This is a genomic window from Agrobacterium sp. Ap1 (assembly GCF_017313375.1).
Classification (GTDB): domain Bacteria; phylum Pseudomonadota; class Alphaproteobacteria; order Rhizobiales; family Rhizobiaceae; genus Neorhizobium; species Neorhizobium cellulosilyticum.
Genome location: NZ_JAFLMY010000009.1, coordinates 1 through 115,343, shown reverse-complemented (window position 1 = coordinate 115,343; position 115,343 = coordinate 1). Strand labels below are relative to the sequence as shown.

101 protein-coding genes (1 of these 101 running past the window's edge) are annotated in these 115,343 nt (G+C 59.6%); 61 read left to right on the top strand and 40 right to left on the bottom strand.

Going from position 1 to position 115,343, the window contains the following annotated elements:
• Positions 1–1,978, bottom strand: the 5' portion of a protein-coding gene (locus JZX87_RS18360; RefSeq protein WP_206827209.1) for a hydantoinase B/oxoprolinase family protein. Its footprint begins 1,661 nt before the window's first position; only the first 1,978 of its 3,639 coding nucleotides appear in the window; it begins with the start codon at positions 1,976–1,978; the stop codon falls past the left edge of the window.
• A 198-nt stretch (positions 1,979–2,176) separates the two neighbouring features.
• Between JZX87_RS18360 and JZX87_RS18355 the strand changes: the two genes are divergently transcribed.
• The 4 genes from JZX87_RS18355 to JZX87_RS18340 are packed head-to-tail and all read left to right on the top strand — an operon-like array spanning position 2,177 to position 5,676.
• Positions 2,177–2,761: a TRAP transporter small permease gene (locus JZX87_RS18355; protein WP_206827207.1), complete on the top strand. Its 585-nt coding sequence runs from the start codon at positions 2,177–2,179 to the stop codon at positions 2,759–2,761.
• A gap of 4 nt (positions 2,762–2,765) precedes the next feature.
• Positions 2,766–4,079 (top strand): TRAP transporter large permease, encoded by a 1,314-nt coding sequence (locus JZX87_RS18350; protein WP_183685430.1) that lies wholly within the window; start codon positions 2,766–2,768, stop codon positions 4,077–4,079.
• Between the two features lie 20 nt (positions 4,080–4,099).
• A complete protein-coding gene (locus JZX87_RS18345) occupies positions 4,100–5,080 on the top strand; it encodes a TRAP transporter substrate-binding protein (RefSeq protein ID WP_206827206.1) in 981 nt (326 codons plus the stop codon).
• Between the two features lie 59 nt (positions 5,081–5,139).
• The gene (locus JZX87_RS18340; protein ID WP_206827205.1) at positions 5,140–5,676 is read left to right on the top strand and encodes a winged helix DNA-binding protein; all 537 of its coding nucleotides are present in this window, start codon (positions 5,140–5,142) and stop codon (positions 5,674–5,676) included.
• Between the two features lie 76 nt (positions 5,677–5,752).
• Here JZX87_RS18340 and JZX87_RS18335 read toward each other — a convergent pair whose 3' ends face one another.
• The 6 genes from JZX87_RS18335 to JZX87_RS18310 form a co-directional block, all read right to left on the bottom strand.
• Positions 5,753–6,289 (bottom strand): DUF992 domain-containing protein, encoded by a 537-nt coding sequence (locus JZX87_RS18335; protein WP_148144538.1) that lies wholly within the window; start codon positions 6,287–6,289, stop codon positions 5,753–5,755.
• A gap of 286 nt (positions 6,290–6,575) precedes the next feature.
• A complete protein-coding gene (locus JZX87_RS18330; RefSeq protein ID WP_206827204.1) occupies positions 6,576–7,508 on the bottom strand; it encodes a phosphatidate cytidylyltransferase in 933 nt (310 codons plus the stop codon).
• Positions 7,505–8,158: a lysophospholipid acyltransferase family protein gene (locus JZX87_RS18325; RefSeq protein WP_206827203.1), complete on the bottom strand. Its 654-nt coding sequence runs from the start codon at positions 8,156–8,158 to the stop codon at positions 7,505–7,507. The genes JZX87_RS18330 and JZX87_RS18325 overlap by 4 nt, the downstream gene beginning before the upstream one ends.
• Positions 8,155–8,592 (bottom strand): hypothetical protein, encoded by a 438-nt coding sequence (locus JZX87_RS18320; protein WP_206827202.1) that lies wholly within the window; start codon positions 8,590–8,592, stop codon positions 8,155–8,157. Before JZX87_RS18320 ends, JZX87_RS18325 begins: the two co-directional genes overlap by 4 nt.
• Complete coding sequence (locus JZX87_RS18315) at positions 8,589–9,923, bottom strand: phosphatase PAP2/dual specificity phosphatase family protein (RefSeq protein WP_206827201.1); 1,335 nt, start codon at positions 9,921–9,923, stop codon at positions 8,589–8,591. The genes JZX87_RS18320 and JZX87_RS18315 overlap by 4 nt, the downstream gene beginning before the upstream one ends.
• A gap of 7 nt (positions 9,924–9,930) precedes the next feature.
• Positions 9,931–11,667 carry a bifunctional alpha/beta hydrolase/class I SAM-dependent methyltransferase gene (locus tag JZX87_RS18310; protein WP_148144533.1) on the bottom strand — a complete coding sequence of 579 codons (1,737 nt, stop codon included), beginning with the start codon at positions 11,665–11,667 and terminating at the stop codon, positions 9,931–9,933.
• Between the two features lie 121 nt (positions 11,668–11,788).
• On the opposite strand from JZX87_RS18310, the gene JZX87_RS18305 reads away from it, so the two are divergent.
• The gene (locus JZX87_RS18305) at positions 11,789–12,388 is read left to right on the top strand and encodes a CDP-alcohol phosphatidyltransferase family protein (protein ID WP_206827200.1); all 600 of its coding nucleotides are present in this window, start codon (positions 11,789–11,791) and stop codon (positions 12,386–12,388) included.
• Positions 12,389–12,403: 15 nt separating this feature from the next.
• Here JZX87_RS18305 and JZX87_RS18300 read toward each other — a convergent pair whose 3' ends face one another.
• Positions 12,404–13,720 (bottom strand): replication-associated recombination protein A, encoded by a 1,317-nt coding sequence (locus JZX87_RS18300; protein WP_206827199.1) that lies wholly within the window; start codon positions 13,718–13,720, stop codon positions 12,404–12,406.
• 300 nt (positions 13,721–14,020) lie between these two features.
• Between JZX87_RS18300 and JZX87_RS18295 the strand changes: the two genes are divergently transcribed.
• From JZX87_RS18295 to nadC, 4 genes are all read left to right on the top strand, one after another.
• On the top strand, positions 14,021–14,926 hold the full coding sequence (locus JZX87_RS18295) for an NUDIX hydrolase (RefSeq protein ID WP_206827198.1): 906 nt from the start codon (positions 14,021–14,023) through the stop codon (positions 14,924–14,926).
• 69 nt (positions 14,927–14,995) lie between these two features.
• Complete coding sequence (gene nadA, locus JZX87_RS18290; RefSeq protein ID WP_206827197.1) at positions 14,996–15,967, top strand: quinolinate synthase NadA; 972 nt, start codon at positions 14,996–14,998, stop codon at positions 15,965–15,967.
• The gene (locus JZX87_RS18285) at positions 15,964–17,517 is read left to right on the top strand and encodes an L-aspartate oxidase (RefSeq protein WP_206827196.1); all 1,554 of its coding nucleotides are present in this window, start codon (positions 15,964–15,966) and stop codon (positions 17,515–17,517) included. Before nadA ends, JZX87_RS18285 begins: the two co-directional genes overlap by 4 nt.
• Positions 17,518–17,532: 15 nt before the next feature.
• Positions 17,533–18,378 (top strand): carboxylating nicotinate-nucleotide diphosphorylase, encoded by an 846-nt coding sequence (gene nadC / locus JZX87_RS18280; RefSeq protein WP_206827194.1) that lies wholly within the window; start codon positions 17,533–17,535, stop codon positions 18,376–18,378.
• Between the two features lie 224 nt (positions 18,379–18,602).
• On the opposite strand, the gene JZX87_RS18275 is transcribed toward nadC, so the two are convergent.
• The 4 genes from JZX87_RS18275 to JZX87_RS18260 form a co-directional block, all read right to left on the bottom strand.
• The gene (locus tag JZX87_RS18275) at positions 18,603–19,802 is read right to left on the bottom strand and encodes an MFS transporter (protein WP_206827192.1); all 1,200 of its coding nucleotides are present in this window, start codon (positions 19,800–19,802) and stop codon (positions 18,603–18,605) included.
• A gap of 101 nt (positions 19,803–19,903) precedes the next feature.
• A complete protein-coding gene (locus JZX87_RS18270) occupies positions 19,904–20,641 on the bottom strand; it encodes a LytR/AlgR family response regulator transcription factor (RefSeq protein ID WP_148144525.1) in 738 nt (245 codons plus the stop codon).
• Positions 20,638–22,293, bottom strand: a complete 1,656-nt coding sequence (locus JZX87_RS18265; RefSeq protein ID WP_148144524.1) for a LytS/YhcK type 5TM receptor domain-containing protein — start codon at positions 22,291–22,293, stop codon at positions 20,638–20,640. Before JZX87_RS18265 ends, JZX87_RS18270 begins: the two co-directional genes overlap by 4 nt.
• A 105-nt stretch (positions 22,294–22,398) precedes the next feature.
• Positions 22,399–23,028, bottom strand: coding sequence for a GntR family transcriptional regulator (locus JZX87_RS18260; RefSeq protein WP_206827190.1), 630 nt, complete (start codon positions 23,026–23,028; stop codon positions 22,399–22,401).
• A 113-nt stretch (positions 23,029–23,141) separates the two neighbouring features.
• On the opposite strand from JZX87_RS18260, the gene JZX87_RS18255 reads away from it, so the two are divergent.
• Genes JZX87_RS18255 through JZX87_RS18235 form a run of 5 tightly spaced genes read left to right on the top strand, consistent with a single transcriptional unit; the run spans position 23,142 to position 27,666 of the window.
• The gene (locus JZX87_RS18255; RefSeq protein WP_148144522.1) at positions 23,142–24,569 is read left to right on the top strand and encodes a M20 family metallopeptidase; all 1,428 of its coding nucleotides are present in this window, start codon (positions 23,142–23,144) and stop codon (positions 24,567–24,569) included.
• Entirely contained in the window at positions 24,566–25,285 is a 720-nt protein-coding gene (locus JZX87_RS18250; RefSeq protein ID WP_148144521.1) for an ABC transporter permease, read from the top strand. Before JZX87_RS18255 ends, JZX87_RS18250 begins: the two co-directional genes overlap by 4 nt.
• Positions 25,285–26,007 carry an ABC transporter permease gene (locus JZX87_RS18245; RefSeq protein ID WP_148144520.1) on the top strand — a complete coding sequence of 241 codons (723 nt, stop codon included), beginning with the start codon at positions 25,285–25,287 and terminating at the stop codon, positions 26,005–26,007. Before JZX87_RS18250 ends, JZX87_RS18245 begins: the two co-directional genes overlap by 1 nt.
• The gene (locus JZX87_RS18240) at positions 26,004–26,783 is read left to right on the top strand and encodes an ABC transporter ATP-binding protein (RefSeq protein ID WP_404945492.1); all 780 of its coding nucleotides are present in this window, start codon (positions 26,004–26,006) and stop codon (positions 26,781–26,783) included. The genes JZX87_RS18245 and JZX87_RS18240 overlap by 4 nt, the downstream gene beginning before the upstream one ends.
• 37 nt (positions 26,784–26,820) lie before the next feature.
• The gene (locus JZX87_RS18235; protein WP_148144519.1) at positions 26,821–27,666 is read left to right on the top strand and encodes a transporter substrate-binding domain-containing protein; all 846 of its coding nucleotides are present in this window, start codon (positions 26,821–26,823) and stop codon (positions 27,664–27,666) included.
• A 121-nt stretch (positions 27,667–27,787) separates the two neighbouring features.
• On the opposite strand, the gene JZX87_RS18230 is transcribed toward JZX87_RS18235, so the two are convergent.
• Positions 27,788–28,630 (bottom strand): D-hexose-6-phosphate mutarotase, encoded by an 843-nt coding sequence (locus tag JZX87_RS18230; protein WP_206827188.1) that lies wholly within the window; start codon positions 28,628–28,630, stop codon positions 27,788–27,790.
• A gap of 462 nt (positions 28,631–29,092) precedes the next feature.
• Here JZX87_RS18230 and JZX87_RS31810 point away from each other — a divergent pair, with 462 nt between their 5' ends.
• Genes JZX87_RS31810 through JZX87_RS18215 form a run of 3 tightly spaced genes read left to right on the top strand, consistent with a single transcriptional unit; the run spans position 29,093 to position 32,345 of the window.
• A complete protein-coding gene (locus JZX87_RS31810) occupies positions 29,093–30,571 on the top strand; it encodes a DUF4153 domain-containing protein (protein ID WP_206827186.1) in 1,479 nt (492 codons plus the stop codon).
• 54 nt (positions 30,572–30,625) lie between these two features.
• On the top strand, positions 30,626–31,330 hold the full coding sequence (locus JZX87_RS18220) for a response regulator transcription factor (protein ID WP_148144517.1): 705 nt from the start codon (positions 30,626–30,628) through the stop codon (positions 31,328–31,330).
• 1 nt (position 31,331) lies between these two features.
• Complete coding sequence (locus tag JZX87_RS18215) at positions 31,332–32,345, top strand: sensor histidine kinase (RefSeq protein ID WP_148144748.1); 1,014 nt, start codon at positions 31,332–31,334, stop codon at positions 32,343–32,345.
• Here the strand turns inward: JZX87_RS18215 and JZX87_RS18210 are convergent.
• The gene (locus JZX87_RS18210) at positions 32,342–33,163 is read right to left on the bottom strand and encodes a glycosyltransferase family 2 protein (protein ID WP_148144516.1); all 822 of its coding nucleotides are present in this window, start codon (positions 33,161–33,163) and stop codon (positions 32,342–32,344) included. The genes JZX87_RS18215 and JZX87_RS18210 overlap by 4 nt on opposite strands.
• 275 nt (positions 33,164–33,438) lie before the next feature.
• On the opposite strand from JZX87_RS18210, the gene JZX87_RS18205 reads away from it, so the two are divergent.
• From JZX87_RS18205 to JZX87_RS18185, 5 genes are read left to right on the top strand one after another with little or no spacing between them, the layout of a single operon-like run.
• The gene (locus JZX87_RS18205) at positions 33,439–34,227 is read left to right on the top strand and encodes an NAD-dependent epimerase/dehydratase family protein (RefSeq protein ID WP_148144515.1); all 789 of its coding nucleotides are present in this window, start codon (positions 33,439–33,441) and stop codon (positions 34,225–34,227) included.
• A complete protein-coding gene (locus JZX87_RS18200) occupies positions 34,220–34,999 on the top strand; it encodes a glycosyltransferase family 2 protein (protein WP_206827184.1) in 780 nt (259 codons plus the stop codon). Before JZX87_RS18205 ends, JZX87_RS18200 begins: the two co-directional genes overlap by 8 nt.
• Positions 34,999–36,165 carry a DegT/DnrJ/EryC1/StrS family aminotransferase gene (locus JZX87_RS18195; protein WP_148144513.1) on the top strand — a complete coding sequence of 389 codons (1,167 nt, stop codon included), beginning with the start codon at positions 34,999–35,001 and terminating at the stop codon, positions 36,163–36,165. The genes JZX87_RS18200 and JZX87_RS18195 overlap by 1 nt, the downstream gene beginning before the upstream one ends.
• 3 nt (positions 36,166–36,168) lie before the next feature.
• Positions 36,169–37,254, top strand: coding sequence for a GDP-mannose 4,6-dehydratase (gmd, locus tag JZX87_RS18190; protein WP_404945495.1), 1,086 nt, complete (start codon positions 36,169–36,171; stop codon positions 37,252–37,254).
• Positions 37,255–37,266: 12 nt separating this feature from the next.
• Entirely contained in the window at positions 37,267–38,196 is a 930-nt protein-coding gene (locus JZX87_RS18185; protein ID WP_286194894.1) for a GDP-L-fucose synthase family protein, read from the top strand.
• Positions 38,197–38,235: 39 nt separating this feature from the next.
• Here JZX87_RS18185 and fhuB read toward each other — a convergent pair whose 3' ends face one another.
• The 5 genes from fhuB to JZX87_RS18160 form a co-directional block, all read right to left on the bottom strand.
• Positions 38,236–40,203 carry a Fe(3+)-hydroxamate ABC transporter permease FhuB gene (gene fhuB / locus JZX87_RS18180; RefSeq protein ID WP_148144510.1) on the bottom strand — a complete coding sequence of 656 codons (1,968 nt, stop codon included), beginning with the start codon at positions 40,201–40,203 and terminating at the stop codon, positions 38,236–38,238.
• Positions 40,200–41,084 carry an ABC transporter substrate-binding protein gene (locus tag JZX87_RS18175; RefSeq protein ID WP_206827178.1) on the bottom strand — a complete coding sequence of 295 codons (885 nt, stop codon included), beginning with the start codon at positions 41,082–41,084 and terminating at the stop codon, positions 40,200–40,202. The genes fhuB and JZX87_RS18175 overlap by 4 nt, the downstream gene beginning before the upstream one ends.
• 12 nt (positions 41,085–41,096) lie before the next feature.
• Positions 41,097–41,873, bottom strand: coding sequence for an ABC transporter ATP-binding protein (locus JZX87_RS18170; protein ID WP_404945527.1), 777 nt, complete (start codon positions 41,871–41,873; stop codon positions 41,097–41,099).
• An 85-nt stretch (positions 41,874–41,958) separates the two neighbouring features.
• Positions 41,959–44,076 (bottom strand): TonB-dependent siderophore receptor, encoded by a 2,118-nt coding sequence (locus JZX87_RS18165; protein WP_183685435.1) that lies wholly within the window; start codon positions 44,074–44,076, stop codon positions 41,959–41,961.
• A gap of 234 nt (positions 44,077–44,310) precedes the next feature.
• Entirely contained in the window at positions 44,311–45,180 is an 870-nt protein-coding gene (locus JZX87_RS18160) for an alpha/beta hydrolase (RefSeq protein ID WP_148144506.1), read from the bottom strand.
• Between the two features lie 361 nt (positions 45,181–45,541).
• Here JZX87_RS18160 and JZX87_RS18155 point away from each other — a divergent pair, with 361 nt between their 5' ends.
• The 6 genes from JZX87_RS18155 (at position 45,542) to JZX87_RS18130 (ending at position 52,027) form a co-directional block, all read left to right on the top strand.
• Entirely contained in the window at positions 45,542–46,450 is a 909-nt protein-coding gene (locus tag JZX87_RS18155) for a dihydrodipicolinate synthase family protein (RefSeq protein ID WP_206827175.1), read from the top strand.
• Between the two features lie 131 nt (positions 46,451–46,581).
• Positions 46,582–47,376: an IclR family transcriptional regulator gene (locus JZX87_RS18150; RefSeq protein WP_206827173.1), complete on the top strand. Its 795-nt coding sequence runs from the start codon at positions 46,582–46,584 to the stop codon at positions 47,374–47,376.
• Between the two features lie 187 nt (positions 47,377–47,563).
• Complete coding sequence (locus tag JZX87_RS18145) at positions 47,564–49,318, top strand: alkaline phosphatase (protein WP_148144504.1); 1,755 nt, start codon at positions 47,564–47,566, stop codon at positions 49,316–49,318.
• A 141-nt stretch (positions 49,319–49,459) separates the two neighbouring features.
• On the top strand, positions 49,460–49,936 hold the full coding sequence (locus tag JZX87_RS18140) for a hypothetical protein (protein WP_404945498.1): 477 nt from the start codon (positions 49,460–49,462) through the stop codon (positions 49,934–49,936).
• A gap of 4 nt (positions 49,937–49,940) precedes the next feature.
• Positions 49,941–50,630: an ABC transporter ATP-binding protein gene (locus tag JZX87_RS18135; protein ID WP_206827171.1), complete on the top strand. Its 690-nt coding sequence runs from the start codon at positions 49,941–49,943 to the stop codon at positions 50,628–50,630.
• On the top strand, positions 50,627–52,027 hold the full coding sequence (locus JZX87_RS18130) for an ABC transporter permease (RefSeq protein WP_206827169.1): 1,401 nt from the start codon (positions 50,627–50,629) through the stop codon (positions 52,025–52,027). The genes JZX87_RS18135 and JZX87_RS18130 overlap by 4 nt, the downstream gene beginning before the upstream one ends.
• Before the next feature lie 21 nt (positions 52,028–52,048).
• Here JZX87_RS18130 and JZX87_RS18125 read toward each other — a convergent pair whose 3' ends face one another.
• From JZX87_RS18125 to JZX87_RS18105, 5 genes are all read right to left on the bottom strand, one after another.
• On the bottom strand, positions 52,049–53,047 hold the full coding sequence (locus tag JZX87_RS18125) for an ABC transporter ATP-binding protein (RefSeq protein WP_183685439.1): 999 nt from the start codon (positions 53,045–53,047) through the stop codon (positions 52,049–52,051).
• Between the two features lie 4 nt (positions 53,048–53,051).
• Positions 53,052–54,686 (bottom strand): glycoside hydrolase family 43 protein, encoded by a 1,635-nt coding sequence (locus JZX87_RS18120; RefSeq protein ID WP_206827167.1) that lies wholly within the window; start codon positions 54,684–54,686, stop codon positions 53,052–53,054.
• 4 nt (positions 54,687–54,690) lie between these two features.
• Positions 54,691–55,521 carry a carbohydrate ABC transporter permease gene (locus JZX87_RS18115; RefSeq protein WP_183994039.1) on the bottom strand — a complete coding sequence of 277 codons (831 nt, stop codon included), beginning with the start codon at positions 55,519–55,521 and terminating at the stop codon, positions 54,691–54,693.
• A complete protein-coding gene (locus tag JZX87_RS18110; RefSeq protein WP_206827165.1) occupies positions 55,518–56,450 on the bottom strand; it encodes a carbohydrate ABC transporter permease in 933 nt (310 codons plus the stop codon). Before JZX87_RS18110 ends, JZX87_RS18115 begins: the two co-directional genes overlap by 4 nt.
• A gap of 73 nt (positions 56,451–56,523) precedes the next feature.
• On the bottom strand, positions 56,524–57,777 hold the full coding sequence (locus tag JZX87_RS18105) for an ABC transporter substrate-binding protein (protein ID WP_206827163.1): 1,254 nt from the start codon (positions 57,775–57,777) through the stop codon (positions 56,524–56,526).
• A 203-nt stretch (positions 57,778–57,980) separates the two neighbouring features.
• On the opposite strand from JZX87_RS18105, the gene JZX87_RS18100 reads away from it, so the two are divergent.
• From JZX87_RS18100 to JZX87_RS18080, 5 genes are all read left to right on the top strand, one after another.
• Entirely contained in the window at positions 57,981–59,165 is a 1,185-nt protein-coding gene (locus JZX87_RS18100) for an AraC family transcriptional regulator (RefSeq protein WP_206827162.1), read from the top strand.
• A gap of 334 nt (positions 59,166–59,499) precedes the next feature.
• Positions 59,500–60,516, top strand: coding sequence for a D-xylose ABC transporter substrate-binding protein (gene xylF / locus JZX87_RS18095; protein ID WP_206827161.1), 1,017 nt, complete (start codon positions 59,500–59,502; stop codon positions 60,514–60,516).
• Between the two features lie 61 nt (positions 60,517–60,577).
• Positions 60,578–62,110, top strand: coding sequence for a xylose ABC transporter ATP-binding protein (locus JZX87_RS18090; RefSeq protein ID WP_206827160.1), 1,533 nt, complete (start codon positions 60,578–60,580; stop codon positions 62,108–62,110).
• Between the two features lie 34 nt (positions 62,111–62,144).
• Complete coding sequence (locus tag JZX87_RS18085; protein ID WP_148144493.1) at positions 62,145–63,308, top strand: sugar ABC transporter permease; 1,164 nt, start codon at positions 62,145–62,147, stop codon at positions 63,306–63,308.
• Positions 63,309–63,520: 212 nt separating this feature from the next.
• Positions 63,521–64,804: a cystathionine gamma-synthase family protein gene (locus tag JZX87_RS18080; protein WP_148144492.1), complete on the top strand. Its 1,284-nt coding sequence runs from the start codon at positions 63,521–63,523 to the stop codon at positions 64,802–64,804.
• A gap of 35 nt (positions 64,805–64,839) precedes the next feature.
• Here the strand turns inward: JZX87_RS18080 and JZX87_RS18075 are convergent, their stop codons facing one another.
• The 5 genes from JZX87_RS18075 to JZX87_RS18055 form a co-directional block, all read right to left on the bottom strand.
• Complete coding sequence (locus JZX87_RS18075; protein WP_206827159.1) at positions 64,840–65,085, bottom strand: DUF982 domain-containing protein; 246 nt, start codon at positions 65,083–65,085, stop codon at positions 64,840–64,842.
• A 134-nt stretch (positions 65,086–65,219) separates the two neighbouring features.
• Positions 65,220–65,666: an RrF2 family transcriptional regulator gene (locus tag JZX87_RS18070; RefSeq protein WP_148144490.1), complete on the bottom strand. Its 447-nt coding sequence runs from the start codon at positions 65,664–65,666 to the stop codon at positions 65,220–65,222.
• 157 nt (positions 65,667–65,823) lie between these two features.
• Complete coding sequence (locus tag JZX87_RS18065; protein ID WP_206827158.1) at positions 65,824–66,768, bottom strand: isoaspartyl peptidase/L-asparaginase family protein; 945 nt, start codon at positions 66,766–66,768, stop codon at positions 65,824–65,826.
• A gap of 71 nt (positions 66,769–66,839) precedes the next feature.
• Positions 66,840–68,432, bottom strand: a complete 1,593-nt coding sequence (locus tag JZX87_RS18060) for an ABC transporter substrate-binding protein (RefSeq protein WP_206827157.1) — start codon at positions 68,430–68,432, stop codon at positions 66,840–66,842.
• Positions 68,429–68,992: a MarR family winged helix-turn-helix transcriptional regulator gene (locus tag JZX87_RS18055; RefSeq protein WP_353654211.1), complete on the bottom strand. Its 564-nt coding sequence runs from the start codon at positions 68,990–68,992 to the stop codon at positions 68,429–68,431. Before JZX87_RS18055 ends, JZX87_RS18060 begins: the two co-directional genes overlap by 4 nt.
• A 204-nt stretch (positions 68,993–69,196) precedes the next feature.
• On the opposite strand from JZX87_RS18055, the gene JZX87_RS18050 reads away from it, so the two are divergent.
• From JZX87_RS18050 to JZX87_RS18025, 6 genes are all read left to right on the top strand, one after another.
• Positions 69,197–69,898 carry a creatininase family protein gene (locus JZX87_RS18050; protein ID WP_206827155.1) on the top strand — a complete coding sequence of 234 codons (702 nt, stop codon included), beginning with the start codon at positions 69,197–69,199 and terminating at the stop codon, positions 69,896–69,898.
• 70 nt (positions 69,899–69,968) lie between these two features.
• Positions 69,969–70,940, top strand: coding sequence for an ABC transporter permease (locus tag JZX87_RS18045; RefSeq protein ID WP_206827153.1), 972 nt, complete (start codon positions 69,969–69,971; stop codon positions 70,938–70,940).
• Positions 70,940–71,815: an ABC transporter permease gene (locus tag JZX87_RS18040; RefSeq protein WP_148144485.1), complete on the top strand. Its 876-nt coding sequence runs from the start codon at positions 70,940–70,942 to the stop codon at positions 71,813–71,815. Before JZX87_RS18045 ends, JZX87_RS18040 begins: the two co-directional genes overlap by 1 nt.
• Positions 71,812–73,524, top strand: coding sequence for a dipeptide ABC transporter ATP-binding protein (locus JZX87_RS18035; RefSeq protein ID WP_206827151.1), 1,713 nt, complete (start codon positions 71,812–71,814; stop codon positions 73,522–73,524). Before JZX87_RS18040 ends, JZX87_RS18035 begins: the two co-directional genes overlap by 4 nt.
• A 22-nt stretch (positions 73,525–73,546) precedes the next feature.
• Positions 73,547–74,431, top strand: coding sequence for a polysaccharide deacetylase family protein (locus tag JZX87_RS18030; protein WP_148144483.1), 885 nt, complete (start codon positions 73,547–73,549; stop codon positions 74,429–74,431).
• On the top strand, positions 74,424–75,179 hold the full coding sequence (locus tag JZX87_RS18025; RefSeq protein ID WP_353654210.1) for an SDR family NAD(P)-dependent oxidoreductase: 756 nt from the start codon (positions 74,424–74,426) through the stop codon (positions 75,177–75,179). Before JZX87_RS18030 ends, JZX87_RS18025 begins: the two co-directional genes overlap by 8 nt.
• 83 nt (positions 75,180–75,262) lie before the next feature.
• On the opposite strand, the gene JZX87_RS18020 is transcribed toward JZX87_RS18025, so the two are convergent.
• On the bottom strand, positions 75,263–75,484 hold the full coding sequence (locus tag JZX87_RS18020; protein WP_183825449.1) for a hypothetical protein: 222 nt from the start codon (positions 75,482–75,484) through the stop codon (positions 75,263–75,265).
• A 234-nt stretch (positions 75,485–75,718) separates the two neighbouring features.
• On the opposite strand from JZX87_RS18020, the gene JZX87_RS18015 reads away from it, so the two are divergent.
• From JZX87_RS18015 to JZX87_RS17965, 11 genes are all read left to right on the top strand, one after another.
• A complete protein-coding gene (locus tag JZX87_RS18015; RefSeq protein WP_206827147.1) occupies positions 75,719–76,570 on the top strand; it encodes a transporter substrate-binding domain-containing protein in 852 nt (283 codons plus the stop codon).
• Between the two features lie 162 nt (positions 76,571–76,732).
• Positions 76,733–77,476: an amino acid ABC transporter ATP-binding protein gene (locus tag JZX87_RS18010; protein WP_148144479.1), complete on the top strand. Its 744-nt coding sequence runs from the start codon at positions 76,733–76,735 to the stop codon at positions 77,474–77,476.
• Positions 77,477–77,481: 5 nt separating this feature from the next.
• Complete coding sequence (locus JZX87_RS18005; protein ID WP_148144478.1) at positions 77,482–78,156, top strand: amino acid ABC transporter permease; 675 nt, start codon at positions 77,482–77,484, stop codon at positions 78,154–78,156.
• A gap of 9 nt (positions 78,157–78,165) precedes the next feature.
• Positions 78,166–78,831: an amino acid ABC transporter permease gene (locus JZX87_RS18000; protein ID WP_148144477.1), complete on the top strand. Its 666-nt coding sequence runs from the start codon at positions 78,166–78,168 to the stop codon at positions 78,829–78,831.
• Positions 78,832–78,853: 22 nt separating this feature from the next.
• A complete protein-coding gene (locus JZX87_RS17995; protein WP_206827145.1) occupies positions 78,854–79,780 on the top strand; it encodes an N-carbamoyl-D-amino-acid hydrolase in 927 nt (308 codons plus the stop codon).
• An 11-nt stretch (positions 79,781–79,791) separates the two neighbouring features.
• The gene (hydA, locus tag JZX87_RS17990; protein ID WP_148144475.1) at positions 79,792–81,252 is read left to right on the top strand and encodes a dihydropyrimidinase; all 1,461 of its coding nucleotides are present in this window, start codon (positions 79,792–79,794) and stop codon (positions 81,250–81,252) included.
• Positions 81,249–81,908: an aspartate/glutamate racemase family protein gene (locus tag JZX87_RS17985; RefSeq protein WP_148144474.1), complete on the top strand. Its 660-nt coding sequence runs from the start codon at positions 81,249–81,251 to the stop codon at positions 81,906–81,908. Before hydA ends, JZX87_RS17985 begins: the two co-directional genes overlap by 4 nt.
• A 5-nt stretch (positions 81,909–81,913) precedes the next feature.
• Positions 81,914–82,828: a LysR family transcriptional regulator gene (locus tag JZX87_RS17980; protein WP_148144473.1), complete on the top strand. Its 915-nt coding sequence runs from the start codon at positions 81,914–81,916 to the stop codon at positions 82,826–82,828.
• Between the two features lie 72 nt (positions 82,829–82,900).
• Positions 82,901–83,755, top strand: a complete 855-nt coding sequence (locus tag JZX87_RS17975) for a D-amino-acid transaminase (protein ID WP_206827143.1) — start codon at positions 82,901–82,903, stop codon at positions 83,753–83,755.
• A gap of 216 nt (positions 83,756–83,971) precedes the next feature.
• Positions 83,972–89,467 (top strand): glutamate synthase-related protein, encoded by a 5,496-nt coding sequence (locus JZX87_RS17970; protein WP_206827141.1) that lies wholly within the window; start codon positions 83,972–83,974, stop codon positions 89,465–89,467.
• A gap of 10 nt (positions 89,468–89,477) precedes the next feature.
• A complete protein-coding gene (locus tag JZX87_RS17965) occupies positions 89,478–91,214 on the top strand; it encodes a sulfite reductase subunit alpha (RefSeq protein WP_206827138.1) in 1,737 nt (578 codons plus the stop codon).
• Between the two features lie 32 nt (positions 91,215–91,246).
• Here JZX87_RS17965 and JZX87_RS17960 read toward each other — a convergent pair whose 3' ends face one another.
• The 4 genes from JZX87_RS17960 to hutI are packed head-to-tail and all read right to left on the bottom strand — an operon-like array spanning position 91,247 to position 96,359.
• Complete coding sequence (locus JZX87_RS17960; RefSeq protein WP_206827136.1) at positions 91,247–91,819, bottom strand: HutD/Ves family protein; 573 nt, start codon at positions 91,817–91,819, stop codon at positions 91,247–91,249.
• 4 nt (positions 91,820–91,823) lie between these two features.
• Positions 91,824–93,509 carry a urocanate hydratase gene (gene hutU / locus JZX87_RS17955; protein ID WP_206827135.1) on the bottom strand — a complete coding sequence of 562 codons (1,686 nt, stop codon included), beginning with the start codon at positions 93,507–93,509 and terminating at the stop codon, positions 91,824–91,826.
• Between the two features lie 28 nt (positions 93,510–93,537).
• The gene (gene hutH / locus JZX87_RS17950; RefSeq protein WP_206827133.1) at positions 93,538–95,073 is read right to left on the bottom strand and encodes a histidine ammonia-lyase; all 1,536 of its coding nucleotides are present in this window, start codon (positions 95,071–95,073) and stop codon (positions 93,538–93,540) included.
• The gene (gene hutI / locus JZX87_RS17945; RefSeq protein WP_206827131.1) at positions 95,070–96,359 is read right to left on the bottom strand and encodes an imidazolonepropionase; all 1,290 of its coding nucleotides are present in this window, start codon (positions 96,357–96,359) and stop codon (positions 95,070–95,072) included. The genes hutH and hutI overlap by 4 nt, the downstream gene beginning before the upstream one ends.
• A 117-nt stretch (positions 96,360–96,476) precedes the next feature.
• Between hutI and JZX87_RS17940 the strand changes: the two genes are divergently transcribed.
• Positions 96,477–97,838, top strand: coding sequence for a formimidoylglutamate deiminase (locus JZX87_RS17940; protein WP_206827294.1), 1,362 nt, complete (start codon positions 96,477–96,479; stop codon positions 97,836–97,838).
• Between the two features lie 158 nt (positions 97,839–97,996).
• On the opposite strand, the gene araD is transcribed toward JZX87_RS17940, so the two are convergent.
• Genes araD through JZX87_RS17915 form a run of 5 tightly spaced genes read right to left on the bottom strand, consistent with a single transcriptional unit; the run spans position 97,997 to position 103,760 of the window.
• Complete coding sequence (gene araD, locus JZX87_RS17935; protein ID WP_206827130.1) at positions 97,997–99,736, bottom strand: L-arabinonate dehydratase; 1,740 nt, start codon at positions 99,734–99,736, stop codon at positions 97,997–97,999.
• A gap of 40 nt (positions 99,737–99,776) precedes the next feature.
• Positions 99,777–100,679, bottom strand: coding sequence for a dihydrodipicolinate synthase family protein (locus JZX87_RS17930; protein WP_206827129.1), 903 nt, complete (start codon positions 100,677–100,679; stop codon positions 99,777–99,779).
• Between the two features lie 6 nt (positions 100,680–100,685).
• Positions 100,686–102,185: a tripartite tricarboxylate transporter permease gene (locus tag JZX87_RS17925; RefSeq protein ID WP_206827128.1), complete on the bottom strand. Its 1,500-nt coding sequence runs from the start codon at positions 102,183–102,185 to the stop codon at positions 100,686–100,688.
• 52 nt (positions 102,186–102,237) lie between these two features.
• Complete coding sequence (locus JZX87_RS17920; RefSeq protein ID WP_286194853.1) at positions 102,238–102,783, bottom strand: tripartite tricarboxylate transporter TctB family protein; 546 nt, start codon at positions 102,781–102,783, stop codon at positions 102,238–102,240.
• Entirely contained in the window at positions 102,780–103,760 is a 981-nt protein-coding gene (locus JZX87_RS17915) for a Bug family tripartite tricarboxylate transporter substrate binding protein (RefSeq protein WP_206827127.1), read from the bottom strand. Before JZX87_RS17915 ends, JZX87_RS17920 begins: the two co-directional genes overlap by 4 nt.
• Before the next feature lie 237 nt (positions 103,761–103,997).
• Between JZX87_RS17915 and JZX87_RS17910 the strand changes: the two genes are divergently transcribed.
• On the top strand, positions 103,998–105,023 hold the full coding sequence (locus JZX87_RS17910) for a LacI family DNA-binding transcriptional regulator (protein WP_206827126.1): 1,026 nt from the start codon (positions 103,998–104,000) through the stop codon (positions 105,021–105,023).
• Between the two features lies 1 nt (position 105,024).
• On the opposite strand, the gene JZX87_RS17905 is transcribed toward JZX87_RS17910, so the two are convergent.
• The gene (locus JZX87_RS17905) at positions 105,025–106,200 is read right to left on the bottom strand and encodes an L-talarate/galactarate dehydratase (RefSeq protein ID WP_183825505.1); all 1,176 of its coding nucleotides are present in this window, start codon (positions 106,198–106,200) and stop codon (positions 105,025–105,027) included.
• 113 nt (positions 106,201–106,313) lie between these two features.
• On the opposite strand from JZX87_RS17905, the gene JZX87_RS17900 reads away from it, so the two are divergent.
• From JZX87_RS17900 to JZX87_RS17860, 9 genes are all read left to right on the top strand, one after another.
• Positions 106,314–107,198 (top strand): LysR family transcriptional regulator, encoded by an 885-nt coding sequence (locus JZX87_RS17900; RefSeq protein ID WP_148144458.1) that lies wholly within the window; start codon positions 106,314–106,316, stop codon positions 107,196–107,198.
• A 357-nt stretch (positions 107,199–107,555) separates the two neighbouring features.
• Entirely contained in the window at positions 107,556–109,199 is a 1,644-nt protein-coding gene (locus tag JZX87_RS17895; protein WP_206827125.1) for an ABC transporter substrate-binding protein, read from the top strand.
• 66 nt (positions 109,200–109,265) lie between these two features.
• The gene (locus JZX87_RS17890; RefSeq protein WP_206827124.1) at positions 109,266–110,219 is read left to right on the top strand and encodes an ABC transporter permease; all 954 of its coding nucleotides are present in this window, start codon (positions 109,266–109,268) and stop codon (positions 110,217–110,219) included.
• A 2-nt stretch (positions 110,220–110,221) separates the two neighbouring features.
• Positions 110,222–111,112, top strand: coding sequence for an ABC transporter permease (locus JZX87_RS17885; RefSeq protein ID WP_206827123.1), 891 nt, complete (start codon positions 110,222–110,224; stop codon positions 111,110–111,112).
• A complete protein-coding gene (locus JZX87_RS17880; protein ID WP_206827122.1) occupies positions 111,109–112,182 on the top strand; it encodes an ABC transporter ATP-binding protein in 1,074 nt (357 codons plus the stop codon). Before JZX87_RS17885 ends, JZX87_RS17880 begins: the two co-directional genes overlap by 4 nt.
• Before the next feature lies 1 nt (position 112,183).
• On the top strand, positions 112,184–113,152 hold the full coding sequence (locus JZX87_RS17875) for an ABC transporter ATP-binding protein (protein WP_206827120.1): 969 nt from the start codon (positions 112,184–112,186) through the stop codon (positions 113,150–113,152).
• Between the two features lie 66 nt (positions 113,153–113,218).
• Positions 113,219–113,896 (top strand): aspartate/glutamate racemase family protein, encoded by a 678-nt coding sequence (locus JZX87_RS17870; RefSeq protein WP_206827119.1) that lies wholly within the window; start codon positions 113,219–113,221, stop codon positions 113,894–113,896.
• Between the two features lie 98 nt (positions 113,897–113,994).
• Positions 113,995–114,834, top strand: a complete 840-nt coding sequence (locus JZX87_RS17865; RefSeq protein WP_502711326.1) for a MurR/RpiR family transcriptional regulator — start codon at positions 113,995–113,997, stop codon at positions 114,832–114,834.
• Between the two features lie 76 nt (positions 114,835–114,910).
• On the top strand, positions 114,911–115,117 hold the full coding sequence (locus JZX87_RS17860) for a substrate-binding domain-containing protein (protein WP_206827117.1): 207 nt from the start codon (positions 114,911–114,913) through the stop codon (positions 115,115–115,117).
• Positions 115,118–115,343: the final 226 nt, after the last annotated feature.

The following is a 115,343-nucleotide window of genomic DNA, read 5'->3' as shown; positions in this document are numbered from 1 at the left end:
GTTCGACGATCAGGCAGGGGCCATTGGCTCGGGCACCAGGTGAAATGTCGGCACGGCGATAGATGGGAGCATCGCGCCAGGCTCCGCCGGAGAAGAATTTCGTCGCTTCCGTGGATGTTGGCGCTGCAGTCTCCAGCGCGAATTCCGGCTCTGAACTATCCGCCCCGCCGCCGATCGCCTCGACTTCATAGGCTTCGAAAATGATCTCGCGATTCTCGAAGATGAAACCGAACTGCTTCCTATGCGCCGTCTCGAAAGCGGCAGTCATCTCGGCTGCATCGGAAACAGCGATGGACAGGGTCGTATCCGTGCCCTGATACCGCAGATGGGCGCGATGCAGGACTTCGATATCCGTCTCCGCCACGCCCTGACTCTTCATTTCGCCAAGCACGGCCGCCGTCAGCTCATCACGAACCGGGCCCAGCGATGCAAGTGCCGCCGCAAGACCTTCAGAGATCGTGCGCTGGCGGGTGGCGCGGATATCGGCAAGCCCCATGCCATAGGCCGACAGAATGCCGGAAAACGGATGGATCAGCACGGTCGAAATGCCAAGCGCATCGGCCGTCAGGCAGGCATGCTGACCGCCGGCACCGCCGAAGCAGGTCAGCGCATAATGCGTGACATCATAACCGCGCTGAACGCTAATCTTCTTCACCGCATTCGCCATGTTTTCCACCGCAATGGCGAGAAAACCGTCGGCCACCTGTTCGGGCGAGCGGCCATCGCCGACCACCTCGGCCATCTCCTCGAAAGCCTTGCGGACGGCCGCTGCATCGAGCGGCTGGTCACGGTCGGGACCGAAGATTTTCGGGAAAAGATCGGGAGAGAGCTTGCCGAGCATCACGTTTGCGTCGGTGACGGTGAGCGGCCCGCCGCGGCGGTAGGCCTTCGGTCCGGGATTGGCGCCGGCGGAATCCGGGCCGGCGCGAAAACGGCCATTCTCGAAATGCAGGATCGAGCCACCACCGGCAGCAACAGTGTGGATCGACATCATCGGCGCGCGCATGCGCACGCCTGCGACCTCCGTCTCGAAGGAGCGTTCGAGTTCTCCGTCATAGTGGGAAACGTCTGTCGACGTTCCGCCCATGTCGAAGCCGACCATCTTGTCGAACCCGGCAAGCCGTGATGTCTCCACCGCGCCAACCACACCGCCGGCGGGACCGGAAAGGATCGCATCCTTGCCCTGGAACAGCCGTGCGGCGGTGAGGCCGCCGGAAGACTGCATGAACATCAGTTGCGGGCCATCGTCACCCGACCCGTTCGCATCCGCCCCGAGTTCTTCCGCCACCTGCTCGACGTAACGGCGCAGGATCGGCGACAGATAGGCATCGACCACCGTCGTATCACCGCGGCCGACAAGCTTGATCAGCGGTGAGACTTGGTTGCTGACGGAAATCTGGGTAAAGCCGATCTCGCCGGCAATTCGCGAGACAAGCTGCTCGTGAGCCGGATACCGATAGGCATGCATGAAGACGATGGCGATGGCGCGGTAACCGGCATCGAACTCAGCCTGCAGGTTGGCGCGGACGGTTGCCTCATCCGGCACCGCCTCGACCTGGCCATCGGCACGGACACGCTCGTCGACTTCGACGACGGCGCTGTAAAGCAATTCGGGCTTGATGATCCTTTTGGCAAAGATGTCGGCACGGGCCTGATAACCGATCGCCAGCGCATCGCGGAAACCGCGTGTGGTGACGAGCAGCGTCTTTTCGCCCTTGCGCTCCAGAAGCGCATTGGTGGCGACCGTCGTGCCCATTTTTACCGCGCCGATCAATCCTGAGGGGATCGGCTCTCCGGTGGAGACACCCAGAAGCTCGCGAATGCCCTGCACCGCCGCATCCCGGTAAGCCTCCGGATTTTCCGAGAGAACCTTGTGCGCAACGAGGGTTCCGTCCGGTTTGCGACCGACGATATCGGTGAATGTACCGCCTCGATCGACCCAGAAATCCCACTTACTGCCGGTTGCGTTGCCAGCCATGCTGTCCCCCTTGGAAGCTCGATCTGACCCAACGAAAACAGTTCGTCGATAAAACGTCAATGATTAGTTGACAGGAAAATGCACAATGCTGCATCATGCCTATCGAACAGGCAAAGGGCCGCAAAGAGCCTTGCCTGCAACGGCAACCGAGGGGAAGCCACATGAGCGATTTCCGCATTTTCGAGCGGAGGACACGTCATGTCCGCCGCTGATCCGCACCACAGCATTTTCCCCGAATGGCTCCGAAAGGGGCTGGATGGGTTGTATCTCGTCTCCGGCTGGCTGGCCGGGCTTTTCCTCATCTTGATCTTCGTCATCATGCTGGCGCTTTCCGCCGGCCGCCCCTTGGGCATCGACGTCCCGGCCGGTGACGACTTCGCCTCCTGGGCGATGGCGGCTTCCGCCTTTCTCGGCCTGGCGCATACTTTTCGTTCAGGAGAAATGATCCGCGTCGGCCTGCTGATCGAGCGGATGACCGGACGCACCCGCCAGCTCTTCGAGGTCGTGGCCCTGCTGATCGGGTCTGCTGCTGCGGTCTATTTCGCCTGGTATGCGTTTGACATGAACCGCACCTCATGGGCGTTTAACGACCTAGCCCAGGGCGTGATCGCCATGCCTTTATGGATCCCGCAGATCGGCTTTTCCGGCGGTCTGATCATTCTTGCCGTCGCCATGGTCGACGAGCTTGTGCATGTGCTGTTCGGCGGCCTGCCCCGTTACGAAAAACCCGCGCCGGACACACCGGAAGAAGCCATCGAACGCGCCATCCAGAGCGGGGCCTGATCTCATGGGTACAGTCGAACTTGTCGAAATTTCCGGCATCATTCTGGTTGCCCTTCTCGCACTTCTGGCAAGCGGCGTGTGGATCGGCTTTTCGCTGCTGATCTGCGGCTTCATCGCCATGCTGTTCATGCCCGGCATCCCGATCGGCGCCGTGCTTGCCACCAATTCCTGGAGCAATGGCGCGTCGTGGTCGCTCGCAGCGCTGCCGCTCTTCGTTTGGATGGGCGAAATCCTGTTTCGAACAAAACTTTCAGAAGAGATGTTCCGCGGCCTCGCACCCTGGCTCGGCTGGCTTCCAGGCCGGCTCATGCATGTCAACGTGCTCGGCTGCGGCCTGTTCGGCTCGATTTCCGGATCATCGGCGGCAACAACGGCGATGATCGCCAAGATCGCCCTGCCGGAACTGAAGAAGCGCGGTTATGACGAAATGGTCAGCCTCGGCTCGCTTGCCGGCGCCGGCACGCTCGGCATCCTCATCCCGCCGTCGATCACCATGGTCGTCTATGCGGTGGCCGCCAACGTCTCGATCATCCAGATTTTTCTCGCCGGCTTCCTGCCGAGCCTGATCGTGATGGTCCTCTATTGCGGCTATATCGCCGTCTGGTCGCTGCTCAACCCGGACAAGACGCCGCCTGCCCCGCCGAAGATGAGCTTCAAGGAAAAGCTGAAGGAATCGGCCAACCTCATCCCGGTCACGCTGCTGATCATCCTCGTCTTCGCAACGCTGCTGCTCGGCTGGGCGACGGCAACGGAATGCGCTGCATGGGGCGTACTCGGCTCGCTCGGTATTGCCGCATGGTCGAGGTCACTGACCTGGAAATCCTTCTGGGACAGCGTCATGGGCGCAACCCGGCTGACCTGCATGATCATGCTGATCCTCACCGGCGCCGGCTTCATGTCGATCGCCATGGGTTATACCGGCATTCCGAACGCGCTGGCCGCCTGGGTCGACAGCTTCAACCTCAGCCCCTTCGCGCTGATCGCCGTCCTGACGGTCATGTACATCCTGTTGGGTGCGGCGCTCGACGGTCTTTCGATGATCGTATTGACCACCGTCGTCGTCTTGCCGATGATCCAGCAGGCCGGTTTCGATCTTGTCTGGTTCGGCATCTTCCTCGTGCTGATCGTCGAAATGGCCGAGGTCTCGCCGCCTGTCGGCTTCAATCTCTTCGTGCTCCAGACGATGAGCGGCCGTGACAGCCTGACGGTAGCGAAGGCTTCGTTACCGTTCTTCTTCCTGCTCGTGGCGACAGTCGCCATCATCACGGTCTTCCCGGAAATCGTGATGGTTCTGCCGCAAATGGCGTTTCCGGGATAACAAGAGAGGGAACTGACAAGATGAACGTAACTGCAAGATTTGCGCGATGGGGCCTCGCTGCTGCCGCCCTTCTCGCCACCACCGCACCGTCCTTCGCAGCCAATTGGGTCCTGCCGTCGGCCTACCCGCCGGCAAACTACCATGTCGAGAACCTCAACCAGTTCGCCAAGGATATCGACGAGGCGACCAAGGGCGAGTTGAAGATAACCGTCCATCCGAACGCCTCGCTGTTTAAGGCACCGGATATCAAGCGCGCCGTCCAGACCGGCCAGGCGCAGGTCGGCGAAGTTCTGCTGTCGCTGCATGAAAACGAAAACCCCGTCTTCGGCCTCGATGTCGTGCCCTTCCTGGCAACCAGCTTCGATCAGTCGAAGAAGCTTTACGACGCTTCCAAGCCGGCTATCAAACAGGCGCTCGACAAGCAGGGTCTGAAGCTTCTCTACACCACACCGTGGCCGCCGCAGGGCATCTTCACCAAGAAGGACGTCAATTCCGTTGCCGACCTCAAGGGCCTCAAATGGCGCGCCTATAATGTCGGCACGTCGCGCATTGCTGAAATCGTCGGCGCGCAGCCGGTCACCGTCCAGGCCGCCGAACTGCCGCAGGCACTGGCAACCGGCGTGGTCGACGGTCTGATGACCTCATCGGCGACCGGTGTCGATTCGAAGATCTGGGAATCGCTCACCCACTATTACGACACGCAGGCCTGGATCCCGAAGAACGCCATCTTCGTCAACAAAGCCGCCTTTGCGGCACTCGATCCCGCCACGCAGAAGGCCGTGACCGATGCGGCGGCGGCGGCCGAAACCCGTGGCTGGGCGCTCGCCGCCGAGAGGACAAAGTCTTATATGGACACGCTCAAGAAGAACGGCATGCAGGTCCTTGAGCCGAGCGCCGAACTGAAGACTGGCCTGTCGGAAGTCGGCGCCAAGCTGACGGAAGACTGGTCAAAGAAGGCCGGAGCCGACGGCCAGGCCATTCTCGACGCATACAAGAAATAATCGGATGGCGCTGCGGCGACCATGCCGTGGCGCCTTTCCTTCGCGGGAGAGGAGGGATCATGTCACAGGAAAAGCTGCCTCTGGCGGAGCATAGCCTCGGCCCCATCGTATCCTCGGAACATCTAGCAAGCGGCGCGCTGCCCGCACTCTCCGAGATCGAGTTCGGCCTCGTCATGCTCAACCACGCCTTCAGCCGCTGGATGATACGCTGCATGGCAGCAGCCGGCGTGCCAGATTTGTCGCCGGTCGATATCCTCGTCCTGCACAACATCAACAGCCGCAACAAGCCGAAAACTCTAGCCGACATCGCCCTCGTCCTCAATATCGAGGACACGCATGTGGTTACCTACGCGCTGAAAAAGCTGGAGCGAATGAAGCTGATCAAGTCCGGCCGTCGCGGCAAGGAAAAACTGGTCATGGTCACCGAAGCCGGTGCCAATGCCTGCGCCCGCTACAAGGCGACGCGCGAAAGCCTTCTGGTCAAATCGGTGCTGTCTACGGAGGTTGCGACCGACAGCCTGTCTCAGGTGGCGGCAAGATTGCGGGCGCTTTCGGGCCACTATGATCAGGCCGCGCGTGCTGCAGCGTCGCTTTGAACTGAAAACCGATAAATACATCGGTCGCAATTTCGGCCTGCCTTACGAAAATCGCGAGGCAGGCCGATTGATCGGATTACATTGCTGCAGGCGACAGCGTCACCGAAGTGCCGGTGGCAGCAAGGTTGAGGCCGAGTTGGCCCGTCACGCTCACCGTCTGCAGGTGGATCGATCCGGACGTGCCGCCGACCAGGATGTTTGCGCCGATGCCTGCGCCAACCGTGGCTTCCGCCGTTGCGCCCTGATAAAGGCCGCCGAGCGAACCGTGGTGGTAGCCTGCGGTCGGTGCGAAGACCGCCCAGATCAAACGGCTGCGGGTGGTGAAGCCGAGATCGACGCCCATCTTGCGAACGACGCCGGTGTAGCGGTCAAGCGGCTCGCTGCCCATGGTCGACTTGAAGACGCAGTCTGCTTCCTTGGCGGAACCGAGAACGTAGCCAACACCGCCGCCGATCGAGCAATCCAGGTAACCGATGCGAACACCGCCGCGCTGATCATTTTCCTGATAGGTCGGCACGCTGTCGCGCCGGCTGATGACGTCGGCTGCGGATGCGGCCGTTGCAACGAATGCGACCGGGAGGGCTGCGAGGGCCACGGCAATTGTCTTTTTCATCCCTGTACTCCTTGTAATATTATGTTCATCCGTTCGGGTGCGGATGACACACAGCGATTACTAACGCATGTGGCAGAAGAATGATCCAAAGATAGCGAAACACGAAATATCTCGTCCTGCGCGCCAACGTGACTGCGTGTATCAGGAGATTGTATCAGGGCTTGCGAGAACCAAGCCGAGCTTCTTGCTCACTGGTTTCACGCTCTCCCTCCTGTACAATGGCAGGCTTTGTCACCGACTCGGCAATATAACGATCACGGTTTGCGCCAGTTAGACGGATCCAGCGCTATGTCCAGGCATAGCGGACAATATGGAAAAAGACGGGCGCTGCAAAAACCAAGCTGTCGGCCCGGTCCAGCATGCCGCCATGGCCTTCGATCATGTGGCCCCAGTCCTTGACGCCACGATCACGCTTGATGGCAGAGGCAACGAGGCCGCCGAAAAAGCCCATGACGCAGGAAAGTGCTGCCAGCACTCCCGCTTCAACAGGCGAGAAGGGAGTAAGCCAGTAAAGCCCTGCGCCCATAAGCGAGGCACTGGCGATCCCGCCGATCAGTCCCTCCCAGGTCTTGGACGGCGAGATGCTCGGAGCAACCTTGTGACGACCGAAAAGCTTGCCGAAGACATATTGCAGCACATCGCTGCCCTGCACTGTCGCGATCAGGAAGGCGATCAGCAGCAGCCCCCGCCCTTCATTACCTGGAATGGGCAAGGTCACCAGCGCCGGCACATGGCTGATGCAGTAGACGGATAGCATGATGCCCCATTGCTGCTCGCTGACCCGCTCGAGGAAACGAGACGTGTCTCCCCGCATCGCAGTCAGCGCCGGCATGGCCAGGAAGCAGTAGACGGGAATGAAAATCGAATAGAGCCCGTACCAGTCGATCCAGATCAGATAATACTGCACCGGGTTGATGATCAGGAACATGCCGAGCAGCGTCCATCGATCCGCATTGCGCGTATTGGTCAGCGTCACATATTCCCGCAGCGCGGCAAAGGACACGAAGGCGAAAAGCAGGATCACGCCGCCTGTACCGAACAGGAAGGCGAAGCTGATGCCCGCCACCATGATCCACCAGGCCTTGATCCGCGCATTGAGATTGTCGAGCGTCGGCGGCAACGGCTTCGGGCTGCGCCAGGAGAGCACACCCGCAATCACGCTTGCCGTCAAAAGCACGCCGACCAGTCCGATAAAAAGGCGCGTCGTGTCATCGCTCATCGGCTGTTTCCATCCTTTTGGGGTGCAAGCGCGAGAAGGGCTTGCCGGGCGCGGTCGAGGAAGACCTTGCGGTCTTCGCCTTCGTCGAGCCTCACCGGCTCACCGAAAACGACTCGGCAGAGAAGCGGGATCGGCAGAAGCGCGCCCTTGGGCAGGACGCGCGACATGTTCTCGATCCAGCAGGGCACCAGCTCGACATCCGGCCGGGCGGCAGCAAGATTGTAGAGGCCAGACCGAAACCGCAAGAGCGGCTCCTCCGTCATGTTGCGCGTGCCTTCCGGAAAGAAGATCAGCGATTGCCCCGTATCAAGCGCAGCAAACATCACCTGCATCGGATCGGCCGTTCGCTCCACCCAGTTGCGCTCGACAAGCACGGTGCGCAGCAACCGGCGGGAGATGAACCGGCGCAGGCGGCCTGCCCCCCAGTAATCCGCCCCGGCAACGGCCGCCGTCCTGCTGCGCTCGAGAGGCGTCAGGCAGGTCGAGACGAGAATGAAATCGCCATGGCTGGCGTGATTGGCGAAATAGATGCGCTGGCGGCCATTCGGTGCCGATCCCGCCCATATGGGACGCACGCCGGTTACCACGCGCGCAAGAACGGCGAGCACAGAACCGGAGGCAACCTGAAGCAGCGATGCACCGCCTCTCATGCTGGACCTCCATTCATCGCATCGAGGAGAAGAATGCCGTAAAGCACAATGCCGGCGACAAGGCTCAGCCATTGCAGCAGGATAAGCCGACGGCATCCGAAAAACCGTTGCGACAAGGGTGCCGGAACGGCAGGCTTCGCCCTCAGCCCCATTCGCACCAGAACGTCATCGATCGCAGCCAGGCCCGCCTCTTTGCCATCATGCGAAAGCGCTATGCGAAACAGTGCGGCATCGAACAGGAGATGAACCGTCAGTGCGAGAGCGACAAGGCAGAAAGCGAGCAGAAGCAACCAGCCAAGTGCCGAGCCGAACCCGTTTGAACCTGCCGTCAATGGTGCGATGGCCAGCAGAAACAGAGCGACCAGGCCACCACCGATGCCGTTGCAGCATAATCGCCGGACCGCTTTTGCCGTCGCTGGTTTCCAGTCGCTCATCGCGCCGCCTCGTCGATTGCCGCATAGGTTTGCGGCTTGAGATGAACAGGACGGCCGAGCGCCTTGATCTGCTCAGCTGCCGCAGCAGCATTAGCCGCATGACCGGACCGCACGAGCCAGCATGCGACGACCGCCGCACTACGCTGAAACCCGAGTGCACAGCAGACGAGCACCGGGCCACGGCTGCGGACGTCCTCGACAGCAAGCGCCCCATCACGAATACTTGCCACCGATAGCGGCAGCAGATCGAGCGACGGTATCGCACGCCAAACGAGACCGGCAGCGCGGCGCGCCGGAAATTCAGCCGTCATGTCGACGACCGAGGCATAGGCCCTAAGTTCGTCACGGCCCGGAGCGCGCCCGAGGAACACCCCGTCGCCAACTTTGACCGCAGCCGGAAGCCTGTGCGTCCACCACCAGCGGTTCGCCCGCGCACCGAGACGATAGGGCCAGAGCAGATAACGGCTCGCAAGGCTCGTCACCCCGTCTCCTTGCTTTTGAAAGACCCGCGGTCCTGCTCCGGCATAACCGATGGCAACGAGCGCCAGAGCAAGGCTCGGCCACAGCCACAACAGGCCTGCACCATTGCTGCGCGCCGAAATCACCGCAATCAGCAGGAAGATTGTCGCGCCAACCGCATAAACGATCGCCAGCCGCCGCGCCTTTCGATCCTTCGTGAGGCGGAAGTCGGCAAGCGGTGAGGCTTTGTCCGCAGGAAACAACCAGAGCGCAAACAGGCCGAGCAGCATTCCGGTCGGAATGTCGATGACATGGTGCTGCCAGGTGGTCAGCACCGAAAGCCCGATCAGCACACACCAGACATGCCAGACTGTGCGCGGAAAACCCTTCAAGCGGCAACGCCAATGGTCCCAGATGATCACCAGAAGGGCGATATGCAGCGACGGCGCCTGATTGAACGGCTTGTCGAAACCGCCGAGAACAACGAACATGAAGCCCGGAAGGCCATCGGTTTCCGGCCGCACGAAAATCGCCTGCAGGGGAAACGCGATGAAGCAGATAACCGCCACGACCTGCGCAGTCAGATACCGGCGCGCCAGACGGCCGACATCCTGCGGCGTATCGTTGACGAAGAGAGACAGCGCATAAAACGCGTTGATTGACCAATAGGGAATGATCGTCCAGGCGAAGAACGGAATGTATTTTTCCCAGCCGAAGGCAAGGTTCGGCACGTCGGCGCGCAGCGAAGCCAGCCAGTTCGCCACGCCATAGGTGAGATAGAAAAACGGAGCGAGGAAAAGCAGCCACAGCGCTGCCGTTCGCATCACAGCGCCGCGCACGCCAACCGGAACAGATGCAATCCCCTCCCCCATCTCGGCCTCAGATACGCTCGGCCAGCGACACGGTGAAAATGCCCCATTTGTCGATACGCTGCTCGATCTTGCGGAAACCGGCAGCGGCGACCAACTGGTCCATCTCCTGCTGTGTGCGTCGGCGCATGATCCATGCCTCGCCGCCGCGGTGAGAGGTGAGCGCCCGCGCGATCATCTCAAGCTGCGGATGCCATGGCTGGCCGGTATAGAGCAGCAGCGATCCCGGCTCCAGCGCCTGCGAAAGACCGCGCAGAGAGGCTTCGATGGCGTGATTATCCGGGAACAGTTCGTAAAGGCCGGAAACCACGGCGAGCGTAGGCCTGGGCTCGATCGAAGTCAGGCCGGCCGTATCGAAGGCATCGGCGCGATGGAAGCTCGCAATGTCACTCAGGCCACGCTCGGCGATGAGCGCGGTGCCTTTCTCGACATTGATCGGCGAATAATCCTGCAGCCGGATGCTGTCCGGTTTCACCTCGGATGCCGCTACTGCGTCGAGAATGTAGCGCCCGTGACCGGCGGCGATATCGAGCACCCGTACCGGCTTGTTCTCGGCTTTCAGGCGCGCAAACGCCCTTCCGATCAGTTCTTCGAGATGCACCTTACGCTGCCGGATACCGCGCCAGCCTATCGCATCGAGAAACTGCCGGTCAATCAGCCGGCCACCTGGACCAAGGCCCCGCGCATCGTTCTCATAAATGTAATCGAGTGTCGAACCGGAATCGAAACCGGTCCGCAGGCCCGTCTTGATACCGTCGGAAAAGAGACCGCCGAAGCGGATCGAGGCGCGCGTGAAAGCCCAATACAATCCGCGCGGCGAGGCTATCGACAATGGCGTCGCCAGCCGGTCGGCCTCGTCGCGGCTGTAACCGGATAGGTGAGCCTGCCGAAGATCAGCAACGACCGGCACCTCCTCGAAGCGTTCGGTGATGAACGAACGTACCTTTTTCACGGCCTTGGCCCGGTCCCGTTCGCCGAGCGTGTCGTGATAGAAACCGGGCAGCACATGACGTTCCTTGATCGTGCTGCCGAGGTTTTCGAAAAAGCGATGTTGCGGCGCGTGGCGCACGACGAAATCGCTGCCGGAAATAAGCAACTGCGTCGGCACCGTGATCGCGCGGGCGTCCGCGACAACCCTGTCAGCAGCCTCGTAAAGCTCGAGAAGAACATTGGACGCAATCGGCCGGGTAATCAGCGGATCGCTCTCGAACGATGCGATGCGCTCGGCATCATGCGTCAGAAACCGTGCCTTGACGTAGGAGTTGACGAAAAACGTGCCTTTCAGCTTCTGCCACAGCGCAATCCCCTCCCGGGCGAAAGGCACGTAAAGCTTGACGTCGAATGCCGGCGAAGCCAGCACCAGGGCGCGGATGCCAGGCGCATAATCATGCACCCATGTGGATGCGAGCACCGCGCCGACACTTTGGGCCACGACGGCGACCTGATCCATGGCAAAGCCGCCGGTCTCGCGGATATGACGAACGAAGCAGTCGAGATCGCGCACCGAATGAGCAAAAGATGGCGAGTGGCCGCGTTCGCCGGGAGAGCGGCCATTCCCGCGCGCATCCCAGGCGTAGAAGGCGAAATCGTCGAGACCAAGCTCTTCGACAAGATGGGCGACCCTGCCGCCATGCTCGTGGCCGCGGTGCAGAAGAACGATTGCACCCTTCGTCGTACCGGAGCGAGCGGGCCAGTGGCGATAGAAGAGTTCGACGCCGTCATGGCTCGCAAACGCGGTTTCGATCATGCTTTTGTCACTCCCGCCCATCTGTTCCGTAACCTATACGGATGAAAGCCCCAGGTTTGCAGTTGATTTCTTCAACTTGCGTCTGCATTTGTTGAACGCAATCAAGCGGATTCGAGCTTTCATGTCGATCTACAAACTGAAGTCGTCATTCCAGGCCCTCCTTCGCCCGCTGGTTGGGCACCTCGCAGCAATAGGGGTGACCGCCAACCAGGTGACACTGTTCGCCTCCTTCGTTTCCGTTGCGATCGGCGTCCTGTTGATCATCGAACCGCTGCCTGCGCTGTTTGCGCTCGTGCCGATCTGGATGTTTCTCCGCATGGCCTTCAATGCCGTCGATGGCATGCTGGCGCGCGAACATGGCCAAAGGTCCGCGCTTGGCGGCTATCTGAACGAGATTACCGACGTCGTGTCGGACGCAGCGCTCTACATCCCCTTCGCGCTGATTGCGCCTTTCTCCCTGCCATGGATCGCAACCATCGTCTTTCTTGCGGTACTGACGGAATTTGCCGGCGTTCTCGGCATCGCGCATGGAAACGGCCGCAATTACGAAGGGCCGATGGGCAAGAGCGACCGTGCCCTGCTCTTCGGAGCCCTGGGCGCGCTCGTCGCCATATTCGAGACCCTGCCCGACTGGACATGGCATATCCAGCCAATGGCCTGCGTCCTGCTGATCTGGACGGTGGTCAACCGTGTGCAAGCCGGTCTGGTCGATCCGCGCTGATCGGTTAAGCCAATATCAGTGTTTGTCGCCGAAACGCCGCGCCGTGGCGCGGCCGGTCACCTGCTCCCAATGTTCGTCCGCCCGCCGCTCGAAGGTTGCGGCATCGCGCGCATCGCTCTGGTAGAAGGAGCCATGCGGCACGTCCGGCGCATAGACCTGATCGCTCCAGCCGCGACCATCGTCATGCGGAAAGGCATAACCGACATGGCCGAGCGCCGCCGCTCCCTTGTAGTGCGCGTCGCGCAGATGCATCGGCACGGATGACGGCGCCTCGCTTGCCACATGGGCAAGCGCCAATGAAATGCCGCGGCAGGCGGAATTCGATTTCGGCGCGCGCGCCACATGAAGGGCTGCATGCGCAAGCACGATCTGCGCCTCCGGATAACCGATCTTCTCCACCGCATGAAGTGCGGCAACAGCCGTCTGCAACGCGGTGTTATCGGCCAGCCCGACATCTTCCGAGGCGTGGATCATGATGCGGCGGGCGATGTAGCGCGGATCCTCGCCGCCATGCACCAACCGCGCCAGCCAGTAGAGCGTTGCATCCGGATCCGAGCCACGCATGGATTTCACGAAGGCCGACACCACATCATAATGCGCGTCACCGGACCGGTCGTGATTGACCGGCGCCGCCGAATAGGCCTCATCGACCATCTCCTCCGTGATCACCACAGGCTTTCCCGAAGGATGGCCGACGGCAAGGCTTTCGAGCACGGTGAGAGCAGGGCGCGCGTCTCCGCCGGAGCGACCGGCAATGCGCCGCAGCAGTGCCGGGGCAAGCTCAACCGCAATGCCTTTGCCGGCGAGATGATCGAGGCCGCGCCGCACGACCTCCTCCATCTCCTCGATCGCCAGGGGCTCCAGCTTCAGGATGGTCGATCGGGAAATCAGAGCGGGCGTCAGCGAGTGATAGGGGTTGCCGGTCGTCGCGCCGATGAAATCGGCAATCCCTTCCTCGCAGAGCGCCAGAAGATGATCCTGTTGCGTCGCACTGAACCGATGCACCTCGTCGGCGAACAGCAGCGTCGGCCGCATGCGCGCCTCGTCGGCAATCTTGCGGATATCGGCGACATTGTTATGCGCCGCATGCAGCGGCCTGAAATTCTTGCCCAGCATGTTGCCGATGGCGCGGGCAATCGAGGTCTTTCCAAGCCCGGGCGGGCCATAGAGAATGATGCTGCCCAGCCGCCCAGCAGCGATGCGCCGACGCAGCATCGTTCCTTCGCCGAGAACCTTCTCCTGACCGATGACGTCGTCGAGCGTCGTCGGACGCAATTCCGCCGCGAGCGGCATGGAGCCGGTACGGGGTGCGGCATCGAAAAGATCGGTCATGGGAGCCTCATCGAAAGGATTTCCATTCCGACGGCCGCATCTAAATTGCTGCCCGCCGGATCAGGTTCGTCTACCGGCCTCCGCAGGCTGGGTCAAATACAGCAATTCGCTCCGCGATCTGACGCGGATATTCAACTGGTTCATCCTCCGTCGCATTGACTGGCACGGTCAGGCTCTATGATCTCACATACCTGAACAACAACAGATATCCCCAATGCATTCATTCCCAAATTCTGCCCGCTCTGATAGCAAATCAAACAGGAGACATGACGATAGATTTGAGACCAGACAGGACCTCGTTTGCCGGATAGCCAAACACATATCGAGCTCATTGCCGCGCTGACTGCCGTGACGAGCGATGTTCCGCGTGTCATGACGGTAAAATCGGGAGAGGCGCTACCGTCTGGTCCGTTCGAGCTGGGGCACCGCAGCCTGCAATCGGGTTTGCGCGAATGGATTGGCGACCAGACCGGGCACCCAATCGGCTATCTCGAGCAACTCTACACATTCGCCGACCGGGATCGTTCATCGGCAGGGAGCGATGACGGCAGGACGATTTCGATCAGCTATCTTGGGCTTGTCCGCGAACAGGCCGCGCCCGGTGCAGGCAAGCCCGGCTGGCATGGCTGGTACGAATATTTTCCCTGGGAAGATCATCGCAATGGAAGACCCAATAGTCTGCAGTCCATCGCAGAAAGTCTGCACGCTTGGATCATCGCCGAGCCTTCCCGCCGCGAACATCGCCAGCGCCGAACCGATTTCGCCTTCGGGCTGGACGGCAGCCCTTGGAACGAAGACCTGACACTGCAGCGATATGAATTGCTTTACGAGGCTGGGATCGTGGCCGAGGCTGGGGGAAAAGCCGACCCTGCGACCGGACGCCCGATGTTTGCGGATCATCGCCGTATTCTTGCGACTGGAATCGCAAGGCTGCGCGCCAAGATCAAATATCGACCGGTCGTCTTCGAACTGATGCCGGAAAATTTCACACTGCTGCAGCTGCAGCGAACCGTCGAGTCGCTGGCGGGGCTGACACTGCACAAACCAAATTTCCGGCGGCTCATAGATCAACAGGAGTTGATCGAGGAAACCGGCGGCATGAGCAGCGAAAGCGGTGGCCGTCCGGCAAAGCTCTTTCGTTATCGGCATGCGGTCCTCGAAGAACGTGCCCTGTCGGGTTCGAAACTTCCGCTCTCGCGTAATTGACATAATCTCGAATCGAGAATAACTATTTGCCGCACATATACTCAAATAGAGTATTAAAGGGGGTTATCGATGAATTCGCCGATTTCCATGTCGTCGCTCTATGAGCGCGTTCGCAGAGTGATGCCTGAAGCGGAGTGGTTGTCGCACCAGGAAAACGTTAAAACGATCCTCGAGTTGAAACGAAGCCGTAATGCGGTAATCCTCGCACATAACTACCAGACACCGGAAATCTTCCATGGCGTTGCCGATATCGTTGGCGACAGTCTGGCGCTCGCTCGCAAGGCAATCGATGTAGAGGCAGACGTGATCGTTCTGGCCGGCGTTCATTTCATGGCGGAAACCGCAAAGCTGCTCAACCCGGAAAAAACCGTGCTCATCCCGGACATGGGCGCCGGCTGTTCGCTGGCAGAATCCATCACGCCGGAAGACGTGGCGCTTCTGCGTCAGGCCCATCCCGGCGTGCCGGTCATCACCTATGTCAACACGTCGGCGGCCGTCAAAGCGGCGTCGGATATATGCTGCACGTCAGGCAACGCAAAGAAGGTTGTCGAATCCCTCGGTGTGTCGAAAGTCCTGATGATCCCGGATGAATATCTGGCACAAAACGTGGCCCGCGAGACAGATGTCGAGATCATAGCCTGGCACGGCCATTGCGAAGTGCATGAGCTTTTTACCTCCCAGGATGTGCGCGACCTGCGTGATGCGCATCCCGGCATCACCATTCTGGCGCATCCCGAATGTCCACCTGACGTGGTGGCGGCAGCTGATTTTGCCGGCTCCACGGCTGTCATGTCGGACTATGTCGGAGCCAAGAGCCCGGCGCGCGTCGTTCTTCTGACGGAGTGCTCGATGAGCGACAACGTCGCGGTCGACCATCCAGGCGTGGAATTCATCAGACCCTGCAACCTCTGCCCGCATATGAAGCGCATCACGCTCTCCAATATCCGCCAGGCGTTGGAAGAAAATCGCCATGAAGTGACAGTCGATCCCGCCGTGGCAGCAGGCGCACGGCTTGCTGTCGAAAGGATGCTGGCGATATGACGGAGTATCTCGATCGCTTCGCCGACCAAGTCGTGGTGGTCGGAAGCGGGCTCGCGGGACTGGTCACGGCGTTGACGCTGGCGCCGCAGCCGGTTCTGCTCCTGACACGGGCGGCACTGGGGGCCGAAAGCTCCAGCGCATGGGCGCAAGGCGGCATCGCCGCAAGCCTTGGCGATGACGACAGCGTCGGCCTGCATCTAGCAGACACGCTGGCAGCAGGCGACGGATTGTGTGACGCCGACGTCGCGGCTGCGATCCTCGCAGACGCACCGGCCGCGATCGCATCGCTTGAGAGTTTCGGCGTGCAGTTCGACCGGAGCCCTGACGGAGCCTATTTGCTTGGACTGGAGGCTGCACATTCACGGCACCGCATCGCCCATGTCGCCGGCGACGGATCGGGAGCTGCGATTGTGCACGCCCTCGTGGAGAAGGTTAGCCGCACACCATCGATCACAGTCATGGAAGGCATCGAAGTCCGCCGCTTGCTGAAGACAGATGATGTGTTGTCCGGTCTTATCTGCGCAAGCCGATCGGGGCCTCTCGTCATTCCTGCAACGCGGATCGTTCTCGCCACGGGCGGACTTGGCGGTCTTTACGAAACGACCACGACCCCGAGCGGCAATTACGGGCAAGGCATCATGCTCGCCGCCCGTGCCGGCGCCAAGCTTGCCGACATGGAATTCGTACAATTCCATCCAACCGCGCTCGACGCCGCCAACTGGTCCGCCGGGCGGCCGCTGGCACTTGTCAGCGAGGCGGTGCGTGGCGAGGGCGCTATTCTTGTCAATGACAGGAACGAGCGGTTTCTGGCCGATCAACCGGCTGCCGAGCTTGCCCCACGCGATGTCGTTGCCAGAGCTATCAGCGCCGAAATTGCCAAAGGCAGCAGGGTGTTCCTCGATGCGAGAGAGGCTTTGGGGCAAGGCTTTGCCAACCGTTTCCCGACAATAACGCTTCTATGCCGAGAAGCCGGTGTTGACCCGTTGCGAGAGCGCATTCCCGTTCGGCCTGCCGTTCACTATCACATGGGCGGCGTCGCAACCGATCGTCAAGGACGCAGTACTCTCGATGGCCTCTGGGTTGTCGGCGAGGCCGCCTCGACCGGCCTGCATGGCGCAAACCGCCTAGCCAGCAACTCGCTTCTTGAAGCCGCGGTCATGGGCATGAACGCCGCCCGCGATATCCTTGCGAGGCCAAGGTCAATGGCCCCGATATGCAACGCGATCGAGCTGCCGGTATCATCGGATCTTTCGTTTGTACGACCCATCGTCTCTCGCAGTCTCGGTGTGCTGCGCAATTCACAGACGATGAGATCTGCGATCGGAAGCCTGCTGCCATTGGTGGAACAGGATGGGGCGGCGGCAGATCCCGCTCTTGTCGCTATTTCCATCGCCGTCTTTGCATTAATGCGGGAAGAGTCACGTGGCGCCCATGCCCGAACCGATTACCCGCTCAGCCTCCCGGACGCTCGGCGCCAAAGAATGACACTCAGTGCAGTGCTGGCCGCCGCGCGCCAAATGGCGCCCCTATCCCTCATTCACAGTGCTTAAAGAGCGACATACGAGATGATTGCAACGCTTCCCCGGATCGTTATCGAACCCACAGTACGCAACGCCCTAATCGAGGACTTGGGACTTGCCGGCGATATTACGTCAGCAGCTGTTATTCCTGTAGGACATCGCTCACGCCTTGCAATGGTCAGCCGCAACCCAGGCGTGATTGCCGGTCTCGATGCCGCCGAGCTTGCGTTTCAACTCATAGATCCGGCGGTTGGCATGGTTCGCCATATGGAGGACGGTTCTGTGGTGAAGCCCGGCGATGTGATCGCCACCATCGAAGGGCCTTCCCGCGCCTTGCTGACCGGCGAACGTACTGCACTGAACTTTCTCGGCCACCTCTCCGGTATAGCGACCGTGACAACGAGCATCGTGTCAGCCATATCAGGCAGCAAAGCGTCGGTCGTCTGCACCCGCAAGACGACCCCGGGATTAAGGTCGCTCGAAAAATACGCCGTACGAGCCGGGGGCGGCATGAACCATCGTTTCGCGCTGAACGATGCGGTTCTCATCAAGGACAATCATATCGCGATTGCCGGCGGCATTGCAGAAGCTATCCGGCGCGCGAAGGCGGGCGTTGGGCACATGGTCAAGATAGAAGTTGAGGTCGACACGCTCGATCAGCTGCTAGAAGCCCTGCAGATCGGGGTAGATGCCGTCCTGCTCGACAACATGACGCCGGTCCAATTGCGTCAGGCGGTCGATCTCGTCGCCGGTCGGGCGATTACCGAGGCTTCCGGCAATATCAATCCGACGACAGCAGCTGAAATCGCTGCCTCCGGCGTGGATCTGCTATCAGTCGGCTGGATCACCCATAGCGCACAGGTGCTGGATATCGGATTGGACTACATTTAGAGCGCGATATGCCTCGACGATATGAAGTTTGCCGTCCGAACGCCGCACAAGAAACCCGACAAGACGCCCACCCTCAAGGCGATCGGGCCAGAGCTTTGACCGGCCATCTACAGCTGCATATTTCCAAAGCCTCGCCAATGGCGAGGCTTTGAAGCGTTGGCTGCACGCGGCCAGGATGGCTTCAGATATCACGAAGTGAAGACATCTGAAGGATTTCTCGACGTTCAATGTACGGTCGCGGTCTTTGCGTGATGCGACCGGCTTGGCCAAAGGCTGATCGAGCACAGAAGCGAGGCGAACAGCAGCAGCAGCGACAGGTAGAATGTCGGCAGGAAGCCGCCGAGGACGAAGGAAACGATCGAACCGACGACACTGCCGATACCGAAGCCCAGATAGATCAGGCCGTAGTTGCGGGCGAGGTTGGTCAGGCCGAAGAAATCGCTGACGAGGCCCGGATAGACGGTGATCGTTCCGCCGAACGAGAAGGCAACGCAGGCGACAGCGAAGAAGAACGAATATTCATTCAGCGGCACGAAAAGCAGCATGGCCATGCCGGTCAGGGCGCAGGCAAGCGCGATACTGATGATGTGGATACGGGCAATCTTGTCCGACAAGATGCCGAGAACGAGCCTGCCCAGCAGGTTAGCGGCAGCGATGATGGCGACGGTATCGGCTGCAACCGAAGTCGACAGGCCGACGTAACGCTCACCGACATCCTTTGCGACACCGATCAGGTATAGGCCACTCATGCAGACGGTGAGGAACATCAGCGCCAGCAGCCAGTACCTTGGCTGACGGACGGCCTCTGCCAACGTGTAATCCCTTGCGCCGGCACCGGCTGTCTGAGCACGGGTTTGCGGAGCCTCGCTGATGAGCAGCGCGCCGCCGACAACCAGAACCAGGGCCGCAATCGCCCACAGGCCGAAAGCGCTTTCCATGCCGAAACGGTTGATCAGCTCGAGGTTCAGGTATTTGAAGCCGAGACTGCCGAGACCATAGGCGCCGATCGAAAATGCCGAAGCCAGGCCCTTGCGCTCGGGAAACCATTTGACGCAATTCGACAGGGTGAGCAGATAGCCGGCGCCATCGGCCGCGCCGATCAGAATGCCGCCGTAGATATAGAGCAGCGCGAGATTGCTTGCCGTCGAGGTCAGATAAAGGCCGAGGCCAAGCGCAAGGCCGGCGGTGATTGCGACGCTGCGAAGCCCGAACTTCTCCTGCAGTTTTCCCGAGAGCGACGAGCCGACGGCAAGTGCCAGGCTCAGCAGACCGAAGGTGAACGCAACCTGGTTCAGCGGCTGCGAAAGCTTGGCTGAAAGTCCCTCGTTGAACAGGCTCCATGTGTAGACCGAACCGAGGCCGAACTGGCACAAAATGGTGCCGACAAGTGTGAAATAACGCTTTGAATTGGAAAGAGCGGTCATCCGCGTTTCCTCCTTTATGAATATGGAGGAAACCTAGGCCGCTCTTTATTCCGCCTGTTCGAAAAAGGCGTGAACTGCACGATCGGTGGAATGAATGGCAGTCAGAGCTGCATGAGTTGCTTGAACTCTTTCAAGTGAGACCGGCTGACCGGAATTTCGACATCATCGAAATTGTGCAGCTTGATGACATAGGTACCATTGAACCACGGTGAGATCTCGCGGATCTTGGACGTGTTGATGCACCAGGAGCGATGGCAGCGGAAGAATGTGTCTGCCGGCAGCTTTTCGGCGAAATCGCCGATGCTGGTCGGAATGACGAAATGCCCTTTGACGGTATGTACATAGGTCAGCTTCTCGTCGGCACGGGCGTAATAGATAAGGTCCGCCGGCAGCACGAGGATGCTGTCCTTGCGCGGAATGTTGACCGTGCGCTTGGCTGCGGTAACCGGCTGGGGTACCGGCTCCGCCGATGCTGCCGGGGCCGGTTGATTTTCCAGCTTCTTCAGCGTGTTGGCGACACGCTGCTCATTGAAGGGCTTGAGGATATAATCGAACACTTCGAGCTCGAAGGCTTCGGCCGCATGTTCCTTGTAAGCCGTGACGATGACGATCTTGGGCGGATTGCTCTGCTTGTGAAGGCTGCGCGCCAGCGTCATCCCGTCGATCGACGGAATGTTGATGTCGAGAAACACGACGTCGAGATCATGTTCCTGCATATAACGCAGGGCCGCAAGGCCATCTTCCTGCGTTGCCACGACCTCGATGGAACTATGGTTCTCGATCAACCATTTCAGCTCGTCCCGCGCCAGATATTCGTCTTCAACGATCAGGGCCTTCATGCGGCTTCCTTGTTTTCGAGCGGCAGATCGAAGCTCACGGACGTACCCGGTTCAAGCCTCTGGATCGTCAGCCCCTGGCCATGCAGCAGCTTCAGGCGCTCATTCACGTTCATCAGACCAATCCGGTCGCGCACGGCCTGGCCATTGGCAACCGCTTCGATGACTTCGGGATCGATACCCTTGCCCGTATCGCGAATGGTGACATTGACCCGATCGGTAAGGCGCTTCACTGCGATATGGACTTCGCCCGGCTTCGGCTGTGACTGGATGCCGTGCAGGATGGCGTTTTCGACCAGCGGCTGAAGTGAGAGGCTTGGGATCTCGACATTCACGTCATCAACATCGAACGTGACCGTCAATTTTGGCCCGAAACGCGCCTGCTCGATCGCCACATAGTCCTGCACCTGCCGCAACTCGTCCTTTATGTCGATCATGCCGTCGCTGAGCGAGAGGTTCTGGCGCAGATAATCCGCAAGCTTGGCAATCACCTGCCGCGCCTCGTCGGGGCGAAGCCTTACAAGAGACGAGATGGCGTTGAGCGCATTGAAAAGGAAATGCGGATTGATCTTGCTCTGAAGTGCGCGGAATTCCGCCTTTGCCGCCATCTCGCGCAGAGCTTTTACGCGCGACAGTTCCATCTGCGTCGAGATCAGCTGCGACAGGCCGACACCGAGTTCACGCAGTGAATCCGTGATCATGTCCGGCTTGGCGAAGAAGATCTTCAGCGTGCCGGTGACAAGGCCGTTCTCGCGCAGCGGCACGATCGCCACGGAACGGAAATCCGCGGCCGGATAACGATGCAGGTTGTTGTCGATGGTGATACGGTCGTTCCGGATGGCATCGGCCGTCAGTTCACTCAGATGCTTGTGCTTTTTCTCGTCGTAATATTCGTGACCGATACCGACATAGGCAAGGACATGGTCGCGGTCGGTGATCGCCACCGCGTCCGCCCCCAGGCATTCGTGAATCACGCCGCAGACCTTTGCGAAAGTATCATCCTGCACGTTCTGGAAAAACGGCAGGGTTCGGTTGGCGATGATGAGTGCAAGCTTTGCCTCATGGGCTGCCGTCAGCTCCTTCTCGTCCTCGATATCCTGAATGCGCTTGATGATCATCCCGGTACACATGGAGCCGATGATCATCGGCCAGGCGATTTCCGCAACGATCGCGCTGCCGACACCAACTGGGGCCAGAAGCAGGATGAGCAGCATGGTCAGGCATTCGCAGGCCATGCCGGCAAGGCTGCCGGTCAGCCAAAGCCACCTGCGGCGACCGCGATAGTGGATAACGGTCGATAGAAGCCCGGCGCAGATGCTGCTGATCAGGCAGGCGGTTGCCGACGGGCCGTGGATGTCGATCAGGAAACGGTGCAGGCCGGAAATGATGCCTGCGGGGATGCCGACCCACGGCCCAAACAGAATACCGCCGGACATGATGGCGATGGTGCGGACGTTGACGAGCGCGCCTTCGACCGGAATGCCCATATAGGTGCCGCCGACCGCAAAGCCGGAAAACAGTGCGGACAGAAAGGCAAGTTCAAGCCCGCTGAGCCTGCCTTTCCAGAGCACGTTCTTGAAAAGGCGCGTGCGTCCGAGAAAGAACAGCACCATCAGCATCAGCGCTGCGCGTTCGAAAAGAGCAAGTAGAATCATAATGAACCGAAAAACGAGCGAGTGAACCGAATCTCGGCCGCTCTGAATGGGTCGAATTGAAAAACTGACGGGATTGTGCGACTTTTGAGCAGGAATTGAAACCGGCTATTTCTGCCGGATGTGCCGCTCGATGAGTGTCCTCAGCCGCATCTCGTCCTGGTCTTCGATTGCATTGACCATCTCGTGGTGTTCCGCAGCCGAAACCTCGATCCTCGATCGCGTATGCCACTGCGACACCGGGGCGGAGGACGTACGCTGCCGCAGTTCCGCAATCACGCTGTGCAGTTCCACGTTTCCGGCAAGATCGACATAAGCGCGGTGAAAGGCGAGGTTTGCCTCGTAAAGCTCGAGCACCGTGCCCGAAAGAAGCAGGCCCTGAAACCGGTTCGCCAGATCTCTGAGACCCGCGATATCCGCCGTCGTCGCATGTGCAATGACTTTTCCGGCAATACCGGTCTCCAGCATGATGCGGATCTCGGCGATATCGTCCCACTGCTTTCCGTCACTCAGATAGACATGATAGCCGCGATTGGGGACATGCTCGACAACCCGCTTGAGGGCGAGACGATCGAGTGCGCGGCGAATTTCGTTGCGGCCGCGGCCATAACGCGTCTCGAGATCGATCTGCTTGAGCCACGTGCCGGGCGCATATATGCCGGACTGAATATCCTGCAGGATCAACTGGGTCGCATCCCGCTCTCCATCCACGTCGGTAACCGTCTGGGAACCCGTCATCACCACTCTCGAAGCCCGCATACCTGCTCAATAAATAATCAAAAAGAAATGTTGCGCAAATGTTATTCCGTAAATAGGATTGGTACCAATTTTGTCAACAAAAGACCGATAGCATGAAAAATTCCGACGCCGTCTGGGAACTCGTCGACAACAAGACGCCCGATTATGCCCGCCTCGCCGACCAGGTATGGGACACACCAGAGGTGAATTACGAGGAATTTTCTTCCAGTGAAGCGCATGCGGCACAGCTTGAGGCGGAAGGTTTTCGGATCATCCGCAATGTCGCAGGCATGCCGACAGCGGTGATGGGCGAAGCCGGCGAAGGCGGCCCGGTCATCGCCATTCTTGGTGAATACGATGCCCTGCCCGGCCTCAGCCAGGAAGCCGGTCTCGCCGAAGAGCGCCCGCTGGTCGCCGGCGGTCACGGCCATGGCTGTGGGCATAACCTGCTTGGTTCCGGCTCCCTGCTCGCGGCAGCAGCCGTCAAGGATTACCTCGCCGCCAACAACCTGCCCGGCCGTATCCGTTATTATGGCTGCCCGGCGGAAGAAGGCGGCTCCTCGAAAGGTTTCATGGTTCGCGCCGGCGTGTTCGATGATGTCGATATCGCCATCTGCTGGCATCCGGCCGCTTTTGTCGGCGTCAACAATCCGGTCTCGCTTGCCTGCAATGAGCTGAATTTCCATTTTTCCGGCCGCGCATCGCATGCGGCTGCCACGCCCCACCTCGGACGTTCCGCTCTCGATGCTGTCGAGCTGATGAATGTCGGCGTCAATTATCTGCGCGAACACATGCCGTCGAGCGCACGCATTCACTACGCCGTCACGGATACTGGCGGCCATGCCCCGAACGTCGTCCAGGCCCGTGCCACGGTCCGTTACCTTGTGCGCGCACGCGACCTGCCGGACCTCCTCGAACTCGTGGATCGCGTCAAGGATGTCGCAGCCGGCGCTGCCCTGATGACCGGCACGACAGTCAGAAGCGAAATCATAAGCGGTGACGCCAACCTCGTCGGCAACACGCCGCTCGAGACCCTGATGCACGGCCATATCGAGCGTATCGGCCTGCCGGATTTCGATGATGCCGATCGCGCCAAGGCTGCCGAATTCCAGAAGACGTTCACGCCGGCCGACATCAAGTCGTCCTTCCAGCGTTTCGGTCTCAAACCCCGCCCCGGCGTGTCGCTCTGCGACGTGATCTTCCCGCCGGAAAGCGGCGATACATCGATCGTCGGCTCCACCGATGTCGGCACCGTCAGCTGGGTGGTTCCGACCGTGCAGGTGCGCGGCGCCACTTACGCAATCGGCACGCCCGGCCATTCCTGGCAGCTGGTCGCGCAGGGCAAGCTGCCGGCAGCCCACAAGGGCATGGCCCATGCAGCCAAGGTCATGGCCTCGACGGCTGCGGATCTCTTCGCAAATCCAGAACGGATTGCCGAGGCAAAGGCCGATTTCGCCTATCGCCTCGAAGGCACGCCCTTCGTCAACCCGATCCCGGATGACGTCGATCCTCCGATCCCGCTCGTCCAGGATGCTGCATGACACAACCCTCCTTTCTCGATCTGATCGGCAGCGGGCCGGATGGCTGGGGACCGGCGCTTGCCGCCGGTGCGATGATGACGATCCTGATCGCGCTCGCAGGCTATGCCATCGGCATGGTCTTCGGCGCGCTCGGCGCATGGGCAAAGATTGCAGGCGGACCGGTTGCCCGCGGCGTTGCCGGCACCTACACCACGGTGCTGCGCGGCATTCCTGATCTGCTCGTCATCTACCTCTTCTATTTCGGCGGCAGCACGGTCATTTCCGCCTTCGGCCATCTCTTCGGCGCAAGCGGCTTCATCAGCTTTCCCGGTTTTCTCGCCGGTGCACTCGCCGTCGGCGTCACCTCCGGCGCTCAGCAGACGGAAGTGTTTCGCGGCGCCTACAAGGCCGTCCATGCCGGCGAACTTGAAGCGGCGATTGCCTGCGGCATGCCTCCCTTCCTGCGCTTTCGCCGCATCATCGCGCCGCTGACCTTGCGCTACGCCCTGCCCGGCATGGGCAATGTCTGGCAGATCGTGCTGAAGGAATCCGCCCTCGTGTCGATCACCGGCGTTGTCGAATTGCTGCGCCAGTCGCAGATTGGTGCCGGCTCCACCGGTCGCCCTTTCGACTTCTATTTCATCGCCGCCATGATCTATCTCGCCATCTCGACCTTGTCGGGCGCGCTGCTGCAGTTCAGCGAAAAGCAGTTCACCCGCGGTGTCCGGAGGGGCTGATGGATTTCCTGTTTCTCTACGAGACGTTTGTCACGCTGATCTCGGCCATTCCGACGACGCTGCAACTGGCTGCAACATCGGTGGCTTTGGGAACCGTCCTCGCACTCGGGCTGGCGCTCTGCCGGCTCTCCGGCATTGCCCCTCTCGACTGGTTCGCCCGCGCTTATATTTTCATCTTCCGCGGCACGCCGCTGCTCGTGCAGATCTTCCTGATCTATTACGGCCTCAGCCAGTTCCGCGGCGTACGCCGCAGCATGTTCTGGTTTATCCTGCGCGATCCCTACTGGTGCGCGATCATCGCGCTGATGCTATGCACCGCCGCCTATTCCGCCGAAATCATCCGCGGCGGCCTGCTGTCCGTACCGCATGGCCAGGTGGAAGCCGGCCGCGCCTGCGGAATGTCACGTTTTCTGGTGTTCCGCCGCATCGTCATGCCGCTGGCAATCCGCCAGTCGCTGCCGGCCTATTCCAACGAGATCATCTCCATGGTCAAGGCGACCTCGCTCGCCTCGATCATCACCATCATGGAAGTGACGGGCGTTGCCGCGAAGCTGATTTCCGAAACCTACCGGGCGATCGAAGTCTTTATCGTTGCAGGCGCGATCTATCTCGCCATCAATTTCCTGCTCACCCGCATCGTCGTCCTGACAGAATATCGCCTGAGCCCGCATTTGCGACAAGCGCCCAGCCTTCAGCCCGTTGCGGCAGGAGAAATGAAATGACCGCAATGACACCCAATACTACACCTGCGATCGAGGTCCGCGGACTGCGCAAGAGCTTCGGCCCGGTCGAAGTGCTGAAAGGCATAGACCTGACGGCGCATGAGGGCGAAGTCATCTCCATTCTCGGTTCGTCCGGTTCCGGCAAATCGACCATGCTTCGCTGCATCAACATGCTGGAAACACCCGATGCCGGCGATATCAGCGTGGCTGGCGAAAAAATATCTCTCAAGCGCGATGCAAGGGGTCACGGGCATATTGTCGACCGTCGGCAGGTCGAACGCATCCGCTCCGAACTCGGCATGGTGTTCCAGAGCTTCAATCTCTGGTCCCACAAGACGGTGATCGAGAACATCATCGAGGCGCCGATCCATGTGCAGAAACGGCCGAAGGCCGATGTGATCGCCGAAGCCGAAGCGCTGCTCGAAAAGGTCGGCATTGCCGACAAGCGCAATCATTATCCCTCGCATCTTTCCGGCGGCCAGCAGCAGCGTGCGGCAATTGCACGAGCGCTCGCCATGCGCCCCAAGGTCATGCTGTTCGACGAGCCGACATCGGCGCTCGACCCGGAACTGGTCGGCGAGGTCCTGCGTGTCATGCGCTCGCTTGCCGACGAGGGCCGCACGATGCTGGTCGTCACCCACGAAATGGGCTTTGCCCGCGACGTATCCAGCCGGGTGATCTTCCTCCATCAGGGCGCAATCGAGGAACAGGGTAGCCCGGAGGAGATGTTCACCCACGCGCAGTCGGAGCGTTTTCGCAAATTCATCAACGCCTGAGACCAATGAATACCCAACAAGGAGACGGGTAACGACAATGACAATCATCAAGACACTGGCTGCCGGCATGTTCGCAGCGATGACGCTTGCGACCGGCGCTTTCGCGCAGGAAAAGACGGAAATCACCATCGCCACCGAAGGTGCATTTCCTCCCTATAACCTCACCCGCCCGGATGGCACGCTGGACGGGTACGATGTCGAGCTGGCGCACTATCTGTGTGATCACATGAAGATCAAGTGCACCATCGTTGCCCAGGCTTTCGACGGCATGATCCCCGCGCTTAACGCCGGCAAGTTCGACGCCATCATGGCCGGCATGTCCGCCACCGAAAAGCGTAAGGAAGTCATCGATTTCTCGATGTCCTACGGCAGCACCGGCCAGGCTTTCGCCGTGCTGAAGGACAGCGACCTTTCCAGCATGCCGCTGAAGGACGCGCTTTATTCGCTCTCCAGCAATCAGGAAGGCGCACGCAAGGCCGTCGAAGAGCTGAAGCCGCTTTTGAAGGGCAAGATCATCGGCGTGCAGACCGCCTCGATCGCGTCGCGCTTCATCGACGAATATCTCAAGGACACCGTCGAAAAGCGCGAATACAAGACCACCGAACAGCATGACCTCGACCTGATCGCCGGCCGCGTCGACGTGATCATGGCGTCGATGGGCTATCTGAAGACCGCCGTCGAAAAGCCGACCAACAGCGATATCGAAATCGTCGGCCCGCGCTTCCAGGGTGGCTTCCTCGGCGCCGGCAGCTCCGTCGGCCTGCGCAAGAGCGATACGGCCCTGAAGGCTAAGTTCGACGAGGCGATCACCGCCGCCAAGGCTGACGGCACGCTGAAGACCTTGTCGATGAAATGGTTCGGCTTCGATCTGACCCCGCAATAATTCTGCGATCGAGGGGCAGGCGCCGCTGAAAGCGCGGCGCCTGCCCCTCACGAAAGATTTTTTACCGACATTAAAGACGGTAATCACACTACGAATGATCGCCTGCGGCGCATTCCGGAATTTATCGATCGCCTTGAATATCTTCCATTTTCTGGACCCCGCGCCACGTTGCGCCAGGAGCAAGAGAGATAGGCGCGTCAATAGCCGCAGCCTCGACGCAGACAAAATGCCGCCAGGCATCATCGGGCAGATCGGCGATGGTGGCGCAACGTTCCGGGCCAGGATTCCATACCACGGTATCGGGCATGCCCTGCGTAGAAATCCGTAACTGACGAGCGCCCTCTTCGAGGGTGAGTGCCCCCGTGGTGTTGTAATAAATGCGGTCGAGCGGGCGGTCGATCAGCAACCGCGCGCTCGTCTCAGTATCGATGACATTTTCCTTTAGCTTGTCCAGATAGCGGACATTCTGCAAGCCCGCGATGGCTACGTTCGCGATCTCTGTCACCCGGAAGTAAGTGTGGATCGCTGCGGTAAAGGAGAAAACCTCAGCCCCTGTATTCGATACCGAAAAAACGATCTCCAGGCTGTGGTCCGCAACTGTCACTTGAAGTTCAGCTTGGAAAGCGTGCGGCCACAGCGCGCGAGTCTCGTCTGTGTCGCGAAGCTGTAACCGCGCAATCTCGGCGCCATCTGCACCGCCCGGAACCGGCGTCCAGATCTGGTTGCGGAAGAAACCGTGCAGCGGCAGATCGCCGAGGGTGGAGAATTGCGGAAAGCAGATTGGCGCGCCGCCACGCACCGCGCTACCCGGAGAAAAATCGGCCAGCTCCGACAGATAGATGTTCTCCGTACCTTTCGCAGACTGCCAGGAAGCCAGTTGAGCGCCATGATGCAGAACGGCGGCCGCCGCGCCTCCCGGTGTCGTCAGGTACGATTTCGAGGGAGCTGGTTGAAATGAATTCATGATGTCTTTCTCTTCCCATGGAGCCGCGCCAGGCGACGTTGTCATTTTTGTACAGCAGACACATGGAGTTGAGTATGCGGCAAAGCTACCACGTACGGTCAGCGGAGCTTGGCTGCACGATCCTGCTTCAAGCCCGCCAGCGCCATTTGTGGAAAGCCCGTTTTAAGATTATCTGCCGGAGAACATGCATTCTCCCAAAGGCATCTCGATGAAGTCGGCTCGGTTCGGACCAAAATCCTGAATATCTCCTCATGGCCTGCACATAATCTGCAAATGCCATGGGCATTCTGCCGACATGAAAAAGCACCTCATTCCCGATCGCTCCACCCTTCCCCGCTTGCCCTATCGCCTCCTCGCCGAGGACTGGTGGCTTGGAGAAGATTTTCGCCGTGAAGGCCCAGATCCATCTGTCGGCCGCGGTGAGGAAATTCATCTCCATTGGCATGAGCGCGGAATTCAACCATGCAACTGACCCATCCCCAATTCATCATTACGAACGCCTTCTCAAACGGCAAGAGGCGTGTAGCCGTTCTTGCCGCGACGGTCGCACTTGCGGATTTTCTCTCTTTCAGACAAGCATTTGGCCTGAATCTTTTTCTTTTGCCGATCTTACTTACTTGCGCCATTCTGATTTCGGCACGCAAACCGACGCATCCAGTTACCGCCGCTGTCTATCTCTGCCTCTCCGCCATCGCATCAGCACCATTGCTGGAAGCACCGACGGCGAGCGGGTTCATTATCTCGATGGCAGCAGTGATCCTTATCGCCCTCAAAGCCGCAAAACTTCTGCCGAAAAGACCGGGCGCAATCCCTCTCGTTCTTCTGCGTTTCATGCCATCGATGTTGACCGGATTGCCGAAAACCTACCGACGATATTCACGTTCTCTATCCGGTCGAACGATCTTTGGTGCAGCGCTGAAATCGCTTACCGGCTGGATGCTGCCACTCGGTATGGGGCTGGTTTTCCTGCTTCTGTTCAGCGCCGCCAATCCGTTGATCGAGATGGGCCTTCACAATATCGATCTGCGGTTCATGTTGAACCTGCTCGATATCAGCCGGCTGGCGTTCTGGCTGGCTGCGGCAAGCTTGATCTGGGCTATGATACGCCCACGATTGACACCAAAACGCAGGCGATCGTCGATAGATCCCGTGGGGGATAGCCCAATAACCGGCCTCCTCGATCACAGGGCACTTGTCCGCTCCCTGGCGATATTCAATCTGCTCTTTGCCATGCAAACCGCGCTCGACCTCATCTACCTTTGGGGCGGTGCAGAATTGCCGGCAGGAATGAGCCATGCCGAATATGCACATCAAGGCGCCTATCCATTGGCGGCAACCGCATTGCTGGCCGCAGCATTCGTGCTCATTGCCATGCGCCGGGGCGGGCCAGGGGACGCGAGCCGATTAATTCGCGCTCTCGTCATTGCATGGATCATCCAGAACGTCCTTCTCTGCCTGTCATCCATTCTAAGGCTCGATCTTTACGTGGAAGCCTATTCGCTGACGCATCTGCGGCTTGCTGCGGGTGTGTGGATGGGACTGGTTGCAACCGGCCTGATGTTCATCCTCTTGCGGATAGCATTGCGACGTTCCAACGAATGGCTGATTTCGATGAACCTCTTAACTTTGGCAACAGTTCTATACTTTGGGGCATTCCTCGACTCTTCAGCGTTTATCGCGCGGTTCAATGTCGAGAACAGTCTGGAATTTTCCCAACATGGAACGCCACTGGATATCCACTATCTTGCCTCGCTTGGCCCCTCAGCCATTCCGGCGCTTGATCTTTACCTATCCGCCGCGCCCGAAGATGGCGACAAAAGACGTCTGGCAAGCTTTGCGAAACAGCACCTTGCTTTCCCGATCACATCGCGGCCCCAGGCGTGGCGCAGCTGGAGCTACCGGCAAGAGAGGATGAAAAACTATTTGCTGACAAGGCTTTGATTGGGCCATGAAACGACGATATCACCGACATGGTCGAATATCTCGGGAGACATCATGCCACTCCGCATCCTTGTTGTTGATGACGAGCCGAACATCCGCGACGTCATCTGCTTTGCGCTGGAACGTGCCGGCATGATGACCGAAACGGCACGGAACGGATCTCAGGCCATGATGGCGTTTCGTTCCGGCAGGGTTGACCTCATCATTCTCGACATCGGCATGCCGGATATGGACGGGCTGGATCTCTGCCGTCAGATCCGAAAGACTTCTTCGATCCCGATCCTTTTTCTCTCTGCAAGGGATGAAGAGATCGATCGGGTTTTGGGATTGGAAATCGGCGGAGATGACTATGTTACAAAACCTTTCAGCCCACGCGAATTGGTTGCGCGGGTCAAAACCATCCTCAAGCGCAGCGGTGTTTCGGGCATAACCGAAAAAAATGAGCAGGGTGTGGTCGCTGGTGGTCTGCGGCTGGAACGAGCTAGCCGCACTGTAAACGTCAATGGCACTCCCATGACGCCCACCGCTCTCGAATTTTCGATCCTCGAAACCCTGATGACGCGCCCGGACATGGTTTTCAGTCGCGAGCAATTGATGCAGGCCGCCTACGGACCCGGAACGTATGTCTCCGACCGTACGATCGACAGTCATATCCGCAATATAAGGGCGAAGCTGGCAGCGACCGGCGCCGATAACATCATCACAACGGTCCATGGCGTCGGCTTCAAGCTGCGCGCGAACAATGAGCGAGGCAGCTGAAATGCCGGCTCCGCAGGTCAAATCGAAATGGCGGCCACCGATCGCGCTCATCGTCTATTCGGTGCTTCTATCGATCATGATGTTGCCAATCATCAGCATCATCTGGTTTCGAGCAACAGACAGCGCTTCCTTGACGACGTCGACGGAGGCCGCCGTACTTCTTGTTGTGTTTCTCGTAACCCTAGCGGTTGCCTATGTTCTCAATCGAAACATTGCCGGCCCTATCAATGCGCTGATTGTGCGATCGAACGAGATTGCCCAAGGCGGGAGAGCCGCGATCCGGCCGCTTGAAAGCTACGGCACGCGCGAAGTCGCAACCTTGTCCCAGAGCTTTCTGGATCTCGCCGGCAAACTTGTCGATCGCAGCGAATATGTGCGTTCCTTTGCTGCACATGTGTCGCATGAACTAAAATCGCCCCTGACCTCGATCCGCGGGGCGGCAGAGTTGATGCTCGACGATGGTGACGATCAGGTTATGACCAAGGCCGAACGCCTGCATTTTCTCGAAAATATCATCGACGATTCGAAGCGGCTTGACCTGTTGCTGGAGAGACTTCGCGAACTCGCTCAAGCAGAAACAGCGCTCCCCGTCGACAAAATCTGTGCCGACGAGATCCAAAGCATGCTTCAGGTCCGCTTTCCCGATTATGTGATTGCTGTATCAGGACAATCGGCGGCTCGCTTCGCGCTTCCGATTGAGGCGGCCAATGTGGTCTTCGCAAACCTCGCGGAAAATGCTTTCCAGAATGGTGCAACGCGCCTCGATCTTAGGGTGGAAGCCAACCGGCTTTCCACCAAGATCTTCGTAGCGGACGATGGGAGCGGGATATCGGACGCAAACAAGGACCGTGTGTTCCAGCCATTTTTCTCGACCCGGCGACTGGATGGCGGAACAGGAATGGGGCTTGAAATCGCCCGTACGATGCTCGCCTCGCACGCAGCAACAATCACGCTGCAAAAATCATCCTGCCAGGGCACCGTTTTCCTGGTTACCGTTCCGCAATCGAGAGGCTAGATGGTTGGTCCAGGCACTTCCGGCACTTCTCCGCCAAGAATGCGGTCCGCAAACGAGATTTTGGAGATGCCATGGCGAGTGAGAAGCTCCTGGTCCTCATGCGAACGGAATTCCGCCTGCTGGGTCGGTGACGAGTAATATTTGCCGATCAGCATCGGCAGACGCACCATTTTTAGCCCTTTTTGATGCACCGCGCCCCAAAACAACGTATCGCCAATCGATTTGATGATCGATCCATCGTTGAAATAACTCGGATAATATTTCCCCAACGCTGCGGCATGCCAGAGGGTCGCCGGACCAAAAGTGCCGCGTTCACCGGACCCCGAGCCCAATCTCAGCCGCGAATGTGGTTTGGGCGGCCACTCGGATACGAATTCCGAAGCGATAAGCAAAGGCGCCTTGAACGGCTGATCCAGATGGGAGTCATCGAAACAGATCAGCCACTCGCCGCCAACGAGCGCCGCCGACGAGGCGCAGGACGCTCCAACCATCATTTCCACTGCATTGGTGGCCAGGCGATCGTCAAGATTGAGGTTCATGACATAGAACGACTTGTTGAGCGCGACGGCTGCAGCCCACGCTTCGTAGATCGAAAGTGGGCCTGAGAACACGTAGCAATCCGCATCCAGCCAATCCGGCGGCGTATCACCATTGTCGAAAATGTAGATCATGCGCACGCCAATACTCTGGCGGCGCAGATTAACATAATGGGATTTTAGAAGATCGAGCTTGTTTTGCTGCCGATGCCAGACCGCGCAATACACGGTAACCAGAGCGCCCTCAAAATCGCTCTGCGTCCTCACTCGGGTATAATGCATATCGGGGAATTCCTTCGCCGTAAGGTTCGCGCATGGAACAAGCGTCATTTATTGTTAACGAGGGATGGCATGCGTCGGGCGTTCACGTCAATTGCCATAACCACGATTTCTGGGGCCTGAACCGTGAGTCTTCAAGCCTGTTACTTGGATGAATCTCTGCGCTGCGAAACCCTTCGTCACGCATAACAAGGGCATAGAATGCAGCAGGCAGTCGGCTCCACTTCTTATTGTCGATGGGCTTCGTCTCCGGCCCATGTCCGTAGATGGTGTGATCAATGCGAATCCTGGTGACCGGTGCAGGCGGGATACTGGGGCGGCATGTGATTTCACATCTGGCCCGCCTGTGTCCTGATGCGGAAGTAATCATCAACAAGATCGACCTGACCAGCCTGGATGCCGTGCGGGCGCAGTATACGGCAGCCTCAGTCGATAAGATTATCCACCTTGCTGCTCTGGTTCCTGTCGCCTCGGTCAAGGCAGATCCTGCTCGTGCCTACGCGGTGAATGTCGGCGGCACGATCAACCTTCTTTCCGCGCTGGAGGGGCAGAAGGCTTCGTTTGTGTTTTGCTCTTCAAGCCACATTTACGCGCCATCAGCAGAGCCAATTTACGAAGAAGCGGAGAAGGTGCCGGCATCGCTTTACGGTCGCACCAAGTGGCAGGCGGAAAGCGTTGCTGCAGATATATGCGACGCCACAGGGCGGGCCTTTCTCGCAACGCGGCTTTTCTCCATTCACGACCCTGCCCAAACGGGCTCGTTCCTGCGCCCTTCTGTAGAACGTCGTCTTGCCAATGAAGATCTGACGCAGCCTTTCGAACTGCCTGGCGCAGACAGCATCCGTGATTTTCTGCCTGCTGAGAAGGCAGCCGAATACGTGGTGCGCCTTGCCCTTTCTTCAGCAACCGGTCCTGTCAATGTCGCCTCTGGCAGTGGCACGACGATACGCGATTTTGTTCAGGGATTGAGCCCGCATCCTCTCGAAATCCGAGCTACCGGCAGCGCCGATACTCTCGTTGCCAATATTTCGCGGCTTAGACAGATCCTAGGAGACCTTAATGTCTGAGACTGTTTCCATTGTCATTCCAACCTTCAATCGCGCGGGCATGCTACCTGTGGCGATAGAGAGTTCGCTGAACCAGACGCGCCCCGTCGAAGTTATCGTTGTCGACCACGGATCGACAGATAACACAGCGGAGGTGGCGTCATCCTACGGTGATCGTATCCTCTACATTCGCCGCGAACGCGACTTCGGCCCGCATTTTTGCTGGCTGGAAGGCGTGCTGCATGCCAAGGGTGACTTCGTGCACCTTCAGTATGATGACGACTGGATCGCTCCGAATTTCATCGAGGCTTGCCTTTCCGTTATCGGCGAAGACACCGGCTTCGCATTCAGCGGCGCGGATGTGGTCGATGGACCGGGGCTTCCGACCAAGCTTCGCCAGTTCGTAGAGTGGCTACCCGAAACCGGCATATTCGCTGTCGAGGCTGTCGAGAAACAGATCCTCGGCTCGCTGATTTCGCCCGGTGCAGCCGTCTATCGCCGCCAGATCCTGCTCGATGCTCTCTATCAAGGCCGGCTGCCGCTGCAGACGCACGAATATCGCGGCGTCGGCCCTGACGCCTTTGTCTCGCTACTCTCGATGCTGCGTTATCCCAAGGTCGGCTTTGTCAAAGAGCCGCTCGCCTTCTTCCGCGCTCATGAGGGATCCATCACCATCGATGCTTTTGCGTCCGGCGAGAAGACCCTGAAACTTCGCGCCGCCTATGCCGAAGTCACCCGCTATTATCTGGAAATGAAAGTGATGCGCTCGGTGCGCATCAGGGAGGCATCTTGATGTCCGCACTTCGTCCTATCCGCCTCGCCGAGGAAACCATTGCCCAGGACGAGCTTGAGGCGCTCTCCGAATGGATGCTCGCGGGCAACCGACTGACCAAGGCCGAGCAGACGCTCGCCTTCGAAGAAGAGTTCGCGACCTGGATGGGCAGCCGGCATGCGGTCTATGTGAATTCCGGCTCCTCCGCCAACCTCCTGATGATCGCCGCGCTGAAAGAAGCCGGCCGTCTGCGCAATAACAAGGCGATCGCCGCCGGCGTCAGCTGGGTCACCACCGTCTCGCCCCTGTTGCAATTGGGCTTCGACGTCCGCCTGTGCGATTGCGATCCCAATTCGCTCGGTATCGACCTCAACCACCTGGAGGATCTGTGCCGCACTGATCCCCCGTCGCTGCTGATCCTTGTGCATGTGCTCGGCCACTCCGGCGACATGGATGCGATCCGCGACATCTGCCAGCGTTATGACATCGAGCTTTTAGAAGATTCGTGCGAAGCGCTAGGCTCTACATACAAGGGCCGGAAACTCGGCTCGATCGGGACGGCAGGCAGCTTCTCGTTCTATTATGGCCACCATATTTCCACCATTGAGGGCGGCATGGTCGTCACCGACGACAGCGACCTGCACCAGCTGATGCTATCGCTGCGATCGCATGGATGGAGCCGCGACCTGCGGCCGGACCTGCGCAAATCTCTGGCTGACGAGAATGGTATCGACGAGTTCAAGAACCTCTACACCTTCTATCACGCCGGATATAACCTGCGCTCGACCGACCTTCAGGCGTTCCTCGGACGTTCGCAGCTGAAAAAACTCGACCATATCGTTGAGCGCCGGCGCATCAATTTCGAGCTCTATCGCAAGGCATTGCCGGACTTCTTTTGCCAGTCGGGCAATACGGAAGTTCTTTCTTCCTTCGCCTATGGGACGTTCATTGAAAACCGGCTTGAAACCTACAAGCACATCAATGCGCTCGATATCGAATGCCGTCCGTTGATCTGCGGCAACATCGCGCGCCATCCCTTCTGGCTCAGGGACCATTCGCAGCCCGCGCTACCGAACGCAGACAAGGTGCACGATTACGGTATCTACCTGCCGAACCATCATAACCTGAACGAGGCGGATATTGCGCGTGTGGCTGAAGCCTTCGCAGCAGTCGCTCGTCCCTGCTAAGGAATGACTACCATGACCAACAAGGCTGTGAAACGCGCACTGATTACTGGCGTCACCGGGCAGGACGGTTCCTATCTGGCTGAACTCCTGCTCGAGAAAGGTTATGATGTTCACGCCATCAAGCGCCGTTCATCGAGCTTCAATTCCGGGCGCATCGACCATCTTTACGAAGACCCGCACGAAACCGAACGCCATTTTACCCTGCATTACGGCGACATGACCGACTCCACCAACCTGATCCGCATCATTCAGGAAGTGCAGCCGGATGAGATTTATAACCTTGCCGCACAGAGCCACGTGCATGTGAGCTTCGAAACGCCGGAATACACCGCAAACGCGGACGGCATGGGCACATTGCGCATCCTCGAAGCGATCCGCATTCTGGGCATGGAAAAGAAGACTCGCTTCTATCAGGCCTCGACATCCGAACTTTACGGCAAGGTGGTCGAGACACCCCAGAAGGAAACCACCCCGTTTTATCCGCGTTCGCCTTACGGCGTCGCCAAGCTCTACGCCTTCTGGATCACGGTCAATTACCGTGAATCCTATGGCATGCATGCCTCCAATGGCATCCTTTTCAATCATGAAAGCCCGCGTCGCGGCGAAACTTTCGTGACCCGCAAGATCACCCGCGCCGTGGCCGCCATCGCTGCTGGCGATCAGGATCGGTTGTATCTCGGCAATCTCGACGCCAAGCGCGACTGGGGCCACGCCCGTGACTATGTCGAAGGCATGTGGCGGATTCTCCAGCAGGATGAACCAGACGACTACGTCCTGGCCACCGGCCGCACCGTCAGCGTGCGTGATTTTGTCAGTACGGCCTTCAAGGTTGCCGGCATCGATATCGAATGGAAGGGCGAAGGTGTCGATGAACGCGGCTTCGAGCGTTGCACGGATCGCTGCCTCATCGAGGTCGATCCGCGTTACTTCCGCCCGACGGAAGTCGATCTCTTGCTGGGGGATCCTGCCAAGGCTAAGGAAAAGCTCGGCTGGACAGCAACCACCACGCTGGAAGAAATGATTACCGAGATGGTCCAGTCCGATATTCGCGAACATGGGAATTCGGTGCATCAAAGGGACAAGGACTGACAGATGAAGCCGCTGTTCGAGCTTGAGGGAAAACGGGTCTGGGTGGCTGGCCATCGCGGTATGGTCGGCTCGGCGCTCGTGCGGCTTCTCTCAAGGGAAAACTGCGAGGTACTGACCGTGCCGCGCAGCGAAGTAGACCTGCGGGATCAGGCTGCGACGCGGCGCTGGCTTGTGGACACACAGCCGGATGCCGTCATCATGGCGGCAGCCCGTGTTGGCGGCATTGCGGCCAACAGCGCGTCGCCAGTCTCCTTTCTCTACGACAATCTGATGATCGAGGCGAATGTCATCGAGGGTTCGGCGCGCGCCGGGGTGGAGAAGCTTCTTCTTCTCGGCTCGACCTGCATCTATCCGCGTGACGCGGAACAGCCGATCCGCGAGGAATCGCTGCTGACAGGTCCATTGGAAAAGACCAACGAATGGTATGCCATTGCCAAGATTGCCGGCATCAAGCTTTGCCAGGCCTATCGGCAGGAGCAGGGACTGGATTTCATTTCGGCACAACCCACCAACCTTTACGGTCCCGGCGACAATTACGACCTGGAAACAAGTCATGTTCTGCCGGCGCTGATCCGCAAGGCACATGAGGCCAAACTGAACAATGCAGACAGTCTGACGATCTGGGGCAGCGGTAAGCCGCTTCGGGAGTTTCTTCACGTCGACGATCTGGCAGAGGCAGTCGTCTTCCTGTTGCGTAACTATTCCGACGCTTTGCCGGTCAATATCGGCTCGGGCGAAGAGCTTTCGATCGCCGATGTCGCCCATCTTGTCTGTGAAACCGTAGGCTTCGAGGGACCGCTCTCCTTTGATCGTTCGCGACCGGACGGTACGCCGCGCAAGCTTGCCGATCTCACTCGCCTGCATGGCCTCGGCTGGGACAATGCCCGGCCGCTGAGAGTGGGCTTGAAGCAGACCTACGAGAGTTTTCTGGCCAGCCAGTAGGCAGGTGGGGAGCCGTTCAAAGTCCGGAGCGGAAGACGCTCAGGCCTTTCGACGCATCATCAGCATCAGGAATGGCGCGCCGATGAGTGCTGAAACGAGCCCCGCCGGGATCTGGTAGGGCGACACGATCGTCCGGCCGACGAAATCGGCGGCCACCATCAATCCGCCGCCAATCAGGGATGCGCCGATCATTTGCGGCATGGCACGCGTCAGGCCGGCCTCCCGCGCCAGATGCGGTCCCATCAGCCCGACAAAGGACAGAGGGCCGATTGTCAGCGTTGCAGTTGCAGTCAGCAATCCGGCAAGCCCGAACAGTGCCAGTCTGGCGCGCGCCAGAGGTACACCGACCGCAGCGGATGGCGCGGGTCCGAGCGGCAGGATATCAAGCCATCGCCGTGCGGCAAATGCAGTTGCGATGAGGATAACTGCAATCACTGTCTCTGCTGCGGCACTCATGCCGTCGACCAGATAGGTGGAACCGCTCATCCAGCGCATCAAAAGCACAGCGCGCGGATCCCCCGTCGAACTCAGCACGCCGACAACGGCATCGACCATTGCACTGAGCGCGATACCGGCAAGCAATACCCGCTCGGGTGCGAAGGATGATCGACGGGAACCAAGCAATATCATCGAAAGCACGATGATTGCCCCTATCACCGCAAACAGGAACTGGCCGGAAAACCCCGGCGCGATCGAAAAAAGTGCGATCGCGACACCGAATGTCGACCCGGCGCTGATCCCGAGAACTTCGGGGCTTGCCATCTCGTTTCCGGTCAGCCGTTGGAGGATCGCGCCCGCGACGGCGAGCATCGCCCCGGATGCCAGGACAGCGAATATCTTCGGTATTCGGATGGACAGAATATCGAGAGAATATTCACCGAAAACAAGCGTCCAGCTTCCATCGACACCTCGCCCGACAAACATGCTGAGCAGCAACAGAAGAACGAGGATTGAAAAAGCGATGATGATCGGGATTTTTGTATCCCATCGGCGCGACCGTTTTTGTATCGCGGCCTGTTGAATTCGGTGGCGGATCTTCAGTCGCGGCAAAAGCGCCAGAAGTAAAGGCGAGCCGAAGATCGCCGTGACCGCTCCGGTCGGCAGGAAATCGCCAAGCTCGCCTGCGACAAGCTGCAGGACGGAATCGGCAAAGAAGAGCAGCCCGGCGCCGACCAGCGGAGACCATAAGATCAATTGCGCCGGCCGCCGCGCACCGGCAAGCCGGGTAATCGTCGGCGCCACCAGTCCGATAAAGCCGATCACACCCACAGCGCTGGTGACGAAGGCTGCAAGCGCAACGGCGCAGACAATGACGATGGCACGAAGACGGATCAACTTCACCCCGAGCGCCGAGGAACTGCTCTCCCCCAGATCAAGCAGGGAGAGCGGCCGGATGAGCACCGCGCAGATGATGGAAACGACGGCAAGTTTCCAGATCAGCGACACGGGAATGACCCAGCTTTGCTGTGCGAGCGAGCCCGCGCCCCAGATGAACAGGCTCGCCAGGTATTTCTGGTTCAGATAGGTCAGGATGGCCGCAAGGCCGCCGCACCAGAGGCTCAGCACCAGGCCGGAGAGCACGAGCGAATAGGGTGAGAACCCTCGGCGCGCACCGAGGCTGACGACGATTGCGGCTGCGACACCACTGCCGACTAGAGCAACGAGATCACGGCCGGCTCCCAAAAGACCGGGCAGGAAAAGCGATGTGATGACCAAGGCGAGGTTTGCTCCTGCCGAAACGCCGAGCGTCGTCGGATCGGCCAGCGGATTGCGCAGGACCTGCTGGAAAAGCGCGCCCGACAAGGCAAGGGCAGCACCGGCAAGCAGCGCCGTCGCGAGCCGCGGGAGCGTTGAATAATAGAGCACCATCCGCTCGATATCGTATGCGGACATCGTTGGCGCGGACAAGGCGGGGGCGGCAAGAAACCAGGATGCCACTCCGCCGGCGCAAAACAGCAATAACGTCACGAGGGCCGGCCCGAGAATGTCGCGACGGGATGCAGTCATGAATCTTTTTCCAAAAGCTCAGTCAACAGACCGGCGAAGCGCACGGCCTCGTTCACCATGCCGAACATCAGGGCCGGTGGAAGAACGGAAAAATGTCCTGGCTGGGAAAATGGAAGGCGTTGCCAGAGCGGACTATCGGCGAGCCTCGGCAATACATCCGGCGGGATGGGATCGAAGGCGATCAGGCGCGCATCCGGATCCTTGATCGCCGACAATTCCTCGATGCCGATCGTCTCAAATCCCCAGTAATTCGACTGTTTTTCCCAGGCGTTGCGCACGCCGATACGCTCCAGCGCATTGTGAAACAGGCCCGGCGCCGAATAGATCCGGGCGTGGCGGGCGTCCATGAAATTGACCAGCGCCACCGGCGGCAATTTCCTGCCGGAAAGTCTATTCCTGCAGGATTCGAAAAAGGCGTCGGAATGCGCCAGAAACCGCTCCGCCTCGTTCTGCCGTCCGATTTCCGCCGCAAGCCTGCGTGTCGCGGCAATGGCCGCCGGCAGGATAGGACCGGCGCCTGGCGTAAAAACTTCCAATCGAACGACCTTTGCGAAGGGCTGGAGCCTGGACAAAAGTTCATTGAGATAAGGTGTCGTCAGGATGATATCGGGCTTCAACTGCACGAGGATTTCGAAATTGATCTCGTTGGCGCTGCCGATATCGATCACGGAGGATGGCAGAACTGGCTCGACGACCCATCGGCCCCAATCGGCGAGATCCGAAATTCCGACAGGCGGCAGACCAAGCGACAGAAGCGTGGATGATAGCCCATAATCAAGGCTGACAATTCGCAATCCGGCCATTTCGGCAAATACCGGCTTCGGCATCATTGCTGCTGCCGCCGCCGCGCATTGCAGGAAAGATCGCCGCAAGACCGTCATCTTGTCATGGCCTCAGCGGGCATAGGCAAGGGGATGCGACAGGCTGGATGCGGCAATCACATCCATGTCGATTCCGTAAATGCTGCGTAAAGTCTCTGGCACAAGTATGCCATCCGGCGTTCCACTGGCGACCACGCGTCCGCCCTTCAGCGCATGGATCCGATCGCAGAAGCGTGCGGCCATGTTGATATCGTGAAGCACGATGACGATGCTTCGACCACCCTCATGCGCAAGCCGCCGCACCAACGACAGGACTTCGATCTGATGGGCGATATCGAGTGCAGCAGTCGGCTCGTCGAGCAACAGGCAGTTTGCGTCCTGTGCGATCAGCATGGCGATCCATGCCCGCTGGCGCTCCCCGCCGGACAGCGTGCCCACCATTCGGTCGGCAAATCTTTCGATATGCGTCGCCTCGATCGCAGCCTCGACCTTCTGCCGGTCGAGATCGGAAAACCGGCCAAGTGCACCATGCCAGGGATAACGCCCGCAGGCGACAAGCTCGCGGATCGTCATGTCGGATCCGGTGCTCAGATCTTGCGGCAAATAGGCGACGGACCGTGCGAAATCGCGGCCGTCATACTGCTTGAGATCGCGGCCAGCATAAGCGACGGATCCCGCGGTTGGCGTCAGCTGTCGTGCAAGTATTTTCAAAAGGCTTGATTTGCCCGAGCCATTATGGCCGACCAAAGCCACCACTTCTCCTGCCGGAAAATCGAGGCCGACATCCGACAGGATCGCATTGCCATCGATCGAAAGACCGAGGTCCTGCACGGTAAAGGCTTTCGTCATATCGAGCGTTTCCTGCGCGAGCGGAACCAAGGTCATGCCGCCCGCCCGTATGTCTAGGATGACATCGGAAGGACGGCTGCCAGTTTTACCACTTGTACTTGAGCGAACCCAAGACCGTGCGGCCTCGGCCGGTATAGCAATAACCGTCCGTGCAAACCTGTTCGCGTCGATCCGCAAGATTGGTGGCACTGACAGCAAGCGATAGTCCCTTGAGGTCGGGAGCGGTGGCGCCGAAGTCATAGGACAGTGCGGCGTCGAGATAGGCAACGCCGGCATTCTTGCCGGTATTCGCGTCGCTGGTGAAGGATTCGCTCATCGCACGTACACCACCACCGATGCTAAGACCGCTCAATGCAGTGTCTTCCGGCACGGCATAGTTCACCCACAGAGATGCGACGTGACGCGGCACCGTCGAAGGCGTGTTGCCGATCAGGGTTGGGTCGAAGTTTTCCGTGATTTCGGCGTGAGCATAGGTATAGGCAGCGATCAGGCTGATGCCGTTATCGAACTCGGTACGTCCTTCGATTTCAAAGCCGGTATAGGTGTTTTCGCCGGAATTGTGCGAGAACAGGTAGCTCGGGACATCGTACTGAGGCTTGCCCGTTTCCACCAGCCTGTATACGGCACCACTCAACGAATAGTTCTCGCCCTGCGGCTGGTATTTCAAGCCAACTTCGATCTGGCGGCCCTTGGTTGGTTCGAGAACCGAACCATCGGCTGCAAGCGCTGTGGATGGAATGAATGATGTTCCATAGCTGATATAGGGCGCAAGACCGTTGTCAAACAGGTAAAGCAGTCCCACTTGGCCGGAGAGGACACCGTCATCCTTCTCGCTGGTGGAGCCGCCCTCTACAGCGGTCTTCTGGTGCGCCCAGTCATAGCGAAGACCCGCCACAGCGCGCCATTTGCCGAATTCAATCTGGTCCTGGGCATAGATGCCTGTCTGGCTGAGGCTGCTGTCGGTGAAGTCGGTGAGCGCGGGGATTGCCACCGTGGAGCCGGGAGTACCTGGCGCAACCTCATCATCGCCCATAGCGAATTCCGACATGACCCGGGTGTAGTCAAGCCCCATGAGCAGCGTATGCGAAAGGCTGCCGGTGTCAAACTGGCTCTCGAGCTGATTGTCGATCTGATAGGCGCGCATGTCCTCCGTCACCGCAGTCGTTGGCCAATTGCCAGCGGCATTAAGGTATACGCGGTTCAGGTAATGCGCCTTGAGATCGACATCGCCGATACGCGCATTCTGGCGGAAGGTCAGGCCGTTATCGAACTTGTGCTCAAGCTGATAGCCGAGCTGGTACTGCTCCACCTTCTGGCTGTTGAAGTCAGGGTCGGTATAGAGGAAGACGTCCTTGCCCTGAAGGTAGCTCCACGCGCTCGCGCCTGTTTCACCCTTCTGCGCCAGACCGTAGACCGTGAGGGTCGTGTCGTCGCTTGGCTTCCAGGTAAACGATGGCTGGAGGAGGTAGCGATCATCGGGGATGTCGTAGCTTCCCTCTCCCTCTCGGGCAAGGCCGACCAAGCGGTAGAACAGCTCGTCACTCTCGCCAACTGGACCTCCGAAATCGAAGGCAGCCTGCTTGCGGCCAACGGTGCCGTATTGCAATTCGACTTCGTGGTGAGCCTCTTCCTGCGGCATCTTGGAGATACGGTTGACGATACCCGCGGCGCTCGCCGCACCATACATCACCGAGACTGGCCCCTTGAGGATCTCGATGCGATCCAGCGTATAGACTTCAGTAGCAAACGAGCCGTAGTTCATGATCGGCTGGCGTAGACTGTCGCGAAAGTCACCGGTGGTCGTGGTTTCGATACCGCGGATGTAGATCTGGTCAAAACGAGGATCGTAACCGAAAGCGCCGGTGGTGACGCCCGAGCTGTAGCGGGCTGCCTGGATCATGTCGGTGACGGCACGCTGCTCCATTTCCTCGTGTGTCACCACCGAAATGGCGCGTGGCGTTTCTACCAAAGGCGTGTCCGTCTTGGTGGCTGAAACGGTGCGCCTGGGCACCACCGTGTCGTTGTCTTCGCCGATTGTCGTTGCTCCGCTTTGGAGAACGATCGGAGCAAGCTGAGTTGCCTCACCAGCTGCGTCCTGCGCAATAGCCGTGGCCGGTACGAAAGCTACGGTCATGGCACCAACCAGTATAGTGGAACCAAGAAGACGATGGCGCGCGTGGAACCGGTGAAGAGAGAACGTCATTGCCCGATCCTTTTGACAAGGGACAAACTGAATTGAATGATCCGAAAAGATCGTGGATGTGAGACGCGCGAAAGCGAGTTTCTCTCGACGAAGTCAACTCACGGGGTCAGCTATAAAAGCTCGATTTCGAGTGATCAATAAAATATGATGCATATAGTCATCTTTTTCTCAGGCGGCGTAAATTTGTCACGCCTCAGTCGAGGCACATATGCCAGAGGCCTTTGATATTAAAGATCACTTTCTGACTGCGAATGCGATGTTGACGGCCCGGTTTACAGCAGGTCCAAGCACCGACATGTGCGTCTCACCAGGGAAAATTTCAAATTCGGTGCGAATACTGTCTGCAGTGCCGTTCAGACGAACAGCCATTTCCCTGGCAAGCGATATAGTCCTCTCCGTTTTCCGCTTTTCGAGGCGTGCCTCGGCATCCTCGTTCCGATACTGAAACGGCGCCAGTTCATCGCCTTCGTACTCCCCGGCAGATAGATGCAGGAATGGTGCGTTACCGGGTGCATCCTGTCGCCGCGCCTCATTATTGAGGATTTCGCTTCCTTCCCAATAAATGGTCGGGCTGGCGGCAATCCAATTTTTGAACAGACCCGGTCGCTCGAACAGCGAAAAAAGCGTGAAGAGGCCGCCGAACGAATGGCCGAAAAGCGATCGGCGCGCAGGATCGAGCCGCACCATGTCCGCGATTTTCGGCAGCAGTTCGTGTTCGATGAAATCGAGCAATTCTCCCGTGCCGCCGATCAGAACCGGAGGACCACCTTCGAAATAAGGCGGATAGGATTTGACCGGCGGAGGTCCGAGATCCCAGGCTCGGCGCATCGCATTATAGGGCTCGTCCGAAGGATAACCGATGGCTGCAACGACGCCCCAACCGACATTCGTTCCCGTGGAATAGGGGGCCTGAGTAACAAGGCTCGCTACCGCGAAGGGAAAGGTGGCATTGCCGTCGGTCGTCACCAGAAGCGGCCATCCCTCCGCAGGCGGCTCGCCGGTCGGAATTGAAAGGAAGATCCGATAGGGTTCACCACCCTTTGCGGGCATCAGATCGAAAAAACATGTCCCGGGCATCGCATAGACTTGTGTCCCCTCGGTCATGCTCTCTCCCATCAGTCAATCGTGCATCACGTAAGTGATCGCTAGGGGATCGATCGAATGGCTGCAAGCCACCCGGGATAAATCTTGACAAGAAATCACAGGTATTGAGCGGTCATTTCAATCGCCAAGGCGGATGGGCAGGATGACTACGGATGCCCCTCAGCACCCGATCAGTGCCCGCAATCTCCCCATGGTGCGACATACAGCCTCGCAATGGCATTTGCCAAAGCCGGACAGTGGCACTTCGGCTACGCTGAAAATTATCGGAACGTCGTTCTATAATATAGAACATATGAGAAATTTCTAACGTCCAACCATTTCGCATGTTCCGATATCGCTTTTGACAAAAGGAGGTTTGTTAATGTCCAGATTGATGAAATTTTCCGGCATCATTCCACCCGTACCCACGGTCTTCAAAGATGATGGCAGCTTTGACACGGCCGGCATGGCACTGGTCATTGACCATCTCGTCAATGCAGGCGTGGACGGCATGTTCTTCCTCGGCACCGGGGGAGAGTTCTCCCAGATGTCCCATGAGGAGCGTCTGGCGCTTGCCGAATTTGTCGTCGGTTACACTGCCGGCCGCGTGCCGGTACTGATCGGCACCGGCAGCACCAATACGCGCGAGGCAGTCACGCTCAGCCGGCACGCCCAGTCGATCGGCGCCAACGGCGTCGTGGCCATCAATCCCTACTACTGGAAGGTGACGGAAGAAAACCTGTTCGGTTACTTCTCCGCAATCGCCAACGCGGTCGAACTGCCAGTGCTGCTGTATAATTTCCCGGCGCTTACCGGCCAGGATCTCCATCCTGCCTTCGTCAAGCGGCTGGTCGATGCACATCCCAATATCGTCGGCCTTAAGGATACGATCGATTCGGTGGCGCATCTGCGAGACATGGTCGATATCGTGAAGGGCGCACATCCCGAATTCAGTGTCTTCTGCGGCTATGACGATCATCTGTTGAATACGCTGCTTCTGGGCGGTGACGGCGCCATTTCTGCCAGCGCAAATTTCGCGCCGAATGTTTCGACGGGCATTTATCGCGCAGTCAAGGACGGCGATCTTGCAAGGGCCACCGCTCTCCATCGCACCATCCTGCAGCTGCCGCGCATCTACAAGGTCGATGTGCCGTTCGTCGGCGTGGTCAAGGAAGCGATGAAAGCCTGCGGGCTGCCGATCTCCTCCTATTCGCTGCCACCGGCAGCGCCGCTCAGCGAGGAGAAGATTGCGGTGGTCCGTCGCGTGCTCACCGATGCGGGCATCATCTGAGCCTGCCTTGGCGAGATCGGAACCATCGAAGGGAACCGCCTCCCGGCTGGTTACCGCGAGCCGGGCCATATGTCGCGCACCTGCAAGACAGCCGGAACTGTGCTAGACATCATTCAATTTCAGGCGAGCCGGTGGACATCGGCTTGCTCTCATCCCAGCGGGTAAGCATGCCGATCATCCAGTCCGTAGACAGAGCACTGCAGATTCTCGACCTGTTCGACGATCAGAACAGGGAGATCAAGATCACGGACATCAGTATCCGGACCGGATTGAACAAGAGCACGCTGCATGCGCTGCTTAAGACCATGCAGGCGCGCGGCTACATCGACCAGAATGAGGATAACGGGCGTTATCGCCTGGGGATGAAACTGGTCGAACGCGGCAATTTTGTCATCAGTTCGATAGACATCCGCAAGATCTGCAACAGCTTTCTTGTCAGCCTCTCCGAACAGACCGGCCAGACGGTGCATCTCGGCATCCTCGATGGAAAGCATGGCGTCTATATCGACAAGGTGGAGGGGCAGGCAGCCGTCATCACTTATTCACGGATAGGTCGGCAACTCCCGCTTCACTGTACGGCAATCGGCAAGGTGCTGGTTGCCTTTCAGGATCGGGAGACCCGAGAGCGCATCCTGACAGGATATTCCTACGAGGCGGCGACACCGCGTTCCATCGGCAGCGAAGCAGCCTTTGTCAAAGAGGTTACCAGCGTTCGTGAGCAGGGATATGCGATCGACGACCAGGAACATGTAAAAGGCGTGCGCTGCACCGCCGTGCCGATCTTCGACCACAAGGGTAAGATTGCCGCAGCCATCAGCCTCTCCACGCTCACGCCGATCGTCAACAATCGTGACTTCGAACGTTACATTGGCCTGTTGAATTCCGTCAGTAGCGAAATTTCTGCTCTGATCGGGCACCGTTCCTAACGCGAGCCGGCCTGCTTGGCTTGCCACGGTATGGACGGGTGATCCAGGCAACTGCATTTCACTGCCACCGGAAATTTGAGGCTGGGCGTCGAGACATCGACCAATCATTACTGTGGGCAAGTCATCCAACTGTCACATGGCGGGACTAGGAGGGGGCGTCGTTTTTTCACATGTCCGTGAGGGGAATATGCGCAAACTCTTTTCCGCCTTGGTCGCTACGACCATTCTCGCCGGCGCCGCTCAGGCTGCCGAAGTCTACCCGCTCGATCGCGCGACGATCCTGACTGGTTCGCCGTTCGATTTCAAAGTCGAGTTCGATAAAGTCGTAAAGCCGGAAGACGTCAAGATCACCGTCAACGGCCAGGATTACAAGGCAGCTCTCAGCAAGGAAGCTGAGTTCGTTGCCGAAGAGAAGAACAAGGACAAGGTCCTCGGTTCGGCCGTCATCCTGCGCGGCGTGACACTTGCAAAAGCCGGCGACTACAAGGTTGAAGTTGCCGCCGGCAGCGAGACCAAGAGCATCACCTGGAACGTCTACGGCACGCCGGAACAGGCCAAGGCCAAGAACGTCATCTTCCTGATCGCCGACGGCCTGTCGGTTGCTCACCGCACCGCTGCTCGCATCATGTCCAAGGGCATGACCGAGGGCAAGGCCAATGGCCGCCTGAACATGGACGACGTTCCGCCGGCAGCCTTCATCGGCACCTCGGCCACCGACGCCGTCGCCACCGACAGCGCCAACACCATGTCGGCCTACATGACAGGTCACAAGACCGCCGTGAACGCCATCGGTGTTTATGCCGACCGTACTCCTTCCTCGATGGACGACCCGAAGGTCGAAAACATCGCGGAAGCGCTGCGCCGCCAGACCAAGAAGTCGATCGGCATAATCTCGACCGCCGAACTGCAGGACGCAACGCCGGCAGCCGTCGTCGCCCATACCCGCAAGCGCGGCGACAAGGCCGAAATCAACGGCATGCTGTTCGACGTCAAGCCGGACGTTCTGCTCGGCGGCGGTTCCGCCTACTTCCTGCCACAGGCAACTGCCGGCTCGAAGCGCAAGGACGACAAGGACTATATCGCCATGTTCAAGGATGCCGGTTACACGCTGGCAACCAGCAAGAGTGAACTTGCAACGGCTGCCGGCACCAATACCGGCAAGATCCTCGGCCTGTTCCACACCGGCAACATGGACACGACGCTTGACCGCGAGTTCCTGAAGAAGGGCACCGTCGGCAAATTCCCGGAACAGCCGGGCCTCGTCGAAATGACCAAGGTTGCTCTCGACAACCTGTCGAAGAACCCGGAAGGCTTCTTCCTGATGGTTGAAGCCGCAAACGTCGACAAGATGTCCCATCCGCTGGATTGGGATCGCGCTGTCGTCGACACGATCGAATTCGACAAGGCGATCGGTGTTGCGCGCGAATTCGCCGCCAAGAACCCCGACACACTGATCGTCGTTACCGGCGACCACACGCACGGCGTTTCCATCATCGGCACCGTCGATGACGAAAAGCCGGGCACCGAGATGCGCGAAAAGGTCGGCACCTATGCCGAAGCCGGCTTCCCGAACTACGAAGACAAGGACGGCGACGGCTACCCGGACAAGGTCGACGTATCGCGTCGCCTGTTCCTCAACGCCAACAACGGCCCGGACCATTACGAAACCTTCCGCCCGAAGCTTGATGCTCCGTTCGTTCCAGCCATCCAGAACGAAAAGAAGGAATATGTCGCCAACGAAGCCTATAAGGATGTGCCCGGCGCAGTTCTCGTAACCGGCATCATCCCGAAGAGCGCAGACAGCGGCGTGCACGCCGTTGACGATATCGTTCTGCAGGCAGAAGGCCCCGGCGCCGAAGGTTTCCGTGGCTATATGGAGCAGAGCGACGTCTACAAGGCTCTCGCCGAAGCTTTCGCGCTTGGCGCAAAGCAGACCAACTAAGACTTGAAAACAATGAGGGTACGCCGCCGTGGCGTGCCCTCATCGTATTTTTCCGGGTTCAGCTGTCCCTGGTTTTGCCCGGCTTGCATTGTCCGCCGTCCCGCGTGACGATGAGCGAATATTTCAGGAAGGAGAAGGGTCATGAAGCAGCTTCATCCGGCGCGTTTCAGTCGCCGCCAGGCGCTCACCATGACACTCGGCCTCATGTCCGGCCTGCCGCTGCTGGCGGCTGCGGGTCGTGCACAGGCCAATAGCGACATCACTTTCGACGAACTTTACGGCAAGGTCAGCGTCCTCGGCTTGGAATTCTCCGAAAAGGTCAAGCAGCTGAACGGCAAGGAGATCGCCATGCGCGGTTTCATGGCCCCACCGCTGAAAGCCGAAGCGCAGTTCTTCGTGCTGACCGAAATTCCAATGTCGATCTGCCCCTTCTGCTCGACCGATAGCGACTGGCCCGACAACATCGTCGTCGTCTATCTCGATGAAAAACAGACCTTCACCCAGCCCAGCCAGACGATCGAAGTGCGCGGCAAGCTGGAAATGGGCTCCTGGACGGATCCGGAAACCGGATTCGTCAGTCTTCTTCGTATTCGCCAGGCCGAATACGCCACGGTTTGAAAACATGCTGTCGCTGAAAATTGAAAATCTCGCCGTCGCGTTTCCCGGCCTGACGGCACCGGTGCTCGCCATAGATCATCTCGAAATCGCAGCAGGCAGCGGTGTTGCGCTGACGGGTGGTTCCGGCTCGGGAAAAAGCACGCTCATCAACATCATTGCCGGCCTTGAACCCACGCGTGCGGGTCACGTCTTCTGGGGTGATCAAAACTTTGCGGATCTTTCCGAAGGCAGGCGCGACCGCTGGCGCGCCGCCAATATCGGCTTGGTCATGCAGGATTTTCATCTCTTTCCCGGCCTGTCGGCGATCGACAACATTCTGCTGCCGGCGCGCCTGTCGCGCGTGGTGACGGCCGATCTTGTGAAGCGCGCCCACATGCTGTTTCAAACGGTTGGCCTCAAGCGGCCCGAACAGCATGTCGAGACCATGTCTCGTGGTGAGATGCAGCGTGTCGCGATTGCCCGCGCGCTTCTGCGCAAGCCGGGCGTCATCATCGCCGACGAGCCGACCGCCAGCCTCGATCTCGAAAGCGGTGAGGCAGTCGGTGATCTTCTTCTGTCGGTTGCCGCGGATGCCGGCTCGACCCTGATCGTCGCCAGCCACGACCCGCGCCTCATCGAACGGCTTGGTCGCCGCCTGTCGTTGAAGGGCGGCCAGATCGTCGGCGACACGCAGACCGGGGAGATGGCGGCATGATCCGGTTCATCCTTGCAGATCTGCGTCGCCTTTGGCTCGGCGGTGCCGTCGTGGTGCTTCTGGTGGCACTTGCCACCGCACTCGGCGTTGCCGTCACACTCCAGGAGCGTTCTCTTCGTCTCGGCAGCGCCCGCGCCGCAGACAAGTTCGATCTGATTGTCGGCGCCGCCGGAAGCGAAACCCAGCTTGTCCTCTCCTCCATCTTCCTGCAGGCCGCCCCTCTACCTCTGATCGATGGTTCTGTCTTGACCAAGCTTTCCGCCGATCCGCGCGTCGATTGGGCTGCCCCGGTCGGTTTTGGCGACAGTTTTGCCGGTTATCCGATCATCGGTACGACCACGAAACTCGTTGCGGGCACCACTCCCGGCTTTGCCGAAGGCAGGATGTTTGCCCTGGAAGGTGAAGCGGTTCTCGGCGCTACCGTCAATCTGCCGCTCGGCGCGGAAATCAAGCCGATGCACGGCACGGCCGAGACGGGTGGCCATACGCATGCCGGCCCGGCCTATAAAGTCACTGGAAAGCTGCGACCGACCGGCACGCCTTGGGACCGCGCCATTCTTGTGCCCATTCAGGCAGTCTGGCACGTCCATGGTCTCGGCGAAGAGCATGGGCATGAGGAAGAGCATCGCGACGGAGACGGTCACCACCACGGCCATGAAGGCAAGGAACACCACGAGGACGGCGAAACGCATGTCGAGGGCGAGACGGAGGAACACGCCACACCGGTCGCGGAGATACCCGCCGTGCAGCCTGCCAAACCAGCCTTCGCCCTCGGTGCAGCGTCCTCCGCTCATATCGAAGAGGATCATCACGGCAGCATCGATCCGGATGCGCTGATAGTCGAAACCTTTGGTCCCTCCACGCCCGGCCTGCCGGCCATTCTCGTCAAGCCGAAAACGATTGCCGATGCCTATCGGCTGCGTCAGGAATATCGAACCGGCAGCACGCTTGGCGTCTTTCCCGGCGAAGTGCTGACGAGGCTTTATGCGACGCTCGGGGATGCGAAGATGATCCTGAGCGCGGTCGCTGCCGGCTCTCAGGGGCTTGTTGCGGCAGCACTGGTTCTGGTCACAGTCATCCATGTCGGCCAGAGGCGTCGTCAGATCGGTGCGCTGCGAGCCTTTGGCGCTCCCCGCCTTTCCGTATTCACCATCGTCTGGCTGGAGCTTTTCCTGCTTGTTGCGCTCGGCATCGGCATCGGCTTCCTCATCGGCCTGGCGGCCGCCCAGATCGGCGCGCAGCTTTTCGCCGCCAAAAGCGGCGTCATCCTGCCAGTCGGATTTACGCGTGAAGATCTGCGTTTGGCGCTGGTATTCCTCGGCTTCGCCGCCATTCTGGCAGCCGTGCCGGCACTGCTTGCCTATCGCCAGTCCCCCGCAACCGCCCTGCGCGCCTGATCAGCGCGCAGGATTTCGTCTTCACAGTCGCTTGCCGGCTTCGTCGAAACGATGCGTCATCTCCGGAGCGTAGGAGAGCCATACAGTCTCCCCTGCCCCATAAACCGCGTCGCCCACAGCACGGGCAATAACGATGCCGATGCCCTCCATCGCGACATGCAGATAGGTGTCGCTGCCCAGCCGTTCCGAGAACTGCACGCTGCCGGAAAGAAGTCCGTCCTTGCGATCAACGTCCAGATGCTCGGGCCGGACACCAAGCGTATGCGCGCCGACTGCCGCAGCCAGCGGCCCGGTGAAGAAATTCATCTTCGGCGAGCCGATGAAGCCGGCGACGAACAGGGTCTCCGGCTTGTTGTAGAGATCGATCGGCGCGCCGACCTGCTCTATCAGCCCCTTGTTGAGCACGACAATCTGGTCAGCCAGCGTCATGGCCTCTACCTGGTCATGGGTCACGTAGATCATCGTCGCGCCAAGCCGCTTGTGCAGCTGCGCCAGTTCGACCCGCATCTGGGTGCGTAGGGCTGCATCGAGGTTCGACAGCGGTTCGTCGAACAGGAAGACCTTGGGCTGGCGCACGATGGCGCGGCCGATGGCGACACGCTGCCGCTGGCCACCGGATAGCTCCGCCGGCTTGCGTTTCAAAAGCGGCGTCAGTTGGAGCACATCAGCGGCGGCTTCAACCTTCGCCTTGATTTCCGCCTTAGGAACCTTGGCCATTTTCAGCGCGAAGCCAATATTTTCGGCCACATCCATATGCGGGTAAAGCGCATAGGACTGGAAGACCATGGCAATGCCGCGTTCGGTTGGGCGTTCCTCGGTCACATCGCGCGCGTCGATGAAGATCTTTCCGTCGGTCGCATCTTCCAGCCCCGCCGTGAGGCGCAGCAAGGTCGATTTTCCGCAGCCCGACGGACCGACGAAGACCGTGAAGGAACCGTCCGGAATATGCAGCGAGGCATCCGGAATGACGGTGACCGCACCGAAAACCTTCTTGATGTTTTGATATTCGACAACGGCCATCGGATCATTCCTTGGGAAGGTTCTTGTAGGTGAAATGCGAGAAGTCGGCCGGCATCGCCAGCCCACCGAGATCGTGGGCCGCCATGCCCACAAAGGCGCCTGTAAAATTACCGATGCCTACGAAGGAGCCGGTGATCTTGCTCTGCTCGCCCTCGCCGCTTTCGTCGGAAAGCACGGAATTGTCGAGAACCGGACCGATGCGGGTCCAGGCGCCATCCTTCATGTAGAAGAAGCGCAACGCCGCCCCGCGCACCTCGACCCGGAGGCGCACCGGACCGTCCGGAACGGAAATCGGATTGTCCAGTCCTAGCATCGTCATGCCGTTCGGCCATTGGCCGTTGCAGTAGAAGATCTGCAGCGAACGCCCGGCCTTTTCGTCCTGGCTGACGCAGAGATAGTGGTAGGCGAAGCGATTGTAGTAGGCGATCAGTCCGGCCATCTGCAGATGCGAGGTCGGATCGCAATCGACTTCCGTCTCCGCATCGTAATCGAAATCCGTCTGGCGTCGTGCAACAAGCGACTGTTCGAACCATGAGCCGACCGACTCGCGCCCGAACAGACGCAGATGGCCGGGGCGTTCCGTCAGGGAAAAAAGCCGTTCGGGATAAGGAGAACGCAGCCACTGGAAAGCCAGCGGCAATCCGCTGTCCGGGTTGAACTCATACCGCTCCGGTTCTGCCGGGAACGGATGCGCCGGCAGGTTCGGGGCCGGCACCTCGTCCTGCGGCACGAATTTTTCGCCATCCAGACGCAGCCAGCCATCTTCACCCCATACGCATTTTTGGATGGAGGTCTCGCGGCCAAGAACCGAGCGGTAGAGGCCGGGCAGCGGTCGACTGCACAGATGCACCATGTAGGTCCCGCCATCCGGCGTCTCGACGAAATCGCCATGCCCGCCGCGCTGCAGCGTTGCATCCGGGTGGAACCGTGAAGTGACGACATGGGTGTCGGGATGCAGTTCGTAAGGGCCGGTCAGATTGCGCGAACGCGCCATCGTCACGGCGTGGCTGTAGCCTGTGCCGCCTTCGGCAACGATCAGGTAATACCAGCCGTCACGCTTGTAGAGATGCGGCCCTTCCGAAAGACCGAGCGGCGATCCCTTGAAGATGGTGGAGATCGCCCCGACGAGCTTCTTTTCTACCGGGTCATATTCCTGCATCACGATGCCGCCGAAGCGGGATGGACGTCCGCGATGATCCCAAAGCAGGTTCACGTGCCATTTGCGGCCATCGTCTTCATGAAAGAGCGACGGATCGAAGCCGGAGGAATTCAGATAGACCGGGTCCGACCACGGACCTTCGATCGAAGGCGCGGTGACCACATAGTTATGCGCATCCTTGAACGAGCCGCTCTTGCGCTTCACATCCGTATAGACCAGCCAGAACAGACCGTCGGAATAGGTGAGGCATGGTGCCCAGATGCCGCAGCTGTCCGGATCGCCGCGCATGTCGAGCTGCGAGGCCCGGTTGAGCGGCCTTGTGACGAGACGCCAGTTCACGAGATCACGCGAATGGTGGATCTGTACGCCCGGATACCATTCGAAGGTCGAAACGGCGATGTAGTAATCGTCGCCGGCGCGGCAGATCGAAGGGTCGGCATTGAAGCCGGGCAGGATCGGGTTTCGGATTACGGGTGTCATGAGGTCATCCTTTCACGGAGCCGCGGGTGAGACCGGCCACGATGTATTTCTGGGTGAAGGTGAAGAAGATCAGCGCCGGCAGGATGGTCAGCGAAACGAAGGCGAGGATGCGGTTCCACTCGACCATGAACTCGCCGCGATACCGCATGATGCCGAGCGGCCAGGTGTAGCCTGCGCTGTCATTGATCACGACCAGAGGCAGGAGATAGTTGTTCCAGCTCTGAACGAAGACGAAAGTGCCGACAGTGGCAAGAATCGGCGTCGACAGCGGCAGGGTGAAGCGGAAGAAGAAACCGATATACCCGCAGCCATCCACATAGGCGGCCTCGAACAGCTCCTTCGGCAATTGCTGGAAGAAGCTGCGCAGGAGCACGATCGCAAAGGCCATGGAGAAGGCCGTCTGGGGCAGGATCACACCGAGCGGATTGTCTAGCAGGCCGAAATTGCGGATCTGCAGGAAGAGCGGCACGATCGCCGTGGCAAACGGGAACATCAGCCCCAGCAGCAGATAGGCCTGGATATATTTCGAGCCGAAAAAGTGGATCTGCGCGAAGATATAGGCTGCCATCGAGGCTAGCATCAGGGTGAGAAACACCGCCGAAAACGAAATGATCAGCGAGTTCTGGATATAACCCCAGAAGACCGGTCCACCGAGAATATCCGTATAGGTTTCGATGCGCCACACAGGCGGCAGGCCGAAGGGCGAGGCCCTCAATTCGCCGACGGATTTGAAACCGCCGAGAAAGGTTGCAATCAGCGGCACGATGACCAGCGCCGCGACGATCGAGAGCACTGCGGCGCGGGCAAGCGCCAGGAAAAAGCCAGGGCGGTTCATAATGCGCCTCCTTTACCCATGGCGAGGCGCCGGTAGCTGAAAGCGGTCACCATGCAGAGAATGAACAGGACGACACCGACGGCAGCGCCATAACCGACATTCAGCTGCGCAAGCCCATAGGTGTAGAGATAGCTGACGATCGAATGGGTGGAGTTCGACGGGCCGCCATTGGTGAGCGGAATGATGATGTCGAAGACCTGCAGCGCGCCAACGATTGCGAAGAATGCGGAGAGCTTGATCGCGTGCATGATCAGCGGCAGCTTGACGTAGAACACCTTCTGCCAGCGGCCTGCACCGTCGATTTCGGCAGCCTCGATCAGATCATCCGGCACTGCCTGCAAGGCGGCGATGAAGATCATCATGTGGTAGCCGAAATATTTCCACACGACGACGATGATGATGGCCAGGAAGGCGAATTGCCGGTCGGCGAGGATATAGAAAGGCTCGATCCCGAGTGCGGTGGCGATCTGGCCGGACACCCCGAAATCACCGTCGAAGATGAAGCTCCAGATCACGCCGGAGGCGATCTCGGCGAGAATATAGGGGGCGAAGAAGATCAGCCGGAACGCCGTGTTGATCGAAGTCTTCTTGTAGATGAGCAGAGCCAGCATAAGGGCCAGCGGAATCTGGATGAACAGCGACGCCAGGATCAGCTTTACCGAATTCCACAAGGACTGGTGAAAGACGGAATGGTTGGCAAGCCGCTGATAGTTCTGCGTGCCGACAAAATTGTCGATCGCGCCGTAACCGCTCCACTTGAAGAAGCTGAGATTGGCGGCGTTGAAGATCGGCCAGATGACGAAAAGGGTGAACAGCACCAGGGCCGGCGGCAGAAACAGCAAGAGAGCGGTGAGCTTCCCCTGTCTATGCATGCGCGCAATGCGCGCCGCCGGGCTCAGCTGTGGGCGTGAGCCGGTCATGGTCGTCATGTCATTCCTCGATATGTCCGGTGTTGGGTGAGGCGCGGCGAATGCATCGCCACGCCCACTTTCAAGCAAGGGATCAGCGCATTTCGCGTGCTTCTTCCACCAGGGCTGCAGCCTCTTCCGGGGAGATGTCGCCGGTGACGATCTGTGCTGCGGCGTCGTTCAAGGCCGCACCGACGCTTGCACCGAGCATCTGGTCGAGATAGAGCTGGTGATGTGGTGCCTTGGAAAGACCTTCTGCTATCCGGCGCAGGCGCGGATCGGCAATGCCGGACTGGGCGTCGGTGCCGATCGGTAACCAGATCTTCAGGCGGCCGCCTTCCGTCTGGTTCTTGTTGTTGGTCAGGAATTTGAGGAAATCGACCGTCGATTTGCCAGCATCCTTGGTGACCAGCCAGCCGTTGACGCCGCCGAACGTGTCGGCCGGATTGCCCTTGCCGCCGTCAACAGAAGGGAAGGTGATGAAGTCGAGATCGTCTCCAAGCCCCTTGCCCGAGGCGGAATTCTGCGCCTGTGCACCGACCAGGAAGTTACCGGCCAGATAAAAGGCACCCTTGCCGTCACCGAACAGGCCAGCCGCCTTCGGCTGTATCGTATCCATGTAACCCGGCTGGAATGGCTTTATATCGGCCAGCTGCTTCAGGGCTTCGCCAGCCTGAACAAAGGCAGGATTGTTGAAGCCTTCGTTCTCGCCCTTGTCGGCGGCTGCGACGCCATCGGTGCCGGCGATACGGGCAGCAAGCTGGCCGTAGAAGAGGGCGATCGGCCACTTGTCCTTGCCGCCCATGACGATCGGCACGATGCCGGCGCCCTGGATTTTCTTGGAAGCGGCAAGCAGGTCTTGCCAGTTCTTGATCGCCTTGGGATCGACACCGGCCTTTTCGACAAGCGCCTTGTTGTACCAAAGCACGACGCTTGCGGCATACATCGGCACGCCATAGAGTTTGCCATCATGGCTCATCGACTGGATGCCAGAGGGCGAATAGTTCTTGCGGTCCGCATCCGTAAAATCGACCGAAATATCCTTCAGCACGCCGGCCTTGGCCTGTTCGTAGAACACACCGCCGGTCCAGGTGAAAAAGGCGTCAGGACGTGCGGAAGACTGCAGCAGGGTCGGCAGCTTGGACTTGAACGACGTGTCGTCGAGAAAGTCGAACTGCACCTTTGTGCCCGGATTTGCAGCCTCATATGCCTTCGCGACATCGAGATAATATTGCCGTCCTTCCGGAACATTCGGCTCGATCGCCAGCATGCGGACGTCATCGGCCAGCACCGAGCCAGCCAGGGTCAATCCCAGGACCGTAGCGGCCCCGAGGCAAAATGATTTCATGACAATTTCCTCCAATAAGCCTGGCAGATGACGCCAGATCCCTCCGAGCCGAGGCTCCACCCCCGGTTCATTCTCGGAACCTAGACCATGCAGTTTTGCACCCCCCGTTATAATTTTTAACAGTCTTGATGATTGCGAAGGTTTTTCTTGCAAACACCGACAAGTTGATATCGCTGATGAATCGGGGTCTGATGGAGGAGATGATGACCGCGAAGAAACGCAATGAATTTCAGGTCGCGCTGCTTTTCAAGGCGCGTGGAAGTTACGGGCGGGAGATCATTGCAGGTGTCTGCGATTACGTGAAATCGACACGTGCCGTCTGGGACATGCTGCTGCACGAGGATTTTCGCGACAGCGTTGCAGGGATCGCTGACTGGTCGGGAAACGGTATCATCGCGGATTTCGACGATCCGGAATTCGTCAAGGCGCTGTCGGAGGTGTCGATACCGGTTATCGGCGTCGGCGGCTCCTATCACCGGGACGCCGATTATCCCCGCAATTTTCCTTACGTGGCGACGGATAACGAAAAGCTGGTAACGGAAGCTTATACCCATCTGGTCGACATGGGCCTGCCGCGCTTTGCGTTTTACGGGCTGCCGGAGACCCGTTCATATCGCTGGTCGGAAGAACGCGAGAAAGCCTATCTGAAGCTCTGCGCGCGGGATCGTGCCAAGCCGGAAGTTTTCAAGGGACAAGGTACATTCGGGCCGGACTGGGACGACATCCTTGCCGATGTGATCGCGTGGCTGAAAGGCCTGCCGAAGCCGATCGGCGTGATCGCCGTGACGGACTCCCGTGCGCGCCACATCCTGCAGGCCTGCATTCTGGCGGATATCGCGGTTCCTGAACAGGTCTCGATCGTTGGTATCGACGACGACCCTCTGCTGCGCATGCTCACACGTATTCCGATCAGCTCCGTGCGGCAGGGGACCCGCATCATGGGGCGCACCGCCGCCGCGATGCTGCACCGCAGGCTGATCGGCGCCACATTGGATGAGACCCGTGTGATCGTCCCGCCGGAAGGTTTGAATGCTCAAATGTCTTCCCGTTACCAGCCGATCTACGACCCTTACGTGATGCGGGCGCGTCATTATATTCGCCAGTTCGCCGGCCAGGGGATCAAGGTCGCGCAGGTCGCCGCCTATGTCGGCGTCTCCCGAACGACGCTGGAGACTCATTTCCGCCGCACCTTCGGTTACACGGTTCACGACGACATGCTCGCCTATCGGCTGCAGCTTGCGCAGGAGATGCTCGGCGACGAAAGCCTGCCTCTGGAACGTGTCGCGGAACTCAGCGGCTTCAACAACAGCCAGTATATGCACACGGTCTTCAAGCGCGAGCTGGGCTGCAGCCCACGCGAATATCAGCGAAACAGTTTCACCCGCTAGGCTGCAGATCGGGTTATGCCCGCGCGGGAGCTGGCTTTTTGACTAGCCAAAACCTGCCATTTCTTAAGTCTTTCCGTACCTCACGTGCGACAAATTGTCGCACTTGAGGTACGTGCATCAAATCCGCTTCCCAACCTGAAGGAACAGCCGTATCAAATACACCAAGAGGAGGTAACTACCGCATCTTCGCGGAATGGTTACGACGTGGCGATAGCCACGATAGGAGGCAACAACCACATACTGGCATCTTGCATGGGTCTGTGGGCTGCATGCTCGGGGAGCATGGGCGTTGGGAGCGTGCCGGTCTCGGCCGCATCATAGAGGAGGTAAGTTCATGAAGAAATTTCTTTTGTTGACGACTGCAACACTTGGTCTCGCGGCAGGCACCTTTGCCGGCATCAGCACTGCGGCCGCATCACCCGACAAGCCGGTCATCGGCTTCTCGATCGACGATCTGCGCGTCGAACGGTGGGTGCGTGACCGTGACTATTTCATCCAGGCAGCCGAAGGGCTGGGCGCCAAGGTCAGCGTCCAGTCTGCGGATGGAAATGAGGAAAAGCAGGTCAAGCAGGTTGAAAACCTGATCGCCCAAGGCGTTGACGCGATCGTCATCGTGCCGATGAACTCCAAGGTTTTCGACGCGGTTGTCGCAGATGCCAAGGCATCCGGTATCAAGGTCCTGTCCTATGACCGCCTGATCCTCAATGCCGATATCGACGCCTATATTTCATTCGACAACGAGCGTGTCGGTTTCATGCAGGCCGAAAACGTTCTGAAGGTGAAGCCGGAAGGCAATTATTACCTGCTTGGTGGCTCTCCAACCGACAATAACGCCAAATATCTGCGTGCCGGCCAGGAAAAGGCCCTTAAGGCAGCAGTAGATTCCGGCAAGGTAAAGATCGTCGGCTCGCAATGGGTCAAGGAGTGGAGCCCGACCGAAGCGCTTTCGATCATGGAAAACGCGCTGACGGCCGCCGACAACAAGATCGATGCCGTGGTCGCCTCCAATGATGGTACGGCAGGTGGCGCAATCCAGGCGCTTGCCGCCCAAGGCCTTGCCGGCAAGACTGCCGTTTCCGGGCAGGATTCCGACCTTGCTGCCGTCAAGCGGCTGCTCGACGGAACCCAGACGGTCACCGTCTACAAGCCGCTGAAGCTGATCGCCTCCGAAGCTGCAAAACTTACGGTACAGCTGGTTAAGGGTGAAAAGCCGGCATTCACCTCGAAAATCAACAACGGGACCAAGGATGTGGACACCCTGTTGCTGACGCCGACCGCCGTCACCAAGGAGAATATCGACATCTATGTGAAGGATGGGTTCTACACCAAGGAACAGATCGGCCTGAAGTAAACGAGCGAACGGCCCCGGGACATCAACCGGTTCCGGGGCCTTCAAGCATTACGAGGGTACGATGAGTGAATTTCTTCTCGAAATGAAGAACATCTCCAAGAGCTTTTCCGGTGTGAAGGCTCTGGATGGGATTCATCTTCAGGTCCGCCGTGGGGAATGTGTCGGCCTCTGCGGTGAAAATGGGGCCGGCAAATCGACGCTGATGAAGGTCCTGTCCGCAGTCTATCCCTATGGCACCTGGGAAGGCGAAATCCTATGGGAGGGGCACGAACTGAAGGCCTCGTCCATCCGCGAAACGGAAAAGGCGGGCATCGCCATCATCCACCAGGAATTGATGATGGTTCCGCATCTGTCCGTCGCGGAAAACATCTTCCTCGGGTCCGAAATCAGCAATCACGGTTTTCTCGACTATGATGCGATGAACGCCCGGGCGCAGGAACTGCTCGCCAAGCTGAATGTCCATGACATCAACCCGGCGCTGCCCGTTCTCAACTATTCCGGCGGCAAGCAGCAGCTCATCGAGATCGCCAAGGCGCTCAACAAGGACGCCAAGCTGCTGATCCTCGATGAGCCAACATCGGCACTGACGGCAACCGAAATCCGAACCCTGCTCGATCTGATCAAGAGTTTGAAGGCCGGAGGTCTCGCCTGTGTCTACATTTCTCACAAGCTCGAGGAAGTGGCCGAGATTTCCGACACCGTCACCGTCATTCGCGACGGCACACATATCGCCACACGTCCGATCAGCGAGCTGACGACGGCCAACATCGTGACGATGATGGTCGGCCGGGAAATGAAGAACCTCTATCCCAAGGAAGAGCATGCGATCGGCGAAGTCGTTCTCGAGGCCCACAATGTCTCCTGCTGGGATGTCACCAATCCCGACCGGAAGGTGGTCGACGATGTTTCCTTCCAGATCCGCAGGGGTGAAATCTTGGGCATAGCGGGATTGGTCGGCGCCGGTCGGACCGAACTGGTCTCAACGCTATTCGGCGCCTATGCTGGCAGCCACAAGGGAAGTGTCCATCTCGACGGGCGCGAGATCACGATCCGTTCGCCGCGCGACGCCGTCAAGGCCGGGATCTGCATGGTGCCGGAAGATCGCAAGCGAAGCGGCATCCTTCCGATCATCGGCGTCGGGCATAACATGACGATCTCGGTGCTCAATCGCTTTGCCGCTTTCGGGCTTATCGACGAGCATGAGGAACTTGCCCAGATCCAGGCGGAAATCCTGCGTCTGAAGATCAAGACGGCCAATCCGATGCTGCCCATTGCCTCCCTTTCGGGCGGCAACCAGCAAAAGGCAGTGCTTTCCAAGATGATGCTGCCCGATCCGCGCATACTCATCCTCGACGAACCGACCCGTGGCGTCGATGTCGGCGCAAAATACGAAATCTACAAATTGATCTTCGCGCTAGCCAAGGCCGGGGTGGCGGTTCTGATGGTGTCGTCTGAACTGACTGAAGTTTTGGGGATATCCGACCGTGTCCTTGTGATTGGGGAAGGCCGGCTGCGCGGCGATTTCGTCAATGACAACCTGACCCAGGAACACGTGCTGGCTGCGGCTTTGGGCCAGTCCACGCAGATGGCCTGAATTTGCGGTTACCGTTGTAGAAGGCGCTTTAAACATGGCGAATGTAAATCTTCGAAAATTCCTTTCCGAAAACAAGATTGTAGCCCTGCTGATCGTGGTCGGCCTGATCTGGGCTCTGTTTGGATATCTCACCTATAATGCCGATACGGGTGTCTCAGGCTTCCTGACCGCGCGTAACTTCTCCAACCTGCTGCGCCAGATGGCGATCACCGGGATATTGGCGGCCGCGATGGTCTTCGTCATCGTGGCGGGCGAAATCGATCTATCCGTAGGCTCCCTGCTTGGCCTTCTGGGCGGTATCGCGGCCATTCTTGATGCGGTGTATGGCTGGCCCTTGGCCGGCACTATCTCCTTCGTTCTGCTTGCCGGCGCGGCCCTTGGCCTGATGAACGGCTGGCTGACGGCCTATCTCGGTATTCCTTCCTTCATCGTCACTCTCGGCGGGCAGCTTGCCTTTCGAGGGGCGGTACTGGGCCTGACAGGCGGCATCACCATTGCCCCGGTTTCTCCCAGCCTGCGCTATATCGGCCAGGGCTATCTTCCCGGCTGGCTCGGCAACGGATGCGCCGTTCTGCTCTTCCTTGTCCTGCTTGTCATGGCATTCAGGACGCGCCGCAAACGTCTGCAGCATAACCTGCAAGTACCGACCCCGGTGATGGAAGCGGTCAGACTGGTCGTCATCGCTCTGTTCATCCTCGGCTTCGTGCTGGTGCTGAATTCCTACCAAGGCATTCCTGTCCCCGTGCTGATGCTGCTCTTCGTGCTGGGCATCTTCACGATCATCGCCAAGGGAACAGTATTCGGCCGCTATATCTATGCCGTCGGCTCGAATTCCGAAGCCACGCGTCTGTCCGGCGTCAACGTCAATCTGGTCAAGATGGTGGTGTTCGGCCTGATGGGCCTGATGGCGGCACTGGCCGGGATCACGACAACGGCACGCCTCGCCGCTGGTACGCCATCGGCCGGTTTCGGCGGCGAGCTGGATGCAATCGCGTCCTGCTTCATCGGCGGCACCTCGATGCGCGGCGGTGTCGGCTCCGTTATCGGCGCGCTTGTTGGCGCATTGATCATGGCCAGCCTCGATAACGGCATGTCCATGCTCGGCGTCGATACGTTCTGGCAGCAGATCATCAAGGGCATCATCCTTGTCATCGCCGTCTATCTCGACATCATCTCCTCGGGCGTGAAGCGCCTCTGAGCGCTACGTTCCCGACGAAAGACATGTCGCCAAGACCTACCCTGTCGAACTTTACCCGGTTCGGCAGGGTGTCTGTTTCGTTAGAAAGTCGGACTTCACAGTTTCCGAAGAAAAGATCTGGGCGACATCTCCTTCCAACCGCTGCGAAAAGCCCCAGATCTAAGACAGAGCTAGGCGGTATTTTCCGCCGCAAGTCGTATCAGGAGAGCATCATGACCTCGCCGCATCCCTCGAAGACCAGCATCGGCAATCACGAGCTGCACCCGGAAACGCAGATGCTGAACTACGGCTACGATCCCGAGCTTTCCGAAGGCGCGGTCAAGCCGCCGGTATTCCTCACATCAACCTTCGTCTTCAAATCGGCGGAAGATGGTCGCGATTTCTTCGACTACGTATCGGGCCGCAAGGTCCCGCCGGAGGGCCGCGGCGCGGGACTGGTCTATTCGCGCTTCAACCATCCCAATAGCGAGATCGTCGAGGATCGTCTTGCGGTCTATGAACGTGCGGAAAGCGGAGCCGTCTTTTCCTCGGGTATGGCCGCGATCTCGACCACTCTGCTGGCCTTCGTCCGTCCCGGCGATGTAATCGTGCATTCCCAGCCACTTTACGGCGGAACGGAAACCCTGCTTTCGAAGACATTTGCGAACCTCGGCGTTGCGGCCGTCGGTTTTGCCGATGGCGTCGATGAGAGTTCGATCAATGCGGCGGCGGAAGAGGCGATGAAAAAAGGACGTGTTTCGGTGATCCTCATCGAGACGCCGGCCAATCCGACCAATGGCCTCGTTGATGTCGCTCTGGTCAGACGGATCGCCGACAGGATCGGCGAGCAACAGGGACACATCCCCATTGTCGCCTGCGACAACACCCTTCTTGGCCCCGTTTTTCAGAGACCTCTGCAGCATGGTGCAGATATCTCGCTTTATTCCCTGACCAAATATGTTGGGGGCCATTCGGATCTGATCGCCGGGGCTGCCCTCGGCAGCAAGGCGATCATCACGCAGATCCGGTCCTTGCGAGGGTCGATCGGAACTCAGCTCGACCCTCATTCATGCTGGATGCTCGGCCGATCGCTGGAGACGCTGCAGATCCGGATGGAGCGCGCGAACAGCAATGCGAAAGCCACTGCCGATTTCCTGAAGGATCATCCCAAGGTCGGCAAGCTTCACTATCTCGGTTTAGCGGAACCTGAATCCCCCATCGGGCGCGTCTACGCCTCCCAGTGCAGCGGTGCCGGCTCGACATTTTCGTTCGATATAAAGGGCGGCCAGCCCGCAGCTTTCCGGTTTCTCAACGCGCTGCAGATCATCAAGCTCGCGGTCAGTCTCGGAGGCACGGAATCTCTCGGTTCCCACCCCGCCAGCATGACGCATTCAGGTGTACCTGCAGACGTGCGTCAGCGCATCGGTGTACTCGATTCGACGATCCGGTTGTCGATCGGGATTGAGCATCCGGACGACCTAATTGCCGACCTTGCTCAGGCGCTCGACAAGGCATGAAGCCCCGCGCCGGCGCTGCACGTCGGCTCGCTCGATCACGCCCGGATCAGAATGCCCGCTTCGCGCGCAGCATCGACGAAAGCCTGTCGGGCATCTTCAGGCTTTTTCCTGCCGGCATCGACTGCAGCACAGATTTCCAGCGCCTTGTCGAGAAACGTGCCATCCTCGGTTGGCCAGTCCTCGATCATCGCCCAGGCAGCGGCTTGCGTCGTCTCGATGAGTGTCTCCTCCGGTGGCTCTCCAACGGATACGACAACCGGCTTTTTCCAGGGCGTGTTCATAGGTCTCGTTCCATCGCTTCAATCGCAGGCCTCTTAGCCCGATTCAATTCAGCTGGCGAGGCCACAAATATAAAGCGGCATGACCGGATCGGACATTCAAGGCTTGGGTGCAGGCATTGGTGACGCGAGACAACTTATCGCGCGGCGATCTCTTTCTCGACCGATGATCCTTTGGCAACCATCTGCTCAAGCGTCATGTTATCCAGAACTGCTGAAATCGCATCGCGAACTTCCACCATCGAATGGCGCACCTGACAGTCTTCCGGATGATCGCAATCGTCACAAGGCTCGAAAGCAGTCTTGCTGGCACACAGGATCGGCGCAAGCGGGCCGTCGAGAATTCTCACGGCATGACCGATGGAGATCTCCGATGCCGGTTTCGACAAGGCATAACCGCCACCCGGCCCCTTCTTCGAACGAAGAATCCCGCCCTTGCGCAATTCCAGAAGGATCGCGTCGAGAAACTTCTTTGAGATATTGTTCTGCTGAGCAATGTCGCTCACGAACGCGGTCTTGCCAGGTTCGAGTTGCGCCAGATGGACAAGCGCCTTGAGCCCGTATTTTCCTTTTTTGGTCAGCATCGATGCCTGAGAACCCGGTTTGCCGGCATGATTGCCGGCCTACCAAAGACCGATACAGGACGGGAGCAAAAGCTTCAATAATCGCTTGTCGGCAACAGTTTCGACAGACTGCCCCTTTGTATTTGCGACAATCAAGCCGCGGTGCCCATTCAAGGTGCTAAACCTCGAAAACCTCGCCGTGTGTTGCAACGAAGAACTGGCCCTCCGGCGTCACCCAGCCACGGAACATTCCATCCGTGTTATAAGGCGCGGCGATTGATCCGTCCGCAGCCACTGCCACCAACCCAGCGCCGATATCGTGGGGTTTGAGGTCCTCCATGATGACCTTGCCAGCTGCCTTTTCCAGATCTTCTCCGAGATAGTTTATCCGGCTCGCCACTTCATGGCCGACAGCATAACGGATGAAGAATTCCCCTTTGCCCGTTCCCGAAACGGCGCAGGCGCCGTCGCGCGCATAGGTCCCTGCCCCGACGATCGGTGTGTCGCCAATACGCCCGGCCGGCTTGTTGTTATAGCCGCCAGTAGATGTCGCAGCCGCCAGATGACCTGCGCGGTCGAGCGCCACTGCCCCGACCGTGCCGTGTTTTTCAGCCTCACTCGCCTTGACTGCGGTCCCAGCTGTAACATGCGCCTTCATCGCGGCCAGTGCCTTCACGCGGCGCTCGGTGGTGAAATAATCGGGTTCGACGATATCGAGGCCTTCTGCTTGCGCGAATGCGTCCGCTGCCGGGCCTCCGAGAAGAACAGCCTCACCCTTTTCCATGACGCGGCGCGCTGCCTTGATCGGATTGCGGATGCGCTTGGCGAGTGTCACGGCACCGGCTTCCAATGTCCTGCCATCCATGATCGATGCATCGAGCTCATGCTCGCCATTGGTATTCAGCGCCGCCCCATAACCGGCATTGAAATGCGGGCTGTCTTCCATGACGACCACCGCCGCCTGGACCGCATCAAGCGCCGAACCGCCAGTATTCAGAACTGCCCAGCCAGCCTGCAACGAGCGATGAAGGTCTGCGCGGGCAGCCGTCCACTCCTCCTCACTCAGATCGAGCTTCGCCATAACTCCGCAGCCACCGTGAATGGCGAGTGCAATCCTATTCATCGTCTGTCCTGTCCTCAACCTGCAAAAAGGCCGGGCAAAGCGCCCGGCCGATTGTTCTCGTGTCCGACCCGTTATTGTGCCGGGCGAATATTCATCGCAAGCGTATCTTCGTCCGAACGCGGCGTGATCTTGATCGCTTTTTTCATGCCCCAGGCCGAGACGATCGAAGCAATCGACAGGTTGGGACGGTCGCTGGCGACCAGCGCATTGGCATCCTTCAAAAACTGCTCGCGCTTCTTGGCATCCATCTCGACGCCAGCATCCTCGATCAGCTTGTCCATCGAAGGATTGGAATAACCTCGGATGTTGAAGGCGCCGAGCTTCTTCGCCGGATCGTTTGTGTGGACGAGCGAGGACAGCGTGTAGTTCGCTTCGCCCGTCAGCGTGCCCCAGCCCGACATGGTCAGCGAATAGTCGCCGCGCGTATTTGCCGGGAAGTAGACGGCACCCGGTTGGGCATTGGCCTCGACCTGAATGCCGATCGCCGTCAGCATCTGGGCAATCGTCGTGCCCGTATCCTTGTCGCCGGGCAAGCGGTCGTTGGTGAAGCTGAACACGACCTTGAACCCGTCCGGATAACCGGCCTCGGTCAGGAGCTTCTTGGCCTTCTCGACATCCGATGCTGGTGCCTTCACATCAGGATTGTAGCCGAAGATGTTGGGGGTCACGAGCTGCGACTGTACTGTTCCCATGCCTTCCATGGCGATTTCTGTGATGGTCTCACGATCGATGGCAAGATCGAAAGCCTCACGAACCTTCGGGTCGAGGAAGGGGTTCTTCGGCAGAGGCGAACCGTCCTTGGCCGTGACCTGCGGCGGCTTTTCGCGGAAATCGAAGGCTATGTTGAAGAGGTAGACGCTATCCTGGCGGACGATGCTGAGTTTGCTGTCGGTTTCCAGCGTCGGAACGTCCGATGCGGGAATGCGGGCGATCAAATCGACCTGGCCGGCCTTCAGCTGTGCAACGCGGGCTGCGTCATTCGGGATTTCCTTGCGGGTAACCTTGCCCCAAGGCTCCTTGCCACCCCAGTAGCCGTCGAAGCTCCCCAGCACGAGCTGTTCCTTCGGCGTCCAGGACACGAATTTGTAGGGACCGGTGCCGATTGCGGCCTTGCCGGAATTGAAGCCTTCGGCTGCCTTTTCAGCGCTATCGGAATAATCCTTGGCTGCGACATGCGACACGACGAAGAGGCGGATGAAATCGTTCGGCAGGTTCGGAGCGGGACCATCGGTCTTGACCCGAATGGTATGTGCATCGACGATCTCGGTGCTTTTCACGCGGCGAACATAGATCGTCGTCGGATTGGGGCCGGCAACCTTCGGAATGCGCTCGATGGAGAATTTAACGTCTTCCGCGGTGAAGTCGGACCCGTCATGGAATTTCACGCCTTCGCGCAGCTTGAACTCCCAGGTCGTATCGTCGATCGCCGTCCAGGAGGTGGCAAGGCCCGGCTCCAGTTCGAGATTGTTACCCGACTTGATGAGTGAATCGTAGATATGCTTCATCGCCTCGGCATGGGTGCCGGCGGCGGTGAAATCCGGATCGATGGACAGCGGACCGGCGCGGACACCGATAGTGAGATCAGCTGCCAAAGCCGAGCCCGAAACGCCGCTGAGCAGCATCGTTGCAAGCGCAACTGTGCGAAATGTCTTGGAAATCGTCATTCCTCGTTCTCCTCAATACTTGTGATTAATGGCCAGTTCGGTGAATCCACGACGATCTTGGCGAGTAGCTCCGACAGCATCAGCTGTTCGGCCGGCGTCAGCGCGGAGGCCATGGCCTTTTCCCGCTCTACCATCGGCTGCATGGCCTGATCGACGATACGTCTGCCTTCGTCTGTGATGTAGAGAACGAAGCTTCTCAAATCCGCCTGATCGACTTCACGGCGGATGATGTTCTTGTCGATCAGCTTCTGTATCGCCCGGCTGATCGTATTCTTGGGAAAGCCCGAGGAACTGCAGATGGCGCTTGCCGTCAGCCCATCCGACAGGCCGAGCGAATAGAGCACTACGAATTCGGGACGGGGGAGCCCGTACTCCTTCTCGAACCGGCGATAGATCGGCTCGTTGAACTGAAGTGCCAGGAAGTTGATGCGGAACGACAGCCAGCATGGATTTTGCCAGAGCTTGACGGCGACGAGATCTTCCACATGGCGGTGGCCGGCCGCAGCCAGACCGCCTTCACGCAAAAGATTATCCAGCGCCTTTTCATCCGTTTCACGCACGCGTCGATTTCCATCCATATCCAATTTAGTCCCGTATGGAACTTGACGCTGCATTAATTGGCTGTCAATTTCTTTTTTTAGTCCCGTATGGAACTTTGCATTTGGCGCAACATCGCGCCTAAAAGCATATTTTTTGTGCGTTTTGGCTGTACTCAGCAAATTCTTTGCGCATGCCGGCCGAAACGGAGAATGGAGATGAGATAAGTGAAGATCGCGGATATGAACTGGATGCAGGTGGAGACGCGAGCCGCTGGTGACGATCGTTGTATTTTGCCGATCGGCAGCGTCGAACAGCACGCCTATCTCAGCCTTGCGACCGACATGATCCTGGCGGAAAAAGTCTCAGTCGATGCCGCCGAGCCGCTCGGTGTCCCGGTCTTCCCGGCCCTGCCCTATGGCCTCGCCTCATCCTTCGCGAGCTTTCCCGGCACGCTGACCCTGTCGCTTGCAACCTATATCGGCGTGATCCGCGACCTTCTCGACAGCATCTACCGCTCCGGCTTCCGCCGGATCCTCGTCGTCAACGGCCATGGCGGCAACACACCGGCAATGACAGTGATCTCCGAATGGCTGAACGATCACCCCGACGCATCGGTGAAATTCCACGACTGGTGGCGCGCGCCGAAGACGATGGCGAAAGTCGTCGAAATCGATCCGGCAGCTTCGCACGCCTCCTGGATGGAAAACTTCCCTTGGACACGTACCGGTGATGCGCGCCAACCCTCGACGCAGAAGCCGAGAATAGACTTTGCCGCGCTGGCGCGGGTCGATACGGAGCGCAAGCGCGCCCTGCTCGGCGACGGCAACTATCACGGTCTCTATCAGCGCCCCGATGAGGACATGCTGGCAATCTGGTCGGTCGCGGTTTCGGAGACACGTGAACTTCTGGAGAGTGACTGGCACTAAACGCCACCATCAAGGGCCGCGAAGGCGCGCCGCACTTTGAAACCCGCACGAGACGGGAGAACGGGAACAGATGTTGGGCTTCATCTTGCAAAGACTATGGCAGGCGGCGATCGTCGTGCTGGCCATGTCGGCGCTGGTTTTCTGCGGCGTTTATGCCGTGGGCAACCCGATCGACGTGTTGATCTCGCCGGATGCGACACAGGACATCCGCGCCGCCGTCATCGCGCAATACGGATTGGACCTGCCGCTCTGGCAGCAATATTTCGGCTTTCTCGGCCGGGTGTTCGAAGGCGATTTCGGCCGTTCCTTCGTTTATAATATGCCTGTCAGTGAGTTGATCCTGTCGCGCCTGCCGGCAACGCTGGAACTGACGCTGGCGGCCGTGCTTTTTGCCAGCCTCGTCGGCATCCCGATCGGCATGTATGCCGGTTATCGGCCCAACAGCCCGGTGTCGCGGACCATCATGGCGCTGTCCATTCTCGGCTTTTCCGTGCCTACCTTTTGGTTCGGCCTGATGCTGATCATGCTGTTTGCCGTGCAATGCGGTTGCATGCCCGCGGGCGGGCGCGGTGATACGATGAGCCTGTTCGGCGTCGATTTCAGTTTTCTGACGGCTGACGGCCTGTCGCACATGATCCTGCCGGCCTTGAACCTCGCACTTTTCAAGTTCTCGCTGATGATCCGGCTGGCGCGCGCAGGCACCCGCGAACTGATGCTCAGCGATACGGTCAAGTTCGCCCGCGCGGCCGGCATTTCGGAATTCACCATTCTTAGCCGCCATGTGCTGAGATTGATTTCGATCCCGCTCGTCACCGTCTTCGGCCTGGAACTCGGCTCCACGCTCGCCTTTGCAGTGGTAACCGAGACGATCTTCTCCTGGCCCGGCCTCGGCAAGCTCATCATCGACAGCATAACATCGCTCGATCGTCCCGTTATGGTCGCCTATCTTATGCTGGTCGCCATGCTGTTCATCGTCATCAATCTTGTGGTCGACCTTACCTATGCGCTGCTCGACCCGCGCCTGCGGAAGGGAAGAGCCTGATGCGCGACACGCCATTTTTCCACTTTCTTGAAGAGTTCCGTCGCAACAGGGTCGCGTTCGGTGCGGCCATCGTTGTCGGCCTCATCGTCATCATCGCGCTTGTCGCTCCGCTGGTAACTCCGCAGGACCCTTACGATCTTGCCCATCTCGTGCTGCGCGATGCAAGAAGGCCCCCGGGTTATGTCGGCACGGGTGGCTATACCCATTGGCTGGGCACGGATTCGCAAGGGCGCGATCTCCTGTCGGCGATTATCTACGGTCTGCGTATTTCGCTGCAGATGGGCGTGATTGCCGGCGGCATCGCGCTCGTCATTGGCGCGGTCGTCGGCTGTGCTGCGGCCTATATCGGCGGGCGGTTCGAAAGCCTCGTCATGCGCATCGTCGATCTGCAGCTTTCGTTTCCGGCAATCCTGCTCGCCTTCGTCATCGCAGCCATTCTCGGTCAGGGACGTTATCAGCTTATTCTCGCGCTGATCTTCGCCCAATATGCCTATTTCGCCCGCACCGCCCATGGCGCGGCATCGGCCGAACGGCAGAAGGATTATGTCGAGGCTGCACTCTCCATCCCGCTGTCTCCATTACGTGTGGTGTTGCGGCATATCCTGCCCAATTCCTTGCCGCCGCTGATCGTGGTTGCGACGGTCCAGGTGGCAAGCGCCATCTCGCTCGAAGCTACGCTTTCCTTCCTTGGTGTCGGGCTGCCGCCGACCGAACCGTCACTCGGCATGCTGATTGCCAACGGCTTTCAGTACCTCCTCTCCGGCCGTTACTGGATTTCGATCTATCCCGGCGTAGCGCTGATCCTATTCATCGTCTCGCTCAATCTCGTCGGCGACCAGATCCGCGACCAGCTCAACCCGAGGCTTCGCCGATGACCGAAGAAACCACTGCACCACTTCTGGAAGTCTCCAATCTTCGCACCTGGTTCCCCAGTGCAAGGGGCGAGATCAAGGCAGTCGACAGCGTCTCCTTCTCGCTGGCCCCCGGTGAGGTTCTCGGCCTTGTCGGGGAATCCGGATCGGGAAAGTCTATCACCGGCTTCTCTATTATCGGCCTGATCGATGAACCCGGCCGGATCGTCGAGGGCTCGATCAAGCTTGAAGGCCGTGAACTGATCGGCCTTCAACCGCACGAGTTGAGGAAGATCCGTGGCAAGACCATTTCCATGGTTTTCCAGGACCCGATGATGACGCTGAACCCGGTGCTCAGCATCGGCACGCAGATCAGGCTTGCACTCGAAGCCCATGAGAACATCAGCGCGGCAGAAGCACGCGAAAGGGCGATCAAGGCACTGGCGCAGGTTCGCATCACCGATCCCGAGCGTAAAGTCGACTTTTTCCCGCACCAGTTTTCCGGCGGCATGCGCCAGCGCGTGGCGATCGCGATCGCACTGCTTCATCGCCCCAAGCTGATTATCTGCGACGAGCCGACGACCGCGCTGGACGTCTCGATCCAGGCTGAAATTCTCGCAGAAATGAAAGAACTCGTCGCTGAACTCGGTACAGCGCTGATCTGGATCAGCCATGATCTCGCAACCGTTGCCTCTATTGCCGACCGGGTGGCCGTCATGCGCTTCGGCAAGATAGTCGAGATCGGGCCGGCACTCGGCGTGCTGACCAGACCGCAGCACGATTACACCAAGGCGCTGCTCGATGCCCTGCCCTCACGGGCAAAACCGGGCGAGCTTCTGCTGCGCGGCAGCGGTATCGCGGATGCTACCCCGCCGTCCCGAAAGACCGCAACAGGCGACCTGCCACCCCTGGGCAGCCCGTATCTGGTGATCGATACCGCCGTCAAACGCTTCGAAAAGCAGGCCGGCCTGTTCAAGAACCTGGCGATCCGCACCGGCATCGCTCAGCCTCAGGCAGTCGTGCAGGCCGTGGATGGCGTCTCGATCACGCTGAAACGAGGCGAGGTGCTTGGCCTTGTCGGTGAATCGGGTTCGGGCAAGTCGACGCTCGGACGCATGGCAGCCGGCATAACCGTGCCGACATCCGGCACCATTCGTCTCGCGGGCAAGCCGGTTATGAGCGCCGGTCGTAGTCCGCGCAAGGTGACCACCCGCGTGCAGACCATCTTTCAGGACCCGTTCGCCTCGCTCAACAGCCGCATGCGCGTCGGTGATATCGTTGCGGAAGGCCCGCTGGCACACAAACTCGTCTCACGTGCCGAGGCGCCTGAATATGTTGCCCAATGGCTGTCGGCAGTCGGCCTCGATCCGTCCTTTGCCAATCGCTTCCCGCACCAGTTTTCCGGCGGGCAGCGGCAGCGCATCGCGATCGCCCGCGCTCTCGCCATGCAGCCGGATGTCATCGTCTGCGACGAACCGGTCGCCTCGCTCGACGTGTCGATCCAGGCGCAGATCATCAACCTGCTGATCCGTCTGCGGTCCGAACTCAACCTGTCGCTGATTTTCATCAGCCATGACCTCTCCGTCGTGCGGCACCTCTGCGACCGGGTGGCGATCATGTATCGCGGCCGGATCGTCGAAGAAGGCGGTGCCGCGGCAATCTACGACAACCCGCAACACGACTACACCAAGCGGCTGCTGGCAGCCGTTCCCGTTTTGCCGACCGCGGCATAATCATTACTGGAGGATCACTCACATGGAACCATGGGAATGGGAAGAAGGGACCTGGCGCGGCAAGGTCGAGAAGGTTCGCGCGGGCCGGTCGCTGAAGCCGAAGGCCTGGAAGGACGGCGCGCGTTGCGCCGTGGCACTTTCTTTCGATAGCGACCACGAGACCAATGAGTTACGCGACGGCGGCGACTCCATCGGCCGCATGTCGCAAGGCCAGTATGGCAATCGCAAGGGCGTGCCGCGTATTCTCGAAACGCTCTCCGCTGCCTCGATTCCGGCGACCTTCTTCGTGCCGGCCGTCACCGCCCTGCTCTATCCAGACGAGCAACGGCGCGTGATTGCCGAAGGCCACGAGATCGGCCTGCATGGCTGGATCCATGAGGTGAACACCAAGGTGCCGGCTGATAAGGAACGCGAACTGCATTTCCGCGCCGCCGATACGCTGGAGAAAATCACGGGCATCCGCCCCGTCGGCATGCGCACGCCGTCCTGGGATTTTTCCTCAGTGACGCTTGAGATCGAGCGCGAACTCGGGCTGATCTACGATTCCTCGCTGATGGCCGACGATGACCCTTATGAGCTCGTCGAAGAGGGCGAAGCGACGGGCATGGTCGAGTTGCCGGTCGAATGGATCCGTGACGACGCGGTCTATTTCAACATGAACCGTTTCACAGCGCTCAGGCCCTACACGCCACCGACCGCCGTTCTCGACATCTTCAAGCGCGAATTCGACCGCGCCTACCAGGAAGGCGGGCTGTTTCTGCTCACCATGCATCCGCATGTCTCGGGTTATCGCTCACGCATCTTCATTCTTGAAGAACTGATCCGGCATATCCAGGGTCATGAGGATGTCTGGTTCGCCACTCATGCGGATATCGCCCGTTTCGTGAAGGAGGATGCCGGTGTCTGACGGACAGAGGAAGGTTGCGATCGTCACCGGCGGCGGTCGCGGCATCGGCCGTGGCTGCGCGCTCGATCTCGCCCGCCACGGCTTCGATATCGTGATTGTCGACCTGATCAAGGGTGATCTCGTCAGCACGGCTGCGGAAATCCGTGAGCTCGGCCAGGAAGCCTTGACGTTCATCGCGGATGTCAGCGATCACGCGCGTGCGGCCGAAATCGTGACCGAGGTCGATAGGCACTGGGGGCGCATCGACGTCCTGTTCAACAATGCCGGTCGTTCGATGTCGAAGGGGATCGAGGAAATTTCCGAGCAGGAATTCGACGATACGATCGCCATCAATCTCAAGGGCGCATTCAACTATATCCAGCCGACAGTTCCGATCATGCGTCGCAATGGCGGTGGGCGGATCATCAACATGTCGTCGATGAACGCCCATACCGGCGGCGTCACCAGCGCCGTCAGCAAGTTTTCCTACACCGCTGCCAAGGCGGGCATCATCGGCATGACGAAAGCACTGGCCAAGGAGCTTGCGCCGGAAATCGTCGTCAATGCCGTCTGCCCCGGCGTGATCAAAACCGAACGATCGAACGCGATGATCGACGCGCGGGAGGCCAGCCTGGCCGCCGGCATATCGCTCGGACGTGTGGGAACCCCGCAGGATGTTGCAAGCGTGGTGACGTTTCTGGCAACTGCCGAACCGAATTTCATAACCGGCCAGGACATCCAGATCGACGGCATGCAGTGGGTGAGGTGAAACGACCGGTTACCGCAACGTGAGGCAGCAAGCGCCTGCCTTACATTCTTTGCTTATCTGACGAAAGATGAGTGTTCCTTAGGTTACTCTTCTTCGACGCCTTCCGTCAGGCCGTCATAGACCTCCATCAGCGCATTGGTGATCGCTTGGCCTAGCGCATTGCCGGCTGCGCGAACATCATCGTCGTTTCCGTCGCGCGCCGCGCGTGCAAGTTCGAAGCCTTGGTCGGCGACAAGCTGCTTTGCGACCTCTATCGCCCAAAGACCGAAGTCACCGCGATTGCCGATCTCGATCGTGTCGTCCATATCATTCCTCCCTCAGTTGTGGCTCCCATCTAACGTAAACGACGCTCAAGACAAGCTCCGAACCGGCCTCTGTCATACGCAGCGCCTTCCGCAGAAGCATGATCATCATATTTGAAATTCGTATAATTCTAATTCGATTATAATAAATAATTATATTGCAGTGCGGAATTTTCGATGGAACTATGGAGGTAACAAGGGTCGCTAAAGGCCTGGACCACCAGTAGGAGAACATCGATGAAACCGTTTATAAAGGCCGGCATTGTCGGCTTATCGACACTTTTTGCCTGCAGTTCAGCCTTCGCGCTTGGCGACCCGATCAAGACCGCGATCGACGCGACCTTTGCGCCGCACGCCATGCCTACCCTCGACGGCAAGATCGAGGGCTTCAATGTCGATATGGCCAACCTGATCGGTGAACGCCTCGGCAAGAAGGTCGATCTGACCGGCGCCCAGTTTTCCGGTCTCATCCCTGCACTCCAGGCCGGCACCTACGACTTTCTCGTCGCACCGGTGACGGTAAACAAGGAGCGTGCCGCGAACCTTCTCTTCACCGAAGGCTTCATGGACACCAATTTCGGCTTCGTCGTCCCGGCCAATGCCCCGGAATACAAGACGCTCGAAGACTTCAAGGGCAAGACGATCGCCGTCAACAAGGGCTCTGCCTATGACAGCTTCCTGCGCGAGAAGGAAAAGGAATTCGGCTGGAAGGTCGAAAGCTATGGCACCAATACGGATGCAGTCGCAGCCGTAATGGCAGGCCGTGCGGATGCCAATCTTGCGGGCAACACCGTTGCCGCATGGTCGGTGAAGCAGAACCCACGCCTGAAACTGTCCTTCGAATATCAGACCGGCCTCGTCTGGGCGCTTTCCTTCCGCAAGGGCGATGAGGAAAACCGCGATCTGGTGGACCGCGCAATCGAATGCCTGAAGCTGGACGGCTCCATGGCCAAGCTTTCCGAAAAATGGTTCGGCGTCACGCCGGTTTCCGGAACGACAATCGTTACTCCGACCAAGGGTTTCGGCGTGCCGGGCTTCGAAGGTTACAAGGACGATGACCACAAGGCATCCTGTGAGAACCTGAAGTAATCCTTGCATCGTGGACGGGCGGGGCCTCCCACTCGCCTGTTCGCACTCTTTTACAGATCAAGATGCGACCGGCCGCTACAGGTCGTATCCACGCGGGCTTTCTTGCGGCCGAGATCAGATCAGCCAGCCCGCCTTGCACCGAGCCTGCACGGAGTAGCCTGAATGGCCAATCGCCCCATGCTGGAAATCGTCTCGCTGGAAAAGCGCTTCGGTACCAACACCATTCTGAAGAAGATCGATCTCAAGGTTGCAGAGGGCGAACTCGTCTTCGTCATCGGACCGTCCGGTTCCGGCAAAAGCACGATGCTGCGCTGCTGCAATCGTCTTGAAGAGCCGACATCCGGCGACATCATTGTCGATGGCCGCAACATCATGGCCGGCACCCGCCGCGATCTCGACAGCATGCGGCTGCAGATCGGCATGGTCTTCCAGGGCTTTCACCTCTATCCGCATATGACCGTGTTGAGGAATGTCACGCTTGCCCAGCGCAAGGCGCTCAAGCGTACGAAGGCGGAAGCCGATGCGCGCGCGATCGACATGCTCGAACAGGTCGGCATGGCCCACAAGGCGGATGCCTATCCCGGCGAACTCTCCGGCGGCCAGCAGCAGCGCGTCGCGATTGCCCGCTCGCTGGCGCTCGATCCGAAAGTCATGCTGTTCGACGAACCGACGTCGGCGCTCGATCCCGAACTGGTCGGCTCTGTGCTGAAGGTGATGAAAGACCTCAAATCCAAGGGCATGACGATGGTCGTCGTCAGCCACGAAATGGGCTTTGCCCGCGAGACTGCCGATCGTGTCGTCTTCATGGATGGCGGTGTCGTCGTCGAGCAGGGCACTCCGGAGGAGATTTTCGGCGCGCCGAAAGCCGAGCGCACTCGCGCCTTCCTTTCGCGCGTTTCCGGGTAACCGCCATGGACCGGTTTCTGCAAACCTTCTTCAACCCTGTGGTGATGGCGCAATATACGCCGGATATCATTGCCGGCGTCTGGGTGACGCTCCAGATCGCTGCAGCCGTCATCGTCGCCGGCATTGCAGGCGGTCTGGCGCTCGCCTGCCTGCGCAGCTATCGCATCAGGGCGTTGAATTTCTTCATCATCTGTTATGCCGACATCTTTCGCGCGCTGCCGCCGCTCGTCGTCATCCTCATCCTCTATTTCGGCTTTCCCTCGATCGGTATCCAGCTCTCCGGGCCGATGGTGCTGTTCATCGTGCTGGCCGCGACGCTTGCGGCCTTCGCCGAGGAAATTTTCTGGGCCGGTTTCTCGTCGGTCGAAAAGGGTCAGTGGGAAGCCGGTATTGCCACGGGTCTCGGTTTCACCCGCACGCTCGCCTATGTCGCCCTGCCCCAGGCCGTGCGGCTCGCCATTCCGCCGCTCGTCAACCGTGTTCTGGCGATCACCAAGATGACGGCGCTCGGCTCCGCCATCGGCGTATCCGAAATCCTGTCGAGCGCCACGACGGCGCAGAGTTTTTCCGGCAGCGCCACGCCGCTCACCATGTCGGTCGTCGCCTATCTGGTGATTTTCCTGCCGATGGTTGTTGTCGCCCGCTGGCTGGAAAGCCGCACCGCCTGGAAGAAGCGGTAGGAGGCCGACATGGATATCTTTATCGATCAGTTCTTCAATATCGAGATCATGCGCAAGTCGCTGCCGCTGCTCTTCAAGGGCCTGTGGATGACATTGCAGCTCTGCAGCGCCGTCATCCTGCTCGGGCTTATCGGCGGCCTGTTCGTCGCACTCGGCAATATGAGCGAGCGCCGCTGGCTGCGCTGGATCTCGATTGCCTATACCGATCTCTTCCGGGCGCTGCCGCCGCTGGTTCTGTTGATCTTCATCTATGCCGGCCTGCCCTTTGCCGGCATCAACATTTCGCCCTTTGCCGCCGTCGTCATTGCCTTCCTGCTTAACAATTCCTCCTACTATGCGGAAGTCTATCGCGCTGGCCTCATCTCCGTCGCGAAGGGCCAGTGGGAAGCGGCACAATCGACAGGCCTCAGCCCCGCGCAGACGCTGATCCATGTCGTCCTGCCACAGGCAGTGCGCAACATCCTGCCGGACCTTTTGTCGAACACGGTGGAGGTGGTGAAGCTCACCTCGCTCGCCTCCGTCATCTCGCTGTCCGAGCTTCTCTACAATGCCGGCATGGCCCGCTCGGTTACCTACAATGCCTCACCACTGGTGCTGGCCGCTCTCTTTTATCTCGTGCTGCTGTGGCCGCTGGTGCGCCTCGTCAGCCATTTCCAGCGGCGCCTGGCCGCCTGATCGCTTCGAAAGGAAAAACATCATGACCGTCATGAAGATCGCAGGCGCCCAGCTCGGCGCCATCCAGAAAGCCGACAGCCGCGAAAGCGTGGTCAAGCGCATGATCGCCCTGCTCGATGAGGCAGCCGGAAAGGGTGCCGATCTGGTCGTCTACCCGGAACTGGCGCTGACCACCTTCTTCCCCCGCTGGTATATGGAAAATCAGGCCGAGATCGATTTCTGGTTCGAAACGGAAATGCCGAATGCGGCTACCCAGCCGCTGTTCGACCGCGCCCGCGAACTCAATATCGCGATCACCTTCGGTTACGCCGAAAAGACGCCGGACGGCCATTACTACAACACATCGATCATCACGGACCGGCAGGCCAATATTGTTGGCAAGTACCGCAAGATCCATCTTCCGGGCCATTCCGAATACGATAGCGAACGCGCCTTCCAGCATCTCGAAAAGCGCTATTTCGAACCCGGCGACCTGGGCTTCAACGTATGGCGCAACGAGGGCGTCATCATGGGCATGGCGATCTGCAACGATCGCCGCTGGCCGGAAACGTTCCGCTGCCTCGGCCTGCAGGGCGTCGAACTGGTGACGATCGGCTACAACACGCCTTCGGTGAATGCCCAGATGAGCGCCGAAGGCCTTGAAAAGCGCCTGTTCCACTCGGAACTCTCGCTGCAGGCGGGCGCCTATCAGAACGCCACCTATGTCGCCGGCATCGCCAAGGCAGGTGTCGAGGATGGCCATCCGCTGATGGGCGGCTCGATCATCGTCGATCCGGACGGCTTCATTCTGGCAAGGGCGGTCACTGAGGAAGACGAGCTGATAATAGCCGAATGCGATTTTGCCAAATGCGACTTCGGCAAGAAGACGATCTTTGATTTCGAGCGCCATCGTCGTATCGAACACTATGGCCGCATCACGAGCCAGACCGGCGTTATCGTCGAAGTATAGGGAATAGCGAAATGACAGAGTTCGATACCGTCATCCATGGCGGCCGTATTGCCACCGCATCCGATGTTTTCGATGCCGATATCGGCATCATCGACGGTCGCGTCGCCGCAATCGGCGAGAAGATCGCCGGCGGCGCTCGACGTATCGATGCGGGCGGCAAGCTGGTGGTTCCAGGCGGCATCGAAGCACACGCCCATATCGCCCAGGAAAGTTCGAGCGGCCTGATGTCCGCCGACGACTATTATTCGGGCTCTGTCTCCGCCGCCTTCGGTGGCAATTCCTCCTTCATTCCGTTTGCAGCACAGCATCGCGGTCAGTCGATTGCCGATGTCATTTCCACCTATGACGGCCGCGCGGCGCCGCAATCGGTGCTCGACTATTCTTACCATCTGATCATTTCCGACCCGTCCGCCGCTGTGCTGGAAGAGCTGCCCGGCGTCTTTGCTCGCGGTATCACCTCCTTCAAGGTGTTCATGACTTACGACCTGATGAACATCGGCGATGGCGGCATGCTCGACATTCTGACGGTGGCGAAGACGCATGGCGCGCTGACCATGGTCCATGCCGAAAACAACGACATGGTCAAATGGATGAACAAGCGGCTGGCCGCTTCCGGCCTCACCGCGCCGAAATACCATGCCATCAGCCGTCCGGAACTGGCCGAAGAAGAAGCGATCAACCGCGCCGTCTCACTGGCGAAACTCGTCGACGCCGCGCTCTTCATCGTCCATGTCTCGACCGCTGGCGGTGCCGCCATCGTCCAGCGGGAAAAGCTTGCCGGCACGAAACTGTTTGCCGAAACCTGCCCGCAATATCTGGCGCTGACCCGCGAAGACCTCGACCGGCCGGGCATGGAAGGTGCAAAATTCATCTGCTCGCCGCCGGTGCGCGATACGGCAACCCAGGCCGCACTCTGGCGGCATGTGCAGTCCGGCACATTCGAAAGCGTGTCTTCCGACCACGCGCCTTACCGCTTCGATGCCACAGGCAAGTTCGCCAATGGCACCGATGCACCCTACCCCAGGATTGCCAACGGCATGCCCGGCATTGCCATGCGCCTGCCCTACCTCTTCTCCGAAGGCGTCGCCAAGGGCCGGATCACGCTGCAGCAGTTCGTTGCGCTTTCAAGCACGAACGCGGCCAAGACATTCGGAGTGGCGAAAAAGGGCACAATCGCGCCTGGTTACGATGCCGACATCGTCATCTGGGACCCGGAAGCCCGCCGCACGGCAACGCTTGCCGATCAGCATGACAACATGGACTACACGCCCTTCGAGGGCATGGAGATTGAGGGCTGGCCGGTCCTCACGATGAACCGTGGCGACGTCATCGTCGAGAACGGCGAGTTGAAGGCGGAGCGCGGCCGCGGCCGCTTTATCGCCCGCAACCCGGTCAATCTCACGGGCAAGCCCGGCTACCGCGCCAAGGAACTCGATCCGGTGCAGAATTTTGGCGTGGAGATCGCACCATGAGCAATATCGGCCCGATCCTCGTCATCAATCCGAACAGTTCCGAAAGCGTAACCGAAGGCCTTCGTGAAGCAGTTGCCGGCATGCAGTTTCCCGGCGGCCCGGTTATCGAATGCGTCACCATTAAGGAAGGCCCGCCCGGCGTCGTCACCCAGCGCCATGTCGACGAGGCTTCGCTTCGCACGGCAGACCTGATCGAAAGCCGGCCGGATGCGTCCGCCTATGTACTGGCCTGCTATTCGCAGCCCGGCCTTGATCTCGCCCGGTCGATCACCACCAAACCCGTCTATGGCATTCAGGACGCCGGTGTGTTGAGTGCGCTGGCGCTTGCCGATCTCTTCGGTGTCATCGCTGTCGCCGAAGGCTCGATCCCGCGCCACCTGCGCAATCTTCGTCGGCTCGGTGTCGATGGCAGGCTTGCCGGTGAGGTCGCGCTCGAAGGTTCGATCAGCGTCGCGGAAAGCGGCCATGGCGAGGAGAGCTATTCGGCACTGCTCAAGGCCGGCACGAAACTGCGCCAGATGGCCGCCGGTGCCGTCGTGCTCGGCTGCGCCGGCATGTCCGGCCACCGCCGCAGGCTGGAAGGAGAACTCGGCATCCGCGTCATCGACCCGACCCAGGCGGCCGTTGCCATGGCCCTCGGCGCAGTTTTGACCTGACAGCCATGACCGAAATCGAGCACAAGCCGGATATCTCGCTGCGCCTTCTCGAAATCTTCGGCGCGATGATGCGTTGTGAGACGACAGTCGAGGCAGCCGAGCAGCTGGGCATCTCCCAGCCGGCCGTGTCGAACGGCATCCGCCAGCTCGAAAACCAGCTTGGCGTGACCCTGTTCGAACGCCTGCATCGGCGGCTGGAGCCGACCGAGGAAGCCCTGCTTCTATTCGAGGAAGTCCGCCCGGTCTTCAGCATGCTGCGCAACTTTTCCGCCCGCGCCCGTTCGATCAGGCATGGCACGTCGGGCCGGTTGCGGATCATGTCGACGCCGCCACTCGGCAATACGGTCGCGCCGATGGCGCTCGCCCGTTTTCTAAAGGACCGGCCGGATGTTTCGGTCGCCTATGACGTACGTCGCCTCGAACACGTCATCGATGCCGTCCAGAGCGGTGCTGCCGATATCGGCCTCGCCATCGCGCTTGAGCGCCATCCATCAGTCAATGTCGAGGTTTTGGCGCGCACTCACATGGTCGCACTGGTGCCGAAGGAGCACGAGGTCGCGGCACGCCAGGAAGTGACGGTCAACGATCTCACGGAACATGGGTTCATCGGCCTGGAGGTCGAATCGCGCATGGGCCAGATGCTGCGCGACGCCTTCGAGCGCGACGGCATGACCTATGAGCCGCGTGTCGAAGTCCGTTATTGCGCGACGGCAGCGGTTCTGGCCGGTGCCGGGGTTGGCGCCGCTATCGTTGATCCCTATAGCGCCGCCTATCAGCCGTCTGAAGGACTGGTACAGCTTCCCTTCCAGCCGCCCTGCGAGATCCCGGCGGTGATGATCACCCGCAAGGGCGTTCCACGCTCGCGCCTGCTGCATGGTTTCATCGCCGAACTGAAACGAGCCGTCGGCGATGTGTTGTGATCCCTATTTTGCCTTATCGGCGCTGCACAGCATTCGCTGACCGCCACTCATCATCCTGAAGGAGAATCCGTCTTGTCCCGTATCGTCTATCTCAATGGCGAATGGCTGCCTGAAGCCGATGCCAAGGTTTCCATTTTCGATCGCGGCTTTCTGTTTGCCGATGCGATCTACGAAGTGACCGGCGTCATCGGTGGCAAGCTTCTCGAATATGACGGTCATTCAGCCCGCCTGAAGCGCTCGATCAGCGAACTGGGCATCGAATTACCGATCTCGACCGAGGAACTGCTGGAAGTCCATCGCGAGATCGTCCGTCGCAACGATCTGACGGAGGGCCTGATCTACCTGCAGATTTCCCGGGGCGCCGCCGATCGCGACTTCGCCTTCCCGAAAGAGCCGAAGCCGACGCTGGTTCTCTTCACCCAGGCGAAATCGGTGATCGAAAATCCCAAGGTGAAAACCGGCATGTCCGTGGCGCTGCTGCCCGACTGGCGCTGGGAGCGTCGCGACATCAAGACCGTGCAACTGCTCTATCCGTCCATGGCCAAGATGCAGGCAATGGAAAAGGGCGCCGATGACGCCTGGCTGGTGGAAGACGGCTACGTTACCGAAGCAAGTTCGGCGACTGCCCATATCATCGACAAGAGCGGCAAGCTGATCACCCGGCCGCTGTCGAATGCCATCCTGCACGGCATTACCCGAGCCAGCGTCCTCGACATCGCCGACAAGGCCGGCATCCCTTACGAGGAACGCCCGTTCTCGCCGGAAGAGGCGAAGGGAGCAGCCGAAGCCTTCATCACATCGGCAACAAGTTTCGTCCTGCCGGTCACCGTGATCGACGGCCAGCCGGTGGGCGACGGCAAGCCCGGCCCGCTGACCCTGAAGCTGCGCGAGCTTTATATCGCGCACAAGACCGCCAGCGCGATCTGATCGTCAGTATCACTTTGAGACGAGCAAGGATGAAGCCATCCTTGTTCGTCGCAAGTTCTGTAAACCGCTTCCATACCGCGACTTCTCAGGTAGACCCACACCATCTCGGCCGGTCGCCGGAGTGTTGTTGTGCGATGCAAAAACGATTAAACTTGACTCATTATATCACATTATATAGGTCAGCACAGTTGACTTATTTCCTGTGGGAGTCTGAGCATGGAAGCGATAAACAAGGGCTTCGGTCTATATGATCCCGCAGAGGAAAAAAGCAGCTGCGGCGTCGGCTTTATAACGAGAAAGAGCGGCGTTCAGACCCACGACGTATTGCTGAAGGGACACGAAGCTCTTTGCGCCGTCCCCCATCGCGGCGGCATGTCCGCAGAAGGTGTCGGTGACGGAGCTGGTATCTCCGTGGACCTATCTCTGGGCTTTTTCCGAAAGCTGACCGGACGCCCAGATCTTCAGCGGCGCCGCTTCGGCGTCGGCAACTTTTTCCTGCCAGCTAATCCCGCATTCTACGAAGAAGCAGAGCGCCTCGTCGAGGCGGCGCTGGCGGAACAGGGTTTCGGAATTCTCCTAAAGCGTGACGTGCCGGTCGACAATGATGCGATCCGTCCTGCCGCCATCCGTTATCAGCTGACGATTCGCCAATGGGTCTTTGGCTGTCACAGCGAGGCCGCTTCGCAGGCCGAATTCGACTTCCGCATCCACAAGGCGCTGCTTGCGATCGAGGCGGAAGCCTATACGCGCGCCGAACTTGGCGGTCTTTACCCGATTTCGCTCAGCGCCCGCACCCAGGTTCTGAAGGGCCGCCTCAATTCGGATGAGGTCATTCCTTATTTCCGCGATCTGGTGGATCCAGACCACATGATCCACACCATGTATTTCCACACTCGGTTTTCCACCAACACGGACCCGCATCCGTCCATGGCCCAGCCGTTCCGGCAGATGGCGCATAACGGCGAACTCAACACCGACCGCAAGAACCGCCTGTCCGAGGCAGCGATTGCGGCTGCGAAGAATGCTGCGATCATCCGTCCCAAGGGACAGTCGGACAGCTGCCGTCTCGACCAGACGCTGCAGTCCCGCGTTCTGGAAGACGGCCTCGATCTGGTAACCGCCGTTGTCTCGATGATGCCGCCGGCATGGGAAAACGACAAGACGCTATCGGCCGAAGTCGTCGCCATGCTCGAATATTTCTCGCTCTACGAGGAGAAGAACGACGGGCCGGCAGCGCTGATCTTCGGCAATGGCGATGTCATTGGCGCGCGTCTCGACCGCCTCGGCCTGCGCCCGCTACGCACTGTCGAGACGGAAGACTATCTCTGCGTCATGTCGGAAGCCGGTCAGATCGCCTTTCCGCCGGAAACCGTGCTCAACCGCGGCCGCATCGAAGCCGGCGGCATGCTCATTTACGATCACGTCGAAAAGCGCAGCTATGGCACGGTCGAAGCGCTGGAAATGCTGGCTGCCAGCAGGCCATACCGCGACCTGCTGGTCGAAGCCCGCGTGCGCCTTTCAGACCTGCCGGAAATCCCCGCCGAAGCTCAGGGCTCGCCGCTTCGCTATAATGGCGACCTTGAGCGCCACCAGCGTTACGTTGCCTATTCCCACAATCAGGAAAGCTTCAAGTTCCTGATGGACCCGATGCTTCAGACCGGCGCGGAAAAGATCTCCGCCATGGGCTATGGCAACGCCATCAACGCGCTGTCCGACCAGGAAGGCGGCGTCGCGAAGTATTTCTCGCAGCGTTTTGCCCAGGTGACCAACCCGCCGCTCGACAGCATCCGCGAGGCCGACGGCATGACGCTCAGGATCGCGCTCGGCGCCAAGCCGAATATCGGCGCGAAGGCAGCAAGGCAGATCGTCATCCCCTCGCCCATCCTCACTCATCTCGACATGCTGAAGCTGCGCGAGCAGACGGAAACACCTTTCCGCTGCTTCGAGATGCTCTACACGCCGATCCTCGACGATGCGGATGCCAATGCGCTGGCGCTTGAGGCCGGCATAGGCACGCTTTGCGATGCGATTGCAGCCTTTGCCCGCGAGGAAGGCGGGATTGCCGTCGTCACAGACCGGCATGTGTCACGCGACCGCGCGGCGCTTCCGATGATCCTTGTCGTCTCGGCAATCAACCAGAAGCTCATTGAGGAAGGCGCACGTCTGCGCGTTTCACTCGTCGTCGAAAGCGGCCAGATCTCGTCCTCCCACCATGTCGCGGCGGCGCTCGGCTTCGGCGCTTCGGCTGTTTACCCGCTCGGCGTGCAGTTCCGCGCCGAGGAAAAGTTCGGGGCGGAAGCCGACAAGGCCTTCAAGCGCTTCGCCAAGGCGGCCGAAAAGTCGCTGATGAAGACCATGGGCAAGGTCGGTCTCTGCACCGCCGAAAGCTATGTCGCCGGCGAATTTTTCGAGCCGAATTTCCTCGATACCAGCGATCCGGTGCTCAAGCGCTACTTCCCGAACGTCAAGACGCCGGTCGGTGGCGTCAACTTCAAGGTCATCGCCCAGGCGGTCGCCGACTGGCATGCCAAGGCATTGACGGTGAAGAGCGAGGATGAGATCCCGTTGCTTGGCCTGTTCAAGGAACGTGCAGAGGGTGCCGGTCATTCCTTCGGCACCACGGCCGTGCGTGGCTTCGTCGATATGACGGAGGAAATGCCCTCATTCGCCGAACCGGATGGCGAGGAAGATCCCTTCCTGCGCCTGCTCACCCTCAACCGCCTCGACGACGCTTTCGGCATCGACGACGCGGCCTATACCAACACGAGCTACGACCGCCTGTCTTCCGAAGCGATCGACCGTTTCACCATCACGCCCGGTTACCGTTCCTTCGCCCGGATGATGGCAGAAGAACGCGCCCGTCGTCCCGCCGCTCTTCGCGACGTGCTGGCCTTCCCGGCAGATGTCACCTACGCGACCTCACCGGACGATTTCCGCAAGGAGATGAAGCGGTTTTCCCGCAAGGGGAACAACAGCTTCCTCGTGCGTGGACTGTGCTGCGAGGCCTTACCCGACGATGTCTTCCGCCTGACCCTGACCGGTCCGCAGGGCGGCGATCTTGCCCGGCTTGCAGCGCTCGGCCAGTCGCTCGTCGTCCGCTTCGGCGCAGATATCCTCGGCCATTGGCTGGAAGGCGGTGCGCTTGCCGTCCACGCGAGCGGCCAGGCTCTCGCTTACCTGAAGCTTCTCGGCACCGCCCCCACCGGCATTGCGCTCGATGAGGTTCAGCCGGCGAGCGAAATCACGCCGCTTCTCGCATCGGGCGCCATGAGCCATGGTGCGCTGGTGGCAACCGCTCACGAAGCCGTCGCCCACGGCACCAACATGGTCGGCGGCATGTCGAATTCCGGCGAAGGCGGCGAACATATTTCCCGTTACGGCACGATCCGTGCCTCGCGCATCAAGCAGTTCGCGTCAGGCCGTTTCGGCATCTGGGCAGGTTACCTCGCCGATCCGATGCTGGATGAGCTGGAAATCAAGATCGGCCAGGGCGCAAAGCCCGGCGAAGGCGGACAGCTGCCTGCCGCCAAGGTGACGGTCGAGATCGCTGCGGCGCGCGGCGGCACGCCGGGCGTCGAACTGGTCTCGCCGCCACCGCATCACGATACCTATTCGATCGAGGATCTGGCGCAGCTCATCCACGACTGCAAGGCGGCGCGCGTGCGCGTCATCGTCAAGCTCGTCTCGTCGGAAGGTATCGGCACGATCGCCGTCGGCGTCGCCAAGGCGGGTGCCGATGTCATCAACGTCGCCGGCAATACCGGCGGTACCGGGGCGGCTGCCGTCACCAGCCTCAAATACACCGGCCGCGCCGCTGAAATCGGCATTGCCGAAGTGCATCAGGCGCTCTGCGCCAACGGGTTGCGCCAGAAGGTGCTGCTGCGTTGCTCCGGCGCGCACCAGACCGCCAGCGACGTGGTAAAGTCCGCCCTACTCGGCGGCGACAGTTTTGAATTCGGTACGACGGCGCTGATGATGCTGAAATGCGTCATGGCGAAGAACTGCAACATCAAGTGCCCGGCGGGCCTCACCACCAATGCCGAAGTGTTTGACGGCGACCCACGGGCGCTGGCGCAGTATCTCCTGAACATCGCCCATGAAACCCGCGAAATCCTCGCGTCCCTCGGCTTCCGGTCTCTTCGCGAAGCGCGGGGACGCAGCGACCTTCTTCACCTTCTCGATCACCCGTCCAGCGTCGGGCAGCTTGACCTCCGCGCGATGCTGCAGGTGGTCGAGGAGGTGAAGATCACCGATCCGGTCTATATGGAAAAGGATTACGCAGTCGATGATGCCTTCATCGACATGGTGCGCTCGGCATTGATCGACGGCGGCCTGCCGGTGGTCGAGCTTGGCGGCAACCAGCATCTCAACAACCGCAACAAGAGCGTCGGCGGCCAGCTGGCGGTCGATATCGAGCGGATGCTGAACCACGAACTGAGCGAGGACGAGACACGTCATCTTCCGGCGGTGCGGCAGGACAAGCGCGGTCGCCGTTTCCTCGATGCGGGTTCGGTCAAGATCGCCACATCCGGCTCCGCCGGCCAGTCCTATGGCGCATTCTGCAACGACGGCATGATGCTGACACATACCGGCACCTGCAATGACGGCGTGGCTAAGAGCGCCAATGGCGGCACGATCTCCGTTCGTTCGCCGGGCGGCGGTTCGGTCGAGGCAGGCGGCAACGTGCTGATCGGCAATTTCGCCCTGTTCGGTGCAACCGGCGGCCGCCTCTTCGTCGAAGGCCAGGCGGGCGACCGGTTTGCCGTGCGCAATTCCGGCTCCACCGCGGTCGTCGAAGGCGTTGGCGATTTCTGCTGCGAATACATGACCAACGGCGCCGTCCTCAATCTCGGCTCCTTCGGCAAGGGCGTCGGCAACGGCATGAGCGGCGGCTTCTTCTATCAGTACGATCCCTATCGCGACCTGCCGAAGAAGATGAGCCACGATTCCATCCTGATCGGCTCGATCGCCGATCCGACCGACCCTTATGTGGCCTTCCACGCCGACGCGATCCGCATGATGCTGCAATGGCATGTGGAAGCGACGGGATCGGAAAAGGCGCGCTGGCTGCTCGAAAACTTCGAAAGCGAACGCTCGAATTTCGTCTATTGCCTGCCGCGCGCACTGCTCCTCTATCAGGATAGCGATGCCATCCTGAAGGCGAAGAGCCGCAAGGACCTGATCGAGGAACTGTCGACCGCACTTGCCGGCCATCAGGTGCGCAAGTTCAAGCTCGCCTATCGCGATCGCAAGCCGATATTGAACGGCAAGGCTCCCGGCCATGGTGAGACGGACACCGAAGAGATGTTCACGCTCATCAACAACTACACGGTGCTTTCCATGGCGCAGTCGCTTGCGATGGCGCGGGTTCCCAACGCACTCGGCCCGTCCGAACCGGCGGTCGAAAAGGCGGTGCGCAACCTGATCCTGACCGAGGATTTCGCGCTGATGCAGAAACTGTCGCGTTATGCCCGCGAGGCGATTGCCGATTACGACGACCAGGGCCTTGCGGTTCTCGTCTCCGAAAAGCGGCTTTCGGATTATCGCCAAGCGCTCGCCGGCCGCAACACGCTGTCGATCGACAGCCCCGGCACCTATGGCTGGATCATCCAGCAGACGGAAAGCAACCGCGACCGGATCGGACGCATCCCGAGCTTCGAGGAGCTCTTTGCAGCCAAGGCCGTCGGTGGCCTTGCAACAGCCAGAGCCTGAGACCGTGCCGATGATGATCCCGCATATCCCCGAGGACGCTCCCTTCAACGGCGAACAGCGCGCCTGGCTGTCCGGTTTCATGGCCGGCCTCAATTCGCGCCTCATCGCTGGTGAAAATACCGCCAGCGCTCCGGCTTCTAGTGCCGCGCAGCCGATCCATATCCTTTACGGCACCCAGACCGGCAATTCCGAAAATCTGGCCATGGATGCCGCCGCTTCCGCCAAAGGCATCGGGATGGCGCCGGAGGTGCGCGGCCTCGACGATATCGAGATGGAAGCGCTCGCGGCAATGCGCCATGTGGTGATCGTCACCTCCACCTATGGCGAGGGCGAGATGCCGGACAATGCCCAGCTTTTCTGGGAGGCATTGTCCGCCGATACCGCGCCGCGTCTCGAGGGCATGAAGTTCGCCGTCTTGGCTCTTGGCGATACCGGCTATGACGGCTTCTGCCAGGCGGGCAAGTTGATCGACACACGCCTCGAACAGCTCGGCGCCACGCGTATCGCCACCCGTCTAGATTGCGATATCGATTTCGAGGATGCCGCTGCCGCATGGTTTGGCGAAACCCTGCCGCTTGCGGCCGAAAAGCCGGTCGCCGGCGCAGCCACCGCGACGGCACCATCACGAGAACAAACCGGCTGGAGCCGTAAGAACCCTTACGTCTCGACAATGGCGGTCAATCGCCGCCTCTCCGGGGCAGCTTCGACCAAGGAAATCCGTCATTTCGAATTCGATCTGGCAGATAGTGGTCTCGTTTACGAAGCAGGTGATGCGCTCGGTGTCATGCCGGTCAACGATCCGGCACTGGTCGATCTGCTGATCGCAAGGCTCGGCGCTGCGGCCGAAACAGAAATCAGCGGTGCCTCACTCGGCGCGCGGCTCTCGACCCAATATGAAATCTCGACGCCGTCGCGCGACCTGATTGCCGAAGTCGAACGCCGTGCCGGCCACGAGGAACTCACCCATGTCGTCCGCAATGGCGACAAGGAAGCGCTCGATGCGTTTCTGTGGAGCAAGGACACGCTCGACCTGATCTCACTCATTCCGCAAGGCAGCCTGAATGCCTTGGAGTTTGCAGCTCTTTTGAAGCCGCTTCAACATCGCGCCTATTCGATCTCGTCCAGCCCGAAAGAGGCAGAAGGTAGCGTCCATCTCACCGTTGCAAGCGTCCGTTATCACGCTGCCAACCGCGATCGAGGCGGTGTCTGCTCGACCTATATGGCGGATCGGGTGACTGAGGGTGCCTCCGCAGGCATTTTCGTCTCGCCGAACAAGGCTTTTCGCGTACCCGGCAATGACGATGCGCCGATGATCATGGTCGGTCCCGGCACCGGAATTGCCCCCTTCCGCGCCTTCCTGCAGGAACGTCGTGCCCGCGGGGCAAAGGGCCGCAACTGGCTGTTCTTCGGTGACCAACGCCGCGAAAGCGACTTCATCTATGAAGACGAGCTTTCGACGATGAGCCGCGACGGCCTACTGACCCGCCTCGATCTCGCTTTCTCGCGCGATCAGGATGCCAAGATCTATGTCCAGACGCGGATGAAGGAAAACGGCAAGGCGCTGTTTTCCTGGCTGGAAGACGGTGCCTCCTTCTACGTCTGCGGCGATGCCAGCCGCATGGCCCGCGATGTCGACACTGCGCTCGGTGAGATCATCGCCGAACATGGCGGCATGACCGCGGAAAAGGCAGCGGACTATCTGGCCGGCCTGAAGAAGGACAAGCGGTATCTCCGCGACGTCTACTGACGGCTGACTTATGCGGTTGCGAGCCTGACAGGTCAGTGGCTCGCGGACGCGAAGATCTCGATGACGAAACAGGGCTCTTGGGTCTCAAGCCTCAAGTCACGGCTATCTGCCGGATTATCAAGGATCACGGCGTCGAGCGGGCCAAGCTCGACCGGTGACACCTGCGCCTTGCCCGTCACAACGAGGATGACGAGTGTCGCCTCAGCAGAGAACCCGATCTCGCCGCCGTGCTCTGCCCGTGTCACACGATGCGAAAAGCGCCCGCGCCGGGTCATCACATTCAGATCGGTAATCGGCCCTTCCTGAAGCACGGCTTCGGTCTTGGCATCACCCGCAAACGAAAACGGCATAGATTTACGGCCAAGTATCGTCGACGCCATGCCTTCGACCGAAAGCATCATGCCATCCCCGGTCAGGATGCTCAGCGTCCGGTCAATGCCCGGAAAGATGGAGAACGGGCCATCGGACACGACCGGCGCCATGCTGATGCGCCAGTCGAATGTGTCGACGTTCGCGCTTTCAGGAAAGACGGCGATCTCGACCGTCTCTCCCTTGCCGTTCTTCCACGGCATGCGCTCGTGGTCGCCTGCACGAAGAATGCGCATCGGCTCAGTTTCCGAGGATGCCAGGGAGACGCAATCCCTTTTCGGTCGCGCATTCAACGGCGATCTCATATCCCGCATCCGCGTGGCGCATGACGCCGGTCGCCGGGTCATTCCACAGCACTCGCTCCAGACGGCGCTCGGCATCTTCCGACCCGTCAGCGCAGATCACCATGCCGGAATGCTGCGAATAGCCCATGCCGACGCCGCCGCCGTGATGCAGCGACACCCATGTGGCGCCCGATGCGGTATTCAGGAGCGCATTGAGCAGTGGCCAGTCGGAGACGGCATCCGATCCATCCTTCATCGCTTCCGTCTCACGGTTCGGCGACGCGACCGAGCCACTGTCGAGATGATCGCGGCCGATGACGATCGGGGCGGAAAGCTCGCCATTGCGGACCATTTCGTTGAAGGCGAGGCCGAGCTTGTGGCGATCACCGAGACCCACCCAGCAAATTCGTGCCGGAAGTCCCTGAAACGCAATACGTTCCTTCGCCATGTCCAGCCAGTTGTGCAGGTGCTTGTTGTCCGGCAGCAGTTCCTTCACCTTGGCATCGGTCTTGTAGATATCCTCCGGATCGCCGGAGAGTGCGGCCCAGCGGAACGGGCCGATGCCGCGGCAAAAGAGCGGACGGATGTAGGCTGGCACAAAACCGGGGAAGGCAAAGGCGTTTTCCAGCCCCTCATCCTTGGCCACCTGACGGATATTGTTGCCGTAATCGAGCGTCGGCACACCGGCATCCCAGAAGGCAACCATGGCTTCGACATGCGCCTTCATCGATGCGCGGGCGGCGACTTCAACCGACTTCGGATCGCTTTCGCGCTTGGCCTTGGCCTCCTCGACCGTCCAGCCGATCGGCAGATAACCGTTGCGCGGATCATGCGCCGAGGTCTGGTCGGTAACGATATCGGGGCGTGGGCCACCGGCCTGCATGCGCTTGACCAGTTCCGGGAAGATTTCGGCGGCATTGCCGAGCAGGCCGACCGATTTGGCTTCGCCCTTGGCCGTCCACTCGGCGATTAAGGCCAATGCTTCGTCCAGCGTCTTCGCCTTGGCATCGACATATCGAGTGCGCAGGCGAAAATCGATGCGGGTCTCGTCGCATTCCACCGCAAGGCAGCAGGCGCCGGCCATGACGGCTGCGAGCGGCTGGGCGCCGCCCATGCCACCGAGGCCACCGGTCAGGATCCACTTCCCCTTGAGGCTGCCGTTATAGTGCTGGCGACCGGCCTCGACGAAGGTTTCATACGTACCCTGAACGATGCCCTGCGTGCCGATATAGATCCACGAACCGGCGGTCATCTGGCCGTACATGGCGAGACCCTTCTTATCCAGCTCGTTGAAATGGTCCCAGGTCGCCCAATGCGGCACGAGGTTGGAATTGGCGATCAGCACACGCGGCGCATCCTTGTGGGTGCGGAACACGCCGACCGGCTTGCCGGATTGCACAAGCAGGGTTTCTTCTTCGGTCAGCGTCTTCAGCGTTGCGGCGATCTTGTCGAAATCGTCCCAGGTGCGGGCCGCGCGGCCGATACCGCCATAGACGACCAGCTCATGCGGGTTCTCGGCCACGTCCGGGTCGAGATTGTTCATCAGCATGCGAAGCGGCGCTTCCGTCGTCCAGCTCTTGGCATTGAGTTCAGATCCCCGCGGGGAGCGGACGTCGCGGATATTGTGGCGCGGATTGGTCATGACTTCTGTTCCCGTTGTTCTTCTGCAATCAGATGTCGAGCACCGGCAGGATGCCGGGAGAAATAGCGGAGGCGAGTGCACCGGATGAAACGAGGACACTCGCGGCAGCAAGATCCGGCGCCATGTAGCGATCGTCTTCGAGCGACGGAATGGCAGCGCGCAGCACCGCCACGGCCTTTTCCAACTCCGGGCTGGTCTTCAGCGGACCGCGCAGCTCGACGCCCTGAACCGCAGCAAGGGCCTCGATGCCGAGAATGCCGAACAGGTTTTCCGTCATCGCCAGCAGGCGGCGGGCACCGTGGCATGCCATGGAAACATGATCTTCCTGGTTGGCCGAAGTCGGCGTCGAATCCACCGAGGCCGGATGCGACATCTGCTTGTTTTCGCTCATCAGCGCGGCAGACGTGACTTCGGCGATCATCAGGCCGGAATTCAGGCCCGGTTTTTGCGAGAGAAACGCCGGCAGGCCATAAGAGAGGGCGGGATCGACCAGAAGCGCTACACGGCGCTGGGCAATCGCGCCGATTTCGCAGATGGCGAGCGCCGTCTGGTCGGCGGCGAAGGCGACCGGTTCGGCGTGGAAATTGCCGCCCGAAACGACTTCGCTATCGGAGAGAACCAGCGGATTGTCGGTCACCGCATTGGCTTCGATTTCCAGCGTGCGGGCGACCTGTCGCAACAGGTCGAGGCAGGCGCCATCCACCTGCGGCTGGCAGCGGATGCAATAGGGATCCTGCACACGTTCGTCACCCTCGATATGGCTTTCGCGGATTTCGGAACCGGTCAGAAGCTGGCGCAGCGCGGCACCGGCATCGATCTGCCCCTTGTGACCACGCAAAGTATGGATGTCCGGATGGAAAGGGGCGGAAGACCCCATTGCCGCATCGGTGGACAATGCGCCAGTAACCAGTGCAGTCTGTGCGGCGCGATGGGCGCGGAACAGACCGGCAAGCGCCAGCGCGGTCGAGGTCTGGGTACCGTTGATGAGGGCCAGTCCTTCCTTGGCAGCGAGCACGACCGGCGTCAGGCCTGCCTTTGCAAGCGCATCGGCGGAAGCCATCCGCTCGCCGGCGAAAAAGGCCTCACCCTCGCCCATCATCGAGGCTGCCATATGGGCAAGCGGTGCAAGGTCGCCGGAAGCGCCGACCGAGCCCTTTTCAGGGATGACCGGGATGACGCCCTTTGCCAGCATGCCCTCGATCAACCGCACCAGATCCAGCCGGACGCCCGAAGCGCCGCGACCAAGCGAGATCAGCTTCAGCGCCATGATCAACCGCACGACGTTTTCCGGCAAGGCAGCGCCGATACCGCAGCAATGCGACAGGATGAGATTGCGCTGCAGCGTGGCAAGATCGGCACTGTCGATCTTGATCGAGGCGAGCTTGCCGAAGCCGGTATTGATGCCATAGACGGGCGCGTTGCCGGCGGCGATCTCGGCGATGCGACGAGCGCCCTTCTCTATGCCCGCATCGAAGGAGCGGTCGAGAACGGCCGGTTCATTGTCCCAATAGATGTTTGCGAGATCGGCAAGCGGGACGCTGCCCGGATGAAGCGTGATCGTCATGCGGATACCTGCTGGCCCTTGATGGTCTGGCCTTTGAAGATGCGGGAATAGAGCGGATTGAAGCCGATGCGATAAACAAGCTCCGCAGGGCGCTGGATATTCCAGATCGCGAGATCGGCGGACTTGCCGACTTCCAGCGTACCGGTTTGGCGCAGAAGTCCGAGAGCCCGGGCCGCCTCGCGCGTGACGCCGGCAATGCACTCATCCACCGTCAGGCGAAAGAGCGTTGCCGACATGTTCATCGTCAGAAGCAGTGAGGTCAGCGGAGAGGTGCCGGGATTGCAGTCGGTGGCGATTGCTATCTTCACACCAGCATCGCGCAGCGCCTGGATTGGCGGCTTTTGGGTTTCATTGATGGCGTAAAAAGCACCGGGCAGGATTACGGCCACCGTGCCCGCCTCGGCCATCGCGGCAGCACCCTCGGCATCGAGATATTCCAGATGATCGGCAGACAGCGCGCCATAGGACGCCGCCATTTTTGCCCCGCCAAGGTTCGACAACTGTTCGGCGTGCAGCTTTACCGGAATGCCGAACGCCTTGGCGTGATCGAAGACACGAGCCATCTCCTCGACCGAAAAGGCGATGCCTTCGCAAAATCCGTCGACGGCATCGATCAGACCTTCGGCATGCGCCTTGTCCATGCCCGGCAGCACGATATCGGTGATGTAATCGCCGTTGCGACCCCTGTATTCGACCGGCGTCGCGTGGGCTGCGAGATAGGAGGTTACGACGCGAACGGGGCGAACCTTTTCCAGCGCGCGCGCGGCGCGCAGCATGTTGAGCTCACCTTCGATCGAAAGCCCGTAACCGGACTTGATCTCAAGCGTCGAGACAGCTTCGGCAAGCAGAGTATCCACGCGCGGCAGCGCCGCCTCGACCAAACCTTCAACGGAAAGCGCATTGGTTGCCTTGACGGAGGAAACGATGCCGCCGCCGGCGCGCGCCACCTCTTCATAGGTCGCGCCTTCGAGCCGCATCTCGAATTCCATCGCACGATCGCCGCCGAAGACGATATGCGTATGGCAATCGATCAGACCCGGCGTGATCCAGCGCCCCTCGCAATCGATGATCGAGGCAGCATCCTTCAAATCCGCCGGTAGATCGACCTCAGCGCCGACGAATACGATCCGCCCATCCTTGGCCGCGATCGCGCCATTCTCCATGACGCCAAGCCCATTCGCGCCCTCGGCAAGGGTCGCCAGATGCGCATTTGTCAAGACCGTGATGCCCGCATGAGGCTCGGAATGACTGGAAGAAACACTGCCCAAGTTTTCGTTCCCGCACATTGATTGCGCCTTTAATTATGGGTAAACATGTATATACATAATAGCCATCTTGGCAAGCGTTTATCTTCACCTGAAGATACACCCGTGATCAGACAATCCAACGACGGACCGGCAATCATGACCAATTCGGCTGCTTCGACGCTTCATGCAGGCTCGGCACTCCTGCCTCAGGGATGGGCTTCCAATGTGCGCATCTCGATCACGGGCGGGATTATCTCGGATATCGATTTCGGCGTTGACGCCAAGGCAACCGACGAGCGTCATTCGGTTCTCGTCCCTGCCATGAGCAATCTTCACAGCCACGCATTCCAGCGCGCCATGTCCGGCTTGGCCGAACTTCGCGGACCGACAGACGACAGTTTTTGGAGCTGGCGCGTCCTGATGTATCGTTTCGCCCTGCAGATGACGCCGGAACAGATCGAGGCGGTTGCGGCACAGCTCTATATGGAAATGCTCGAATCCGGGTTCTGCCGCGTCGGTGAGTTCCACTATCTGCATCACGACCGCGACGGCTCGCTTTATGCCAATATCGCAGAACATGCCGAGCGGATCGGCGCGGCGAGCGCCGAGACGGGTATCGGCCTCACCTTGCTGCCGGTCTTTTATGCGCATTCCGGCTTCGGCGGGCAGGCTCCGATCGACGGCCAGCGCCGTTTCATCAATTCGACAGAGAGTTTTGGCCAACTGATAGAGGCTTGCCGGACAATGCAGGCCTCACTACCCGGCATGCAGCTCGGCATAGCGCCGCACAGCCTGCGCGCAGTCACGCCCGACGAGCTGACCGCTATTCTGCCCTTGGCCGAAGGCGGCCCCGTGCATATCCATATCGCCGAACAGACCAAGGAAGTGGAGGACTGTATCGCATGGTCCGGTGCGCGCCCGGTCGAATGGCTGCTGGATCATGCTCCGGTCGATGATCGCTGGTGCCTGATCCACGCCACCCACCTGACGGATCAGGAAGTGGCGAATATGGCCACAAGCGGCGCGGTCGCCGGTCTCTGCCCGATCACCGAGGCCAATCTCGGTGACGGTACGTTCGCAGCCTCCGCATTCCTTTCAAAGGGCGGCCGCTTCGGCGTCGGGTCGGATTCCAACGTGCAGATTTCTCTCGCGGGCGAATTGCGCCAGCTCGAATATTCGCAACGTCTCGCTCATCGCGCCCGCAACGTCATTGCGGCACCGAACGGATCAACCGGTCGCCGACTTTTCGACGCGGCTATTTATGGCGGGGCACAGGCTCTTGCGACGAAGGCGGGGCTGGCTGCAGGCGCCCCCGCCGATATCGTTGCTCTCGATACCGGCAATGCCTCCTATCTCGCAGAGGACAGCCTGCTTGATAACTGGATTTTCGGTGGAGATGTCACAGTCGAAAGCGTCTGGGCTGCAGGCAACAAGAAGGTCGTCAACGGCCGGCACGTAGCACGAGACAAGATCCGGAAACACTTCGCAAAAACAATGCAGGCCCTGCTTAGCGGTTAAGCGGCTACTGAATAGGGCGACTCGCGCCGGACCGATTTAGACACGACAACCAGCAAGCTTTTGAAGCGGACTTTGCTGCACAAGATGCCATCAGGCTGTGAGCAGCTGGGCCTGAACATGAGACACTAAGGGGGGTATTTCGCCCCCTCAACGCTTGCTTAATTGATCACCGGCTCAGACACTTTGGCACCGAATTCTGTCTTTAGAAAATCGAAGTCACAGCCCTTGTCTGCCTGTTCGATATGTTTGGTGAACATAAAGCCATAGCCCCGCTCGTAGAGCGGCTCGGGTGATACCCAGGCAGCCTTGCGTGCCGCCAGTTCATCATCCGGGACGAGCATGTTGAGGCTGCGGGCCGGAATATCGAGTTCCACCATATCCCCGGTTTTCAACAGGGCCAGCGGTCCACCGACAAAGGCTTCCGGTGCGGCGTGCAGCACGCAGGCCCCGAAACTCGTTCCCGACATGCGGGCATCGGAAATCCGCACCATGTCCCGCAGGCCGAGTTTCAAAAGCGCTTTCGGCATCGGGATCATCCCCCATTCCGGCATTCCCGGTCCGCCCTGCGGCCCTGCATTGCGCAGCACCAGCACCGTTTCCGGCGTCAGTGGATAATCGGGATCGTCGATAATCTTCTTCAGTTCCGAATAGCTGTCGGCCACCAATGCCGGACCCTGGTGCCGGTGAAATTTCGGATCGCAGGCCGCGGGCTTGATCACTGCTCCATCCGGGCAAAGATTGCCCTTCAAGACGGCCAGCGACCCTTCGTGATAGACGGGATTGGACAGCGGCCGGATGACATCCTCGTTCCAGATCTTCACATCATCCAGCCCATCCGTGAGCGGCTTGCCTGTGACGGTGATAGCGGTCGGATCCAGCTTGTCGCCAAGCTGCTTCATCAGCGCCCGCAAGCCCCCGGCATAGAAGAAATCCTCCATCAGATAGGTCGCGCCTGAAGGACGGATGTTTGCGATAACCGGCGTCGTGCGGCCGATGCGGTCAAGATCCTCTAGTTCCAACGGCACGCCGGCGCGGCGCGCCATGGCGATCAGGTGGATGATCGCATTGGTCGAACAGCCCGTCGCCATCGCCACTGTGACGGCGTTGGTGACAGCAGCCGGCGTGATCACCTTTTCGGGCGTCAGATCCTCCCACACCATCTCGACGATCCGCCGGCCGCAGGTGGCCGACATGCGCTGATGGTTGGCATCGGCCGCCGGAATGGAGGAAGCATTCGGCAAGGTGAGCCCCATCGCCTCGGCAATCGCCGTCATCGTGGACGCTGTGCCCATGGTCATGCAATGGCCGTAGCTGCGGGCGATACCGCCTTCGATCCCCTGCCATTCCTCTTTTGAAATCGTTCCGGCCCGCCGTTCATCCCAATATTTGAAGCCGTCTGTGCCGGAGCCCAGAGCCTTTCCGGCATAGTTACCGCGCAGCATCGGCCCGGCCGGCAGGTAGATGAAAGGCAGTCCCATCGACACCGCGCCCATGACCAGTCCCGGCGTGGTCTTGTCACAACCACCCATCAGCACCGCACCATCAATCGGGTGCGATCTGAGCAGTTCCTCTGTCTCCATTGCCAGCATGTTGCGATAGAGCATGGTCGTCGGTTTGACGAAATTTTCCGAGAGCGACAGCGCCGGCAGTTCCATCGGAAAGCCGCCTGCCTGCAAGACACCACGCTTCACCCATTCAGCCCGTTCGCGAAAGTGCATGTGGCAGGGCTGCGCATCCGACCATGTGTTGATGATCGCAATGATCGGCCGACCTTCCCAGTCTTCCGGCGCATAGCCCATCTGCATGGTCCGCGACCGATGGCCGAACGACCGCTGGTCGTCCGGCATCATCCAGCGCGCCGAGCGCAGTTCCTCATACGTCTTTTTCCTGATCGTCATTCTTCACTCCTCGCACCATAAGGCGCTGCCAATCGGCTCATCAGAAGCTGATTCCGTTGCCTGAAATGAAAGCCGAAAGCGCAGCTTGCTGCTGTGCCGTCAAAGGCCAGGCCGAGGGCGGGCGTGCTGGGCCACAATCATGCCCAATCAGCGCCAGCGCGGCCTTCACCCCGGTCACATTCGTCCCGTTCATCTCTTCAGCCCGAACCGACTCGAAGTCCTTCATGCCGTCGATCAGCCGGTTGGCGCCCGTATAGTCACCCGTTGCAAGTGCGGCATGAATGGCAACTGACCTTTGCGGCCAGACATTGATGAGGCCGGACGTGAAACCTCGCGCACCAACCGCATAGAATACCGGTGCCCAGATCTCCGCCAGACCGCCCACCCAAACGATCTCCGGATCGCAGGCCGCCATCGCTTCCGATAGTTTCAATGGGTTTGGCGTTGCCCATTTGACGCCGATGACGGAGGGCAGCGCGCACAGATCCGCAATCGCCCTGGTGCCGATTGCATCGTTGCGCAAATAAAGCACGACCGGCAACCCGTCTGCCGCATCCGCCACCGTCCGTACGTAATCGACAAGCCCGCGCGGGGAGGAAAACGGATCCGGTGACTGATGGACCATCAGCGCCGAAGCGCCGGCTTGACGCGACACGGATGCCAGCCGACAGGCATCACGTATGCCTCGCCCGACGCCGGCTACCAGTGGCACCCGGCCGGCCACATGTTCGGCCGAAGATTGCACCATCGCCTCTGCCTCGTCGAGCGTCAGGGCGTAAAACTCGCCGGTATTGCCATTGGCGACCATGATATGGACGCCCGCGGCGATCGCCCGATCGATGATCGGCTCCTGCATCTCCGGCAGGATATCGCCGTTATGATCGTAAGGCGTGACCAGAATGCCGGATATGCCGGTAAGGGCGGATTTCAGATCCTGCATCATTGCGTCCTACTCCGTAAATGCCTCTTCGCGCTTGCGGCTGATGCTCGGCGAAAGCACGAGCGCCAGAACCACGACGGCGAAGATCAGAAGCGAAAGGCTGAGCGGGCTGCGCACGAAAATCGACGGATCGCCCTGGCTGATCAGCATCGCACGGCGCAAATTCTCCTCCAGCATCGGCCCAAGAATGAAGCCCAGAAGCAACGGCGCCGGTTCGAACCGCATTTTGCTGAGCGCAAAGCCGATGACGCTGAAACCCGCCATGACGAATACGTCGAAGACGCTGTTGTTGATGCTGTAGGCGCCGATGCAACAGAAGCCGATAATAGCAGGGAAGAGGAGATGATACGGCACGGTTAGCATTTTCACCCAGAGCCCGATCAGCGGCAGGTTGAGGATGACAAGCATGAGGTTGCCCGACCACATTGAAACAATCATACCCCAGAACAGAGCCGGTTCGTCCGAGATGACGTTCGGACCGGGGGTAATACCCTGTATGATCATGGCGCCGACCATCAACGCCATCACCGGGTTGCCAGGAATGCCGAGCGTCAGCATCGGAATGAATGAGGTCTGCGCGCCGGCATTGTTGGCGGATTCCGGTGCTGCAACGCCTTCGATCGCCCCTTTGCCGAATTCGGCGCGGTTTGGGGAAATCCGTTTTTCCATCGCATAGGAAGCAAACGAGGCAAGCATCGCTCCACCGCCGGGCAGGATCCCGAGAAAGGAACCGAGGGCGGTGCCGCGAAGGACGGGGGCGATGATCCGCTTGATATCCTGCCTGGTCAGCATCAGTCCGGTGACGCGTTTCACACCCACCGAACGTTCATGCTCGCTTTCCAGGTTGCGCAGGATCTCGCAGATCCCGAAGATACCCATGCTAACGGCAACGAAGTTCAAACCGTCATAGAGTTCGGGAATATCAAAAACATAACGCGGCGTGCCGCTCTCCACATCGGTGCCGACCGTGCCGAGGATCAATCCGAAGACGATCATTGCAAATGCCTTCAACAGCGACCCACTGGCGAGCGCAACCGAAGCGACGAGACCCAGCACCATCAGCGAAAAATATTCCGCCGGCCCGAAATTCAGCGCTACGGCTGCCAGAGGCGGTGCGGCAACAGCAAGAAGGATGGTTGCCACTGTACCTGCGAAAAACGAACCGAGTGCCGCCGTAGCAAGCGCAGCACCGGCTCGGCCGTTGCGCGCCATCTGATACCCGTCGATTGCAGTAACAACCGAGGAGCTTTCGCCCGGCAGATTGATCAGGATCGCCGTTGTCGAGCCACCATACTGCGCACCGTAGAAGATGCCAGCCAGCATGATCAGTGCCGATTCCGGCGGCAAGCCGAAAGTGATCGGCAACAGCATGGCGATCGTCGCCGTCGGCCCTAGCCCCGGCAGTACACCGATCGCGGTGCCGAGCAGGCAGCCGATAAAGCCATAGAACAGGTTCATCGGCATGAAGGCGGTCGAAGCACCGAGCCAGAGGTTAGAGAAGATATCCATAAGCAATCCATTCCGTTTCGTCGGCTAGTCAGAAAGCACTTGTGAGAGCCCGCTAGAAAAGTTCGCCGATAAAGGGGGTCCAGGGGCCAAAGGCTGAGACCGGAAGCGACAGGAGCTTGGTGAAAAGCAACACGGAACAGGCAGCAAGAAACAGTCCGAGCAGAATTGAATGTCGCCAATTGGCATAGCGGCTGGCGGTCGCTACGCCGACGATCAGCAGGAGCATTGTCGGCGCCAAACCAAGCCCCGCAAGTGCGAGACCGAAGCCGATCGGTCCGAGAATTACCAGAAAATAAGCCTTCCAGTTCCAGGTTTCCGGATCACCTGCTTCGGCATCGACCATCAGCGACTGCACGACGATCAACGCACCAATAGCCATCAGGAGAAGGCTCAACATGGTCGGGAAGTAACCCGGCCCCATCTGGAAGGAGTTCCCGACTTCAAGTTCCCGGCCGAACCAGATGAACAGCAAGCCGACACAGATCATCGTCACGCCGCCGACGAAGTCGCGGCTGTTTCTAATTTTCAGCATGGCATGATACTCGCGTGTGAAAGACATGCCGGCCGGGAACTGGATCCGGCCGGCAGATTGGCTCATTGCAGCGGCACGTTCGCGGCCTTGATGACGTCAGCCCACTTTGCCGTTTCCTTGTCTATAAAAGCCTGGAACTCGGCCGGCGTATTACCGACCGGCGTCACGCCCATCGCCTTGAGCTTTTCCTGCATCGCAGGCTCCGCGATAATGGCCTGAACTTCCTTGCTGAGCTTTTCGACGATTTCCGGCGGCGTGCCGGGAGGAGCGAAGAGGCCATGCCACGAGGTCGCCTCGAAGCCGGGAATCGTGCTTGCCATGGTCGGCACGTCGGGCAGCAAATCAGCCTTTCCGAGGCTGGTGACAGCCAGCGCCTTCACCTTGCCCGCCTTCACCTGCTGGGCGGCCGTTGGAATATTGTCGAACATCATATCCACATGGCCGGCCACGACATCGAGGATCGCCTGACTGCTACCCTTGTATGGAACGTGAGTAATCTTGATGCCGGCTTTGGTCGCGAGAAGCTCGCCGGCCAGATGGATGGAGGTACCGACGCCAGAAGACGCATAGGTATGCTTGCCCGGCTCTGTTTTCAGGAACGCGATCAGCTCCTCTACATTGTTCGCCTTGATCTTGTCCGGGTTGACAACGAGCACGTTCGGCAGGCTGGCGATCAGCGAAATAGGTGCGAAACCTTTCTCTTTGTCGTAAGGCAGCGTCTTATAGAGCGTCTGGTTGATCGCGTTGGAGCTGACCGTACCCATGCCGATCGTATAGCCGTCAGGCTTCGAACGAGCGAGGTCGCCCAGACCGATGTTACCACCCGCGCCGGGCTTGTTCTCCACGATGAAACGTTGCCCAAGGCGCTTGTCCAGTTGCTCGGCAACGAGACGGCCGAACGTATCGGTATTGCCGCCCGCTGCGAATGGCACGACGACGGTCACGGTCTTGGTCGGATAATCCTGCGCGTGGCTCGGTTGCAAGCCGACGACACAGATAGCGGTCGCAGCGGCCGCAATCGTCATGAAACGTTTGAGCTTCATATTATTTCCTCCAATTATCCGGCCTCCTGCCGGTCCCAATCCTCCATTCCCCGACCCTCCGACGAAGAAATGAAAGCGCTTTCATTGTAACTTCAAAATCCTCATCCGCAACCGCCACGTGAAAAATTTTAAATCATCAATTTCAATTGATTAGAACTTTTATCGCCAAATTTTTCGATTTATAGCTTGATAAAAGCTATAATGAAAGCGTAACTCATTTTCACAGGAATGAGTATCATGACCGATTACGACAAAAGCAAGCATATCAGGCACGGCGGTCCGGTGACGCTTGCCGATATAGCCAAACTCGCCGGCGTCTCGCCGGTCACCGTTTCGCGCGCCATCAACACTCCGGCGCTGGTCAAGCCGCACACACTGGAAGCGATCGAAAAGGTCATTGCCCGCACCGGCTATGTGCCAAACCTGCTTGCCGGCGGCCTGGCTTCACGCCGCACTAGGCTGATCGCCGCGATCGTCCCTTCGGTCGCCAGCACCATTTTTGCCGAAACCATCGAAGGGCTCAATGCCGAACTCGTCTCCGCCGGCTATCAGCTTCTGCTCGGCCTGTCAGGCTATGACCCCGGCCGCGAGCTGGAACTGACCCGTGCCATTCTTGCCCGCCGGCCGGACGGCATCATCCTCACCGGCATTACCCATATGAAGGAAACCCGCGCCATGCTCACGGGCGCGTCACTGCCTATAGTGGAAATATGGGACTCTACCCCCTCGCCGCTCGACACCGCCGTCGGCTTTTCCCATGCGGCAGTCGGTCGGCTGGTTGCCGAGCATCTGCTGATCCGGGGCTATGACCGCTATGCGCAGGTCGGCGCCAACGACCCGCGCGCCGTTCAGCGCCGCGATGGTTTCGTCAATCGGCTGAAAGGGATTGCCGAGGTCGAGTTGCCGGAACTGGATATGAATTCACCCTCCACCTTCCGCGACGGACGCATGGCGATGGCGCAACTTCTAGATCGCGGAGGAGGCTCGCTCGGCGTCTTTTGCTCATCGGATGTCGTCGCGCATGGCGCACTGGCTGAAGCTCATGCACGCGGCTGCAACATGCCGGGGGATCTCGCCATCATAGGGTTCGGCGATTTCGATTTCGCCCCTCACACCCATCCGCCGCTGACAACGGTCCGTATCGACCGTCGCGATATCGGCACCAAGGCGGCCCGCTCGATTCTTCGAAAAATAGCGGGTGATACAAGTGTGGAGGCGATGATCGATATCGACTTCCACATCGTTGCTCGCGGCACCGCCTGATTCAAGGTTTCTTGCCGAATTCGGCCGTGCCGCGCGTCCAATGTCCCGCCTGCTCTGATAGCGTGATCCCAAGTCCGGGCCGGTTTGGCACCAGCATGCGTCCCCCCTTGATTTCCAGCCGCTCGTTGAACAGGGGATCAAGCCAATCGAAATGCTCTACCCAAGGCTCAAGTTCGTAGGCTGCAGCGAGATGCAGATGGATTTCCATGGCAAAATGCGGCGCGAGCTGCAGCTTTTTCGCCTCAGCCAGCGCACAGATCTTCAGGAACTGCGTGATGCCGCCGACACGCGGTGCGTCCGGCTGGATGAAGTCGACAGAATTATTCTGGATGAGCGCAATATGCTCCAGCACGCTCGCCAACATCTCACCGGTCGCGATTGGCGTATCGAGCTGGGCTGCCAGCGCGGCATGTCCTTCGACGTCATACGCGTCGAGCGGCTCCTCAATCCAGGTTAGATTGTAAGGCTCCATGAGCCGACCGAAACGCATCGCATTCGGGCGGTCCCATTGCTGATTGGCATCGACCATCATTGCAGCACGGCCACCGATCCGGTCATGCACGGCGGCGACGCGCTTGAGGTCAACCGCCATATCCGGTTGCCCGACCTTGATCTTGATCCCGCCAATGCCGGCCGCGATCGACTGCTCGACGTTGTCGAGTACCTCTTCGATCGGCGAGGAAAGAAAGCCACCGGACGTATTGTAGCATTGCACGCTGTCGCGATGTGCGCCGAGCAGTTTGGCAAGCGGCAGTCCGGCACGCTTGGCTTTCAGATCCCACAGCGCGACGTCAAAGGCAGCGATTGCCTGCACCGCAAGTCCGCTGCGCCCAACGGAAGCCCCCGCCCAGCAGAGTTTGTTCCAAAGCTTGCCTATATCGTTCGGGTCTTCGCCGATCAGGACATGGGCGATTTCTTTTGCATGCTCATATTGTCCCGGCCCGCCGGCGCGTTTGGAATAGCTGAAGCCAATGCCGCTGTGACCGTGCTTCGTCTCGATTTCAGCGAAGAGGAACGCCACTTCCGTCAGCGGCTTTTGTCGTCCGGTGAGCACTTTCGCATCGCTGATCGGCGTCTTCAGTGGCAAGAAGACCGACGACAGCTTGATCCAGGCAATACTGTCGGCTCCGACCGTCGTCCTTTGCGGATCATTCGCTACTGGCAACTGCGTGTCCATGTTTCCACCCCATGTTCGGCTGCTCGGAGCCACATCCTCGCTTGACCAATAATCTCGAGATCAATTTAAGTCCAAGTCGATTATTATTGAATATCGATACAAGGATTGAATAGATGTTGGATATGGGTCAGGTCCGATCCTTTGTTATTCTGGCATCCGAGCTGAATTTCAGCCGGGCAGCCAGACGACTGAACATCACCCAGCCACCGCTCAGCCGGCAAATCAGGCTGCTGGAGCAGGAACTCGATGTGAAACTGGTGGAGCGCACGAGCCGTCGCGTCACACTCACTGCTGCGGGAATGACGTTTCTTGCCGAAGCACAAAGGTTACTTGAGCAAAGCGACGCCGCGATAACGGCAACACGGAGGGCTGCGCGGGGCAGCGCCGGATCCATAAAGATCGCCTTTGTCGGAGCCGCCACATATAGTTTCCTGCCCAAATTCATAGGTCAAGCGCGCGCCGCAGCACCGCAGATCGAGCTGGAGCTTGTGCAGATGGAAACGTCCGAGCAGCTTCAAGCCATCAATGCTGGCGATATCGACCTTGGCCTCTCACGTCCGCTTGCCGGCACACACCATCTCGAAAGTATCTCTGTTGCGCAAGAGCCCATGATGCTGGCCATACCTCGTGCACATCCACTCGCCACCAAGCGCCGCCCTGGCCTGGATGCACTCAACGGCGAACCCTTTATCAGCTTCTCGACGCCAGCCCGCTATCTCCACGACAAACTGACGAGACTGATGGCTGACAATTCAGTCACACCCCGGATCGTTCAAAGCATGACCCACTCGCAGGCGATCCTATCGTTGGTCAGTGCCGGAATAGGTCTGGCAATCGTGCCCGCCGGCACACAGAACGCCTGTTTCGACAACGTCGTGTTTCGCCCGATGGATCTGCAGCAAGAATGTGTTGCCGAACTTCATGCCATCTGGAGCCCGAACAACCGGAATGCGCTACTGCCGGACATCTGCGGCCTCGTATCTGCCATCGACAGCTAAGGTTTGCAGAGATTAGCGAGGCTTTCAGATATCTGCATCCCAATAGGGATGAGTTCCGAAAAACTCGACCATAAAGTCAATGCCGAGCGATTTTGAGGAAAACCGATGCTCGTACCGCTGATGCGAATAGCTGATCTCAGGCCTCCATATCCTATGTTCTCAACTGCCCATATCTGACCCGTCCCATGCCTGATTTTTTATCAGATACACTTGTAACGCATCGCCTTACCCTCGGAGAAAAAATCTAAACAACTGACAAAATTATGAAATTTCAGTTTCACATTTTTTGGCATGAAACCTGCTTCTCTTTATTCGACTGGGCAAAAGTCCAGCACAGATTAAAAAAGAGGGAACGGTATGACAAAAACATCTTTGAGGAACTGGCGTGACGGGGGATTTTTGAAGACCCTGCGGACGGCGACGATACTCGGCGTGGCTTTTGCTGCCACTGCCAGCTCGGCGTTTGCTGCCGGGACGCTCCGGATTGGCATGACGGCATCCGATATTCCCCTGACCACCGGTCAGACGGACCAAGGCGGCGAAGGCCAGCGCTTCATGGGATACACGGTCTACAATTCGCTGATTGAGTGGGACCTCAGCAGAGCCGACAAGCCCTCTGCGCTGATCCCCAGCCTTGCGACGGCCTGGACTGTCGACCCGGCCGACCATACCAAATGGACATTCAAGCTGCGTGACGGCGTGAAATTCCATGACGGAAGCGTCTTCAACGCCGATGCCGTCGTCTGGAACCTCGACAAGCTCCTGAAGACCGACGCCCCGCAATTCGACCAGCGCCAGTCGGCGCAGGGCAAATCGCGCATTCCGGCGGTTGCCAGCTACAAGGCGACCGATCCAAAGACCGTCGAGATCGTCACCAAGTCTCCTGATGCGACCCTGCCCTACCAGATCAGCTGGATCCTGATGTCCTCGCCGGCAAACTGGGAAGCCCAGGGCAAGAGCTGGGAAAAGGTCGCGCAGCATCCGTCCGGCACCGGCCCGTGGAAGATGGAAAGCGGATTTACCCCGCGCGAACGTGCCGAACTGACACCCAACAAGGATTATTGGGATACAGCTCGCATCCCTAAGCTCGACAAGCTGGTGCTGATCCCGCTGCCGGAACCGAATACCCGCGTTGCAGCTCTGCGTTCCGGCCAGGTCGACTGGATCGAAGCCCCGGCACCGGATTCCGTCAAGTCGCTGAAGGATGCAGGGTTCTCCATCGTCACCAATGCCTATCCGCATAACTGGACCTGGCATCTGTCCCGCGTCGAAGGCTCGCCGTGGAACGATGTTCGCGTCCGCAAGGCCGCAAATCTCGCGGTCGACCGCGACGGCCTGAACGAGCTGCTCGGCGGTCTGTCCATTCCCGCCCAGGGCTATCTTCCGCCCGGCCACCAGTGGTTCGGCAAGCCCGACTTCAAGCTCGAATACAATGTCGAGGAAGCCAAGAAGCTGATGGCGGAAGCGGGCTACGGTCCGGACAAGCCGATCACCACCAAGGTCGTTATCTCGTCCTCCGGTTCGGGCCAGATGCTGCCGCTCGCGATGAACGAATATATCCAGCAGACGCTCGCCGAAATCGGCATCAATGTCGAATATGAGGTGATGGACTGGAACACGGTCATCAATGTCTGGCGCGCCGGCGCCAAGGATGCCAGCGCCAAGGGTGCGACGGCTGTCAACTACAGCTACTTCATCCAGGACCCCTTCACCGCGCTCATCCGCCAGTCGCAGTGCAACCTCGCACCGCCGAACGGCACCAACTGGGGTTATTACTGTGACCCGGAAATGGATGCCCTGTTCAACAAGGTGCGCACCACCTTCGATGCCGCCGAACAGGACAAGGTGCTGCAGCAGGTCCACGAGAAATATGTCAACGATGCGCTGTTCCTGATGGTAACGCATGACGTCAACCCACGAGCCATGAACACCAAGGTCAAGGGTTTCGTGCAGGCGCAGAACTGGTTCCAGGATTTCTCGCCGATCACCGTCGATCCCTGATGCCCAACGCCCGGATCGTGCCCTAAAGGGCGCGATCCCACTCGTTCAGGTTTTCCGGAGAAGCTCATGCTCGTCTACGCCTTTAAACGGCTTCTGCATGTCATACCCGTCGCGATGGGGGTCAGCATCGTCTGCTTCATGCTCATCCATATCGCCCCCGGCGATCCTCTCGCCGCCATCCTGCCGACAGATGCCTCGCTCGAATTGCAGGCGCAGATGCGGACCTTCTACGGCCTCGACCAGCCGCTTCCGGTGCAATACGCGCTCTGGGCCTGGCATGCCCTGCAAGGTGATCTTGGCACCTCGATTGCCACCGGCCGCCCGGTTCTGGCCGAAATTCTCAGCGCCTCGGTCAACTCGATCATCCTCGCAGTTGCCGCCACTATAATCGGCTTTACCTTCGGCTCGATCCTCGGCTTCCTCGCTGGTGTCTTCCGCGGAGGTTGGATCGACCGCATCGCCTCCGGTCTTGCCATGCTCGGTGTCAGCGTGCCGCATTACTGGCTCGGCATGGTTCTTGTCATCGCCTTTTCCGTATCGCTCGGCTGGCTGCCGTCGATGGGCGGCGGTCCCGGCGGTTCGGACGGACGAAGCTTCAGCTGGGATTATATCCAGTATCTTATCCTGCCGGCCGTCACCATGTCGGTCATCCCGATGGGCATCATCGCCCGCACCATCCGCTCGCTGGTGGCAGACATCCTGTCGCAGGATTTCGTTCAAGCGCTGGCTGCCAAAGGGCTGATGACGAAACATGTGATGCGCCACGTCATCCGCAACGCCGCACCGACGGCGATTTCCGTCATGGGCCTGCAACTCGGTTACCTGCTTGGCGGCTCGATCCTGATCGAAACCGTCTTCTCCTGGCCCGGCACTGGTTTTCTGCTGAACGGAGCGATCTTCACCCGCGACCTGCCGATCCTACAGGGCACGATCCTGGTGCTCGCAATGTTCTTCGTCATCGTCAATCTCGTCGTTGACGTGCTGCAAAGCGCCATCGATCCGCGCATCCAGAGGAGCTGAACATGGCCGTCATCACCGCCGACACTTTGCCCACCCCGCTTGCCGTGCCGAAATCTCCCGGCTTCTGGAGCGGCGTCCTGCAGCGTCTCTGTCGTGACCCGGTGGCGCTCGCGGCACTCGCCGTCCTCATCATCATCGTCGTGGTCGCCATCCTCGCGCCCTATATCGCCCCTTACGACCCGGCCAAAGGCAGTGTCATCCGAAGGCTGAAACCTATCGGCACCGAGGGCTATATTCTCGGCACCGACGAACTCGGCCGCGATATGCTGTCGCGCCTCATCTATGGCTCCCGCCTGTCGCTGATCATGGGTGTCGTGCCCGTCCCGATCGCCTTTGTCATCGGCTCGATCATCGGCATCGTCGCCGGTTATGCCGGCGGCATCACCAACACGCTGATCATGCGCACGGTCGATGTCTTCTATGCCTTCCCTTCTGTCCTGCTCGCGGTCGCCCTTTCCGGCGCGCTTGGTTCGGGCCTGACGAATGCGCTCGTCTCGCTCACCGTCGTCTTCATCCCGCAGATCGCCCGTGTCGCCGAAAGCGTCACCACCCAGATCCGCAACCTCGATTATGTCGATGCGGCGCGTGCCTCCGGCGCCCCGGCATTCACGATCATCCGCGTCCATGTTCTCGGCAACGTGCTCGGGCCGATCTTCGTCTTCGCCACCAGCCTGATCTCGGTGTCGATGATCCTCGCCTCCGGCCTCTCTTTTCTTGGACTCGGCGTGCGTCCGCCGGATGCCGAATGGGGGCTGATGCTGAACACGCTGCGCACCGCGATCTACAACAATCCGGCGGTTGCCGCCCTGCCCGGCGTGATGATCTTCGTCACCTCGATCTGTTTCAACCTTTTCTCGGACGGTCTGCGTCAGGCAATGGATGTGAAATCATGAGGACAGTCGCAGAGACCACCATTCCCGACCTTCCGCTCGGTGAACGCGGCGGCCCGGCTCAGCCGCTGATCTCCGCACGCGGTCTGATCAAGCATTTCCCTGTAAAAGGCAGCGGCTTTCTTCAGCCGAAAAAGGTCGTGCGCGCCGTCGATGGCGTCGATTTCGACATCCTGAAAGGTGAAACGCTCGGCGTTGTCGGTGAAAGCGGCTGCGGCAAGTCCACCACCGCCCGGCTTCTAATGCAACTGATCATCCCTGACCAGGGTGAGATCCTGTTCGACGGTGAAAAGGTCGGTGCCGCCCTGCCGCTTGCCCAGTACCGGCGACAGGTGCAGATGGTGTTTCAGGACAGTTACGCCTCGCTCAATCCGCGCCTGACGATCGAAGAATCGATCGCCTTTGCCCCCCGCGTCCACGGCGTGCCGCAGGCAAAGGCGATCGCCCGCGCCCACGATCTTCTCCACCGCGTCGGCCTCGAACCGGTCCGCTTTGCCGGCCGTTACCCGCACGAACTCTCCGGCGGCCAAAGACAGCGTGTCAACATCGCCCGCGCGCTGGCGCTAGAGCCGCGCCTCGTCATCCTCGACGAAGCCGTTTCGGCACTCGACAAATCGGTCGAGGCACAGGTGCTCAACCTGCTTCTCGACCTCAAGCGCGATTTCGGTCTCACCTATCTGTTCATCAGCCACGATCTCAATGTCGTGCGCTTCATGTGCGACCGGGTGATGGTCATGTATCTCGGCAAGGTCGCCGAGGTCGGCACGCGCGAGGCGATCTACGAGAACACGAAACATCCCTATTCCGCCGCCCTCCTCGCCTCCATGCCGAAGATGGATCCGGCGGAACGCACCGAAGAGCCGCCGCTTTCCGGCGACCCGCCGAACCCGATAGACCCGCCATCGGGTTGTCGGTTCCACACCCGGTGCAGCATGGCGGAAGGCGTCTGTTCTGCCATGCCCCCTCCCCTTGCGGTCGTCTCGGGAGAACAGCAGGCCGCCTGCCTAATGTCGGTTCCCGGTTCCGGCCACAGCCACGCGGCAAAACCTGCACCTGAATTGATGGAGGCCTGAGATGAGCGAAGAGCAGACAGTCATCGATATCCGCGACCTCTCCGTCACCTTCCATCGCGGCCGCAAGCCGGTGAAAGCCGTCAATGGTGTCAGCCTGTCGGTCAAGGCCGGCGAAGTGGTGGCGCTTCTCGGCGAATCCGGTTCGGGCAAGAGCGTCACCATGCGTTCCCTGCTTCGCCTGCATCCGAAGGGCACGGATATCGCCGGCAGCATGACCGTTTCCGGTCGCGATGTGATGGCGCTTTCGACACGCGAACTCGGCCAATTGCGCGGCGCCACCGTCTCGATGGTCTTTCAGGAGCCGCGCCTCGCGCTCGATCCGGTCTACACGATCGGTCAGCAAATCGAGGAAACCATCATGCGGCACGAAAAAGTGTCACGGCAGGCAGCGTCCGACCGGGCACTGGCACTCTTTCAGAAAGTGCGCATTCCCTCGCCCGAACGGCGGCTGAAGAACTACCCGCATGAAATGTCGGGCGGCATGCTGCAGCGCTCGATGATCGCCATGGCGCTTGCCTGCAATCCGAAGGTTCTTCTTGCCGACGAGCCGACGACCGCGCTCGATGCGACGGTTCAGATCCAGATCCTGCTTCTGATCCGCGAGCTGCAGAAGGAATACGGCCTCTCGGTCATCTTCGTCACCCACGATATCGGAGTCGCGGCGGAAGTGGCAGACCGCATCGCCGTCATGTATGCCGGCCGGATCGTCGAGGAAGGCAGGGTCGGCGATATCATCCGCGATCCGAAACATCCCTATACCAAGGGCCTTCTCGGCGCCCGTGTCGAACTTGCGCATGGCCGCGACCGGCTGGTGACGATTCCCGGTTCGCCACCAGATCTTGCTGCCATGCCGCCCGGCTGCGCGTTCGCACCGCGCTGCGGCCAGGCCTCGGACATATGCCTCAGGGACGTGCCACCCTTGAAGCCGATCGGAGAGACGGGCAATATCGCCTGCATTCAATATGCCTGAACTGAAGCACAATAAAAAACGCAATGACAAAGGGAGGCAGTCGTGCGGTCGTGCACGGCTCGAGACATGACGCATATCACCTTGATCAACCCGAATACATCAACGGCTACCACAGTCATGATGACCGATATCGCACGCAAATATCTGCCTGCGGAGGCGACCATTGAGGGTGTCACCGCGGCCAATGGCGTGCCGATGATCCTTGATGAGAAGCAGCTTGGTGCAGCCATCGACGGCGTCATCGAAATGGGGCTCGCCAAATCAGGCACGTCGGATGGATTGATCATCAGCGCCTTCGGCGACCCGGGGCTCGAACGGCTGCGGGAGATTTGCGATATTCCGGTGGTCGGCATATGCGAAGCGAGCATGCTTGAAGCCTCGCTCGGTGGCCGGCGCTTCGGCATTGCGACAGTAACGCCGGATCTTGTCGAGAGCTTTGCCAGAAAGGCCGATGCATTGGGCCTGACCCCGTTCTTCACCGGCACGCGACTGACGAGCGGAGATCCGGTAGCACTTGCATCCGATCCTCAGCGCCTGCATGCGGCACTGGCGGTCGCAGTGCGCGAATGTTTCGAACAGGACGGCGCAGAAGCCGTGATCATCGGCGGCGGCCCGCTTGGTCAGGCCGCCGATGATCTGCAGCGCCTCTTATCCGCCCCGGTCATCGCGCCGATCCGTTCCGCCGTTGCACTGCTTCTTTCCCGCATCGCGGCACCTCAGGCAAGGAAAAGGATTGCACGGTGACAGGGGCGTCATCGCCCGACCGCCGGGACATATTTCCTGTTGCAAGCGTAACAACTCCAAGCGACATTCCGCCCGCTGATGACATGGCGGAGTTTCCCGTGACCAAGGACAGGTCGTTCCTCTATCGCGTAAGGCAGGCCCTGCCCGATCTTCGACCCGCCGAAAAGCGGCTCGGTGAATTCGTCTGCGATTTTCCTGGCGAACTCGCCAGCTATTCCGCCCAGGAACTGGCGGCATTGGCGCATGTTTCCAAGGCAACCGTCACCCGTTTCATCCAGCATCTGGGTTATGAGACCTATGAGGAAGCCCGCCGCCACGCGCGCGCTGAAAAGCAGACGGGCTCGCGGCTATTCCTGGCAACCGCGACCGATGCATCGACAGCACAATCCATGCAGGCGCATGTCGCGCAAAGCATGGCCAATCTTGAAGCGACGTTTCTCTCCATTTCTGACGGCCAGATCACGGCGGTGACCGACGCGATTATGGCGGCCCGAAAAGTCTGGGTGATCGGCTTTCGCAGCAGCCACCCTTTCGCTTCCTATCTGCAATGGCAGCTGACGCAGGTGATCGAGGATATCGTCGCCGTTCCCGCCGCCGGCCAGACACTGGGCGAGCATTTCGTCAGCCTTCGGGAGGACGACGTCGTGGTCTTCTTCGCCCTGCGCCGCCGGACTGCTCAGGCCGATGCCATCCTCACCCAGGTTCGCAAATCGAAGGCGAAGCTTCTCTATGTTACCGACGAAGGCGCACCCTTCGACACGCGGGCGACATGGCATATGCAATGCCAGACATTCGCCCCCGGCCCCCTGTTCAATCACACGGCCCTGATGGCATTGTGCCATCTGCTGATCACACGATGCCTCGAAAAGGCGGGTACCGAGGGCCGCAAACGCTTAAGAAACATCGAAGCGCTGAATGAAAGCCTTGAGGAACTCTGAGCTGTCTTGAACGCGATGCAAAGGCAGCGCTCGCAGGTGGGTAGTCAGGGGCTTTCATGTGGACTGAACCCATGGGTTGGTCCTGCCACGCGATATCGGCATCGCCGGCTTCGGGAACTATGAAATGGCATCGGTGTCCGACCCTGGGATCGCCACCATCAACGTGGACAGCTTCGTAATCGGCGCGCAGGCGGCCGAACAGATGATTGCCATGCTGGAAAACCGATGTGCGGCGAAGATCACAAAAACAGGCTATAATGTCTTGCGACAAGGCAGCACTTGAGAGCCGCTATCCAGCAAACAAGATCGGTTGCGCGGGCGGAAAAAATCGGCGTTTGGGTGATGGGAATACCACGTAAACGGCAAGCCTTCAGGCTACCGCTTTTGCTTTCAGGATGAGGATCGATACCAAGCAATTACGCTTCATTTCCTACTCCCGCGTTTTGTTTTCGATTGCATATGTTATCGATAACATCTATGTCAACTTCAAAGACGCTTATGAACCGGGA

Coding starts and splice junctions, on each gene's coding strand:
- JZX87_RS18355 (WP_206827207.1), top strand. CDS start 2,177: ATGTCCGCCGCTGATCCGCACCACAGCATTTTCCCCGAATGGCTCCGA.
- JZX87_RS18350 (WP_183685430.1), top strand. CDS start 2,766: ATGGGTACAGTCGAACTTGTCGAAATTTCCGGCATCATTCTGGTTGCC.
- JZX87_RS18345 (WP_206827206.1), top strand. CDS start 4,100: ATGAACGTAACTGCAAGATTTGCGCGATGGGGCCTCGCTGCTGCCGCC.
- JZX87_RS18340 (WP_206827205.1), top strand. CDS start 5,140: ATGTCACAGGAAAAGCTGCCTCTGGCGGAGCATAGCCTCGGCCCCATC.
- JZX87_RS18335 (WP_148144538.1), bottom strand. CDS start 6,289: ATGAAAAAGACAATTGCCGTGGCCCTCGCAGCCCTCCCGGTCGCATTC.
- JZX87_RS18330 (WP_206827204.1), bottom strand. CDS start 7,508: ATGAGCGATGACACGACGCGCCTTTTTATCGGACTGGTCGGCGTGCTT.
- JZX87_RS18325 (WP_206827203.1), bottom strand. CDS start 8,158: ATGAGAGGCGGTGCATCGCTGCTTCAGGTTGCCTCCGGTTCTGTGCTC.
- JZX87_RS18320 (WP_206827202.1), bottom strand. CDS start 8,592: ATGAGCGACTGGAAACCAGCGACGGCAAAAGCGGTCCGGCGATTATGC.
- JZX87_RS18315 (WP_206827201.1), bottom strand. CDS start 9,923: ATGGGGGAGGGGATTGCATCTGTTCCGGTTGGCGTGCGCGGCGCTGTG.
- JZX87_RS18310 (WP_148144533.1), bottom strand. CDS start 11,667: ATGATCGAAACCGCGTTTGCGAGCCATGACGGCGTCGAACTCTTCTAT.
- JZX87_RS18305 (WP_206827200.1), top strand. CDS start 11,789: ATGTCGATCTACAAACTGAAGTCGTCATTCCAGGCCCTCCTTCGCCCG.
- JZX87_RS18300 (WP_206827199.1), bottom strand. CDS start 13,720: ATGACCGATCTTTTCGATGCCGCACCCCGTACCGGCTCCATGCCGCTC.
- nadA (WP_206827197.1), top strand. CDS start 14,996: ATGAATTCGCCGATTTCCATGTCGTCGCTCTATGAGCGCGTTCGCAGA.
- JZX87_RS18285 (WP_206827196.1), top strand. CDS start 15,964: ATGACGGAGTATCTCGATCGCTTCGCCGACCAAGTCGTGGTGGTCGGA.
- nadC (WP_206827194.1), top strand. CDS start 17,533: ATGATTGCAACGCTTCCCCGGATCGTTATCGAACCCACAGTACGCAAC.
- JZX87_RS18275 (WP_206827192.1), bottom strand. CDS start 19,802: ATGACCGCTCTTTCCAATTCAAAGCGTTATTTCACACTTGTCGGCACC.
- JZX87_RS18270 (WP_148144525.1), bottom strand. CDS start 20,641: ATGAAGGCCCTGATCGTTGAAGACGAATATCTGGCGCGGGACGAGCTG.
- JZX87_RS18265 (WP_148144524.1), bottom strand. CDS start 22,293: ATGATTCTACTTGCTCTTTTCGAACGCGCAGCGCTGATGCTGATGGTG.
- JZX87_RS18260 (WP_206827190.1), bottom strand. CDS start 23,028: ATGACGGGTTCCCAGACGGTTACCGACGTGGATGGAGAGCGGGATGCG.
- JZX87_RS18255 (WP_148144522.1), top strand. CDS start 23,142: ATGAAAAATTCCGACGCCGTCTGGGAACTCGTCGACAACAAGACGCCC.
- JZX87_RS18250 (WP_148144521.1), top strand. CDS start 24,566: ATGACACAACCCTCCTTTCTCGATCTGATCGGCAGCGGGCCGGATGGC.
- JZX87_RS18245 (WP_148144520.1), top strand. CDS start 25,285: ATGGATTTCCTGTTTCTCTACGAGACGTTTGTCACGCTGATCTCGGCC.
- JZX87_RS18240 (WP_404945492.1), top strand. CDS start 26,004: ATGACCGCAATGACACCCAATACTACACCTGCGATCGAGGTCCGCGGA.
- JZX87_RS18235 (WP_148144519.1), top strand. CDS start 26,821: ATGACAATCATCAAGACACTGGCTGCCGGCATGTTCGCAGCGATGACG.
- JZX87_RS18230 (WP_206827188.1), bottom strand. CDS start 28,630: ATGAATTCATTTCAACCAGCTCCCTCGAAATCGTACCTGACGACACCG.
- JZX87_RS31810 (WP_206827186.1), top strand. CDS start 29,093: ATGCAACTGACCCATCCCCAATTCATCATTACGAACGCCTTCTCAAAC.
- JZX87_RS18220 (WP_148144517.1), top strand. CDS start 30,626: ATGCCACTCCGCATCCTTGTTGTTGATGACGAGCCGAACATCCGCGAC.
- JZX87_RS18215 (WP_148144748.1), top strand. CDS start 31,332: ATGCCGGCTCCGCAGGTCAAATCGAAATGGCGGCCACCGATCGCGCTC.
- JZX87_RS18210 (WP_148144516.1), bottom strand. CDS start 33,163: ATGCATTATACCCGAGTGAGGACGCAGAGCGATTTTGAGGGCGCTCTG.
- JZX87_RS18205 (WP_148144515.1), top strand. CDS start 33,439: ATGCGAATCCTGGTGACCGGTGCAGGCGGGATACTGGGGCGGCATGTG.
- JZX87_RS18200 (WP_206827184.1), top strand. CDS start 34,220: ATGTCTGAGACTGTTTCCATTGTCATTCCAACCTTCAATCGCGCGGGC.
- JZX87_RS18195 (WP_148144513.1), top strand. CDS start 34,999: ATGTCCGCACTTCGTCCTATCCGCCTCGCCGAGGAAACCATTGCCCAG.
- gmd (WP_404945495.1), top strand. CDS start 36,169: ATGACTACCATGACCAACAAGGCTGTGAAACGCGCACTGATTACTGGC.
- fhuB (WP_148144510.1), bottom strand. CDS start 40,203: ATGACTGCATCCCGTCGCGACATTCTCGGGCCGGCCCTCGTGACGTTA.
- JZX87_RS18175 (WP_206827178.1), bottom strand. CDS start 41,084: ATGACGGTCTTGCGGCGATCTTTCCTGCAATGCGCGGCGGCGGCAGCA.
- JZX87_RS18170 (WP_404945527.1), bottom strand. CDS start 41,873: ATGACGAAAGCCTTTACCGTGCAGGACCTCGGTCTTTCGATCGATGGC.
- JZX87_RS18165 (WP_183685435.1), bottom strand. CDS start 44,076: ATGACGTTCTCTCTTCACCGGTTCCACGCGCGCCATCGTCTTCTTGGT.
- JZX87_RS18160 (WP_148144506.1), bottom strand. CDS start 45,180: ATGACCGAGGGGACACAAGTCTATGCGATGCCCGGGACATGTTTTTTC.
- JZX87_RS18155 (WP_206827175.1), top strand. CDS start 45,542: ATGTCCAGATTGATGAAATTTTCCGGCATCATTCCACCCGTACCCACG.
- JZX87_RS18145 (WP_148144504.1), top strand. CDS start 47,564: ATGCGCAAACTCTTTTCCGCCTTGGTCGCTACGACCATTCTCGCCGGC.
- JZX87_RS18140 (WP_404945498.1), top strand. CDS start 49,460: ATGAAGCAGCTTCATCCGGCGCGTTTCAGTCGCCGCCAGGCGCTCACC.
- JZX87_RS18135 (WP_206827171.1), top strand. CDS start 49,941: ATGCTGTCGCTGAAAATTGAAAATCTCGCCGTCGCGTTTCCCGGCCTG.
- JZX87_RS18130 (WP_206827169.1), top strand. CDS start 50,627: ATGATCCGGTTCATCCTTGCAGATCTGCGTCGCCTTTGGCTCGGCGGT.
- JZX87_RS18125 (WP_183685439.1), bottom strand. CDS start 53,047: ATGGCCGTTGTCGAATATCAAAACATCAAGAAGGTTTTCGGTGCGGTC.
- JZX87_RS18120 (WP_206827167.1), bottom strand. CDS start 54,686: ATGACACCCGTAATCCGAAACCCGATCCTGCCCGGCTTCAATGCCGAC.
- JZX87_RS18115 (WP_183994039.1), bottom strand. CDS start 55,521: ATGAACCGCCCTGGCTTTTTCCTGGCGCTTGCCCGCGCCGCAGTGCTC.
- JZX87_RS18110 (WP_206827165.1), bottom strand. CDS start 56,450: ATGACGACCATGACCGGCTCACGCCCACAGCTGAGCCCGGCGGCGCGC.
- JZX87_RS18105 (WP_206827163.1), bottom strand. CDS start 57,777: ATGAAATCATTTTGCCTCGGGGCCGCTACGGTCCTGGGATTGACCCTG.
- JZX87_RS18100 (WP_206827162.1), top strand. CDS start 57,981: ATGACCGCGAAGAAACGCAATGAATTTCAGGTCGCGCTGCTTTTCAAG.
- xylF (WP_206827161.1), top strand. CDS start 59,500: ATGAAGAAATTTCTTTTGTTGACGACTGCAACACTTGGTCTCGCGGCA.
- JZX87_RS18090 (WP_206827160.1), top strand. CDS start 60,578: ATGAGTGAATTTCTTCTCGAAATGAAGAACATCTCCAAGAGCTTTTCC.
- JZX87_RS18085 (WP_148144493.1), top strand. CDS start 62,145: ATGGCGAATGTAAATCTTCGAAAATTCCTTTCCGAAAACAAGATTGTA.
- JZX87_RS18080 (WP_148144492.1), top strand. CDS start 63,521: ATGACCTCGCCGCATCCCTCGAAGACCAGCATCGGCAATCACGAGCTG.
- JZX87_RS18075 (WP_206827159.1), bottom strand. CDS start 65,085: ATGAACACGCCCTGGAAAAAGCCGGTTGTCGTATCCGTTGGAGAGCCA.
- JZX87_RS18070 (WP_148144490.1), bottom strand. CDS start 65,666: ATGCTGACCAAAAAAGGAAAATACGGGCTCAAGGCGCTTGTCCATCTG.
- JZX87_RS18065 (WP_206827158.1), bottom strand. CDS start 66,768: ATGAATAGGATTGCACTCGCCATTCACGGTGGCTGCGGAGTTATGGCG.
- JZX87_RS18060 (WP_206827157.1), bottom strand. CDS start 68,432: ATGACGATTTCCAAGACATTTCGCACAGTTGCGCTTGCAACGATGCTG.
- JZX87_RS18045 (WP_206827153.1), top strand. CDS start 69,969: ATGTTGGGCTTCATCTTGCAAAGACTATGGCAGGCGGCGATCGTCGTG.
- JZX87_RS18040 (WP_148144485.1), top strand. CDS start 70,940: ATGCGCGACACGCCATTTTTCCACTTTCTTGAAGAGTTCCGTCGCAAC.
- JZX87_RS18035 (WP_206827151.1), top strand. CDS start 71,812: ATGACCGAAGAAACCACTGCACCACTTCTGGAAGTCTCCAATCTTCGC.
- JZX87_RS18030 (WP_148144483.1), top strand. CDS start 73,547: ATGGAACCATGGGAATGGGAAGAAGGGACCTGGCGCGGCAAGGTCGAG.
- JZX87_RS18020 (WP_183825449.1), bottom strand. CDS start 75,484: ATGGACGACACGATCGAGATCGGCAATCGCGGTGACTTCGGTCTTTGG.
- JZX87_RS18015 (WP_206827147.1), top strand. CDS start 75,719: ATGAAACCGTTTATAAAGGCCGGCATTGTCGGCTTATCGACACTTTTT.
- JZX87_RS18010 (WP_148144479.1), top strand. CDS start 76,733: ATGGCCAATCGCCCCATGCTGGAAATCGTCTCGCTGGAAAAGCGCTTC.
- JZX87_RS18005 (WP_148144478.1), top strand. CDS start 77,482: ATGGACCGGTTTCTGCAAACCTTCTTCAACCCTGTGGTGATGGCGCAA.
- JZX87_RS18000 (WP_148144477.1), top strand. CDS start 78,166: ATGGATATCTTTATCGATCAGTTCTTCAATATCGAGATCATGCGCAAG.
- JZX87_RS17995 (WP_206827145.1), top strand. CDS start 78,854: ATGACCGTCATGAAGATCGCAGGCGCCCAGCTCGGCGCCATCCAGAAA.
- hydA (WP_148144475.1), top strand. CDS start 79,792: ATGACAGAGTTCGATACCGTCATCCATGGCGGCCGTATTGCCACCGCA.
- JZX87_RS17985 (WP_148144474.1), top strand. CDS start 81,249: ATGAGCAATATCGGCCCGATCCTCGTCATCAATCCGAACAGTTCCGAA.
- JZX87_RS17980 (WP_148144473.1), top strand. CDS start 81,914: ATGACCGAAATCGAGCACAAGCCGGATATCTCGCTGCGCCTTCTCGAA.
- JZX87_RS17970 (WP_206827141.1), top strand. CDS start 83,972: ATGGAAGCGATAAACAAGGGCTTCGGTCTATATGATCCCGCAGAGGAA.
- JZX87_RS17965 (WP_206827138.1), top strand. CDS start 89,478: ATGATGATCCCGCATATCCCCGAGGACGCTCCCTTCAACGGCGAACAG.
- JZX87_RS17960 (WP_206827136.1), bottom strand. CDS start 91,819: ATGCGCATTCTTCGTGCAGGCGACCACGAGCGCATGCCGTGGAAGAAC.
- hutU (WP_206827135.1), bottom strand. CDS start 93,509: ATGACCAATCCGCGCCACAATATCCGCGACGTCCGCTCCCCGCGGGGA.
- hutH (WP_206827133.1), bottom strand. CDS start 95,073: ATGACGATCACGCTTCATCCGGGCAGCGTCCCGCTTGCCGATCTCGCA.
- hutI (WP_206827131.1), bottom strand. CDS start 96,359: ATGTGCGGGAACGAAAACTTGGGCAGTGTTTCTTCCAGTCATTCCGAG.
- JZX87_RS17940 (WP_206827294.1), top strand. CDS start 96,477: ATGACCAATTCGGCTGCTTCGACGCTTCATGCAGGCTCGGCACTCCTG.
- araD (WP_206827130.1), bottom strand. CDS start 99,736: ATGACGATCAGGAAAAAGACGTATGAGGAACTGCGCTCGGCGCGCTGG.
- JZX87_RS17930 (WP_206827129.1), bottom strand. CDS start 100,679: ATGATGCAGGATCTGAAATCCGCCCTTACCGGCATATCCGGCATTCTG.
- JZX87_RS17925 (WP_206827128.1), bottom strand. CDS start 102,185: ATGGATATCTTCTCTAACCTCTGGCTCGGTGCTTCGACCGCCTTCATG.
- JZX87_RS17920 (WP_286194853.1), bottom strand. CDS start 102,783: ATGAGCCAATCTGCCGGCCGGATCCAGTTCCCGGCCGGCATGTCTTTC.
- JZX87_RS17915 (WP_206827127.1), bottom strand. CDS start 103,760: ATGAAGCTCAAACGTTTCATGACGATTGCGGCCGCTGCGACCGCTATC.
- JZX87_RS17910 (WP_206827126.1), top strand. CDS start 103,998: ATGACCGATTACGACAAAAGCAAGCATATCAGGCACGGCGGTCCGGTG.
- JZX87_RS17905 (WP_183825505.1), bottom strand. CDS start 106,200: ATGGACACGCAGTTGCCAGTAGCGAATGATCCGCAAAGGACGACGGTC.
- JZX87_RS17900 (WP_148144458.1), top strand. CDS start 106,314: ATGTTGGATATGGGTCAGGTCCGATCCTTTGTTATTCTGGCATCCGAG.
- JZX87_RS17895 (WP_206827125.1), top strand. CDS start 107,556: ATGACAAAAACATCTTTGAGGAACTGGCGTGACGGGGGATTTTTGAAG.
- JZX87_RS17890 (WP_206827124.1), top strand. CDS start 109,266: ATGCTCGTCTACGCCTTTAAACGGCTTCTGCATGTCATACCCGTCGCG.
- JZX87_RS17885 (WP_206827123.1), top strand. CDS start 110,222: ATGGCCGTCATCACCGCCGACACTTTGCCCACCCCGCTTGCCGTGCCG.
- JZX87_RS17880 (WP_206827122.1), top strand. CDS start 111,109: ATGAGGACAGTCGCAGAGACCACCATTCCCGACCTTCCGCTCGGTGAA.
- JZX87_RS17875 (WP_206827120.1), top strand. CDS start 112,184: ATGAGCGAAGAGCAGACAGTCATCGATATCCGCGACCTCTCCGTCACC.
- JZX87_RS17870 (WP_206827119.1), top strand. CDS start 113,219: ATGACGCATATCACCTTGATCAACCCGAATACATCAACGGCTACCACA.